Below are 96,007 nucleotides of genomic sequence, written 5' to 3'. Positions count from 1 at the left end.
CATGTGAGAGTAGGTCATCGTCAAGATTCATTTCGCAAAACCCCTATCTGCGCGAGCAGGTAGGGGTTTTGTCTTTTCTCAACCACGCGCCAGCTCTTCAAGGTGCGCAATCGCCTCTTCGCTTTTCAGCACCAGCACATCGCCTTTCAGCGAGTCCAGTACGACTTCGGCGGTATTGCCTATCAAGGCTCCTGAAATGCCCGTGCGCGCTACGGTACCGATCACGGTGACCACCGCGTCATACCTCTGCTCGATTTCGGGTATGAGCACATCGGCTGGACCTTCCTTCACATGCATGCACTCACTGGGGATGTCGTATTCCGCCTGAAAGCGCAGACAAGCATCCCGGTAGCGTTGTTCGATGGTTTCGCTCAGCTGGTAGGCTGGGTCAGCCGACGCCAGCATGGGCGAAGGATGGGCGCTGATCACGTGCAAGGTGCCCTTGGCCAGCCCGGCAATGGCGTAGCCATGGTCGATGATGCTGGCATGCAGTAACCGATGATCCTCGTCCTCGTTACCCACGTCCACGGCGGCCAGTATCACGCCGCCGGTCCAGGGGCGCTCACTCCTGACCATCAACACGGCGCATGGGCAGTAACGCAGCAGCTTCCAATCGGTAGGCGTCAACAGCGCTTTCTTTAGTGGGTTATCCGGCCAGTGCTCCTTGATCACCAGTTCGCAGCCTTCTGCCTGCTGCACTTGGATGATCGACTGGTGCAGGCTGTCGTGCCAGGCCTGCTCATGAGTCACATTGTCATAGCCGTCATCGTGCAGTTGGCTACTGAGCAAGCTGAGCAGGGCGCTATGGTCGTGGTGCTGGTGACACATCAACAGATGCATACGTGCCCCTGTCACCCCAGCGATCAGCTTGGCTCGCGTCAGCGCACGGCTATGGGCATGTTCTGGATCGAGCACGACGAGGATGCTACGGACAGCTTGCATGAGCGGTAACTCCTTCCTAACGTGGCCAACGCTGACTATAGTCGGCGCCCCGGGGGCAGTCGCTTGATGTACATCAAGCATAGTCACTGGCATTGGCTGTCACCGCCGGTATAATCCCCGGTCCTGCCTGATCAACGTGATTTGTAGCCCTATGTCCCTGATCCCCGAAATCGATGCTTTCCTTGGCTGCGCGACCCCTGATGCCTGGATCGAAGCAGCGTTGGCCGATCAGGAAACCTTGCTGATCGACCACAAGAACTGCGAGTTCAAGGCCGCCAGCACGGCGTTGAGCCTGATCGCCAAATACAACACTCACCTTGACCTGATCAACATGATGTCGCGCCTGGCACGTGAGGAGCTGGTGCATCACGAGCAGGTACTGCGCTTGATGAAGCGTCGCGGCGTGCCGCTTCGGCCGGTCTCGGCTGGGCGTTATGCCTCAGGACTGCGCCGACTGGTTCGCGCTCATGAGCCTGTGAAACTGGTCGATACCCTGGTGGTCGGGGCGTTCATCGAGGCGCGTAGTTGCGAGCGCTTCAATGCACTGGTGCCGCATCTGGATGAAGAACTGAGCCGCTTCTACCACGGCCTGCTGAAGAGTGAAGCGCGACACTATCAAGGCTATCTGAAACTGGCCCACCAGTACGGCGAGCCCGCGGATATCGCCCGCCGCATCGAGCTGGTCAGAGACGCCGAAGCTGAATTGATCCAGTCTGCCGATCAGGAGCTGCGCTTTCACAGCGGTATCCCCATGGCGCAGGCCGCCTGACCGGGCCGGCCGGACTGCCGGCTAGTCGCGTCGACCCAGCAGCAAACCGACTACCAAGCCAAGGCCTGCAGAGAGCGCCACGGTCTGCCAAGGGTGACCGCCGATGTAGTCTTCGGTCGCTTCCACCACCGGCTGTGCCCGGCTGCGGACCTGGCCTACGGCCTGGCTGGCCTGGCGCAGCTTGAGCCCGAGCTGAGCGCGCAGGGTATCGGCTTCCTCGCCCACCAGAGAGGAACTGCGGTCGAGCAACTTTTCCGACTCTTCGATCAATGCCTGCAGTTCGCTGAATACTTGGTCCTTGATCTGTTCGCCTTGGGCAGCAGTGTGGTTTTTTCGAGCCATGAGCACGTCCTCGTCAATGGTGTGTTAGAACAATGGATGTCGGCACGAGGGGAAAGTTGCCCCAGGTTACCGATGTCGCACCGCTACGGTGTAAGATAGCGGCCATTTTTCATTGGCAGGTATTCCATGAGTTTCAATCTCGCCAACAAGAGTTTTCAGGAACGGGCGCAGATCGAGGCGGAAAAAGCCCGTCTGTTCGAAATGTGGCAGAACAACCTTGGCAAGGCCAAGGCCGAAGCTGCCCGGCTGATTTCGGAAAAGTCCCGGCGCAAGGGCAAATGGGCCGAGTGGGTGCGCGCCGAGCTCGAGACGATGTCGCCGCCGGACTATGCCAATCTGGTGCGCAGCGAGGTCAACAAGATGATGGCCGCTGCCAGCGCCAACCGCTGAGGTTCACCAGATAAGACTGCCGTTCTTTGGCAGGTCGAGTTTGCCTTCGTCGGTGAAGCGCACTGTGCCCAACGGTCCTCCCGCCAGCTTGCCGCGCAATCGGTAAGGCATTCCCTGCAGCGAATCGAGCTTGCCGAGCCCATAGGCCTGACGCAGGAAGGAAAATGCGGTGATGCTCACCGGCACCGTGATCACCGCTTCGTCGTAGCGACCGATATGACCCTGTTGGTCGCTTACCCCGGCTGCCAACGGCTGTCCGTTGACCTCCAGGTTCAGCGCAATGCCGTTGTAGTCGATGGCGTTTTCGTTCGGATTCTGTACCCGCATCTTCACCGCCATGCGCATTTCCAGCTCCTGGCCGGGCAACGGTTCGATACCGATGACGCTGATGTTGAGAGGGTCTCGCGCCTGGAACAACGCACAGGCCTGCAGGGCGCCCAGCATCAGCAGGAGCAGGAGAGGGCGAGCGCAGCGGTGCAGTCGGACAACCATGGGAGCAACCTTGCCTGCAGAGTCGAGCCTGCAGTGTGGCAAACGTATGCCGCAGTTGAAAGTCCTGCGTGTTATGAAAGATACTGTTTCTCATTCACGCCCGACAATTTTTCCTACTGGCAGTGTCTTTTCCAATGCTGACGTCCCCCGTGTCTGGTCTGCTGGCAAGTTTCCAGGAGCACTATGACGACCTGTTGCAGTTCCTGACCCGCCGCATGAGCGATCGGCAGCGTGCCGCCGACATCGCCCAGGAGACCTATCTCAAGTTGGCGAGGATCGACGAGCAGGCGGTGCGCGTATTGCACGCACGTAGTTTCATATTCCGGGTGGCCGGCAACCTGGCCATCGATGCATTGCGCCGCGAGCAGCGTCTTGCTGCTCACCATGAGCACGGTGACGGGGCGGGAGAGATGGTGTGTCCGGCACCGGCACCTGAGGCAACCCTGCTGGCTCGGGAACGGCTGCAGATGCTCGATCGAGCGCTGCTGCAACTGCCAGAGAATGCCCGTCAGGCATTGTTGTTCAACCGTGTCGAAGGTCTGACCCAGGCGCAGATCGCCCAGCGTCTGGGCGTTTCCGAGAGTATGGTGGCAAAATACATCGGCCAGGCCCTGCGTCATTGTCGCGACTGGCTCAAACACAACCATGACTGACGTCTCGACCATGCCCGCTTCCCCGCCTATCCGCGACCTATCCGACGATGCCCTGCAGTGGCAGGTGCTGCTGCATTCCGGTACTGCCAGCGCTGCCGATCAAGCACGCTACCAGCGCTGGAAACAGCTCAGCCTGGATCACACCGAAGCGGCGGTTGAGGCCGAGATGCTGTGGCTGGATCTCGGCTCGACCGCCACCGCCCAGGCATTCGAGGCGCTGCCGCCGCGCCCACGGCGAAAACGCTGGAGCGCAGGCATCGCGGCCGCCCTGGTGCTGGTGGTGGCGGGTTACTGCGGTTGGCAGGAAGCACCATTGTGGTTGGCCGATTATCACACCCGTGTCGGCGAGCGGCAGAGCATTACCCTGGACGACGGCTCAAAGGTACTGTTGAACAGCGCCAGCGCAGTGAGCGTGGCTTTCAGCGCTACGGAACGACGGGTCACGCTGCGCGCCGGTGAGGCGCTGTTCGACACCGTCGCCGACCCACGCCCCTTCGTGGTCGAGACCGCGGGCGATACCGTTCAGGGCGCCAATGCGACGTTCAGTGTTCGCCGTGATGGCCAGGTCGTCCTGGCGAAGGGCCAGGCACGACTCGGCGACCAGGTATTGGCCGTTGCCGCCGACGCGAGCGCGCTGACCGCCTGGCAACGGGGCAAACTCATCTTCAATGGCAAGCCATTGGGTCAGGTACTGGCCGAGCTGGAACGTTATCAGCATGGTCGCATTGTGGTGCCCGACAGCAAACTTGCAGCCCTTGAGGTGAGCGGTGTGTTCGATCTGGACGACCCTCACGCCTTGCTGCGCACCCTCGAGCAACGTTACGGCCTCAAGGTCACCTATCTGCCCTGGCTGGCAGTGGTTTACTGAGCTTTTCCGAAGTAATCAAAATTATTTTCATTTGGTACTGCAAGTTTCTGCAAGCCAGATCGTCGTAGTGGGACTGATCAGCAACCCATTCTCATTTCTGACTTGTCTGGAAGCTCATTCGTGCCTCTCATGCCTACGCCGTCCACCCATGGACAGTCTCACCGTCGCGGCGGTCAATTCCACCATGCCTTGCTGTCCTGCAGCGTCCTGGCCTTGTTTGCCGGCCCCTTGCAAGCATGGGCCAGCAACGATGCGCCGGCACAGATTCAGGCTCGGCAGCTACAGCTCGATTTGTCGGCGCAGCCGCTTGACCAGGCTTTGACCGCCTTCGCCGACCAGGCCGGTCTGCATTTGCTGTACACCACCGCAGACGTCCAGGGGCTGACCAGTCCCCCCGTGCATGGCAGCTACAGCGTCGAGCAAGCCCTGCAGCAGTTGCTCGACGGCAGCGGCGTGACCTGGCAGTTCAGCGACAGCGGCACCATCATCCTGCGCAAGGCCGAGAGTGCACCGCTGGCGGTCAGCCTCAAGCCCATCGAAGTCAGCGTCGCCTCGCGCACCAGCACCTCGATCAGCGAAATCCCAGGCACCGTGTGGGTGGTCGACCAGCAACAGCTGCGTGAGCAGATCGACAGCGGCGTCAGCCTCAAGGAGGCGATCGGCAAATTGGTACCCGGCCTCGATCTGGCTCCTGAAGGGCGGACCAACTATGGCCAGAACATGCGCGGGCGCAACGTGCTGGTGATGATCGACGGGGTCAGCCAGAACAGTTCGCGTGGTCTCTCTCGTCAGTTCGACAGCATTTCTCCGTTCAACGTCGAACGCGTCGAAGTGCTGTCCGGTGCCAGCGCCATTTACGGCGGGGGCGCCACCGGCGGCATCATCAACATCGTGACCAAGAAGGGCGAGGCGGGGGATGCGCGCTTCGAGACCCAGCTTGGTGCCAGTAGCGGCTTCAACAACAGCGATGACCTGGCAACTCGTTTCGCGCAGTCGATCAGCGGCGGCAATGATCGAATCAATGCCCGCCTGGGCGTTTCCGGAGAGCAGAACGAAGCCTTCTACGACGGAGCGGGCGACCAGATCTTCATCGACAACACGCAGACCGATCTGCAGTACAACCGCACCATCGATGTGCTCGGCAGTTTGGGCCTGAAGCTGTCCGATGAGCAAAGCCTCGACCTGCTGGCGCAGTATTATGATTCCGGCAACCACGGTAGCACGGGTATCTACTTCCCCAACCTGAACCACAACGCACCCTCCGACCTGGAGGATGCCGAGCTGCGCAGCGGCTATTCCTCTGACCTGGAGCCGCGGACCCGACGCTTCTTGTTCAACGCCAACTACCACCACACGGATGTGCTGGGTCAGGATTTCTACCTGCAGGCCTCGTACCGAAAGGAAGACGACAACTTCTACCCGTTCCCTTACTACAATCGCGCTACGCCTACCGGCTCGCGCGGGGTCTACTTCGCCGCATCGCAGCAGAACTTCGAAGTCACCAGCCTCAAGGGGCTGTTCGCCAAACAGTGGGACACGCTCAAGCTGACCTATGGCGTCGACCTCGATCGCGAGCGTTTCAATGCCCAGCAAACCACGTTCGATGCCCTGACCTCGTCGGAAAGCGGTGGACTCGATCTTGAGAAACAGAGCAAGGCCGATCGCTATCCCGGCTATCGGGTCGACGGGGTCTCGGTGTATGCCCAGCTCGACTGGCACGCCACCGACAACCTGACGCTGTCCGGGGGCGCCCGACGTCAGCAGATGGACGTAGATGTCAGCGACTTCAAGGGCGTACCCGGTGGCAGCAACGACTATCAGGTCAACCTGTATAACGTCGGCGCGATCTACGACTTCAAGAACGGCCATCAGATCTGGACCAACTATGGCGAAGGCTTCGACCTGCCGGACCCGGCCAAGTACTACGGCAAGGCTGGCATGAGCGTGGCGGACAATCCGTTGGCCGGTATCAAGAGCCGCCAGGTCGAGCTCGGGTGGCGTTACGGCGATCTGGATTGGGATGCCCAGGCAGCGCTGTATTACATCTGGTCGGACAAGATCATCAACGTCGACTCACAAACCCTGACCATCGACGTCGAAGATCAGAAGAGTCGTGACTTCGGTTTCGAAGGTGCGCTTACCCGGCATTTCCAAAGTGGCTGGGAAAGCGGTGGCACCTTGCACCTGACCCGGTCGGAAGAAGAGGATGCCGACGGTGGCTGGATCAAACGCGATGCCCGCTATGCCTCGCTGTCCAAGGCCACTGCATTCGTCGGTTGGAAGGGTGATGGGCGCAATGTCCGGTTGCAGGCCAATCACGCGTTCAGCTTGAAGGACGATGCCGACCACGAAATCGACGGTTACACCACCTTCGACCTGCTCGCCAGCCAGGACACCGGGTTCGGCACCCTCAGCGCGGGTATCCAGAACCTGCTGGACAAGCAGTACAGTACCGTCTGGGGCCAGCGCGCAACCTTGTTCTATTCGCCGACCTATGGGCCGGCTTACCTCTATGACTACCAAGGACGCGGACGTACGTACACCCTGACGTGGAGCATGGCGTACTGAGGTCCTGGCAAAGGTCCATACTGAAACATCAGGAATCAACTAAACCCACGCTCACACTTTTGCCTCGAACCCTTCGCGCCTTAGGCTATCGAACCCTTAGGCGCGACTTTTCGTACAGGAGGTGAAGCATGAATCGAGTATTGCCGACCCTGGTCGTTGGCCTGCTGCTGAGCGTGGCCGTGCAAGCCGAACCACACCAGCCATTGCAGCTCGCCGCCAACGACAACAATCCGTACAACAGTCCGATAAAGCGGGCCAACCCCAACAGTCGCCAGGGCACCTTGCCAGCGACCCCGCCCGTGCGCGGCCCCTCGACTGAGCCCAACATCCGCCCCCCAACCCTGGATAACCGCGGCATCGGCAATGGCGACAACCTGCGCCGTGAGCAGCAGACGCCCAGGTTGGAACCCACCCGGCCCCCGCGTGACTCGCAACGTGCACCGTGAGCCCCTGAGAAAGGATGCCCCCATGCTTCGACGCCACTGGTTGACCACCCTTGCCGCCGCTGCCGTGTTGCCATTGTTGGCGCATGCGGCGCCTGTCCAGCAGTTTCCCAGCGAGGAAGGACAGCTCACCGTCAGTACCATCGCCGATGGCCTGCGAAACCCCTGGGCCCTGGCGTTCCTGCCTGGCGGCAAGGATATGCTGGTGACCGAGCGTGCGGGTAATCTGCGGGTGATCAGCGCGGAGGGGAAGGTTGGCGCGCCGATCAGTGGGGTGCCCAAGGTCTGGGCCGAAGGCCAGGGCGGCCTGCTGGACGTGGTCCTGTCGCCAGAGTTCGACAAGGACCGTACCGTCTACCTGTCCTACGCCGAAGCCGGCGACGACGGCAAGGCCGGGACGACGGTGGGGCGCGGCCAGTTGTCGGCAGACCGCGCCCGGCTGGAGAACTTCAGGGTGATCTTCCGCCAGCAGCCGAAACTGTCGGTGGGTAATCACTTCGGCTCGCGACTGGTATTCGATCGTGACGGCTACCTGTTCATCGCCCTGGGCGAAAACAACCAGCGTGCTACCGCGCAGGACCTGGACAAGCTGCAAGGCAAGGTAGTGCGCATCCTGCCCGATGGGACGGTGCCCAAGGACAACCCGTTCGTCGGCCAGCACAATGTGCGCCCGGAGATTTGGTCTTACGGCCACCGCAACCAGCAGGGCGCGGCGCTCAATCCGTGGTCCGGCAAGCTCTGGACTCATGAGCACGGACCACGCGGCGGCGATGAGATCAACATCCCGCAAGCGGGCAAGAACTACGGCTGGCCGATCGCCACCCACGGGATCAATTATTCGATGCTGCCGATTCCCGAGGCCAAGGGTGAGCAAGTCGAAGGCATGGTCGGTCCGCATCATGTCTGGGAGAAGTCGCCGGGTATCAGTGGCATGGCCTTCTACGACAACCCGACCTTCAAGGCCTGGGACCACGACCTGTTCATCGGCGCCCTGGCCAGCGAGGAGCTGATCCGCCTGCAGCTCGATGGCGACAAGATCGTGCACGAGGAGCGCCTGCTGGGCGAGCTGAAGGCGCGGATCCGCGATGTGCGGGGGGGTCCGGACGGCTATCTGTACCTCCTGACCGATGCCAAGGATGGAGCATTGTTGAAGGTCGGCCTGGAGCAGAATTGAGGGTGCCGGTCGGCTGTACCGACGCAGCGTCGGCAAGCTGGATCCTACGGTTGCCGCGACGAGCCCTGGGCGACCGTGATGAATGTGCCGGCGGCGGCTTGCCGTCGATAGGGCCAGTGCAGACAATGGAGCCCTCACAGGCCCAGACTGGATGCCATGCCCACTCCGCAATCGCTCTACCATGAGGCTCTGACCGAGCATGGCTATGTCCGTGACCCTGCCCAGGTCGAGGCGGTCGCCGCGCTGCACGCCTGCTTCGAGGCACTCGAACAAGGTCATCGTCCCCAGGGGCTGTACCTCTGGGGCCCGGTCGGCCGGGGCAAGACCTGGCTCATGGATCTGTTTTACCGCTGCCTCGAGATCCCGGCGCGGCGCCAGCACTTCCATCACTTCATGGCCTGGGTTCATCAGCGCCTGTTCCAGCTAAACGGCACGCCTGACCCTCTCAAGGCCTTGGCGCGCGAGCTGGCTGGGCAGATCCGGGTGCTCTGTTTCGACGAAATGTTCGTCAGCGACATCGGTGACGCGATCATCCTCGGCCGGCTGTTCCAAGTCCTGTTCGATCAAGGCGTGGTGATCGTCGCCACCTCCAACCAGCCGCCTGGACAACTCTACAGTGACGGTTTCAACCGGGAGCGTTTTCTGCCAGCGATCGCCGCCATCGAGCGCCACATGCAGGTGCTCTCGGTGGCCGGCCCGCAGGACCATCGAACGCACCCGGGACAAGCGCGGCAGCGTTACTGGGTGGCCACTGCCGGAGACAGAGGTGCACTTGGGCAGGCGTTCGAGATATTGAGCCATGGCCAAGCCGGAACGGTCGAGCCGCTGGCGATAGGCTCGCGCCAGATCCAGGTCATCAGGCGCAGCGCTCAGGTGATCTGGTGCCGCTTCGCTCAGCTATGCGAGCAACCTCTGGCAGCGACCGATTTCATGGTGCTGTGCGACCGCTACCAGGCGATCCTGGTGCAGGATGTACCCGTGTTGGGTGGTCAGCAGCGTGCTGGGCGCATCGCCAGGGGCACCGAGGATGCGGCGGCGCGGGTGGAAGCGGGCGAGCGCGAACTGCCGATGCTGTCGCCCAAGGACGATGCCGTCCGCCGCTTCATCGCACTCGTGGACGAATGCTATGACCGCCGGGTGGCCCTGTACCTGGAGGCCGAGGTACCGCTGGATGCGCTTTACACCCAGGGCTACCTCGCATTCGCTTATCAGCGCACCCTCAGCCGTCTGCGCGAAATGCAGCTGCAACGCTTCGGTTGACGTGTCTCAGCGGCCGAGCCAGTCGAGCAGAGCCTTGTGGAACTGCTCCGGCTCCTCGATCTGCGGTGCATGGCCCATGCCGGGGAAGATCACCAATTGGCCTTGGGGAATCAACTTGGCCACCCGTGGACCCAATTCCTTGTAGTGACCCAGCTGGGCCTTGAGCGCAGGCGAGGCGATATCGCTGCCGATCGCCGTGGTGTCCTGGTCACCGATCAACAACAGGGTCGGCATTTTCAGGTTGTGGAACTCGTGGTAGACCGGCTGGGTGAAGATCATGTCGTAGATCAGCGCCGAGTTCCATGCCACCGCTTCATGCCCAGGGCCTTGGTTCAACCCCACCAGCATGTGCACCCAGCGCTCGTACTCGGGCTTCCAGCGCCCGGCGTAGTAGGTCTTGCGTTCATAGTTACGCACGCCTTCGGCATTGAGCTTGAGCTCGCGCTCGTACCACTGATCCACCGTGCGGTAGGGCACGCCCATGGCTTTCCAGTCCTCCAGGCCGATCGGGTTGACCATCGCCAGGCGCTCGACCTGCTGCGGGTACATCAAAGCGTAGCGAGTGGCCAGCATGCCACCGGTGGAGTGGCCGAGGATCACCGCCTGGCCCACGCCCAGCTTCTCGAGCAGGGCGTGGGTGTTGGTCGCCAATTGCTGGAAGCTGTACTGGTAGTGCGCCGGTTTGCTCGAGGTGCAGAAGCCGATCTGGTCAGGGGCGATCACCCGGTAGCCGGCCTGGCTCAAGGCGTCGATGGTGGTTTCCCAAGTGGCTGCGCAGAAGTTCTTGCCGTGCATCAGCACCACGCTGCGACCGTTGGCCTTGCCCTTGGCTGGCACGTCCATGTAGCCCATCTGCAGGTCCTGGCCTTGGGACTTGAAGTCGAAGTGCTTCAATGGATGGGGGTAGGGGAAGCCTTCTAGCTGTTTGCCATAGGTGGCGGACTCGGCGGCGATGGCGGTGCCTGCCACAAGGCAGGTAAGGGCCAGGGCGGTTGCGCGCAGCATGGGGGCACTCCGTGTAGGACCATGTAGGAATTTGCGACTGTAACAGCCGGAGGCATTACCTTAACCGGTAAAGGTGTTACCAGGGATGAAACCACCCCAGGGTGATCATCGCCACGACGCTGTAACGACCCGCCTTGGCCAAGGTCACCAGCAACAGGAAGCGCCAGAAGGGCTCGCGCATGACCCCGGCGATCAGCGTGAGCGGGTCGCCGATGACCGGCATCCAACTCAGCAGCAGGGACCACTGCCCCCAGCGCCGATATCGCGCCTGGGCGCGGGTGAGTTGCGCCTCACTGAACGGGAACCAGCGCCGGTGACGCAAGTGCTCGATCGCTCGGCCCAGCAGCCAGTTGACCACCGAGCCGAGCACGTTGCCCGCGGTGGCCACCAGCAGCAAGGTCAGCCAGGCATCGGGCTGGCGCAACAGCAAACCGACCAGTACGGCTTCCGATTGCAGCGGCAGCAGCGTGGCGGCGCCGAAGGCGCTGAGAAACAGCGCCCACAGGCTGAGCATCAATAGTCGGCGACCACGGTGTCCTTGCCATCCTGGGTCACACCGATAACCTGGTAGGCGTCCTTTTGGTCACCCATCTCCATGCCTGGCGAGCCCATCGGCATGCCAGGCACGGCGAGGCCCTTGAGGTCGTCGCGGGCCGCCAGTAAGCGGACCTGTTCGGCCGGCACATGGCCCTCGACGAATTTGCCGTCGATCACCCCGGTGTGGCACGAGGCCAGACGTGGCGCCACGCCCAGGCGCTGCTTGACGGCGCTCATGTTCGGCTCGACATGGTCGTTGACGGTGAAGCCGTTGTCGCGCAGGTGGCTGATCCAGGCCTTGCAGCAACCGCAGTTGGGGTCGCGGTAGACATCGATGGTTTGCGCAGCTTGGGCCAGGGTGGCGACGGCGAGCAGGCCGAGGGTGAACAGCGGTTTGCGCAGCATGGCGGCTCCTTGGATGGCATGACCGATCGGGTGACGGCCGGCAGCATAGCGCAGGTGCCGGCCCATTGCCCGTTTATGCTGGGGCAGGCAGTTCGCGCATGAGCAGTGCGAACTTCAGTGGCACCTGCTCGGGAATCGGCAGGTAGACCACGTGACCATCGCCCGGCGCCACCATTGCCGGCTGGTGCTTCATGTCGCGCAGATGGTCCAGTTCGAAATGATAGTTGCCGTAGGGGGTCATCAACTCCAGCTGATCGCCGACCGCGAAGCGGTTTTTGACCCGTACCTCAGCCAGCCCGTCGACCCGTTCTCCGGTCAGTTCGCCGACGAACTGCTGGTACTCGGAGACCGAGTTGCCGCGCTGGTAGTTCTGGTATTCGTCATGCACATGGCGGCGCAGGAAGCCTTCGGTGTAGCCGCGCTGGGCGAGCGACTCGAGGTTGAGCATCAGGCCCCGATCGAACGGTCGACCCGCGGCGGCATCGTCGATGGCCTGGCGATAGGACTGCACGGCCCGGGCGCAGTAGAAGTGCGATTTGGTGCGTCCTTCGATCTTCAGTGAATGCACGCCCATGTGCAGCAAACGCTCGACGTGCTGGACGGCCCGCAGGTCCTTGGCGTTCATGATGTAGGTGCCGTGCTCATCCTCGAAGGCCGGCATGCTGTCGCCTGGACGGCTGCTTTCCTGCAGCAGGAACACCTGATCGGTGGGCGTGCCCAGGCCCAGGGTCGGCTCCACCTGTCGGACGATATCGCCGGTGACGGTCTCGGTGGCGGGGGTCGCATCGTACTTCCAGCGGCAGGCGTTGGTGCAACTGCCCTGATTGGCGTCACGCCTGTTCAGGTAGCCCGAAAGCAGGCAGCGACCGGAATAGGCCATGCACAGCGCGCCATGGACGAAGACCTCCAGCTCCATGTCCGGTACGTGCTGGCGGATCTCCGCGATTTCCTCCAGCGACAGCTCGCGTGAAAGGATCACCCTGCTCAGCCCGAGTTGCTGCCAGAACTGCACACTGGCCCAGTTCACCGTGTTGGCTTGCACCGACAGGTGCACCGGCATCTGCGGGAAGTGCTGGCGCACCAACATGATCAGCCCTGGATCGGACATGATCAGCGCATCCGGTCCCATGCCGATCACTGGCGCCAGGTCCTTGAGAAAGGTTTTCAGCTTGGCGTTGTGCGGGGCGATGTTGACCACCACGTAGAAACGCTTGCCCAGGGCGTGCGCCTCGTCGATACCCTGAGCCAGGTTGGCATGGTCGAATTCGTTGTTGCGCACCCGCAGGCTGTAGCGCGGCTGGCCGGCGTAGACCGCATCGGCACCGTAGGCGAAGGCGTAGCGCAGAGTCTTGAGGCTGCCCGCGGGAGCCAGCAGTTCGGGTTTGGCGAGGGAGGTCATGACGCACCGGGAGGTAAAGGCGCGGATGCTAGAACGTCGGGAGCTCAGGTGCATTGACCTGAATCAAGTGGGCGATGGCACTTTTTCGATGACGCCGAGCACTAATGTTCCAGGACATTCAAGGAACGCCCATGAACGAAACCTCGCTGCAGAACAAAGCACTGGCTGTGCTTCTGGCCCTGGTGACCATCGCCTTCGTGTGGATCATGCTGCCGTACTACGGGGCGATTTTCTGGGCGGTGATCCTGGGCATCCTGTTTGCGCCGTTGCAACGCAAGTTGCTGGTGCGACTGGGCCGGCGGCGCAACCTCGCGGCGTTGGTGACCCTGTGCATCTGCCTGCTGATTGCGGTATTGCCAGTCGCGGTCATCAGCGCCTTGCTGGTGCAGGAAGGCGCCTCGCTGTACCAGCGCATCGAAAGTGGTCAGCTGGACATCGCCGGCTACATCGAACACGGCAAGGAAATGCTGCCGGCATTCGTGCAGAACGCCCTGGACCGCATGGGCATGGGCAATCTCGATGGCCTGCGCGAGAACGTCACCCAATGGGCTACGCAGGGTAGCCAGGTTTTGGCCGGCAAGGCATTCAGCTTCGGCCAGGGCACGTTCGAGCTGATGGTGAGCCTGGGCGTGATGCTGTATCTGCTGTTCTTCTTCCTGCGCGAAGGTGCCGAGGTAGCGCGTCGGGTCCGTCTGGCCGTCCCGCTGCCCGAACAGCAGAAGCGTCGTCTGCAGCTCAAGTTCAGCCGGGTGGTGCGGGCGACGGTCAAGGGTAACGTGCTGGTGGCGGTGACCCAGGGCGCCTTGGGTGGATTCATCTTCTGGGTGTTGGACATTCCCAGCGCGTTGGTCTGGGCGGTGCTGATGGCTTTCCTGTCGTTGCTGCCAGCGGTGGGGGCAGGAATCATCTGGGCACCGGTGGCCGCGTATTTCCTGCTGACCGGGGCGATTCTGCAAGGGGTGATCCTGACCGCCTTCGGTGTGCTGGTGATTGGCCTGGTGGACAATCTGCTACGACCGATTCTGGTGGGCAAGGATACGCGCATGCCTGATTACCTGATCCTGGTATCGACCCTGGGCGGCCTGGCGGTATTCGGGCTCAACGGTTTCGTGATCGGACCGCTGATCGCTGCGCTGTTCCTGTCCAGCTGGGCGATCTTCGCTTCCACCAAGCCGCAAGTGCAGTTGCCGCAATAGGGCTGCGTTGCAGCCCAGTGCGGCTTGGTTCAGCGGAAACTGTAGGAAACCCCGGCGTACACGCCGAAACCTTCTCCTGGCGTGGAGCGGGCGACATCCTGGCCGGCGTCGTCGTAGCCGGGCGTTACTGTCGCCGCATAACGTTTGTTGGTCAGGTTGCGCAGGTCGAGCCAGGTCTGCCAGTCCTGCTTCGGCGAGTCCCAGCCCAGGCGCGCACCGAGCAAGGTGTAGGCATCGGCGTGATAGCTGTTGGCGTAGTCGACCTGGACCTTCGATGCCATTTGCGTGTTGATCCCCGCGTAGAAGCCGCTGGGCCAGTCGTAACGCAGCTCTGCCTGGTAGTAATGCATGGGTATGCCTGGCAGGCGGTTGTCACCGAACTGATCGTCGTCGCGATAATGGAAGTCGCTGAAAGTATAGGCCTGGCGCAGGCTCAACCGGCCTGTGCCCGGCTGCTCCCACAATGTGCTGTCCAGACCGGCTTCGACGCCCTGGTGCACGGTTGGGCTGGCATTGAATTCCTTCGCCGGCATGCCTTGGACGATTTCCGCGAGCAGCAGCTCATGGCGCACCTGCGAGTAATACCAGGCCAGGTCCCACCGGCCCAGCAGCGAATCACCGCGGGCTCCCAGTTCAAGGGTGGTGGCGGTCTGGTTCTGCATCTCGATCGGTTGTGTGGCGACCGGGGAACTCCAGATCAGTGCCCAGGGGTGTGGCGGCTCCACCGAGCGACTGAGGTTGCCGTATATCTGCAACTGGGGGCTGATGTCGTAGCGTAGGCCCAGACGAGGGGCGTAGTCCCAGTCATGCTGGCTGACCTTGCCGCCATTATCAGGCCAGGTGACGGCGCTTTCGCGGCGGGTATAGACCATCGCCAGGCCGCTGGTCAGCCACAGGTCGGGTATCAGCTCCAGGTCATTGCCGATGTGCACCACGGTATCCGAACCCTGGTAGGTGAAGTCGCGGCTACGTGGGCCGAACACGTCGCCGCTGCGGGCGAACTGCGAGGCGCCGCTGTTGGGCAGGTGCTTGGTGGTGCGCCATCCGACCGTGGTTTTGCTGTCATGACCGAACAGGGTGTCGCGGCGAACATAATTCAACGTACCGCTGACATCGCTATAGGCGACCTTCAGGCGCATCGGTCCCTCGCGAAGGTCCATCGGGTAGTCGTGATAGACCAGCCCGGCTTCGAGCCGCGAGTCGTCCTCCAGGTAGAACGTGGTCTTGTTCGCCACCCAGGTGCTGCCCGGTTGCGGACGGCTGTCGTCACGGGACAGATAGGCAGCGTTGGCGGCGCGCGGATCGTGCTTGATCTGCTGTTTGGTCAGACGTCCGGCCAGGTCGTTCTCGGTTTCCCGGTAACGCAGGTAGAAGCGGGTTTCCAGGTTGGGGTTGAAACGGTAGCCAACGTTGGCGGCGATGCCCTTGGCGCTGCCGCTGCTGTGTTCCTGATAGCCGTCATACTCCGAGTCGGTCAGCGCCACGTAATAATCGAGGGTGCCCAGCACTTGGCCGGAGCTGATATGGCGGTGCTGGTAGCCGCGACTGCCGACTTCGTAACGCAGTTGCAAGGGAGCGGCATCGTAGCCGGTGTGGGTCACGTAGTTGATCGCCCCGCCCAGCGCCAGGGCGCCCTGGTCGAAGCCGTTGGCGCCACGCAACACTTCGGCGCGGCTCAGCCAAAGGGGCTCGAACAGTTCGTAAGGGGTACCACCGGGGCCGGTCAGGGGCAGGCCGTCGAACATTGTGTACACACCGGAGCCGTGGGCGCCGGGCGCCCGGTTGATGCCCGAGCCACGGATCGACAGCTTGATCCCGTCGTTGCCCGCCGATTGGGCGACCACCCCCGGCTGATAGGCCAGTACGTCCTGGTTGCTGGCAACCCGACCTTGCCCCACGCGGTGCATGTCGATCAGGTTGCTGCCACCCGGCACTTGCTGAAGACGTGCGCGGACATCATCCAGTTCGCTCTGCTGCTCATCGTTGATCAACACCTGGCCCAGCTCAATCGCGGGTGCCGCCCACGCGGGCTGGCCAGCCGTGAACAGGGCCAGCAGGCCAAGACGGGACGAGAGTGGCAAAACGGGACGCATCGAACAGCTCCAGGCAAAGGTGTGTTAGGGCAGTGGCGTTGTGACGAGCGAAGTGCCCGGTAAAGCACGCGCTGTCCTGGTTAATTGGCAGACGTGAATGGAAACGGATTTGTAGGAGGTCGCTTTACAAGCTGCACGAGTGGAGCCCAGACCTTGGGCTACGTAAGTTGGTGCTTATCGCGGCGGCTCCTTAGCCCGCCGCTACCGGCAATGACTTGTGGAGGCTGATGATGAGTACCAACCTACAACCGACGGCCGAGCATCCAGCAGAGTTGCCCATTCGCCTGACACCCCGTGAGGAGAAGGTGCTGCTGTGGTGTGCCTATGGCAAAAGCTCTTGGGAGATCGGACAGATCCTGGAATGCAAGGAATCCACGGTGAACTTCCATGTCGGCAACATTCTGCGCAAATTCGACGTTTCCACGCGGGTTGCTGCAGTAATCAAGGCCATCCGCTATGGCATGCTCGCCGAGGATTGACGCAATGGACACGACCTCCACGTCCCTGCCTGGGCCGCGCTTTCCCGATTGCCACGATCCTTTTTGGCCACGTATCGACTTGTCGGAGCTACGCGAGCGACTCGCGCTGGATGCATGCGTCAGCGATGCACGCTTAGGACTGGCCGTACGCTGCGCAGCCATCGACGCCGCGAGGGAGTTCGCTACCTGGCGAGCCGTCCTGCGTGAACGGGGCTATCGGCGTCTGGAGGATGTCGGGAGGCATCGACACGGACGCGCACTGTCTCTTTGTTACTCACGTTATCTGGAGGCGGCCGCCATGAAAGTGCTGGCTGGCACCGGCGAGCGCTGTACGGGCCAAAAGGGAGAGCAGCATGGATGATTTGTCGTGGCTAGGCGCCGTATTGAGCGAGCGTATCGAGGACGAAGGCCGGGTGCTGTTTGGCGCGTTTCTGGGAGCAGTGCTGATCACGCTAGCGCGTGGGCAAATGATCCTGGTGCCTCGCGAGCGTCTGTCGACGCTCAGCCAAGGACTGTTGGTGCTCCTCGCACTGGGCGTTGGCTACTTGTTCGAACCCCTATTGACCTCTCTGGTGCCATCGCTCACGCCTGGCATGGCTGCGTTCGTCGCGGCGGTGGCGGTGATTCCCGTCTGTATCAAGCTGATGGTGTGGCTGGACGCGGTGGACATGCGCGACATCCTGCAGCGCTGGCGTCGCTGAAGTCAGTCGGGCTGGATGTCGGCCACGGAGCTGGCGAGCCTGTCGAGCCTGCGCTCGAGTTCCTGCAGGCGTTGTTTGTCCTTGATGAACAACAGCGCGGCCTGACGATCAGCCAGGGACAGACTGCGCAAGTCGTCGAGCGCTGCGCTCTCCCAATCGGACTGGCCGTTGGTGTGGTTTGCGAGGGTACCTTCACCCAACAGCAGCCAGTCAAGGGAGCAAGCGTTCTGTCGGGCGAGCTCTACGCATAAAGAGTACGGAATGCTAGCGCGCATTTTCCAGCTGCTGAGTGTCTGGGGGCTCACATTCAAGGCTCTGGCAAGCTGCACATCGGTGTTCGTGCCGGTCAGTTGTTTGAGGCGTAGGAGCACCGAAGCGAAAAAACACTACTCATTATGGATATCCATTACTGTTTTTGCGTCATTCCCTAGGCTTAAACTAATGATTAAGAGTAGAAAAACTGCATTTTGAGGATATTTCGGAATGAAGCATGAAGCAACGAAAAGACCTTTCTGCATCGTAATCAATACTGACACAGGTCGACGATTAATCTTACAAACCAAACAAATCCCCAATCATTACAGGTACTTGCCGTGAGTACGTATAAGTTGGTCTGTCCGCATTGCAACAGCAAGATGCGTATTCGTACTAGCGAAGGGCGTCATATCTTCTTGAGAGTGGCGTATTTACAGTGCACCCAGGAAGCCTGCGGTTGGTCAGTCAGGGCTGAGTTCGAAATGACCCATGAGTTGTCACCCAGCGGCATGCCCAACCCTGCGGTCCATCTTCCGTCTGCCAACAGTGAACTGCGGCGTGCTGCCGGGCAACGGGAAACCTCGGTTTCAGGCAACTAGCCAGGCGCTCGTTGACACAGATAAAAAAACACCCCGCATGAGCGGGGTGTTTTTTATTGCGTTGCGATCAACCGATCAACTGCAGACCGGCTTGTTGCACCAGATCCAGCAGCGGCTGCGGGTACACGCCGAGGATGAAGGCGAGGATGGCGATAGCTAGCAGCATCACGCCACCAGTACGTTGCTCCCACTTCAACGGGGCGTCGTGGCGACGCAGGTTCGGCTCGACCAGGTACAGGGTGACCATGACACGCAGGTAATAGTAAACGCCGATGGCGCTACCGATCACCAGGGCTCCGACCAGCCACCACAGGTGCGACTCGACGCCGGTAGCGATGATGTAGAACTTGCCGATGAAGCCGGCGGTCAGCGGGATACCCGCCAGCGACAGCATCATCACGGTCAGTACCGCGGTCAGGTACGGACGGCGCCAGAACAGGCCGCGGTATTCGTACAACGCATCGGCGTCACGACCGCCGTAAGGCGAGGACATCAAGGTGATGACACCGAAGGCGCCCAGGCTGGTGATCACGTAGGTGACCAGGTACACGCCCATGGCTTCCAGCGCGAGTCCCTTGCTGGCGACCAGCGCGATCACCAGGTAGCCGAAGTGGGCGATGGACGAGTAACCGAGCAGACGCTTGAGGTTGCTCTGGGTCAGCGCCAGCAGGTTGCCGATCAGGATCGAGGCGACCGCGATCACTGCCAGGACGGTGCTCAGCACGCCGCTGCTGGCCGCAGGAGAGAGCATGAACAGGCGCACGACCACGGCGAACACCGCGACCTTGCTGGCAGTGGCAAGGAATGCGGCGACCGGCGCCGGAGCACCTTCGTACACGTCCGGGGTCCACAGGTGGAACGGTACCAGCGACAACTTGAAGGCCAGGCCGACCAACATCATGCCCAGGCCCAGTTGGGCCAGCAGGCTCGGCATGTTGGTCGCGGCCAGGGCCTTGCCGATCTGGTCGAAGGTCAGGCTACCGGCGTCGGCGTACAGCAGGGCCATGCCGAACAGCAGGAAGGCCGAGCCGGCAGCGGACAGGACCATGTACTTGATGCCGGCTTCCAGCGATCGCTTGTTGAAGAAGGCGTACGCCACCAGGCCGTAGACCGGCACCGAAAGCAGCTCCAGACCGATGAACAGGCCCGCCAGGTGGTTGGCGCTGACCAGCACCAGGCCACCGAGGGCCGACATCAGCAGCAGTAGGTACAGTTCTTCACGGTTGCCCGGGAAGCCCTTGGCGCCTTCGCCGAGGTAGGCGTGGGCGAGGGTGACGCAGGCCAGGGTGGCGACCAGAATGATCGCCATGTAAAGGCAGGCGAACTTGTCGATGGTGACCAGCGAGGTCACCGCCAGCGGCGCGACCTTCAGCGCCGGCAGAATCGACAACAGGGCCAGGTTCAGCCCCACGGTGGACAGCAGGAAGGTCTGCGAGTGATTGCGCTTCCAGGCGATCGCCAGCATCACCACCACCGTGGTGATGGTGGTGATCAGCATCGGCGCCAATGCGATGAAGTGTTGAGTGGTGAATTCCATAGCGCTCTTACCGGGCCGAAGCGAGTTGAGTGAAAGCGGAACCGAGCCACTGCTGCACACCGCTCATGGTGGCGGCAGAGGTGTCGAGGAACGGCTGCGGATACACGCCCAGCAGCACCAGCAGCACCGCCAGGCCCAGAACCATGATCAGCTCGCGAGCGTCCATGCCGGCCAGCACGGTTTCGGCCTTGGCCGGACCGAAGTAGGCGCGGTGGATCATGATCAGCGAGTAGACCGAACCGAAGACCAGGCCGGTGGTGGCGATCACGGTGATCCAAGGCACATGCACGAAGCTGCCGATCAGGATCAGGAATTCGCCGACGAAGTTGCCGGTGCCTGGCAGGCCCAGGGAAGCGGCGGCGAAGAACAGGCTGATGGCAGGCAGGTAGGCGATGCGGTGCCACAGGCCACCCATCTGGCGCATGTCACGGGTGTGCAGGCGCTCGTACAACTGACCGGACAGGATGAACAGCGCAGCGGCCGACAGGCCGTGTGCCAGCATCTGGATCACCGCCCCTTGCAGAGCCTGTTGGCTGCCGGAGTAGATGCCGATCAGCACGAAGCCCATGTGCGACACGCTGGAGAAGGCGATCAGGCGTTTGATGTCGGTCTGCGCGAAGGCCAGGAACGCGCCGTAGAAGATGCCGATCAGACCCAGGGTCATGGCGATAGGCGCGAACTCCGCCGAGGCATTCGGGAACAGCGGCAGGGCGAAGCGCAGCAGGCCGTAGGCCGCGGTCTTCAGCAGGATACCCGCCAGGTCCACGGAGCCTGCGGTCGGTGCCTGGGCGTGGGCATCCGGCAGCCAGGAGTGGAACGGTACCACCGGCAGCTTCACCGCGAAGGCGATGAAGAAGCCCAGCATCAGCAGGTACTCGGTACCGGCCGGCAGCTCAGCCTTGAGCAGGTCGCTGTAGTTGAAAGTGATGACGCCGGTGTTGGTGTAGTTGACCAGTACCAGACCAAGGATCGCCACCAGCATGATCAGGCCGCTGGCCTGGGTGAAGATGAAGAACTTGGTCGCCGCGTAGATCCGGGTCTTCTTGCCGTCTGCCGAGCTGTGACCCCAGAGCGCGATGAGGAAGTACATCGGCACCAGCATCATTTCCCAGAAGAAGAAGAACAGGAACAGGTCCAGGGCCAGGAATACACCGACCACGCCGCCGAGGATCCACATCAGGTTGAGGTGGAAGAAGCCGACGTGACGCTGGATCTCTTTCCAGGAGCACAGCACCGACAGCACACCGAGCAGGCCGGTGAGCAGGATCATCAGCAGCGACAGGCCGTCGAGGGCCAGGTGGATGCTGATGCCGAAGCGCTGGATCCACTGGACTTTGTATTCCAGGGCCCAGGCCGGCTCGGCGCCCGGAGCGGGGGCGAGGGTGTAGTCGCCGGTGCCCCACAGCCACAGGCCGATGCCGAGCAGCAGGGACATGGTCAGCAGCGCGATCCAGCGCGGTAGGGTGGCGCCGAAGCGCTCACCCAGCCAGCACAGGAAGCCGCCGATGAAGGGAATCAGGATCAGCCAAGGCAAAATCATGACGGGTTCGTTTCCTTTTGCAGAGTCGCAAGGTTCGCAAGGTTCGCAAGTTTCATGGTCATACCGCGGCCACTACCACAGCGCCGAGTACCAGCACTGCGCCAACGGCGATCGAAGCGGTGTACCAACGCAGCTGGCCGGTTTCGGTCTTGCTCATGGCGACGTTGCCGCCGCGAGCCATCCGAGGGATCAGGCCGATGCTGCGGTCAACCGGGTCCTTGCGCAGGATGTGGCTGATCAGCAGGTAAGGTTTGACGAACAGCTTGTCGTAGATCCAGTCGAAGCCCCAGGCGGCGAACCACCAGGCCGACAGCACACGACCGATGCCGCTGTTGGCGACCGCGCTGACGAGGCGACGCTTGCCCAGGAACAGCAGGGCCGCGAGCAGGATACCGGCGATGGCGATGGCCCCCGAGGTGATCTCCAGCGCATGTTTGGCTTCGCCACCGGCGTGACCGGCGCTTTCAGGCAGCACGCCTGCCAGCGGCGGGGTGATCCAGGCACCGATGAAGGTCGACAGCACGATCAGCACGCCCAGTGGCAGCCAGTGGCTGATGCCGTGGCCGGCATGGGCTTCGGTCTTGGCTTCGCCGTGGAAGGCGATGAAGATCAGGCGGAAGGTGTACAGCGAGGTCATGAACGCACCGACCAGGCCGGCATACAGCAGGCCGGTGTTGCCGCTGGCGAAGGCTTCCCAGAGGATCTCGTCCTTGGAATAGAAGCCCACGGTCACGATCGGCAGGGCAGCCAGGGCGGCGCCACCGACCACGAAGCTGGCGTAGGCCAGAGGCAGTTTCTTCCACAGGCCGCCCATCTTGAAGATGTTCTGCTCGTGGTGGCAGGCAACGATCACCGCACCGGAAGCGAGGAACAACAGGGCCTTGAAGAAGGCGTGGGTCATCAGGTGGAAGATCGCCGCGTCCCAGGCGCCAACGCCCAGGGCCAGGAACATGTAGCCGATCTGGCTCATGGTCGAGTAGGCGAGGATCCGCTTGATGTCGGTCTGTACCAGCGCGGCGAAGCCAGCCAGGACCAGGGTAACGCCACCTACCACGCCTACCAGGTGCAGGATGTCTGGCGCCAGCAGGAACAGGCCGTTGGTACGGGCGATCAGGTAGACGCCTGCGGTCACCATGGTCGCCGCGTGGATCAGCGCCGAGACCGGCGTCGGGCCGGCCATCGCATCGGCGAGCCAGGTCTGCAACGGCAACTGGGCCGACTTACCGACCGCACCGCCGAGCAGCATCAAGGTCGCCAGGACCATCCAGGTGTCACCCGCCTGGAACTTCTGCGGTGCCAGAACCAGCAGTTCCTGCACGTTCAGAGTACCCAGCTGGGCGAACAGGATGAACAGGCCGATGGCCATGAACACGTCGCCGATACGGGTGACGATGAATGCCTTGAGCGCTGCGTTACCGTTGTTGCGGTTGCTGTAGTAGAAACCGATCAACAGGTACGAGCACAGGCCCACGCCTTCCCAGCCGAAGTAGATGAACAGCAGGTTATCGCCGAGGATCAGGAACAGCATGCTGGCGATGAACAGGTTGGTGTACGAGAAGAAGCGCGAGTAGCCCGCTTCGCCACGCATGTACCAGGATGCGAACAGGTGGATCAGGAAGCCGACGCCGGTGACCACGCCGAGCATGGTGACCGACAGACCGTCCAGATACAGGGTGAAGTTCGGCGCGAAGCCGTCCACCGACATCCACTGCCACAGCAGCTGGCTGTAAGCACCGCCTTCAGGCGGCGCGACGTTGAACTGCCAGATGACATAGGCGGCCGTGGCGGCCGAAAGGCCCACCGAGCCGACACCGATCAGCGCCGAGAGGTTTTCCGAGAACCGCCCGCGCGAGAACGACAGCAGCAGGAAGCCGATCAGGGGGAAGACGAAAGTCAGGAAGAGAAGGTTCATCCGCGCATCTCACTGGCAGCATCGATGTCGAGAGTGTGGAAGCGGCGATACAGCTGCAGCAGGATGGCCAGGCCAATACTGGCCTCGGCGGCTGCCAGGCTGATCACCAGAATGAACATCACCTGGCCGTCGGGTTGGACCCAACGGGCACCGGCGACGATGAACGCCAGGGCAGAGGCGTTCATCATGACTTCCAGGCTCATGAGGACGAAGAGGATGTTGCGGCGGACCATCAGGCCAACCAGACCTAAGCAGAACAGGATGCCGGCGACCGCCAGACCATGCTCGAGAGGGATAGCACCCATGATTTACTCCTTCGCCTCGTTGCGGCCCAGGTGGAAGGCGGTGACGGCCGCGGCGAGCAGCAGCATCGAGGCCAGTTCGACCACCAGCAGGTACGGGCCGAACAGGCTGATGCCCACGGCCTTGGCGTCTACGGTGGTACCGCTGATGGCTGCGCCACTCGGGGTGACGAACAGCACGTACAACAGCTCCAGCAGCAGCAGCGCGGCGAGGATCACCGGCCCTGCCCAGATACCGGGCTTGAGCCACCCGCGTTCCTGGGCGACAGAAGCCGGCCCTAGGTTGAGCATCATCACCACGAAGACGAACAGCACCATGATGGCGCCGGCGTAGGCGATCACTTCCAGGGCGCCGGCGAACGGCGCACCCAGGGCGAAGAAGATCATTGCCACGGAAATCAGCGAAATGATCAGGTAGAGCAGGGCGTGCACGGGGTTGGTGCCGGTCACCACTCGAAGGGTGGAGACCACGGCGATCCCGGATGCGAAGTAGAAAGCGAATTCCATCTTTCTGTCCTTATGGGAGCAAGCTCTTCACGTTGATCGGCTCGGCTTCGTTCTGCGCAGCGCCTTTCGGCTTGCCAGCGATCGCCATGCCCGCAACACGGTAGAAGTTGTAGTCAGGGTTCTTGCCGGGTCCGGAGATCAGCAGATCTTCTTTCTCGTACACCAGGTCCTGACGCTTGAACTCGGCCATTTCGAAATCCGGAGTCAGCTGGATCGCGGTGGTCGGGCATGCCTCTTCGCACAGGCCGCAGAAGATGCAGCGCGAGAAGTTGATGCGGAAGAACTCCGGGTACCAACGACCGTCTTCGGTCTCGGCCTTCTGCAGCGAGATGCAGCCTACGGGGCAGGCAACCGCACAGAGGTTGCACGCCACGCAGCGCTCCTCGCCGTCGGGGTCGCGGGTGAGGACGATGCGGCCGCGATAACGCGGCGGCAGGTACACGGGCTCTTCGGGGTACTGCAGGGTGTCGCGCTTGCGGAACCCGTGGGAGAACACCATCACCAGGCTGCGCAGCTGGGTGCCGGTGCCCTTAACGATGTCGCCGATATATTTGAACATGGGTCAAATCCTCACTGGGCCGCGACGGCTGGCGTGTTGTAAAGCACGATCGCAGCGGTCACCAGCAAATTGATCAGGGTCAGCGGCAGGCAGAACTTCCAGCTGAAGTCCATCACCTGGTCATAGCGTGGGCGCGGGATCGAGGCGCGCAGCAGGATGAACAGCATGATGAAGAACGCGGTTTTCAGCGCGAACCACAGGAACGACAGTTGCGGCAGGATGCCGAACGGACCGTGCCAGCCACCGAAGAACAGGGTCACCAGCAATGCCGAGATGAGGATGATGCCGATGTACTCACCAACGAAGAACATGCCCCATTTCATGCCGGCATACTCGATGTGGTAGCCGTCGGCCAGTTCCTGTTCCGCTTCCGGCTGGTCGAACGGGTGACGGTGGGTCACAGCGACGCCAGCGATGAAGAAGGTGCAGAAGCCGAAGAACTGCGGAATGATGAACCACAGGTTCTGCGCCTGATACTCGACGATGTCGCGCATGTTGAACGAGCCCACCTGTACCACCACGCCCATCAGCGCCAGACCCAGGAACACTTCGTACGACACGGTCTGTGCCGAGGCGCGCAAGCTGCCCAGCAGGGCGTACTTGTTGTTCGACGACCAGCCGGCGAACAGCACCGCGTAGACCGACAGGCCGGCCATGGCGAAGAAGAACAGCAACCCGATGTTCAGGTCGGCGACGCCCCACAGCGGGGTGATCGGAATCACGCAGAAGGCGATCAGCAGGGCGCTCATGGCCACGACTGGTGCCAGGGTGAAGATCATGCGGTCGACGAAGGGTGGGTTCCAGTCTTCCTTGAAGAACATTTTCAGCATGTCGGCAGCGATCTGGAACATGCCGAACGGGCCGACGCGGTTCGGACCATAGCGGTCCTGCCACCAGCCCAGCAGGCGGCGCTCGACGAAGCTGAGCAGCGCGCCGCAGACCACCACAGCAAGCAGGACCACGATGGCCCGGACCACGGTGAGGATCACATCGATCACTTCGGGGGTGAACCAGCTCATTGTGCTGCCTCCTGCAGACCTTCGACGGATGCACCGAAGATGGCCGGCGGAATGCCGGCCAGGCCTTTGGGCAACGCAACCAGACCAGCGCCCAGTTCTTCATTGATACGCAGCGGCAGGCGCAGGGCCACGCCTGCGACGTTCAGGCTGAGCAGGGCACCCTCGTTGACGCCCAGTCGGTCGGCCTCGGACTTGGCCAGCGCGACGTAGGCGGTCGGGATACGTTCCTGCACCGGGGCGGCGCGCGAGGAGTTCTCTTCGCTGCCGAACAGGTGGAAGAATGGCACTGCGGTCCAGGTACCACGAGCTGGATTGAAGGCGCCTGGAATGGCGTCGAACCAATTCAGGCGATCGCCTTGCGACTCGATCAGGCGCACTCCGGGATCACCGGCACGCAGGTGGCCACCGACCTCGTCCTGGAACTTGTTCCAGGCCTGTGGCGAGTTCCAGCCCGGCGACCAGGCGAACGGCACCTGCTGGCGCGGTTCGGCAGAGCCCGAGTAGCCTTCCATGGAGAAGGCGAACGCGGTGTCCTTGTCCTGTGGGGTACGCGGCTCGTGCACGCTGATGTTGGCGCGCATGGCGGTACGGCCAGAGTAGCGCAGCGGCTCACGTGCCAGCTTCATGCCCTTGATCCGGAACGCGGCGCTTGGCGCGGCGTCGACGATGCCGGCCAACTGCGGTGCAGCTTCGGCGCAGGCGCTGGTGACGTGGTCGAGCTGGGTCCAGTCCACCGGCTTGTTCAGCAGGGTGGCACGCAAGGCGTGCATCCAGCGCCAGCCTTCGTGGATCTGGATGCTGCTGTCCAGGTACTGTGGGTCGAATACCTGGAAGAAGCGCTGGGCACGGCCTTCCTGGCTGACCAGGGTACCGTCGCCCTCGGCGAACGAGGCACCCGGCAGCACCAGGTGGGCGCGCTCGACGGTCGGGGTCTTGGAGTGATCGGCGACGATCACGACCTTGGCAGCAGCCAGTGCAGCGTCGACCTTGGCCGTTGGGACGCGGGCGTACAGGTCGTTTTCCAGCACGACGATGGCGTCGGCCTTGCCACTGATGACAGCATCCAGCGCGGCGTCCACCGACTCACCGCCCATCATGGCCATGCCGAGGCTGTTGGCCTCAGGCACGACCAGGCTCAGCGAGCCGTTCTTCTCGCGCAGCTTCAGAGCCTTGGCGATGTTGGCGGCGGCTTCGATCAGCGCCGGGTCGGCCAGGGAGGTGCCGGCGACCACCAGCGGGCGCTTGGCGGCGACCAGGGCCTCGGCGATACGCTGGGCCAGGGCTTGTGCTTCCTGGTCCAGGCCGACGACGGCCGGTGCGCTCGGGTCGATCGCGTGGGCGACGGCGAAACCGATGCGGGCGAGGTCGGCAGGTGCCGCATGCACGCACTCTTCGGCGACGTCGTCGAGCTTGGTTTCAGCCAGAGAAGCGATGAACAGCGGGTACAGCGCGTGCTGGCCGATGTTCTTCACCGCGGCGTCGAGCCAAGGTTGGACCTTCATGCCCTCGGCCATGGCCTCGGCCTTGCCCTTGGTGGCCTGGCGCACGGCCAGGGCGACGCGGGCAGCGGTCTGGGTCAGGTCTTCACCGAGCACGAACACGGCATCGTGGTCTTCGATGTCGCGCAGGGTCGGCACCGGCAACGGGCTGTTGTTCAGCACGTCGAGCACCAGGCGTACGCGCGCCAACTCACCGGCTTCCATGCCCGAGTAGAAGTACTCGGCACCGACCAACTCACGCAGGCCGTAGTTGCTCTCGAGGCTGGCGCGTGGCGAGCCGATACCGACGATGGTGCGACCACGCAGCAGGTCGGCAGCTTTGTCCAGAGCGGCGTCCAGGCCCAGCTTGGTGCCGTCGGCCAGTTGCGGTTGGCGCGGACGGTCCGTGCGGTTGACGTAGCCATAACCGAAACGACCACGGTCACACAGGAAGTACTGGTTGACCGAGCCGTTGAAACGGTTCTCGATGCGACGCAGTTCGCCGTAGCGCTCGCCGGGGCTGATGTTGCAGCCGCTGGAGCAGCCATGGCAGATGCTCGGCGCGAACTGCATGTCCCACTTGCGGTTGTAACGCTCGGAATGGGTCTTGTCGGTAAACACACCGGTCGGGCAGACCTCGGTCAGGTTGCCGGAGAACTCGCTCTCCAGCACGCCGTCCTCGACGCGACCGAAGTACACGTTGTCGTGGGCGCCGTAGACACCCAGGTCGGTACCGCCGGCATAGTCCTTGTAGTAACGCACGCAGCGGTAGCAGGCGATGCAGCGGTTCATCTCGTGGGCGATGAACGGGCCGAGGTCCTGGTTCTGGTGGGTACGCTTGGTGAAACGGTAGCGGCGCTCGTTGTGGCCGGTCATTACCGTCATGTCCTGCAGGTGGCAGTGACCGCCTTCCTCGCACACCGGGCAATCGTGCGGGTGGTTGGTCATCAGCCACTCGACGACGCTGGCGCGAAACGCCTTGGACTCTTCATCGTCGATGGAGATCCAGGTGCCGTCGGAGGCAGGGGTCATGCAGGACATGACGATACGACCGCGGGTGTCGTTCTCGTCGGTGTACTGCTTGACCGCACACTGCCGGCAGGCACCGACGCTACCGAGCGCCGGGTGCCAGCAGAAATAGGGGATATCGAGGCCTAGCGACAGACATGCCTGTAACAGGTTGTCCGCACCGTTGACTTCGAGCGCTTTGCCGTCTACGTGGATAGTGGCCATTGTTCAAAGTTCTTCGTTGGCCCGCGTGAGCGGGCGTGGCTAATGGAAATCGGTGAGCCTGCGACCGGCCGCGAATCGTTCGGGCCGGCCTGCGGGCTGGCGGGTGGCACGGACCACCCGCGTTCTATCTTTTTATGCGCCGACCACAATCGGCTTCGCCAAATTTGGGCGCAGGGTGTCACCCGCAGTTGCGGGCGCGACACCGGCCTCGAATTCGGACCTGAAATACTTGATGGCACTGCCCAGCGGCTCGACGGCACCCGGTGCGTGAGCACAGAAGGTGCGGCCTGGGCCGAGGAAGTTGACCAGACCCAGCAGCGTCTCGATGTCTTCGGCGCGGCCTTGGCCTTTTTCCAGGGCGCGCAGCATCTTCACGCTCCACGGCAGGCCGTCGCGGCATGGGGTGCACCAGCCGCACGACTCGCGGGCGAAGAACTCTTCCATGTTGCGCAGCAGCGAGACCATGTTGATGCTGTCGTCAACGGCCATGGCCAGGCCAGTACCCATACGGGTGCCGACCTTGGCGATGCCACCGGCGTACATCTGCGCATCGAGGTGCTCGGGCAGCAGGAAGCCGGTACCGGCGCCGCCTGGCTGCCAGCACTTGAGCTTGAAGCCATCGCGCATGCCGCCGGCGTAGTCTTCGAACAACTCGCGCGCGGTCACGCCGAATGGCAGTTCCCAGAGGCCGGGATTTTTCACTTTGCCGGAGAAGCCCATCAGCTTGGTGCCGTGGTCCTCGCTGCCTTCGCGGGCCAGCGACTTGTACCAGTCATTGCCGTTGGCGACGATCGCCGGCACGTTGCACAGCGTCTCGACGTTGTTCACGCAGGTCGGCTTGCCCCACACGCCGACGGCGGCAGGGAAGGGCGGCTTGGAACGCGGGTTGGCGCGGCGGCCCTCGAGCGAGTTGATCAGCGCGGTTTCTTCACCGCAGATGTAGCGGCCGGCACCGGTGTGCACGAACAGCTCGAAGTCGAAGCCCGAACCGAGGATGTTCTTGCCCAGCAGTCCGGCGGCCTTGGCTTCGTCGATGGCGCGGTTGAGGTTCTTCGCCGCAGTGGTGTACTCACCGCGCAGGAAGATGTAGCCACGGTAGGCCTTCAGGGCGCGGGCGCTGATCAGCATGCCCTCGACCAGCAGATGGGGCTGTTGCTCCATCAGCATGCGGTCCTTCCAGGTGTTGGGCTCCATTTCATCCGCGTTGCACAGCAGGTAGCGGATGTTCATGGATTCGTCTTTGGGCATCAGGCCCCACTTCACGCCAGTGGGGAAGCCCGCGCCACCACGGCCCTTTAGGCCGGAGTCCTTGACGCTCTGCACGATATCGTCGGCAGACATCTCGGCCAATGCCTTGCGGGCAGCGGCGTAGCCGTTCTTGGACTGATACTCGGCAAGCCAGACCGGCTCGCCATCGTCCCGCAGGCGCCAGGTCAGCGGGTGGGTTTCGGCCGAACGCGCGATGCGGTTGGCCGGGCCGAAGGAAGTAATGGTCATACGTAACCCTCCAGCAGTTTGGAAACGCCAGCAGGCTGTACGTCGCCAAAGGTGTCATCGTCGATCATCAGTGCCGGCGCCTTGTCGCAGTTGCCCAGGCAGCACACCGGCAGCAAGGTGAAGCGGCCGTCGGCGGTGGTCTGGCCGAGGCCGATGCCCAGCTCGTTCTGGATCTGGCTGACCACCGACTCGTGGCCGCCGATGTAGCAAACCATGCTGTCGCACACGCGGATGATGTGGCGGCCGACCGGCTGGCGGAAGATCTGGCTGTAGAAGGTGGCGACACCCTCGACGTCACTGGCCGGAATGCCCAGCACTTCGCCGATGGCGTAGATGGCGCCGTCCGGCACCCAGCCACGTTCCTTCTGAACGATCTTCAAGGCTTCGATGGACGCCGCACGCGGGTCCTCGTAGTGATGCATTTCGTGCTCGATGGCCGAGCGCTCGGTTTCGCTCAGGGCGAAACGGTCTGTCTGGATAAGCGTGCTGTTCATGCTTAGCGGTCCACGTCAGCCATAACGAAGTCGATACTGCCCAGGTACGCGATGAGGTCGGCGACCATGCTGCCTTTGATCACCGAAGGGATCTGCTGCAGGTGCGGATAGCTCGGGGTACGGATCCGGGTGCGGTAGCTCATGGTGCCGCCATCGCTCGTCAGGTAGTAACTGTTGATGCCCTTGGTCGCCTCGATCATCTGGAACGACTCGTTGGCCGGCATCACCGGGCCCCACGAGACTTGCAGGAAGTGCGTGATCAGGGTCTCGATGTGCTGCAGGGTGCGCTCTTTCGGTGGCGGCGTGGTCAGCGGGTGATCCGCTTTGTACGGGCCTTCCGGCATGTTGCGCAGGCACTGGTCGATGATGCGGATACTCTGGCGCATCTCCTCGACACGGACCATGCAGCGATCGTAGGCATCGCCGTTGTGGGCCAGCGGTACTTCGAACTCGAAGTTCTCGTAGCCGGAGTAGGGGCGGGCTTTACGCAGGTCGAAGTCGCAACCGGTGGCGCGCAGGCCGGCACCGGTGGTGCCCCAGGCCAGCGCTTCTTTGGTGTTGTACGCAGCGACGCCGATGGTACGTCCTTTGAGGATGCTGTTCTGCAGGGCAGCCTTGGTGTATTCGTCCAGGCGCTTGGGCAGCCACTCGACGAAGTCCTTGACCAGCTTGTCCCAGCCGCGCGGCAGGTCGTGGGCGACGCCGCCGATGCGGTACCAGGCCGGGTGCAGGCGGAAACCAGTGATCGCCTCGATCACGGTATAGGCGCGCTGACGGTCGGTGAAGGTGAAGAACACCGGGGTCATGGCGCCGACGTCCTGGATGTAGGTGCCCAGGAACAGCAGGTGGCTGGTGATGCGGAAGAACTCGGCGAGCATGATGCGAATCACGTCGACCTTCTGCGGCACCTGGATGCCCGCCAACTTCTCGACCGCGAGCACGTATGGCAGGTTGTTCATCACCCCGCCGAGGTAGTCGATACGGTCGGTGTAGGGGATGAAGCTGTGCCAGGACTGGCGTTCGGCCATTTTCTCGGCGCCACGATGGTGGTAGCCGATGTCCGGTACGCAGTCGACGATTTCTTCGCCGTCCAGCTGCAGCACGATACGGAACGCACCGTGGGCCGAAGGGTGGTTGGGGCCGAGGTTGAGGAACATGTAGTCCTCGTTGGCGCCCTGGCGCTTCATGCCCCAGGCTTCCGGGTTGAAGCGTGCGGACTCCTCTTCAAGCTGCTGCTTGGCCAGGGTCAGGCTGTAGGGATCGAACTCGGTAGCGCGGGCCGGGTAGTCCTTGCGCAGCGGGTGACCTTCCCAGGTCGGCGGCATCATGATGCGGCTCAGGTGCGGGTGGCCGGCGAAATCGATGCCGAACATGTCCCACACTTCTCGCTCGTACCAGTTGGCGTTCGGCCAGATGCTGGTCACAGACGGCAGGTTCAGGTCGCCTTCGCTGAGCGAGACCTTGATCATCACGTCGCTGTTACGTTCGATCGACAGCAGGTGGTAGAACACGCTGAAGTCGGCGGCAGGCAGGCCGCGGCGCTGGGTGCGCAGGCGTTCGTCGACGCCGTGCAGGTCGTACAGCATGCTGTAGGGCTTGGCTACGCCGCGCAGGAAACTGAGCACTTCCTTGAGTTGGGCGCGTTGAACCCACAGCACGGGCATGCCGGTGCGGGTTTCCTGGGCGACGAATGCTTCGGCGCCGAATCGGTTGTGCAGTTCGACGACCACATCCTGGTCGTCTGCCTTGTAGGGCGGAATGTAAATAGCGTTGTCCGCTGTCATGGTCTCGGTCGCTTCGGGTCAGCGTTAAGAATGAAGCCAGGCCGCCGGCTCCTTGGAGCGGGCGGCAGGTCGCTGGATCAGACTTCGTCGGGGCTGCGCAGGTTGGTTACCGCAATGCGCTGTTCGCGACGCAGGTCTTTCTGAGCAGGCATCTCGGCACGGTAAATGCCTTGATCACCAACAACCCAGGAAAGCGGGCGTCGTTCTTGGCCGATCGACTCCTGCAGCAGCATCAAGCCTTGCAGGAAAGCCTCAGGGCGTGGCGGGCAGCCAGGCACGTAGACGTCCACGGGGAGGAACTTGTCGACCCCCTGAACGACCGAGTAGATGTCGTACATGCCGCCGGAGTTGGCGCACGAGCCCATGGAGATCACCCATTTCGGCTCGAGCATCTGCTCATAAAGACGCTGGATGACCGGCGCCATTTTCACGAAGCAGGTACCGGCGATGACCATGAAGTCGGCCTGACGCGGCGAGGCCCGGATGACTTCCGCGCCGAAGCGGGCGATATCGTGGGGTGCCGTGAAAGCCGTGGTCATTTCCACGTAGCAGCAGGACAGGCCGAAGTTGTACGGCCAGAGGGAGTTCTTGCGACCCCAGTTGACCGCGCCACGCAGCACATCTTCGAGCTTGCCCATGAAGATGTTCTTGTGGACCTGGTCCTCTAGCAGTTGATCGGTGACGGTTTCCCGTTCACCGACCGGGTACTGCTCGTTGGGCGCATCCGGATCGATTCTGGTGAGATTGTATTGCATGACAAAGCCTCATTGTTTCAGCTTCGCTTGCCGCTTGCGACGACCTTCGGGAGCCCAATCGAGCGCCCCGACGCGCCATAGGTAGACAAGACCAGCCAACAGAATTGCTATGAAAACGAGAGCTTCGACGAATCCGGTCCAGCCGCTTTCGCGGACGGACACAGACCATGCATACAGGAATAGGGCTTCGATATCGAAGATCACGAACAGCATCGCGACCAGATAGAATTTGGCGGACAGGCGCAGGCGGGCGCTGCCGACGGGCAGCATGCCGGATTCGAAGGGTTCGTTCTTGGCGCGGCCCCAGGCCTTGCTACCTAGCAGGCTGGACAGGCCGAGCATGAAGGCGCACAGGCCGACGACACCCAGGAGGAAAATGGCAAAGCCCCAGTTGTGGGCGATGAGTCCTGCCGAATCGGACATGCTAGAAATCCTTATACAGAGACCCAGCTCTGCAGTGTGAAATAGGTAGAGCGGCGACTTGGTGTCGCAGGCGCAGTGACCAAATGTCGCAGCTGAATCAATCGCGCTGATTTTATGGGTAAACCCGGTGCAAGTAAAATTTCTGTGGCACTTTTATTCGTAGGATTAAGAACATAAACCTCGCCTAACTGGCTGAAACCCTTGAGTTTCGGGGATTGTGCGCGGTTTTGTTAATTATGTTTCTTGTGCGCTGTAACGAAATGTTGGTTTCGTAATGATAATTAATATCATCTGAAGGGGCCGTATTAATTCGACTGTTTGCTGGTGCCGCCAAGTTCATGTGCGCACCTCCCTCCTTGCAAATGCGAAAAACTCTCGTTCTACCAGTATCGGACCGCTCGCGTACCGTCCTGGGTCAATGTTTTGTCGATGAGGGAGTGTTGGTGCCTATATAAGGAAGGCACGCTGGCGTGAAGGGGCAGATGTCTTGGATGAGGCATGGGCGGTCCTTGCTGCTGTGCTGCCTCAAGCATAGACCTGATCCGCAGGATTGCTGTGACCCTTGCGGGCAAAAAACAAGGCCCGGGGCTCTGGCGAACCCCGGGCCTTGTTCAGGGCATTGCTATCAGTGGAACTGCTCTTCCTCGGTCGAGCCGGTCAGGGCGGTCACCGACGAAGCGCCACCCTGGATCACGGTGGTCATGTCGTCGAAGTAACCCGTGCCGACCTCCTGCTGGTGCGCCACGAAGGTGTAGCCCTTGCTGGCGTCGGCGAATTCCTGCTCCTGCAGCTTCACGTAGGCAGTCATGTCGTTGCGGGCGTAGTCGTGCGCCAGATTGAACATGCCGTGCCACATGTTGTGAATGCCCGCCAGGGTGATGAACTGGTGCTTGTAACCCATGGCCGACAACTCGCGCTGGAACTTGGCGATGGTCGCGTCGTCCAGGTTTTTCTTCCAGTTGAACGACGGCGAGCAGTTGTAGGACAGGATCTGGTCCGGGTACTCCTTCTTGATTGCCTCGGCGAAGCGACGGGCTTCGTCCAGGTCCGGCTTGGCGGTCTCGCACCAGATCAGGTCGGCATACGGTGCGTAGGCCAGGCCGCGGGCGATGGCCTGGTCGAGGCCGGCGCGGACCTTGTAGAAGCCTTCACGGGTACGCTCGCCGACCACGAATGGCTGATCGTATGGGTCGCAGTCGCTGGTCAGCAGGTCGGCGGCGTTGGCGTCGGTCCGTGCCAGGATGATGGTCGGTACGCCCGACACGTCAGCGGCAAGGCGTGCTGCAACCAGCTTCTGCACGGCTTCCTGGGTCGGTACCAGTACCTTGCCACCCATGTGGCCGCATTTTTTCACCGAGGCCAGCTGATCTTCGAAGTGCACCCCGGCGGCGCCGGCTTCGATCATGTTCTTCATCAGCTCGTAGGCATTCAGGACGCCGCCGAAACCGGCTTCGGCATCGGCCACGATCGGCGCGAAGTAATCGACGTAACCGTCGTCACCCGGGTTCTTGCCGGCTTTCCACTGGATCTGGTCGGCACGGCGGAACGCATTGTTGATGCGCTTGACCACGGTCGGTACCGAGTCGACCGGGTACAGCGACTGATCGGGGTACATGGACTCGGCCGAGTTGTTGTCGGCGGCCACCTGCCAGCCCGACAGGTAGATGGCCTGGATGCCAGCCTTGACCTGCTGCACAGCCTGGCCGCCGGTCAGGGCGCCCATGCAATTGACGAAATCTTTTTCTGGGCGGAAGGAGGGGTGGGCACCTTCGGTGACCAGCTTCCACAGTTTTTCTGCACCCAGGCGCGCCAGGGTGTGCTCCGGTTGCAGCGAGCCACGCAGGCGAACGACATCGGCGGCGGTGTAGGTACGGGTCACGCCTTTCCAGCGCGGGTTCTCGGCCCAGTCTTTCTCGAGGGCTGCAATTTGCTGTTCGCGTGTCAGTGCCATGGAAATAAACCTCGTCGCATCGATCTTGGGGTAATTGTGCTGATGCTCGGAATGCCGGGTCAGGGGGCTGACGGCTGTCTTGTTCGCAGGTTTGCGGCGGCGACGAGAAGGCGCGAAGGAGGAAGGAAGGTGCAGGCCAGGCGAAGGTGTGCCCATGCAGGTTGGCTCGTGGATGCCGTGCTGCGGTGCGACGCGATTGCCGGTGCTGCGGTGATGCGCTTCCGTCCCTCGGGACAACTTCTTCGTTGCAGTCGCAATCCCGTCGAACCGCCTTGTGGGCCGTATAGACACGAGGCGCCTCCAGGGGTGGGAGGAGGGTGCCTCGGAGGCCCTTGCCAGGGCCCCTGATTAGCGGGAGCGAGGCCATCATGCCCTTGGGAAAAAGACCCTGTCAAATGTTTTGTAGTGCTTTTTTATCTCTACTACATCTTTGGTCTTATACGACTCGTCGGTCAGTTTCGAGGCCTTGGGTCGAGGCCTCGAATTACCTGGGTTCACTGCAAAAGGTCGACTTTTACCCGCAAAGTCATGTTTTCACCCCGTTGTGTGCTGTAGGTGAGCGAGGATGGCGCGTGGTCAGCTTGGCTCTGCTGGTTGTAGCCTGCCAGTGTGATCCATTCGCCGAGCTTTCCGGTGACTGTCGTGTCGGTGCTTTGCACTTTCACTACATCTGCACGTTCCTGGCTGATGCGGTCATTATTGCTGCTTATTTGCAGACGAACCGTTTCTCCGACCAGGCTGGGCGTAACGTAGAAACCTTGGGTCACATTGCGGTATTCGGTATTGCTCTGAATGCGCCCGTAGCCGTCGGTGCTGGTACTGGTGATGGGGATGCTTTGACCGATCTGAATCAACGCCGGCTGGCCTTCGCTGGCCTGGATCTGCTGCAGGCCGCCCTCGCGATTGGACGTGCCATAACGGATGATCCGCGCATTGCCGTGATTGTCCTGAAAGTTGCTGTCGCTGTTGTCGACGCTGATCAACAGCCGCTTGGGCGCCGTATCGAGCTGTTGCAACAGCGTGCGCAGGTCGTCGATGCGTTCTGGACTGGCGTTGACGATGAGCGTGTTCTCGAACGCGCTGACCGTACCGTCCTTGCCCAGGAACCCCTGGGCCGTGGGCAGCAGTTCGGCGCTGGTACGATGCTGCAATGGCAGCACTTCGGTAGCGGCATGGGCGGTCAGGCTGCCGGTCAGCAGCAAGGCAGCGATGAGGGGGCGTAGCGGCATGTGCGTAATCTCCGCGGGTAGAATCAGCATGATGGCAAATTTGCTGGCGTCGTGCCGGTTGCGTGTCACAGGCTGTGTTTTATCTACAATTATCCGGTAGGCTATAAATTATAGTTGATTTGATAAATGAGGATATTGGCATGAGCCCATCCCGCCCGATGTTCCGCCGCGAGCAACTGGCCCAGGCCCTTGCCCGCGACCTGGCCGGCGAGTCGCTGGTCGACTTCAGCTCCGGCATGTTTCTCGCCGCCCCTCGACGTACCGGCAAAAGCACGTTCCTCAACAATGATTTCATCCCCGAATGCGTGCGGCGCGGTTGGCTGCCGGTTTACGTCGACCTGTGGTCGGACCGCGATGTCGACCCGGCCACGTTGATCAGTGGCGCCATCGGCACGGCCCTGGCCGGTTTCGAAGGCGCCTTGGCGCGTACCGCGAAAAAAGCCGGCATCGACAAGATCAACCTGTTGCGCACCCTGAGCTGGGATTTCACCCGCCCACAATTGCCGGCCGGGACCACCTTGGCCCAGGCCCTGGCGGTGCTGCACCAAGTGAGCGGGCAGATGCTGGTGCTGATCGTCGACGAGGCTCAACACGCCCTCAACAGCGAGGACGGGCTCAATGCCATGTTCGCTCTCAAGGCCGCACGCGACCACCTCAACCGCGGTGACCGCCCCGATGGCTTGCGTCTGGTGTTTACCGGTTCCAGTCGCGACAAGCTGGCCAATCTGGTGCTCAAGAGCAAGCAACCGTTCTACGGTGCCAGCATTACCCCGTTCCCGTTGCTGGGCAGTGACTTCGTCGAGTTCATCACCGTCCTGTGGAACGGCCGCCTGGCTGCCAGCAACCAATTCAAGGTCGAAGATCTGGAGTACGCCTTCGAACGCGTCGGGCGGCGCCCGGAAATGCTCGGCAAGTTGCTCACCGAGGTCAGCCTTGGCCTGGGCGAGGCAGGCCATCTGGGTGAGCTGTTGCGCACCGGCGCGCTCAACCACCAGGCCGGGGTGTGGAGCGATTACGAGAGCGCCTGGAACGACCTGTCGCCGTTGCAGCAGGCTGTGCTGCAGGTGATGGCCGAGCGCACCTTGAGGCGACAGCCCTTCTCGCCGTTCACCGAGCAGACGCTGCTGGAGGTCAACCGCAAGCTCGAACATGCCCAGGCGCAAGCCAATGCCAGTACCGCCAACGTGCAAAAGGCCCTCGATGCCCTGCGTGACAAAGAACTCATCTGGAAGGCCAACCGCGGCGAGTACGCCCTGGAAGACGGTGCCATGGCCGAATGGTTGGGCCGGGATGGGCGTTCCGGGCCATAGCGATGGCCACTATCAGACAAATTCCGTAACATCGCGGGCCACGATTTTTTTTCTGGCCCCCATCACGGCCCTGTGCTCTGCACCTGGTCCCAGGGGGCCGTCACAGGAAACCAATGAAAACTGCTCGACTCCGCGCCGACGTGCTCGCCGGCCTGACCACCTCCTTCGCCTTGGTGCCCGAGTGCATCGCCTTCGCCCTGGTGGCACACCTGAACCCGTTGATGGGCCTGTATGGCGCCTTCATCATCTGCACTCTGACCGCGCTGTTCGGCGGACGCCCGGGCATGATCTCCGGCGCTGCCGGGTCGATGGCCGTGGTGATCGTGGCGCTGGTGGTGCAACAGGGTGTGCAGTATCTGCTGGCTACGGTAGTGCTTGGCGGATTGATCATGATCCTGTTCGGCGTCTTGCGTCTGGGCAAGCTGGTGCGCCTGGTGCCGTATCCGGTGATGCTCGGCTTCGTCAATGGCCTGGCGATCGTCATTGCGATGGCTCAGTTGGAGCACTTCAAGCACGGTGAGGCCTGGCTTGAGGGGACCGCGCTGTACCTCATGATCGGCCTGGTGGCGTTGACCATGCTGGTGGTCTATGTGCTTCCCAAACTCACTCGCGCGGTGCCGCCGGCCCTGGTGGCGATTCTTGGCGTGGGCCTTCTGGTATATCTGCTGGGGCTGCCGACGCGCACCCTTGGCGACATGGCGCATATCGCGGGTGGACTGCCTCAGTTTGCGCTGCCGCAAGTGCCTTGGAATCTCGAGACCCTGAAAATCATTGCCCCGTACGCGGTATTGATGGCCATGGTCGGCCTGCTGGAAACGCTGCTGACCCTCAATCTCACCGACGAGATCACCGAGAGCCGCGGCTTCCCGGACCGTGAATGCGTCGCGCTGGGGGCTGCCAACATGGCGTCTGGCCTGTGTGGCGGCATGGGTGGCTGCGCGATGATCGGGCAGACCGTGATCAACCTCAGCTCCAATGGTCGTGGGCGTCTGTCCGGCGTGGTTGCTGGCGTGATGATCCTGTTGTTCGTGCTGTTCCTGTCGCCGTTGATCGAGCGCATTCCGCTGGCGGCGTTGGTCGGGGTGATGTTCGTGGTGGCCCAGCAGACCTTTGCCTGGGCCTCGCTGCGGGTGCTGCACAAGGTGCCGGTCAACGACGTGCTGGCGATCGTCGCAGTGACCGTGGTCACGGTGCTCACCGACCTGGCCATGGCGGTGCTGTTCGGTATCGTCATCGCTGCCGTGAACTTCGCCTGGCAGCATGCGCGCGAGCTGTATGCCGACAGCCATGAAGACGCCGAGGGTGGCAAGCATTACCAGGTCCATGGCACCTTGTTCTTCGCCTCGACTGCGCCGTTTCTCAATCAATTCGACCCGGCCAATGACCCGGACAAGGTGACCCTGGACTGCCAGCACCTACGTTTCGTCGATTATTCGGCGATCGCTGCGCTGACCACGCTGCGCGAGCGATACACCAAGGCGGGTAAGCACTTGCGGGTGGTGCATTTGTCTGAGCGTTGCAAGAAGCTGTTGAGGAGGGCAGGGGAGCAGCATTAGAAGAGGTGGTTGGCCGGGCGGGCCCTTTCGCGGGCAAGCCCGCTCCCACAGGATCCCCACCGCTTTCAGATGTTGTGCTACCCCTGTGGGAGCGGGCTTGCCCGCGAAGAGGCCCGCCCGGACACCGCGAGTCACTCCCCGCGGCTTTTCTTCACGATCGCATCGGCAATGCTCGCCGGCGCCTCTGCATAGCGGGTGAACTCCATCGAGTAGCTCGCTCGGCCCTGGGTCATCGAACGCATCGAGGTGGCGTAGCCGAACATCTCGCCCAGCGGCACCTCGGCCCGGATCACCTTGCCAGCCGGGGTCTCGTCGCCATCCTGGATCATCCCACGGCGCCGGCTCAGGTCGCCCATGATGTCGCCCTGGTACTCCTCCGGGGTGACCACCTCGACCTTCATCACCGGCTCGAGCAACACCGCGCCGCCTTTTTGCGACAACTGCTTGGTGGCCATCGAGGCGGCGATCTTGTAGGCCATCTCGTTCGAGTCGACGTCGTGGTAGGAGCCATCGTAGACCGCCGCCTTCAGACTGATCAGCGGGTAGCCGGCGAGGACGCCGTTCTTCATCTGCTCCTCGATACCTTTCTGGATGGCCGGAATGTATTCGCGCGGCACCACGCCGCCAACGATCTCATTGATGAACTCCAGGCCTTCCTGGCCTTCGTCTCCCGGCGCGAAGCGGATCCAGCAATGCCCATACTGGCCGCGCCCGCCGGATTGGCGCACGAAGCGGCCTTCGATCTCGCAGGTGTTGCGGATCTTCTCGCGGTAGGCCACCTGCGGTTTGCCGATGTTGGCCTCGACATTGAACTCGCGGCGCATGCGGTCGACGATGATGTCCAAGTGCAGTTCACCCATACCGGAAATGATCGTCTGGCCAGTTTCTTCATCGGTCCTGACCCGGAACGAGGGGTCTTCCTGGGCCAGTTTGCCCAGGGCGATGCCCATTTTCTCCTGGTCGGCCTTGGTCTTGGGTTCCACTGCCACGGAGATGACCGGATCAGGGAAATCCATGCGTTCGAGGATGATCGGCTTGTCGATGTCGCACAGGGTATCGCCGGTGGTGACGTCCTTCATGCCGATCAGGGCGGCGATGTCGCCGGCGCACACGTCCTTGATCTCGGCGCGCTGGTTGGCGTGCATCTGCACCATGCGGCCGATGCGCTCTTTCTTGCCCTTGACCGAGTTGAGCACGGCATTGCCCGAGCTCAGCACGCCGGAATAGACCCGGGCAAAGGTCAGGGTACCGACGAAGGGGTCGGTGGCGATCTTGAACGCCAGTGCGGAGAACGGCTCGTTATCGTCGGCGTGGCGCTCCAGGTGTTTCTCTTCGTCATCCGGGTCGGTACCGCGAATCGCCGGAATCTCCGAGGGCGCCGGCAGGTAGTCGATGACCGCATCGAGCATCAGCGGAACGCCCTTGTTCTTGAAAGAGGATCCGAGGATGGTCGGCACGATCTCGTTGTTGAGCGTCCGTTTACGCAGCCCAGCCTTGATTTCCTCGATGCTCAGTTCCTCGCCATCCAGAAACTTCAGGGTCAGTTCATCGTCGGCCTCGGCAGCGGCCTCGACCATGTGCGCCCTCCATTCGTCGGCCAGCGCCTTGAGCTCGTTGGGGATCTCTTCTTCCCGGTAGCTGGTGCCCTGGTCGGCATCGTTCCAGTAGATAGCCTTCATCTTCACCAGGTCGATCTGGCCGATGAAGTTTTCTTCGCTGCCGATCGCCAGCTGGATGGGCACCGGATGATGGCCCAGGCGTTGGTCGATCTGCTTGACCACGCGCAGGAAGTCAGCGCCCTGGCGGTCCATCTTGTTGATGTAGGCCAGGCGCGGTACATGGTACTTATTGGCCTGGCGCCAGACCGTCTCCGATTGCGGCTCGACCCCGTCGGCACCACTGAACACCACGACCGCGCCGTCGAGCACGCGCAGCGAACGCTCCACTTCGATGGTGAAGTCGACGTGGCCGGGGGTATCGATGATGTTGAAGCGGTAGCGGTCGGCGAACTGCTTGGTCGAGCCCTGCCAGAACGCCGTGGTGGCGGCGGAGGTGATGGTGATGCCGCGCTCCTGTTCCTGGGCCATCCAGTCCATGGTCGCGGCGCCATCATGCACCTCGCCCATCTTGTGGTTGACTCCGGTGTAGAACAGGATGCGTTCGGTGGTGGTGGTCTTGCCGGCGTCCACGTGGGCGACGATACCGATATTGCGGTACAGCTCGATAGGCGTTGTGCGGGCCATGGTCGACTACCTGCGGCGGTGCGGGGATCCTCCCAAGGTAGCAGACCGGGAGAATCCTGCCGCCCCGCCGGACGTCAGTCGGCCTGGGCTTGCAGCATCCACTGACCTTCCACTTCGCGGGCCAGTCCGCTGGCCGGCAGCAGCGCCAGCAGGCGCGGGTGCAGGGCCGCCTCGGTGAAGATCTTGAGCGTGGCCAGGTCGAGCGCGCCGGTCGGGTTGAGTTCGGCCTTGGTGTACGACAGCCAGGCTTTTTTCAGGACCTGCAGCACATCGCTGCCTGCCGTGCTGGCGAAGCGGCGGTGCAGTTGACGGCCATCGAGGGTGAAGCTGTGCTGATGGTTGTAGCTGGCCGGGTCACTGCCTTCGCCACAGCGATGGCAGGTGCAGGGACCCTCGCCGAAGGCATTGCGCAGGTAGTTGTTGAAGTCCACGACGGGCTTGAGGGTCAGGCGTTTGTCGACCTCGAACAGGTCGGCGATCAGGGGTTCTTCGGCGCTCACTCGGTGTCCTCGTGTGGTGTGGCGTGCATCGCCGGCACCCTAACAGATTGGCGGCGGGGAGGCCATTTGCATCTCCTTTCGCCTTGTGCGGGCAGTCCCCGCAGCGGCCGCTAGAGACAAGCGCCTACACGTGCCGTACTCTACGCGCCCATCCACCTACGTATCGTTCCGAGGTAAACCCGTTTGAGCAACAAGTACCCGTACATCGCCACCGTCACCGTCAGCGCCGAAGACCGCGGTGGTGACACCGAGGCTTCGGAAAACCCCAGCATGCGTGTCGGCCTGGAGGCGGTGACCGAAACCCTGAAGAAGGTGCATTTCGTCGGTACGCTCGCAGCCCCGGAAAAATCCCCGACGCATATCTGCGTGACCTTGGAGAACGGCCTGACCTACTACGGTCCGATCGTCAACGGTCACGCCGAACTCGAAGGCGGCTGGATCGCCTTCGAATCCGACATGCTCACCCCCGAAGAGCTGGGCCTGTAACGCTCAAGCCAGTTCCGCCAGGCACTGCTCGAGGATATCCAGGCCTTCCTCGAGCACCTCGGCCTCGATGGTCAAGGGCGCCAGCAGGCGGATGATGTGTCGCGCCTTGCCGCTGGGCATCAGCAGCAAACCTTTGTCTCGGGCCGCTTCCAGTACTTTGGTCAGTTGCGCCGGTGCGGGGCTGCCATCGGCATGGACGAATTCGATGCCGCGCATGGCGCCGACACCGGTCAGGCGACCGATGAAGGGGCTCAGTCCGGTGGCCTGCCAGCGCGCATGGCGGCTGACGATGGCCTGCTCCTGCCGCTCGCCCCAGGTCGCAATGTGCTCATCGGTCATCTGTGCAAGGCTGGCCAGGGCTGCCGCGCAGGCAATCGGGTTGCCTGAGTAGGTCCCGCCCAGGCCACCCTTGGGCAATGCTGCCATCAGTTCCTTGCGGCCAACCACCGCGCCCAGTGGCATGCCCCCGGCGATGCTCTTGGCCAGCAATAGCAGGTCTGGCTCGATACCCAGGCGCGGGAAGGCGAAACGTTGGCCGGTGCGGCCGAAGCCAGACTGGATTTCGTCGATGATCAACAGGATGCCGTGTTCATCGCAGAGTCGGCGCAGGGCCTGGGCGAACGCGGGGTCCAGAGCCAGGAAGCCGCCTTCGCCTTGCACTGGTTCGATGATGAAGGCCGCCACGTCCTCTACCGCCAGCTCCACGCTGAACAAGCGATCCATGGCCTTGAGCGCCTGTTCGCAGGTGATGCCGGTGTCACCGCTGGGGTAGGGCAGGTGGTACACCGGCCCTGGCAGGTCGCCCACTCGCTGCTTGTATGGCGCGACCTTGCCGTTGAGGTTCAGGGTGGCCAGGGTGCGGCCGTGGAAGCCGCCATCGAAGGCGATGATCGCGCGTTTTCCTGTGGCACCACGGGCCACTTTCAAGGCGTTTTCCGCCGCTTCCGCGCCGCTGTTGGTGAGCATCCCGGCCAAGGGGTAGCTGACCGGAACGAACTGGCGCAGACGCTCCATCAGCTCCAGATAGGGGCCATGGGGCGCGGCGTTGAAGGCATAGTGGGTGAGCCGACCGGCTTGAGCCTGGATGGCTGCGACCACGGCAGGGTTGCAATGCCCCAGGTTGAGCACGCCGATACCGCCGACGAAGTCGATATAACGTTTACCCGTGATATCCCAAACTTCGGCATTGCGGCCATGGGAAAGTGTGATCGGATGAACGATGGCAATGGATTGACTGATACTTTCCTGGTTCATGGGCACGCAGACCTTGTTCGAGTTTCTTAATATCCAAGCGTGTCGGGGTATTATTCCGCAAACGAATTATTCGATTGCGATCATTCCACCGATTCATGAAATTTTCGCTTTATGGTGTGTTTGTTTGCCTTTTCGCGGGCACCCACCTCAAACCCCCTCAGCCACCCGCTCCCGTATCCACTGCACGAAGGCCCTGACCTTGGGCACCTCGGCCGCATGTTCGGCATGGGCGATGAAGTGCCGGCCATTGCTCGCTAGCGGATGATCCCAGGGCACCACCAGCTTGCCTTCGCTCAGCTCTTCGGCCACCAGGTAACGGGGAATCAGGGCGATGCCGCAGCCCGCAATGGCCGCGCGAATGCACAGGTAGAACGTGTCGAAGCGGGGGCCGTGGTAGCTGTTCTGGCTATGCAGGCCCAACCCGAGAAACCATTCATGCCAGGCCTCGGGGCGCGATGCGCATTGCAGCAGGCGGTGTTCGGTGAGCGCCTCGGCGCTGTCGAAGCGGAATCTGGCCTGCAACTGCGGGGCGCACACCGGCACCACCTCTTCGCTGAACAGTTCGATGCAGGTCGCCCCGGGCCAAGTGCCCTGGCCGAAGAAAAAGGCGATGTCGGCCTTGGCTTGTACCAGGTCGAAGGGCTCCAGTTCATTGCGGATGTCCAAGTGGATGCGCGGGTGGCGTTCGCCAAAGCCCTTGAGCCGGGGTACCAGCCAGCGGGCACCGAAGGTCGGTTGGGTGGCGATGCGCAGCACTTCGGTTTCGTCGCCGTAGCTGAGGATGTAGCGGCTGGAGATGTCGATCTGGGTGAGGATCTTGTTCACCTCGGTCAGGTACAGGGCGCCCGCCGGGGTCAGGTGCAGGCGTCGACGAATCCTTTGGAACAGAGAGTGCGAAAGCATGTCCTCGAGCTGAGCCACTTGCTTGCTGACCGCGCTCTGGGTCAGGTGCAGCTCCTGCGCGGCGCGGGTGAAGCTCAGGTGCCGGGCAGCGGCTTCGAAGCACTGCAGGGCCGTGGTGGAAGGCATCAATCGTTTGGACATGGTAGGCGTGTACCGAGCGAAAAAAGGAAAGAGTTCATTCCGTATCGGAATTATGTGCTTCGAAAAGGTCGTTTGTTGACCCGGCCCTATAGATTAATACTGACCTCGATCAATAATGACAACCGGTGTTGCGAAGTAGGAGGAAAGTGCGCGACACCGTGATCAGAAAAACAAAAAGAGCAACACGACCTACAAGAATTCTGCTCCAACTCTTCAGCCGCCCAACGTCGCGGCCGACCCATTAGAGGGTTCTCCATGGCTTCGCTAGATAACAAGAAACAGCGTTCCCTGCAGCACGGTTTGACCTCCCGTCAGGTCTCCATGATCTCCATCGCCGGCATCATCGGGGCCGGCCTGTTCATTGGCTCGTCGAACGCCATCGCGACCGCCGGGCCGGCCATTCTCATTTCCTACGCCATGACCGGACTGCTGGTCCTTCTGGTGATGCGCATGCTCGGTGAAATGGCAATTGCCAACCCCAGCAGCGGCTCATTCTCCACCTACGCCAGCGAGGCCATCGGCCCTTGGGCAGGCTTTACCATCGGGTGGTTGTACTGGTGGTTCTGGGTATTGATCATCCCGGTCGAAGCCATCGCCGGCGCCGATATCCTGCATGCCTACTTCCCGGCGGTGCCGTCCTGGCTGTTCGCCTTCCTGATCATGGTCGTGCTGTCGGGCACCAACCTGGTCAGCGTCAAGAACTTCGGTGCGTTCGAGTACTGGTTCGCCCTGGTCAAGGTCATCGCCATCCTGGCCTTCATCGTCGTCTGCAGCCTGGCCGTGTTCGGCTTCTGGCCGCTGGCCGAAGTGTCCGGGGTCAGCCGCCTGTGGGACAGCGGCGGCTTCATGCCCAATGGCTTCGGCACGGTGCTCGGTGGCGTATTGATCACTATCTTCTCGTTCTTCGGCGCCGAGATCGTCACCATTGCCGCGGACGAGACCGCCAACCCCAAGGACAAGATCCGCCGCGCCACCAACCTGGTGGTGTACCGCATCGCCATTTTCTACCTGGCGTCGATCTTCCTGGTGGTATCGCTGGTGGCTTGGAATGACCCTGGCCTGAAGGCGGTAGGCTCGTTCCAGCGCGTGCTGGAAGTGCTCAACGTGCCGGGCGCCAAGCTGCTGGTCGACCTGGTGGTGCTGGTGGCGGTGACCAGTTGCATGAACTCGGGGCTGTATACCGCATCGCGCATGCTTTACTCACTCGGTGCCCGGGGCCAGGCGCTGAGCATGACCAAGCGCATTTCCGGGGCGGGCGTGCCGACCGTGGCCGTGGTGCTCTCCACCCTGGCCGGCTTCGTCGGTTGCTTCGTCAACTATGTGCTGCCGGGTAAGGTGTTCGGCTTCCTGCTATCGACCACCGGCGCCATCGCCTTGCTGGTGTACCTGGTGATCGCTGTTTCGCAACTGCGCATGCGTGCTAGGGCCGAGCGCGAAGGGCAGGCACTGGAGCTGAAAATGTGGTTGTTCCCGTGGCTGACCTGGGCGGTGATCGGCACCATCGTGATGGTGCTCGGTTACATGTTGTTCAGCGATGCCTACCGCTACGAAACTCTGATGACGGCGGGTGTGACCCTGTTCATCCTACTGGTCTCGATGACCCAGCGTGTTGGCAAAGGGGTTGTCCAGCCAGCCTGATGGATCGCCATTGTATGGAGGGCGTTTCCCGCCCTCCTGTCGGGTCAGGGCTCGGCTTGCAGTGATGGTCAGGATGCGCGGTTGTCCTTAAAGTTACGTTTCACTCACTGACAAGGCGAGCCCATGAACGATCTTCGCGCGTTCCCGATTACCCACAAATGGCCGGCGCAGCACCCTGAGCGCCTGCAGTTGTATTCGCTGGCCACTCCCAATGGCGTCAAGGTTTCGATCATGCTGGAGGAGATTGGCCTGGCCTACGAGGTGCACAAGGTCAGCTTCGACAGCAACGACCAGCTAAGCCCGGAATTCATCTCGCTCAGTGTCAACAACAAGATCCCGGCGATCCTCGATCCAGCCGGGCCGGGCGGCAAGCCGCTGCCGTTGTTCGAGTCAGGTGCCATCCTTCAGTACCTGGCCGAGAAAACCGGGCAACTGCTTAGCCAGGACCCAGCTACCCGCTATCAGACCCTGCAATGGCTGATGTTCCAGATGGGCGGCATCGGGCCGATGTTCGGCCAGGTGGGCTTTTTCCATTTCTTCGCTGGCAAGGACTATGAAGACAAGCGTCCGCGTGACCGCTACGTCAATGAGTCCAAGCGGCTGCTCGGCGTGCTGGATCGCCACCTGCGCGGACGGCAATGGATGGTCGACGAGTACAGCATCGCCGATATCGCCATCTTCCCTTGGGTGCGCAACCTGGTGGATCGCTACGACGCTCGCGACCTGGTGGGTTTCGATGAGTTCCAGGAAGTCCAGCGGGTGCTGACCAACTTCCTGGAGCGGCCCGCGGTGCAACGGGGTCTGAAGATCCCTGGCTGATAGCGCGGGGGCGCGGACCTGCAGGCAGGTCCGGCCCACGACGCTGATGGGCTCAAGCGGTTTCGTCGGTCTCGAAACCGAGGCAGTTCACGGTCACTGATTGCGCGTTGCGGGTGCAGCGGAAACTGAACTCGCCGGCCAGCCAATGAAAGCGGTAGTTGATGTTGGTCAGGAGGAAGTCGCCTTCCTCTATGGGCACTGATTGTTGGTCGTGAAGGCCGAACTCCACCTGTACGCGGCCGTCCCAGGCGTCATCGCTTTCGAGAATGTAGAAGCCAGGCTCGGGGCCTTGTTGGCCGGTCAGACGCATCCAGTAGCCCATGCCTTCCGCTTCTATATGAAAGCCGTCGTGCCACCAGACCTGTCGGCGGACTTCGAGTCGCCCGGGTTGCATGCCTTTGCGACTGTCGATGGTGAGGTGAATTTGGTTGAGCATCCGTTCCCCCTTTCTGCCGCTCGCTTGCCTGCGAACTTCGGCGTCACGCTAGTGATGAAAAGAGGGGGTGTCTACTGGTAAAAATACGAGTTGCAAATTGGTTCAAAATGCGTGGCTCAGCAGCCAGTACAGGCTACCTGCCAGCAACATGGCCGCAGGCAAGGTCAGTACCCAGGCCAGCAGCAGGTTGATCAACGTCCGTCGCTGAACGCCCGAGCCATTGGCCACCATGGTGCCCGCTACGCCGGAACTCAGCACGTGGGTCGTCGAGACCGGTAGTCCGAACATGTCCGCCGCACCGATGGTGCACATCGCCACGACTTCCGCCGAGGCGCCTTGGGCATAGCTCAGGTGGGTCTTGCCGATCTTTTCGCCCACCGTCACCACGATGCGGCGCCAGCCGACCATCGTACCCAAGCCCAGGGCGATGGCCACCGCTACCTTGACCCACAGTGGGATGTATCGAGTGGCATCGTCGAGTTGGGTCTTGAGCGATTGCACATGGTTGCGAGTGTCGGCATCGAACACCATCAATCTGTTCTTCTCGATCAGGCGAATGGTTTCACTGGCCAGGTACATGTCATTGCGCACGTTGGCCATGGCTTCGGCGGGCACTGCCTTGAGCGAGCCATAACCCTCGACCTGGGTGCCGATCTCGCCGGTCAGTTCGGCCAGCGCGGGCAGCAGGTGAGAGGTGGCCTTGGGGGAGGAGATGAACGCGGTCAGCGTCTGGCGCACGTCCGCCGGCGGCATTCGCGGATCGGTACGCAGCAACGCCTGGCGAGTCTGCTCGGCGACCGCGGAAAACTGCAATGCCTGCTCGTTGGGCATGGTCTTGTTCAGTGCGTAGGCCATCGGCAAGGTGCCGACCAGGATCAGCATGATCAATCCCGTGCCTTTCTGGCCATCGTTGGAGCCATGGGCGAACGATACCCCTGTGCAGGTCAGGATCAGCACGGCGCGGATCCACCAGGGAGGGGGGGTACGACCTTCGGGGGCCTGGTACAGTGCCTTGCGCTTGACCAGTGCGCGCAAGGCCAATAGCAGCAGCGCCGCGCAGACGAAACCGACCAGCGGCGAGAGCAGCAGCGCGTAGCCGACCTTGCTGGCCTGGCTCCAGTCCACCCCGCTGGTGCCCTCGCGTCCGTGCATCAAGGCATTGGCCACCCCCACGCCGATGATCGAGCCGATCAGCGTATGCGAGGATGAGGCCGGCAGGCCCAGCCACCAGGTGCCGAGATTCCAGATGATGGCCGCCAGCAGCAGAGCGAAGACCATGGCAAAACCGGCCGAAGACCCTACCTTCAGAAGCAGCTCGACCGGTAGCAGCGCGATGATGCCGAAGGCCACCGCGCCGCTGGAAAGCAGTACACCAAGGAAATTGCACAGTCCCGACCACATCACGGCGACGGGCGCTGGCAGCGAGTGGGTATAGATTACCGTGGCGACGGCGTTGGCGGTGTCGTGGAAACCGTTGACGAACTCGAAGCCCAAGGCGATCAACAAGGCCAGGCCGAGCAACAGGAAGGGGGTAACGGTGGTGACCACCGTGCCGCTGGCGCTGACATCCTGCTTGAGGCTCCAGGCGGTGTAGGCGATGCCGGCCAGGAGCAGGCCGAAGAACATGACCAGCGTGGCGCGCCCGGGTTTGTGCGAAAGTTGCGGGCCGCGAGCGCGTTGGGCCAGTGGGTGCTGGCTGGCCAGTGACGGGGTTGCCATGATGGCTCCGAATGGCAGGTGGCGAAGGTGCCGAGGGTCTTGAGCTTAGAAACAAAACCCTGTAGCGACCTGACCTCGATCAATGAATTGCCTAATCTCAAGACAGACGGTCAGGAGCACGAATACCGATGATCCGTTGTAAACCTGTCTACCAGGCAGCAGAGCAGGGCGGGGCAGCGCCGGCGATGTCTCTGGCCCTGATTCCCGCCGACCTGAGCCACCGGACCTTTGCCCGAGACCTCACGCGACGGGCCATGCTGCCTTATTACCGCGAGTTCGACCTGCTGTGGATCGAGGAGGCCTTCGACGAGGCCTGGGGCTGGCGTGAGCAGTGGCTGGTAACCGATGGCGACACCGTGTTGGGCTATTGCAGCCTCAGCCAGGACCGTCAGGCATTGTTCATCCGCGAACTGCACTTGCTTCCCGAGTACCGTGGGCGTGGCGTCGGTGGTTGGGTGCTGGAGCAGTTGGCCGGTTGGGCGGTTCAGCGGCGCCTGCCCCTGGTTCGCCTGATGGTGTTCGCCAGCAACCCGGCCCGGCGTTTGTATCACCGTCATGGCTTCGTCGAAATGGGCGCCGATGCCTGTTTCGTGCGCATGCAACGGGCGCTTGTCTAGAATGGTGGCGTAATAGTGGCTTGCGCGGCAAAGCCTTGGTGGGCATAGTGGCCATCATCGGTCCGTCGGAGAACGGGCCATTTGGACGACAAGCAGGCAAGGGAGAGGTTGGCTATGAAGGGACTCGGTTCACGCCTGAGAGAAGAGCGTGAGCGCCTGGGGATGACCCAGCGGGTATTTGGCGATATCGGCGGCGTCGAACCCAACGCCCAGGGCAAGTACGAAAGCGGCGAGCGGACCCCGCGGCTCGACTACCTGGCGGCACTGGCCAACCGCGGCGTGGATGCCCTCTACGTCCTCAGTGGCGCCCGTACCCCGGTACCGCTTGACAACCTGACCACAGCGGAGGTCGGGTTGCTGGGCGCGTTTCGCCAGTTGCCGGTGGCTGACCAGGCGGCATTGCTGCACTTGTCCGGACGCCTCGCTGGCGAGGACGAGAGCCCTCAAGCATAGGGCTTTCAGCAACTTTGATGTGAGACGCTTCTGAACGGGCTAATACGCTAGGCCGATCCTGAAATTTTTTGTTAAGGTGACGGGATCCAATCGCCCTGTTGACGAGGTGTTTGCTTGATTAGGGTCCTAGTGGTCGACGATCACGATCTGGTACGAACCGGTATTACGCGCATGCTGGCCGACATCGATGGCCTGCACGTGGTCGGCGAGGGGGACTCGGGCGAGTCTGCGCTCAAGCTGGCCCGCGAACTCAAGCCGGATGTCGTGCTGATGGACGTCAAGATGCCTGGGATCGGCGGCCTCGAGGCGACTCGCAAACTGCTGCGCAGCCACCCCGACATCAAGGTGGTGGCAGTGACCGTCTGCGAGGAAGACCCATTTCCCACGCGCCTGTTGCAGGCCGGCGCGGCCGGTTACCTGACCAAAGGCGCGGGGCTCGACGAAATGGTGCAGGCCATCCGCCTGGCCTTCGCCGGTCAGCGTTACATCAGCCCGCAGATCGCCCAGCAGTTGGCGCTCAAGTCGTTCCAGCCACAGGGTTCGCCATTCGACGCACTCTCTGAGAGGGAAATCCAGATTGCCCTGATGATCGTCGGCTGTCAGAAAGTGCAGATCATCTCAGACAAGTTGTGTCTGTCGCCCAAGACCGTCAATACTTACCGTTATCGGATCTTCGAAAAACTCTCGGTTACCAGCGATGTCGAGCTGACGTTGCTGGCCGTTCGCCACGGTATGGTCGACGCAAGCCTCTAATTCATGTCCCAAGCTTTCGATGCCAGTGCCTTCCTGGCGACCTGCAGCGGCCGTCCGGGCGTCTACCGGATGTTCGATGCCCAGGCGCGCCTGCTCTACGTGGGCAAAGCCAAAAACCTCAAAAAGCGCCTGGCCAGCTACTTCCGCAAAGCGGGGCTGGCGCCCAAGACCGCCGCCCTGGTCGCTCGCATCGCCCAGGTCGAGACCACTATCACTGGTAACGAGACCGAAGCGCTGCTGCTCGAGCAGACGCTGATCAAGGAATGGCGTCCGCCCTACAACATCCTGTTGCGTGACGACAAATCCTATCCGTATGTATTTCTGTCCGATGGCCAATTTCCTCGGCTTGGCATCCACCGTGGCGCGAAGAAAGCCAAGGGTCGTTATTTCGGTCCCTATCCGAGCGCGGGTGCCATTCGTGAAAGCCTGAGCCTGCTGCAGAAGGCCTTCTCGGTGCGCCAGTGCGAAGACAGCTACTACGCCAACCGCACCCGCCCGTGCCTGCAGTACCAAATAAAGCGCTGCAAGGGGCCTTGCACCGGCCTGGTCTCGGCTGAGGAATATGCCGAAGACGTGCGCCACTCGGTGATGTTCCTCGAAGGCCGTAGCCAGCAACTGGGCAACGAGCTCAATGCCGAGATGGAAAAGGCCGCCATGGCCTTGAACTTCGAGAAGGCCGCCGAGCTACGTGACCAGATCGCCCTGCTGCGTCGGGTGCAGGACCAGCAGTACATGGAAGGCGGCTCTGGCGACGTCGATGTCGTCGCTGCCTTCGTCAACCCGGGCGGTGCCTGCGTGCACCTGATCAGCGTGCGTGGCGGCCGGGTGTTGGGCAGCAAGAACTTCTTCCCGCAGGTGGGCATCGAGGAAGAAGTGAGCGAGGTCATGGCCGCGTTTCTCTCCCAGTACTATCTGGGCAATGTCGAACGTGAGCTGCCAAGCGAGTTGATCGTCAACGTCGTGCACGAGGATTTTGCGGCACTCTGCGAAGCGCTGCAGACCCTCAGCGGCCGCGAGCTGCAGATCAGCCATCGGGTGCGCGGTACCCGTGCTCGCTGGCAACAGTTGGCGGTGACCAACGCCGAGCAGGCGCTCAACGCGCGTCTGGCCAACCGCCAGCACATGGCCGCGCGCTTCGAGGCCCTGGCCGAGGTGCTGGGCCTGGACGAAGTGCCGCAACGCCTGGAGTGCTATGACATCAGCCACTCCAGCGGTGAAGCCACCGTCGCCAGCTGCGTGGTGTTCGGGCCCGAGGGACCGATCAAGTCGGATTACCGGCGCTTCAATATCGAAGGCGTCACCGCGGGTGATGACTACGCTGCCATGCACCAGGCGCTGACCCGTCGCTACGGACGGATCAAGGAGGGCGAAGGCAAGCTACCCGACGTGCTGCTGGTGGATGGCGGCAAGGGCCAGTTGAACATGGCGCGCGAGGTGATGCAGGAGCTGGCCTTCAACGACTTGACCCTGCTCGGGGTGGCCAAAGGGGTGACGCGCAAGGCCGGCTTCGAGACCCTGTACCTGAACGATGTGACCCACGAGTTCACCCTCAAGGGCGACAACCCGGCACTGCACCTGATTCAGCAGATCCGCGACGAGGCCCACCGCTTCGCCATCACCGGCCACCGTGCCCGCCGCGGCAAGGCCCGGCGTGTGTCGAGCCTGGAGGACGTGGCGGGGGTCGGCCCCAAGCGCCGCCGCGACCTGCTCAAGCATTTCGGCGGTCTGCAGGAGCTCAGCCGCGCCAGTATCGATGAGATCGCCAAGGCGCCGGGCATCAGTAAAAAGCTTGCCGAGTCGATTTATGCCAGCCTGCATAGCGAGTAGAATGCCGGGTTCAACCTGCAGCCAGTCGTGCCGATGAATATTCCAAACCTGCTCACCGTACTACGCGTCCTGCTCATTCCGATCTTCATCCTGCTGTTTTACATGCCGTACCACTGGAGCTACCTGGCCGCCAGTACCGTGTTCGCCATCGCCGCCGCCACCGACTGGCTGGACGGCTACCTGGCGCGCCGGCTGCAGCAGAGCACGCCGTTCGGCGCGTTTCTCGACCCGGTAGCCGACAAGCTGATGGTGGCTGTCGCCCTGGTGCTGCTGGTGCAGGTACACGCCAATTTCTGGCTCACTTTGCCGGCGGCGGTGATCATCGGTCGTGAGATTGTGGTCTCGGCCTTGCGCGAATGGATGGCCGAACTGGGGGCGAGGGCGCATGTGGCCGTGTCGAGCCTGGGCAAATGGAAGACCGCGGCGCAGATGCTGGCACTGGTGATTCTGCTGGGCAACCCGCCGCTGCTGACCTTCTGGGTGGTGCTTGGCTATGGCCTGCTTTTGGTGGCAGCCGCGCTGACCCTGTGGTCGATGTTCCACTACCTGCTAGCCGCCTGGCCGCATCTGCGCGAAGGTTCGGGGCAGAAATAAAGTTTTTTTGAATCAAGGGGTTGACGCGGTTTTCCAGATCGCTAGAATGGCACCCATCACGACGCGGGAATAGCTCAGTTGGTAGAGCACGACCTTGCCAAGGTCGGGGTCGCGAGTTCGAGTCTCGTTTCCCGCTCCAAATATAGATGTAAAGATTTCCTTGGGAGTCTGTGCATCATTGAAAAAAGGGCCGAAAGGCCCTTTTTTCGTTCTCAGCTCAGCCGCTTCTCGAAGTAAACACGTTTGAATCCCTCTTCCAGCCGGTTAGCGGCTCTGACGTAACCGAGACTCGGATAGATCGCGAGGTTGGCGGTCATCTTCTCATTGGTAGGCAGGACTGCCACGCTCTCCAGCAGTACATGCCCCTCCTGGGCGTAGAGCACGATCAAACCCTGGACGTAGGCCTGTTCGGCGCAGTCTCTGATATCTGGCTGATCACGGACTTCGGCTAACCGGATCATACTGCTATCGGTCTCCTGGTTCTCGAGCAGCTCACACAAAACTGTACAGCCAATGTGCATGTCTGGAAGTACCGCCACCGTCTGATACTTATCACACTGTGCCCAAGGTTGTTCCGAACTTCATTGCATCATGGGCCGAGGAGTCAGATATGTCCGCTAAATTCATCGATCAGGTTGCCGTCGTGACGGGTGGGTCCACCGGCATCGGATTTGCGATCGCTCAGGGACTTATAGCCGAGGGGGCCAAGCGTGTGTACATCACCGGACGGTCTGCTGACACCTTGCAGGCGGCGGTCGACAGGCTGGGGAGCAAGTCCGTTGCAGTCCAATCGGATGTCTCGCGTCAAGCCGATCTGGATCGGCTCAAGGCAACGATCGAAGGCCAGGACGATCAGTTGGACGTGGTGTTCGCCAACGCGGGAATCTGCGAGAAGAATCCACTAGGCGAGACCAGCGAGGCCGCGTACTACAGCATGTTTGACATCAACGTCAAAGGCGTTTTCTTCAGCGTACAGACGCTGTTGCCGTTGTTGAAGGACGGCGCTTCGATTGTCTTGACGGCTTCGATCTGCTCCAGCAACGGCATGGAAGGACTGAGCCTCTACAACGCGTCCAAGGCCGCGGTCCGCTCCTTTGCTCGCACCTGGGCGAATGAACTCAGACACCGCAGGATTCGAGCGAATGTATTGAGCCCAGGGTTCACCCGCACTCCACTGATGGACAACAGCCTGAAGCTCAGTGACAAGGAAATTGCTGCATTGCGCCAGCACGTCGAACAGATCACGCCGCTGGGGTACATGGCCCAGCCTGAAGAAGTCGCAAGTTCCGCGCTTTTCCTGGCTTGCGCCGATGCCAGGTATGTCAATGGCGTGGAATTGATGGTGGACGGCGGTCTGTCGCAGATCTGAATAATTCTTCGGCACCGGAGCAGCCCCATACAGGGCTGTTTCGTTCTGCACTGCAAATTCTACCTTTCTGGAGTACTGCATGGACATCGAAGCCCTCACCGCCCGATTGGATGCATTGGAAAGTCGCATCGCGATCGAGACGCTCATCGCCACCTACGCACACGCATTCGACCGCATCGACAGGAAGCTTCTTCAGGGCATCTGGCACGCCGAGTCGACGCTGGACCTGCCGGGATTCGGCAGCGCGACGAGTCGCGACGAAATTCTGCAGATGGCCGAGAACAGCTGGCGGCAGATGCCGCACATGCACCACTGGATGGCCAACCCTTTGATCGAGATTGAGGGGGATAGTGCATCGGCTACCGTCGCTGCAGATTGCCTGTTCTACGACATCGACAAAGGCCCTATCCAAGTCAGCGGGCTGTATCACGACAGGTTTGAACGCCGTGAGGGCAAGTGGGCTTTCCGCTCCAGAGGCTTCGAACTGCACTTGCTGGCACCGCTGAACGACTGGTTAGCCATTGCCGGGGAAGAGCTGGCCTGGTCCGAGCCGCGCTAGGCTTCAGATACCACTGAACCAGTTGTAGCCCTGGTCCTCCCAATACCCGCCGGGATTATCGTTGCTGACGAAGATCTCGACGATATGCTTGGGATTCTTGAACCCCAGTTTGGTCGGTACTCTGACCCGCAACGGATAGCCGTATTCCGGCGGCAAGGCGACTTCACCGTAGTCCAGGGCCAACAATGTCTGTGGGTGCAGGGCGCTGGCCATGTCGAGGCTTGAATAGTAGCGGTCGGCACATTTGAAACCAACGAACCCGGCATGCGCCGACCGTCAGGCTGCCACGCAAGAACTGTCGGCGCTGGAGGCTTTCAAGTTGCCAGCGCTGGGCCGGCTCAAGCTCAATGCGCGCCGTTGGGCGTCGCTTCGGCAGGTTCATGTTCGGTTTTCTCCTCTCGTGTCCTCACGCTTGCCACCAGTGATCATCGGCAGAAAGGTTTTCGGGACCAACAACACCATCGCAACGTGCACAACGACAAACGCACCGATGGCCGCCATCGCGGTGAAGTGCACGTAGCGTGCAGTGTCGTAGCCGCCCAGCAGTGCAACCAGCATCTGAAGCTGGACCGGCTTCCAGATCGCCAAGCCCGATGCCGCGATCAGCACACCCGCCGCCAGCACCAGCCAATACATCAGGCGCTGCAACGCGTTGTACACGCCGTGCTCGTGCTTGAGTTCAAAGCGCAATGCCGCCCGCAAATCCCGCCCCACGGAGCAGGCCGTCACGGGCAGCAGGTCGCGCTGGAAATGCCGGCTGGCCAGGCCGTGGATCAGGTAGAGCAAGCCATTGATGACCAGCACCCACATGAATGCGAAGTGCCAGGCGAGGGAGCCAGCCAGCCACCCACCGTCAGCTCGACAGGAAACCTGAACTCGAGCAACGGCGAGGCGTTATAGATGGCCCAGCCGCTCATGAACATGCACACCATGCACTGAGCGTTGAGCCAATGCATCAAGCGGACGGGCCAGGGGTGGATACGGATTTGTTTCATGCTGCCACCTTGCGCGATGGTCTGAATCGACAGACCCACGCGTGGTCAGGGTGACCACGCATCAGGCCGTCTGCAGGCTTACATCGGTGGCTGGAAGCCGTTCTTACCGACGGCGACACCGCGGGCGGTCTTGCCGTCTTCGGCAGGAAACACCACGACCTTGGCGCCTTTGACCAGCTCCTGGGTCGAGCCTGGTTCGATGAACGCGATCGGTACGTCGTCAGGTACCACAAGCTCTTTGGTGCCGCCCTTGTACTTGACGCTCAAGGTGCGGCCATTAGCGCTGGAGAGCTTACCCACCGTACCGTTGGTCATGGTGCCGGTACTTCCGTCGGCATTCTGCCAGCCATAGTGACCCTCGCCGCTTCCCTTGAGTCGGGCATCGAAGACCGTGACTTCCAGTGCTTTAAGGGTGCCGTTGGCCTGGGGGATAGCAGCCGACCCTACGAAGCTGTCGGTCTTGATCGAGGCAAGGTCGGCGTGTGAAGCGCTGACCACACCGGTCTTGTCGCTCATTGCGATGCTTTGGTGCATGCCGGAGCGGGTGGTGAAGCTCAAGGTGTTGTTGCTGAAATCTTCAACCACCCCCCCGCAGTGGTTTGATCACCGGCATATCTGCCGCACTGGCGAGGAGCGTGGCAGCCGCCATGCAGATTCCGAACGAGCTGGACAGGACGTTCTTCATTTTCATCGGGACATTTCCTCTGTTTGAAGTCCCTTGATGCTAAGTTCCGTCCTGGCACTCGAAGATGACCGGCCGATTACATTTGCGTCAAGATTGGTCAGATCAAGGGCCCAGCATGTCGACGGCGAGATCGGCCAGGGCGCGAAGCCGATCCATCTGGCGCATGTCGTGGTGGTAGCCCATCCAGATATCGCGCCCAGGTGGCTGGCCACCGATGTCCTGCAGCCGCAAATAGGGCAGCTTGTCGCCCAGTGGGCGGGGTAACACCGCCACCCCCAGCCCCATGCCGCACATTTGTGCTTGGACCGTCCGGCTGCTGCTGGTGAATACGGTCTTGGCGCGGGGGAACAGCTCCTGCAACCAGCGTACGTCGGGATAATGGGCCTGGGCGGTGTTCATCGTGATCAGTCCCAGGCCATCACCCTCGTTCGACGCAGTAAGTGGCAGATCGGCGGCGCTGTAGAGGCCATAGTTCATCGTCATCAAGCGGCGTTGCACGATGTCCGGTTCAGTGAACGGAACGATGCGAAAGGCGATGTCGGCATCGCGACGTGAGAGGTCGAACAATCGATGGCCCGGGATCACTTCCGGGACGATCAAGGGATAACGCCGGTTTAGTTCCCCGAGCACGGGGGATAGCACGTAGCCGGCGAACCAGTCTGCCGAGGAGATGCGCAGCAGCCCTTCAGGTTGGTCGCTGTCACCGGCAATGTGTCGCTCGATGGCCAGCGCGTTTTGTTCCATTTCTTGCGCCAGGCGCAGGATCTTGTCACCGCTGTCGGTCAAGACCAGCGCTTGTCCGACACGACGAAAGAACACCTGTCCGCTGGCCTGCTCCAGCGCATTGAGCCGCCGCCCCACGGTGGGATGGCTCACCCCCAGTTGTTTCGCGGCAGCGCCGAGGGAGCCGGTGCGGACAATTGCCAGGAAGACGCGCAAGTCGTTCCAGTCCATGACGTACCTCGCACAAAGATGAACGGCGAAGATGCAGCAATGGCAGTCCCGTCGCAACCCTTGCAACGGCACAGTGACGACTACAGGCCTGTATTGCGGGCGAGGAGAGCTGGCATGGACATTGGTTTCGTGGGAGTTGGTAGCATGGCGCAGGCGATGATCCCGTTGCTGTTACGGGCGGGTTATCGAGTGGGCGTCTGGAACCGCAGCGCCGGGTCGCTATCTGGATTGGGAGACGTTGGTGTATTGCCGTCGGCGTCTGCAGCGTTGCAGGCACCTGTGGTCATCAGCATGCTGGCCGACGATCAAGCAGTGAAAGAGGTCTTGCTGGCTCCGGGAGTCTTGCAGGGCGCGGCCAAGGGCTGCATTCATATCGTGATGTCGACGCTTTCGCCTGCGCTCATCGAGCAGTTGGCGAGCCAACATGAGGCGTTCGGGCTCGGTCTGGTCGCAGCCCCGGTTTTCGGTATCCCTGCAGTGGCCGCCAGGGGCGAACTGAATATCTTGGCTGCTGGCGATCCAGCAGCCATCGAGCGGGTGCAGCCGGTGCTCGATGTGCTCGGCAAACATACCTGGCGGCTGGGTGACCGGCCGGTGCAGGCCTGCATTGCCAAGGTCGCGGGCAACATGATGATCAGTCAGGCCATCGAGGCCCTGGCCGAAGCCAGTCATCTTACCGAGCGTCACGGCCTGAGCGCGCAGGCATTCATCGAGGTGGTCACCCAGACCCTGTTTGCCTGCCCGAGCTATCAGCGTTACGGACTCAATATAGTCAACGGTCGCTACGAGCCCGGCTTCAAGCTTTCCCTCGGCCTCAAGGACGTCGACCTCGCGTTGGCTGCCGGTCAGGCCCAGGGGCTTTCTCTTCCGGCTGCTAGCGCGGTGCGTCGCCGAATGGCGGCTGCGCTGGAGAGAGGGCTTGGCAGCCAGGATTGGTCAGTGCTGGCGACGGTGGCCGACGATCTGAGTGAAAGGGGCGCTTAGCGCAATTCTTTCACCGGATACCCTTGCTCCGGATCATCCGGAGCAAGGCGCTCCCAGGACCTTGCACAGGGTCCGCATCCGAGGCGTCAAGTTGCTTTCCAGCAGAGGCTCGAGTGCTGGGTCATGCTTGTAGTAGGCAGATCGCCGGACATGCGTTTAGCGACCGATGGACTGGCGGGCCAGCGAGAAACTCAGCCCGGCGCCGGCGGCAAGGCAGCCGGCGATGCACAGAAGGGCGACGATGAAGGCATGTCCGATGGCCGCTTCGTCGCCATTGGGGCCGACGAGCGTGTAAAACACTCCACCGATCACCGCGACGCTCAATGCGGTGCTGACTTGTAGCGTCGAGCTGGCGATGCCGGCAATCATGCCCGACAGTGCGGGGGCTACCCGGCTGGTGATCATGCTCATCAAGGTCGGCAGCGCCAGTCCTTGTCCAAAGCCGATCAGGAACAGGGGTAGGGCAAGCAGCATGGGAGGTGCAGAGGCAGAAATCGGTGTCATCACCACTAGCCAGATCAAGGCCAACAGGCCCACGACCTCAAGTCCCATTCCGAAAGCGTTGAGATAGATGCCGAGCACCCGTCTGAATCGAGCTGTCGAGAGCGGCCCCAGAAGGAAACCCATGCCGAATGGCAGGAACGTCAGGCCAGCGCTGAGGGCACTGACATGTAATGCGCCCTGCAGATAGATCGACAACAGCAGGAAGAACACGCCGATCGCGTAGAATGACAAAGCGACCAACAGCGCACGGCCCAAGCCTGGAGCCTGCAATGCCAGCGGGTTGAGCAGCGGGTTACCGCCGGCAAGGAACAGGCGCGTTTGATGGCGCCAGAGCAACCAGCCTAGCACCGGAGCCGCCAGCAAAGTCAGCCAGGACCACAAGGGCCAGCCCGCTTCACGGCCTTCGATCAAGGGTACGATGAGAGCGCTCAACGTCAAAACCGACAACAGCATGCCTATCAGGTCCAGCTTGCTTGCCTGACGTGCACGGGTTTCGCTGAGCAAGGGCACGCCGAATAAAATGACCAGCAGCGCAATGGGCAGGTTGACCAGGAAAATCGCCCGCCAACCCAAGCCCAAGACATCGAGTGATATCAACACGCCTCCCAGGGCCTGGCCGACCACCGAGGCCAGCCCGAAGACCGCGCCATAGATACTCAGTGCCAGCGGCTTTTCCGCCTCCGGGAAGATCGCCTGCACCGATGCCAGGGCCTGTGGGGCCATGATTGCCGCCGTTATGCCCTGAAGGGCGCGTCCGGCGACCAGTACCCAGGGTGACTCGGCGAGTCCGCAGATCAGCGACGCCGTAGCGAAGCCGATCAGGCCGAGGAAGAACATCCGCCCGCGTCCATAGAGATCACCCAGGCGTCCTCCGGTGATCAGGGTCACGGCATACAGTCCGGCATATGAGGAAATGACCAGTTGCTCAGCCGAAGAGGCGGTGTTCAGGTCTTGCTGGATCGAGGGCAATGCGACATTGACGATGAAGAAGTCCAAGGGCGGCAGGAACGCCCCGACCAGCAGAATGACGAACATCGACCAACGACGTCCTTCGATAGGGAGAGCATGGATGCTTGACATGAAAAGGGCCTTCTCTGGAGTCTGCAAACCCAGCGTCCTGGTTGAGTGCCTCGCAGCGATTCAGCCAGCAGTGGGGAACACGCCCAGTGTGTGATGCACACGGTGGTACCGGGACTGCCATTTATGTACGTTTGGCGTTCATTCCTGTACGCCGGGGAGCATCGCGCCGCGCAGCGCTCAAGCACCCATCGAACAGCAGGTGGCGAAACGCCACGCCTCGAACCGTGTTGACGGCCACCCTACCAGAAGGTAGGGTGGCGTCATGATTACGCATTCCAAGACCTATTTCGAAATCCTCGACTGTACCCGTGCCTTGGTCATCGCCGGCGGTTATAGCGGGTTCAGTTACGCGGATATCTCCGCGTTTGTCGGCATCCGTAAAGCCAGCATCCATCACCACTTTCCGACCAAGGTGGACCTGGTTCGTACCCTCGTCAGCCAGTACCGGCAAGAGGCGCAGGCGGGTCTCGAACACCTCGACCGTGCGATCCCTGATCCTGCCGAGCAACTCCGGGCGTACATTGGTTACTGGCTGGAGTGCATTGGAGATGCAACCAAGGGCTATTGTGTGTGTGCATTGCTAGCCACCCAGATTCCGGTATTGCCTGAAGAAATCGTGGTGGAGGTCAGGGCGCATTTCCAGATGTTGTCTGCCTGGTTGGTTTCCGTATTCGAACGAGGGGCTGAGCAAGGTCGCCTGGTCCTGCCGAGCGATGCTCGCAGCGAGGCAGAAACCTTCATGGCTACCGTTCATGGGACGATGCTTTCAGCCCGGGCCTATGGCGATCCCAGTATATTCGGGGTGATCACCCAACCGATGATCGAAAGGCTCATTACTGGGAAGTGATGGAAACGATCGCAGTGCAACCCTTCTAGCCACAGCATCGCTGCGGCTGGCGACCCCCGGTATCAGTCGACGACAGAGGGCCTGTGCCCATGCACATTCTGGTTATAGAAGTTGACATCCTCCCCGCACTAAAGTACGGGGTATCTCGCGGAGAAAACCGATGAGGGAAGTCACATCGAACTACGGGCAATTTTCGCGGCAGATGAATGTCGTATCGAGGTCGAAAATCAGGGGCCTGGGCTCAGCGAAGCGGTCTTGAACAAGGTATTCGACCGCTTCTACCGCGGCGACGCCTCTCGGCACCAGTTGTCCGATTCCAATGGGTTGGGATTGGCGATCGTGACCGCCATCATGCACTTGCATGGAGGGCGTGCAGCGGTCAGCCAGCCTGAGCCTGGGCAAATATGCTTTGCGTTGCGCTTCCCCGTGAAGATTCGCCCTTAATGCTCTTGCCTGCCCGCAGTGAACTGATCCATGGCCAAAGGCTAGATATTTTTGAGCAGTAACCACATTGGCTGTTCTGGCGTTCGTTGGTCCAAACACACAGACATGTACTTGATGATGTCGCGCTGACTCTAGAGAGTCGTCTTGCGCTGCGCCTGTCGAGACTTGCCCGTGGGGGTTTTGCTCCCGCCGCGGGCTACCTTGCCTTTGCCGCCGCGCTTCTTCTTCCACGCAGGCGCCTTGCCCACCGCTGGCCCACTGATGCTCAGGCGTAACCCACTGCAGCGCTGCACCAGCTTGCCCATCCAAGCCGATTGACGGGTAACGAACTCTTCCAGGGTCATCTCACCGCTCTGCACCATGTCCAGCGCCTGTTCCCAGATGGCGGTGGTGCCAGGGTCGGCAATCGCCCGCGGCACCGCGTCGATCAGGCTGAATGCGGCCGGGGTGGCGGACAACGCCTTGCCGTTCTTCACCAGGTAGCCACGGTCGAGCAGGCCTTGAATGATGCTGGCGCGGGTCGCCTCGGTGCCGATGCCAGTAGTGTCCTTGAGCTTCTGCCTCAAGCGCGGATCGTCCACCAGCTTGGCGACGTTCTTCATCGCCTTGATCAGGTCGCCTTCGGTGAATGGCTTGGGTGGTTGCGTCCACATGTCCTTGAGTTGCAGGCCGCGCAGCAGGCAATCATCTCCTTTGCGCAGCGCTGGCAGCACCTGGGCAGGCGCTGCTTCGCGGCCCTTGGCCGGCGTCAGCGCCTCAGGCAGGGCGCGGCGCCAGCCGGGCTCGACGATCTGCTTGCCGACGGCACGCAAGGCATAGCCAGCGCAGCCGAATTCGGCCTGGGTGCGGTCGTATTCGTGATTGGGCAGGAACTGCGCCAGGTAGCGGGCGCGGATCAGGGTGTACACGGCCTTGTACTTGGGCGGCAGGCGCGATGGGTCGCTGGCGGCTGCGGTTGGGATGATGCCATGGTGGGCGCTGACCTTGGCGTCGTTCCAGGCCCGCGACCGACGTTGCGGTTCCAGGTGGGCTTGCAGCGGGGCGAGGCTGGCATCGGCGCGCAGCAGGGCGGCAAGGATGCCCGGGGCCTCGACGTGCTGGCTGAGAGGCAGGTAACCACAGTCACTGCGTGGATAGGTGATCAATTTGTGCGTCTCGTACAGCGCCTGGGCGATGTCGAGGGTTTCCTGGGCGCCAAGGCCGAACTTCTTCGAGCACAGTTCCTGCAAGGTGCCGAGGTCGAAGGGCAGGGGAGCGGCTTCGCGCACGCGCTCGGTGGCCACGTCGAGTACCTTGGCGGTGCCGGCTGTGCCCATGGCGGCGGCTGCCTGTTGCGCCAACTCCTGGTTCAGACACCGCCCTTGGTCATCGCAGGCGTCTTCCGGCGCACGCCACTGGGCATTGAACGTTTGGCCATGGTGCTCCAGTTGCACCTCGATGGCCCAGAACGGCACCGGCACGAAGTCGGCGATGCTGCGGTCACGGTCCACCACCAGACGCAGGGTCGGGGTCTGGACCCGTCCTACCGGCAGTACGCCCTGGTATCCGGACTGGCGGCCGAGCAGGGTGAACAGGCGGCTCATGTTCATGCCGATCAACCAGTCGGCGCGCGAGCGGCCGAGCGCCGAATGGTAGAGACTGAAGGTTTGCTGTCCGGGTAGCAGGCGGCCCAGGGCCTTGCGGATGGAGGCGTCGTCCAGTGCCGAGAGCCACAGGCGCTGGATCGGCCCGCGGTAGCGGCAGTGCTCGACCAGCTCACGGGCGATCATCTCGCCTTCACGATCGGCGTCGGTGGCGATGACCAGTTCGCGGGCTTCACCGAGCAGGCGCTTGACCGCCTTGAACTGGCTGGCAGTCTTGGGCTTGACCTGCATCTTCCACTTCTCCGGGATGATCGGCAGGTCGGCAAGAGTCCAGCGTTTGTAGCGTTCGTCGTAGCTGTCGGGCGGGGCGGTTTCGAGTAGGTGGCCGATGCACCAGGTCACGCATACATCGGTGCCTTGCCAGCAACCGTCAGCCTTGCGGGTGGCGCCGAGGACCTTGGCGATGTCTTTTGCCTGGGAGGGTTTTTCGCAGAGGAACAGCCGCATGGCCAGGAACGCTTCATCGGGGTGATGGGCGATAGGATGCGCAAGTGGGGGCGCGTAGGCAAGTTTTATCTGGATGGATGTACAGTTTATTTCGGTCGGGATGTGTGTGGCAGTCTGGCTTCATTGCCAGCGAATCGGATCCTACAACCCCAGTAGGAGCCCGTTCGCCGGCAATGAGACCCGTGCGGATCAGGCGAATTCTCTGGAATCGCGCACCATGTCTACGTGGGGGATGCCGGCTTCGAGAAACTCCTCGCTCACCACGCGAAAGCCCAGCCGCTCATAGAACGGCGTGGCATGCACTTGGGCACTGAGCATCTGCTGGCGCAGGTCGCGGTTCTGCGCCTCGCGGATCACCGCGTTCATCAGTGCATCACCCACCTTCAGTCCACGCCAGTCGCGCAAGACCGAAACCCGACCGATGGTGCCGTCGGGCAACAAGCGGGCGGTGCCGATCGGGTAGTCGCCTTCCAGTGCCAGAAAGTGCAGGGCGGTCGGGTCCTCGGCATCGAACTCCAGCTCTGGCGGTACATGCTGCTCGGCAACGAATACCGCGCTGCGGATGCGATGGATATCGGCGTGATCCTTGTGCCAGTCGGCGAGGCGAACGCTGATCTTATTCATTGGCAAATCCCAGGCTTCCTTGTTTGACCAGCTGGCAGACCAGCGTCAGGCCGTCTTCGTCTTCCAGCCACTCTACAAGGTTTTCGATGTGCAGTGCGTCGGCTGCGCAAATCAGTTTCAGCAGATCGCGCAGGTGACCTGGCAGCAAACGGCTTTGGCCGCTGGCGAACAGCAGCAGGTTGTCGTCGACTTCCGACCAGGCCATGCGGGCACTCGGATTGCGGATCAGGATGGCACCCTGTTGCAGGCTGTCGATCAGCTCTTCCTCGCTCAGCTCCTCGCCGGCGACCTGTTCGGGGTAGCGCGGTTCGGTCATGAACTGGCCGAACCAGGTCAGCAGCAGGCGCTCGTCGCCCATGTGCTCGGCCAGCAGGGCCTTGAGCCGGTCCAGCGCGTCGTGCTGGATCTGGTGCGGGTCGCTGACCGGCTGGGCATCGGCGTCGCTGTAACGCTCTTCGTCAGGCAGGAACTGGCTGAGGAAGTCGGTGAAGTGGGTCAGCACTTCGGCGGCGCTCGGCGCACGGAAGCCGACCGAATACGTCAGGCAGTCGTCTTCGGCCACACCGTAGTGGGCCAGGCGCGGGGGCAGGTAGAGCATGTCACCTGGTTCCAGGGTCCACTCGCCGCTCTGTTCGAATTCGGCGAGGATGCGCAGGTCGGCGTGCTCCAGCAGAGGGCTGTCGCTGTTGCACATCTGGCCGATCTTCCAGTTGCGCTTGCCGTGGCCCTGCAGCAGGAACACATCGTAGTTGTCGAAGTGCGGACCGACGCTGCCACCTGGTGCGGCGAAGCTGATCATCACGTCGTCGATGCGCCAGCTCGGCAGGAAGCGGAAATGCTCCAGCAGCTCGGCAACTTCCGGTACGAACTGGTCGACAGCCTGCACCAGCAAGGTCCAGTCCTGTTCCGGCAGCTCGGCGAAGGTGTCTTCGGTGAACGGGCCGCGGCGCAGTTCCCATGGGTGCTCGCCATGCTCGAGCACCAGGCGCGACTCGACTTCCTCTTCCAGTGCCAGACCGGCCAGCTCGTCGGGGTCGATCGGGCTGATGAAGTCCGGGAAGGCCTGGCGCACCAGCAGGGGCTTCTTCTGCCAGTAGTCGCGCATGAATTCGCGGGCCGAGATGCCGCCGAGCAACTGCAGTGGAGTATCAGGATTCATGTTCAACCTATTGAAAAGACGTAATTTTCATGCGGGAATAAAAACGCCCGGCTAAGCCGGGCGTTGAGCGCAACGCTCAGCTTAGATGCGTTTGGCCTGGGCCACCGCGTTACCGATGTAGGTGGCGGGGGTCAGTTGCTTGAGCTCGGCCTTGGCTTCGGCAGGCATGTCGAGGCCATCGATGAAGGTCAGCAGCGCCTCGGGCGTGATGCCCTTGCCACGGGTCAGCTCCTTGAGCTTCTCGTAGGGGTTCTCGATGTTGAAGCGGCGCATGACGGTCTGGATCGGCTCGGCAAGGACTTCCCAGCAGGCGTCCAGATCGGCGGCGATGCGGGCTTCGTTGACTTCCAGCTTGCCGATACCCTTGAGGCTGGCTTCGTAGGCGATGACGCTGTGAGCAAAGCCCACGCCCAGGTTGCGCAGCACGGTGGAGTCGGTCAGGTCACGCTGCCAGCGCGAGATCGGCAGCTTGCTGGCCAGGTGCTGGAACAGCGCGTTGGCGATCCCCAGGTTGCCTTCGGAGTTCTCGAAGTCGATCGGGTTGACCTTGTGTGGCATGGTCGAGGAGCCGATTTCGCCGGCGACGGTCTTCTGTTTGAAGTAGCCCAGCGAGATGTAGCCCCAGACGTCGCGGTCGAAGTCGATGAGGATGGTGTTGAAGCGGGCGATGGCGTCGAACAGCTCGGCGATGTAGTCGTGCGGCTCGATCTGGGTGGTGTAGGGGTTGAACACCAGGCCCAGCTCGTCTTCGATGAAGGCGCGGGCATTCTGCTCCCAGTCGATCTGCGAGTAGGCCGAGAGGTGGGCATTGTAGTTGCCCACGGCGCCATTGATCTTGCCCAGCAGCGGCACGGCGGCCACTTGGGCGATCTGCCGCTCCAGGCGGTAGACGACGTTGGCCAGCTCCTTGCCCAGGGTGGTCGGCGAAGCCGGCTGGCCGTGGGTGCGCGAGAGCATCGGCACCTCGGCATGGGCGTGGGCCAGGGCGCGGATGGCGTCGGCGATCTGGCGCATCAGCGGCAGCAGCACTTCGTCACGGCCGGCACGCAGCATCAAGGCGTGGGACAGGTTGTTGATGTCCTCGCTGGTGCAGGCGAAATGGATGAACTCGCTGACCTTGGCCAGCTCAGGCAGCTTGGCGGCCTGCTCCTTGAGGAGGTATTCGATCGCCTTGACGTCGTGGTTGGTGGTGCGCTCGATTTCCTTGACGCGCTCGGCGTGCTCGAGCTTGAAGTCGGTGGCCAGGGTGTCCAGCAGGGCATTGGCTTCGGCGGAGAACGCCGGCACTTCGCCGATCTGCGGGTGGGCGGCCAGACGCTGGAGCCAGCGCACTTCGACCAGGGCGCGGAAACGGATCAGGCCGTATTCGCTGAAAATGGGGCGCAAGGCCTGGGTTTTGCCGGCGTAACGGCCGTCTACAGGGGAAACCGCAGTGAGCGAAGAGAGCTGCATGGGGTGTTCTCGGACAGTCAGGCTTTTGGAAGGGCGCATATCATACATGAAAAATGCGCCCGAGTCGGGTGGCTGACCAAAGGTCGGGCCTATAAAAGCAGGTCGGGCCCTGTCGGAGCGGGTTTACCCGCGAAGGCGGCGGTGCGTCTGGCATCGCATTCGCGGGTAAACCCGCTCTTACAGGGGCTGCGTTGCCTTTCAGGAAGGCGAACGCATCATGTCGTACAGTTCGTTGAGCAGCTTGCGCCGGCTGAACACCAGTTGCCAGCGATGCCCGCCCAGCTGGCGCCACAGGCGTGCAGCACGGATACCGGCGAGCAGCAGGGCGCGGATCTTCGAGGCGTTGCTGGACTGTTGCAGGAAGCGCATGTCGCCGTGTACCTGGATGCGCTGGCGCAAGGTGCTCAGGGTGTCCTGGTACAAGGCGCCGCTGGAAGCGATGACGTTTTCGTGAACCAGGCCGAAATGCTCGGCCTGGGACTGGATCTGCGGCAAGCGGTTGCCAATGGTGTCGAGCAGGTCGCCGCGCTTGTTCAGCTGGCGCTCGAGGCCGAGCATCGACAGCGCATAACGCAGCGGCTCGCGCTGCAGGCTGCTGGGGTCGCGCTCGAGGGCGCCGACCAGGGCGCGATAACCGTCGCGCAGGTTGAGGTCGTCGCCGCCGAACACCTGCAGGGTGTTTTCCGGGTCGCGCACCAGCAGGCTGCCGAGCATGCAGCCGATGTTGGCCTCGCTGGCCTGGCCGGTGCGGGCGATGCGGTCGACCAGCACGGCAGCCTGGAACACGCCGCCCAGGGCAATCAACTGCTCCTGCAGGTTGCTCATGCGCGCGGGCTCCACGGCTCGGCGGTTTCGATCACGCCGCCGCCCAGGCACACCTCGCCGTCATAGAACACCACCGATTGGCCGGGTGTCACGGCGCGCTGCGGCTCATCGAACACGGCGCGATAGCCATTGGCAGTACGCTCCAGGGTGCATTGCTGGTCGCTCTGGCGGTAGCGCACCTTGGCGGTGAGCTGGCGCGGGCTGCTCAGGTCGATCGGGTTGACCCAGAAGATCTCCGAGGCGAGCAGGGCGCGGGAGAACAGCCATGGATGCTCGTTGCCCTGGCCGACCACCAGCACGTTGCGAGTCAGGTCTTTGTGCAGCACGTACCACGGCTCGTCGCCGGCGTCCTTGAGGCCGCCGATGCCAAGGCCTTGGCGCTGGCCGATGGTGTGGTACATCAGGCCGTGGTGGCGGCCGATCACTTCACCTTCGGTCGTCTCGATGTCGCCCGGTTGGGCCGGCAGATACTGCTTGAGGAAGTCGCTGAAGCGGCGCTCGCCGATGAAGCAGATGCCGGTCGAGTCCTTTTTCTTGGCGGTGGCCAGGCCGTGTTTCTCGGCGATGGCGCGCACCTCGGGCTTTTCCAGCTCGCCTACCGGGAACAGCGTGCGGGCGATTTCCTTACCGCCGACAGCGTGCAGGAAATAGCTCTGGTCCTTGTTCGGGTCCAGGCCCTTGAGCAGTTCGGTGAGCTCGCCCGTGTCGCGGCGGCGCACGTAGTGGCCGGTGGCGATCAGGTCGGCGCCCAGGGACAGGGCGTAGTCGAGAAACGCCTTGAACTTGATTTCGCGGTTGCAGAGGATATCGGGGTTGGGCGTACGGCCGGCCTTGTACTCCTCGAGGAAGTGCTCGAACACGTTGTCCCAGTATTCGGCGGCGAAGTTGGCGGTGTGCAGCTTGATGCCGATGCGGTCGCATACGGCCTGGGCGTCGGCCAGGTCTTCACGGGCGGTGCAGTATTCGGTGCCGTCGTCCTCTTCCCAGTTCTTCATGAACAGCCCTTCCACCTGGTAGCCCTGCTCCATGAGCAGGAGGGCGGAGACGGAAGAGTCCACGCCGCCGGACATGCCGACGATGACGCGGGTCTTGGCGGGGTCTTTGAGTGCTGGGCTGGTCATGGTTACCGATGTGTATCAAGGGGGAAAAACGCCGATTCTATCAAACCCACGCCTTCGCGTCAGTCGCGTAGCAGTGCGAGGCTGTGCAGAGGGCCTGCGAGGTAGTCGTCGAGGCAGCGTGGCACCAGTTCGCTGCGCCAGCGGTTGGGGTCGGTCAGCAGTTCCTCGCGGGTCAGCCAGACGGCCCGGACGATATCGGCGTCCAACGCCAGGTCGGCATGGTGGCGAAGGGGCCGCGCAGCGAAGCAGATACGCTGATAGGTCACGCCGTTGCTTGGAGCGGTGTACAGGTAGATGCCGACGACGCCGGTCAGCTCGACCTCCCAGGCGGTTTCCTCGAGGGTTTCGCGCAGGGCGGCTTGAGTCAGGGATTCGTTGGCTTCGAGGTGGCCGGCGGGTTGGTTGAAGACGTGTTGGCCGGTCTTGAACTCCTCGACGAAGAGGAACTTGCCTTCGTCTTCGACGATGGTGGCGACGGTGATGTGGGGTTGCCAGGTCATGTGCTGCTCCTCCAAGGCTGGCATGGTGTCGATTAATTGCCAAAAAGCACAAACCCCGGTGCGTGGCCGGGGTTTGTGCTGTTACATCAAGCGAACCTTACAGTGCGGCGATGGCGCTGTTCAGGGTCTGGCTTGGACGCATCACCTTGACGGTCAGCTCGGCATCCGGGGCGTAGTAGCCACCGATATCGGCCGGCTTGCCCTGGACGGCGTTGAGCTCGGCGACGATGGTCTCCTCGTTCTCGGTCAGGGTCTTGGCCAGTGGGGCGAAGCGTGCCTGCAGGGCAGCGTCGTCGCTCTGGGCAGCCAGGGCCTGGGCCCAGTACAGGGTCAGGTAGAAGTGGCTACCACGGTTGTCGATACCGCCGACCTTGCGCGAAGGCGACTTGTTGGTATCGAGGAACTTGCCGGTCGCCTCGTCCAGGGTGTTGGCCAGGACCTTGGCACGTGGGTTGTCGTAGGTGTTGCCCAGGTGCTCCAGGGAAGCGGCCAGGGCCAGGAATTCACCCAGCGAGTCCCAACGCAGGAAGTTCTCTTCGACCAACTGCTGGACGTGCTTGGGCGCCGAGCCGCCAGCGCCGGTTTCGAACAGGCCACCGCCGTTCATCAGCGGGACGATCGACAGCATCTTGGCGCTGGTGCCCAGTTCCATGATCGGGAACAGGTCGGTCAGGTAGTCACGCAGCACGTTGCCGGTCACCGAGATGGTGTCCTTGCCTTCGCGGATACGGGCCAGGGAGAACTTGATGGCCTCGACCGGTGCCAGGATGCGGATGTCCAGGCCGGAGGTGTCGTGGTCCTTCAGGTACTTCTGCACCTTCTCGATCATCACGCCGTCGTGGGCGCGAGCCGGGTCCAGCCAGAACACCGCAGGGGTGTTGCTCAGGCGGGCACGGTTGACGGCCAGCTTGACCCAATCCTGGATCGGCGCGTCCTTGGTCTGGCACATGCGGAAGATGTCACCGGCTTCGACGTTCTGCTCCAGCAGGACCTTGCCCTTGCTGTCGACCACGCGCACGACGCCGTCGGCCTTGATCTGGAAGGTCTTGTCGTGGGAGCCGTACTCTTCGGCCTTCTGGGCCATCAGGCCAACGTTCGGCACGCTGCCCATGGTGGTCGGGTCGAAGGCGCCATTGGCCTTGCAGTCTTCGATGGTCGCCTGGTAGATGCCGGCGTAGCAGCGGTCCGGGATGATCGCCTTGGCATCTTGCAGCTCGCCAGCGGCGTTCCACATCTTGCCCGAGTCACGGATCATGGCTGGCATCGAGGCGTCGACGATGACGTCGCTCGGTACGTGCAGGTTGGTGATGCCCTTGTCGGAGTTGACCATGGCCAGGGCTGGACGCTGGGCGTACAGGGCTTGGACATCGGCTTCGATCTGGGCCTGCTTGTCGGCTGGCAGGTCCTTGATGCGGGCATACAGGTCGCCGATGCCGTTGTTGGCGTTGAAGCCGACCTGGCTCAGTTCGGCGGCATGCTTGGTCAGCACGTCGTTGTAGAACTCTTCGACGATGACGCCGAACATGATCGGGTCGGAGACCTTCATCATGGTGGCTTTCAGGTGAACCGACAGCAGTACGCCAGCGGCCTTGGCATCGGCGATCTGCTCGGCGATGAAGGCTTTCAGGGCCTTGCGGCTCATGGTGGCGCAGTCGATGACTTCGGCGGCTTTGACGGCGGTCTTTTCTTTCAGTACCGAGGTGCTGCCGTCCTTGCCGACCAGTTCGATGCGCAGGCTGTCGTCAGCCTCGATCAGGGCAGCTTTCTCGCTGCCGTAGAAGTCGCCCTGGGTCATATGGGCAACGTGCGACTTGGAGTCGGCGGCCCAGGCGCCCATCTTGTGCGGGTGCTTGCGAGCGTAGTTCTTGACCGACAGCGGAGCGCGGCGGTCGGAGTTGCCTTCGCGCAGAACCGGGTTCACGGCGCTGCCCTTGATGCGGTCGTAGCGCGCGCGGGATTCTTTTTCCTCGGCGGTGCTCGGCTCGTCGGCGTAGTCAGGGATGTTGAAGCCCTTGCCTTGCAGCTCCTTGATCGCGGCCTTGAGCTGCGGTACCGAGGCGCTGATGTTCGGCAGCTTGATGATGTTGGCTTCAGGGGTGGTAGCCAGCTGGCCCAGTTCCGCCAGGTGATCGCCTACTTGCTTCTCTGCGCCCAGTTGCTCCGGGAAAGCCGCGAGGATACGGCCAGCCAGGGAGATGTCGCGAGTTTCGACGGCGATGTCAGCCGAAGCGGTGAACGCTTCGATGATCGGCAGCAGCGAGTAGGTGGCGAGGGCGGGGGCTTCGTCGGTGAAGGTATAGATGATCTTGGAACGGGTGGGCATGCGGGTTAACTCTCTGTGTGCTGAGCGTGCTCGAGTCTCGAGGTGCGCAGGGTAGGCGCATCGCTCAGGCAGCGCCATAAGCGAAAAGTCGAGAGGCTGCGAGCGGTGATGGTGGATGCATCAGTCGAGCGTCAAGTGCTGGGCTGCGGTAACAGTCCAGGCTGGATGGCCAGGTTTTGCGGCCTTTACCTGGCCGAGGGCGAGCCGCGTTTTTCCAAGGGTTCGCCCCGATGACCCTACGGTCGCGGCGCAGTATATCAAACCAATCGGACTATTCAGCAAGGCTAAGTGATATCGGCCCATTTATAAGACCAAAGACGCATGGGCAATGTGTCCGGTTGTCGCAGGGCTTGCAGGGTGGTGGATGTGGTTTAGGCTGATTGCATCGCATGAAGTCCAACCACGACCCGCAAGCGGAGTAGTGCCACCATGGGATACCAGAAAATCAAGGTTCCGACCGACGGTAGCAAGATCACCGTCAATGCCGACCATTCGCTCAATGTGCCCGACAACCCGATCATCCCCTTCATCGAGGGCGATGGCATCGGCGTGGATGTTTCGCCGGTGATGATCAAGGTCGTCGATGCCGCGGTGCACAAGGCCTATGGCGGCAAGCGCAAGATCGCCTGGATGGAGGTGTACGCCGGGGAAAAGGCCACCCAGGTGTACGACCAGGATACCTGGCTGCCGCAGGAGACCCTCGATGCGGTGCGCGACTATGTGGTCTCGATCAAAGGCCCGCTGACCACGCCGGTCGGCGGCGGCATTCGCTCGCTGAACGTAGCCCTGCGCCAACAACTCGACCTGTACGTATGCCTGCGGCCGGTGCTGTGGTTCCAGGGTGTGCCGAGCCCGGTCAAGAAACCCGGGGATGTCGACATGGTGATCTTCCGGGAGAACTCCGAGGACATCTATGCCGGCATCGAGTGGAAGGCAGGCTCGCCCGAGGCCGACAAGGTGATCAAATTCCTCAAGGAGGAAATGGGCGTCACCAAGATCCGCTTCGACAAGGATTGTGGCATCGGGGTCAAGCCGGTCTCCCGTGAGGGCACCCAGCGCCTGGTGCGCAAAGCCCTGCAATACGTCGTGGACAACGATCGCGAGTCGCTGACCCTGGTGCACAAGGGCAACATCATGAAGTTCACCGAAGGGGCCTTCAAGGACTGGGGTTATGAGGTGGCCCGTGACGAATTCGGCGCCGAGCTGCTCGATGGCGGGCCCTGGATGAAGTTCAAGAACCCGAAAAGCGGCCGCGAGGTGGTGGTCAAGGATGCCATTGCCGATGCCATGCTCCAGCAGATCCTGTTGCGCCCGGCCGAATACGACGTGATCGCCACGCTTAACCTCAATGGTGACTATCTGTCCGACGCCCTGGCAGCGGAAGTCGGGGGGATCGGCATCGCTCCTGGTGCCAACCTGTCCGATACCGTGGCCATGTTTGAGGCTACGCACGGCACAGCGCCGAAGTATGCCGGCCAGGACAAGGTCAACCCAGGGTCGGTGATCCTCTCGGCGGAGATGATGTTGCGGCACATGGGCTGGACCGAGGCGGCGGATCTGATCATCAAGGGCACCAACGGTGCCATTGGCGCCAAGACGGTCACTTATGATTTCGAGCGTTTGATGGACGGCGCGACCCTGGTCGGCAGTTCGGGCTTCGGTGACGCCATGATCAAGCACATGTAGCGAACGACGAACGGCCACCTTGCTAAAGAGGTGGCCGTTTCGATCGTCTACCGGGAAGCTGGCGCGTCAGGCTTCGAGTGGTACGCTCGAATTCTGCGGGGCGCTTGGCTCGCTGACCGGGGCGGTCGCGTTGGTGATTTGCGTGGCGTGCAGCCCTTTGGGGCCCTGGACGATCTCGAAGGTCACGGCCTGGCCGGCCTTGAGCGTCTTGTAACCGTCCATCTGGATAGCCGAATAGTGGGCGAACAGATCATCGGTCTTGCCGTCTTCATTGATGAAACCATAGCCCTTGGCATTGTTGAACCACTTGACTTTGCCGCTTGCCATCCCTATGTCCCTCTGCAAAGGACTCCATCACTGGAGTATCATCCACTTCATCCGCATACGAACCATGCGAAAAATCTGGTTGACTGCGCGGATCTTTATCGACCACGGTGGGTTCTTATTGGTTGTAACACCGTTTTGCCGATAGTCAAGGTCATGCGGCGCCCGCGCCGGCGAGGGCCTTAGCGGTCAACCCACAACCTTAACCTGTCGATCGTGATGAAATTCTTTCCATGCATGCACCTAGCGAGATTCGACTAACATTCAATCAGGATCGCCCGCAATCGAACGAGGACGATGGCTCTGGTCTCGCGGTTCAGGAAGCCAAGCCGATCCTGCAGGCGCCACCGATGTACAAGGTGGTTTTGTTCAACGACGACTACACACCAATGGATTTCGTCGTCGAAGTGCTCGAGACGTTCTTCAATCTGAACCGCGAGCTGGCGACCAAGATCATGCTGACCGTCCATACCGAAGGGCGGGCAGTGTGCGGATTGTTTACCCGTGACATCGCCGAAACCAAGGCCATGCAGGTCAACCAATACGCCAGGGAAAGCCAGCATCCGCTACTCTGTGAAATCGAGAAGGACGGTTAATCGCCGACCACTTGGGTATGAGGTGAAGCTATGTTAAACCGCGAGCTCGAAGTCACCCTCAATCTTGCCTTCAAGGAGGCCCGTTCGAAGCGTCATGAATTCATGACCGTCGAACATCTGCTGTTGGCACTCCTTGACAATGAGGCTGCCGCGACCGTTCTGCGCGCCTGTGGCGCCAATCTCGACAAACTCAAGCACGACCTGCAAGAGTTCATCGATTCCACCACCCCGTTGATTCCGGTCAACGACGAAGACCGCGAGACCCAGCCGACCCTGGGCTTCCAGCGTGTGCTGCAGCGCGCCGTATTCCACGTGCAGAGCTCCGGCAAGCGCGAAGTGACCGGCGCAAACGTACTCGTGGCGATCTTCAGCGAACAGGAAAGCCAGGCCGTGTTCCTGCTCAAGCAGCAGAGCGTGGCCCGCATCGATGTGGTCAACTACATCGCCCATGGCATCTCCAAGGTGCCTGGCCATGGCCCCAATACCGAAGGCGAGCAGGACATGCAGGACGATGAGGGCGGCGAAGCGTCCTCCTCGAGCAACCCGCTGGATGCCTACGCCAGCAATCTCAACGAGCTGGCCCGCGCCGGACGCATCGATCCCCTGGTGGGGCGCGAGCAGGAAGTCGAGCGCGTGGCGCAGATCCTGGCCCGCCGGCGCAAGAACAACCCGCTGCTGGTCGGCGAGGCCGGCGTCGGCAAGACCGCCATCGCCGAAGGCCTGGCCAAGCGTATCGTCGATGGCCAGGTGCCTGACTTGTTGGCGCAGAGCGTGGTGTACTCCCTTGACCTAGGCGCGCTGCTGGCCGGTACCAAATACCGGGGTGATTTCGAGAAGCGCTTCAAGGCGCTGCTCGGCGAGCTGCGCAAGCGTCCGCAGGCCATCCTGTTCATCGATGAGATCCACACCATCATCGGTGCGGGCGCAGCCTCGGGTGGGGTGATGGATGCCTCCAACCTGCTCAAGCCGCTGTTGTCTTCTGGCGACATCCGCTGCATCGGGTCTACCACCTTCCAGGAGTTCCGCGGCATCTTCGAAAAAGATCGCGCTTTGGCGCGGCGCTTCCAGAAGGTCGATGTCACCGAGCCGTCGGTGGAGGACACCGTGGGCATTCTGCGGGGCCTGAAGGGCCGCTTCGAAAGCCATCACAACATCGAGTACAGCGACGAGGCCCTGCGTGCAGCGGCGGAGCTGGCCTCGCGCTACATCAATGACCGCCACATGCCGGACAAGGCCATCGACGTCATCGACGAAGCCGGTGCCTATCAGCGGTTGCAGCCCGAAGCCAATCGGGTCAAGCGCATCGATGTGCCGCAGGTCGAGGATATCGTCGCCAAGATCGCGCGGATTCCGCCCAAGCATGTCACCAGCTCCGACAAGGAATTGCTGCGTAACCTCGAGCGCGACCTGAAACTGACCGTATTCGGCCAGGACGCCGCGATCGACTCGCTGGCCACCGCCATCAAGCTGTCGCGTGCCGGTCTCAAGGCACCGGACAAGCCGGTCGGCTCGTTCCTCTTCGCCGGCCCCACCGGTGTCGGCAAGACCGAAGTCGCCCGGCAGTTGGCCAAGGCGCTGGGGGTCGAGTTGGTGCGCTTCGACATGTCCGAGTACATGGAGCGGCACACTGTATCGCGTCTGATCGGCGCGCCTCCTGGCTATGTCGGCTTCGACCAGGGCGGCTTGCTGACCGAAGCGATCACCAAGCAACCGCACTGCGTATTGCTGCTCGATGAAATCGAGAAGGCCCACCCTGAAGTCTTCAACCTGCTGCTGCAGGTGATGGATCACGGGACCCTGACCGACAACAACGGGCGCAAGGCCGACTTCCGCAACGTGATCCTGATCATGACCACCAACGCCGGCGCCGAAACCGCCGCGCGGGCCTCGATCGGCTTCACTCATCAGGACCATGCGTCCGATGCGATGGAGGTCATTCGCAAGAGCTTCACGCCGGAGTTCCGCAACCGCCTGGACACCATCATCCAGTTTGGCCGCCTGAGCCACGAGACGATCAAGAGCATCGTCGACAAGTTCCTCATCGAGCTTCAGGCGCAGCTGGAAGACAAGCGTGTACTGCTGGAGGTCAGCGACGATGCCCGTGGCTGGTTGGCTGCCAGCGGCTACGACGTGCAGATGGGCGCGCGTCCCATGGCGCGGCTTATCCAGGACAAGATCAAGCGGCCGTTGGCCGAGGAGATCCTGTTCGGCGAGCTGGCCGAGCACGGTGGTGTGGTGCATGTGGATCTGCGCGACGGCGAGCTGGTGTTCGATTTCGAGACCACGGCTGAAGTCGCTTGATGGCTTGGGGCCGCTTTGCGGCCCATTCGCGGGGCAAGCCCGCTCCCACACGCTGAGGACTGCACTGCATCTGTGGGAGCGGGCTTGCCCCGCGAATGGGCTGCAAAGCAGCCCTTGGCAATATGTACGGCACAAAAAAGCCCGGCACATGGCCGGGCTTTTTCATGGCTTGAGTTAGCGCGCGCGGTAGGTGATGCGGCCCTTGCTCAGGTCGTAGGGCGTCAGTTCGACGCGGACCTTGTCGCCAGTGAGAATACGAATGTAGTTCTTGCGCATCTTTCCGGAGATGTGCGCGGTTACGACGTGCCCGTTTTCCAACTCCACGCGGAACATGGTGTTGGGCAGGGTGTCGACGACAGTACCTTCCATTTCGAAGCTGTCTTCTTTCGACATGCAGTAGAGCCCTCGGTATCCAGTGTTGGCCCGACGCATAACCGCACCGGGCAAAAAAGTGGCGTGGATTATGCCCGAAAATTGTGTGTCAAGCCAATGTCTTTCAGTTGAGGCTGACCCAGCGCTGGTTGATCAGTAGCTCTATGGGGCGGTACTGGGTCTTGTAGCTCATTTTCTTGCAGTTCTTGATCCAGTAGCCGAGATACACCGCCTCGAGGTCTTGACGCAGAGCTTCGGTAATCTGCCAGAGGATGGCATAGCGACCTAGGCTGCGGCGCTCTTCGGCGGGCTCGTAGAAGGTGTACACCGCCGACAGGCCGTTGGGCAGCAGGTCGCAGACCGCCACCGCCAGCAGCCGGCCTTCGAGGCGGAATTCGTAGAACCAGCAGAAGGGCAGGTCGCGGACCAGGAAGGTGGAAAACTGGTCGCGGCTGGGCGGATACATGTCGCCGTCGGCGTGGCGGGTCTCGATGTAGCGCCGGTACAGATCGAAGTACTCCTCCTTGAACGCCGGGCGCGCGGCGCTCACGTTAATATCGGCATTGCGCTTGAGGATCCGCCGTTGCTGGCGATTGGGGATGAAGCGCGCGGCGGGGATGCGCGCAGGCACACAGGCATTGCAGTTCTGGCAATGGGGGCGATAGAGATGGTCGCCACTGCGGCGAAAGCCCATTTCCGACAGGTCGGCATATACGTGCACGTCCATCGGCTGGCTGGGATCGAGGAACAGGGTGGTCGCCTGCTCGTCCGGCAGATAGCTGCAGGAGTGGGGCTGAGTGGCATAGAACTTCAGTCGCGCCAGCTCTGTCATGATCTACCCCCCTCGGTGAGACTTTGCTTTAAGTGTAAGCCAGCTGGCAGAACTCGCCTAGCAAACCCATGTGGCGCCGTTGGGTTGGTCGAGGTGCTGACGTAGGTAGTCGGCGAACTGGGCGCGGCTGATGGCGCGGGCGCCGAGGCTGTGCAGGTGGTTGGTGGGCATCTGGCAGTCGATGAGCACGAAGCCGGCATCGCGCAAATGCCCGACCAGCGTCACGAAACCGACTTTCGAGGCGTTGTCGGCGCGGCTGAACATCGACTCACCGAAGAACAGCCGGCCCATTGCCAGGCCATAGAGACCACCCACCAGCTCGCCGTCCTGGCGCACCTCGACGCTGTGGGCGATGCCGCGCTGGTGCAGTTGGCAATAGGCGTCGCGCATGTTGTCGGTGATCCAGGTCCCCTCGGCGTAGTCCCGGGGAGCGGCGCATGCATCGATGACTGCGCGGAAGTCGGTGTCGAAACTGACCTGGTAGCGGCCCTGGCGCATCAGCTTGGCCAGCGAACGAGAGACGTGCAGTTCGTCCGGGAACAGCACGGTGCGTGGATCAGGTGACCACCAGAGGATAGGCTGGCCGTCCTGGTACCAGGGGAAGCAACCATGCCGATAGGCCTGCACCAGTCGCTCGGCACTGAGGTCGCCTCCGGCCGCGAGCAGGCCGTTAGGGTCGTGCAGGGCCTTTTCCAGAGGGGGGAAGGTCAGCGAGTCGCGGGTAAGCCAGGTGAGCATGGTCTATCGTGCGGTGGGGGAGGGGAGTGGGCAGGATGGCGCGTGCGGCTTTTCGGGTCAATGCTGGTCTCGTTGGCGGCTGACGCAGTACAGCGCCAGATGTAATTTCCTACACATTGCGAGGGTCGCCGGCACCATCTGGCACATTTGCTGTCACACCTGTGCAAAAACACAGCATAAGCCTTTGTCACGAAAGAAAATGCATGCTCAAATTGCAGTCATACGAAAGTCGCCCCCACTCAAGTGCCTCATGGCGTGCCGCCATGGCGGCTGGCGGGCAGTAATGTTAAAAGTAGTGGTTCGTTGGCCGTTCACCTGGCCGATCACTATTGGACGCGCAGTACGCGCAGGAATAGACGCGTTTTGAAGAAATCCACCGCAACCCCAGCTCCCTTGCCCGTGCCTCTGTGGCGCCAGCAGCTGCATTACCGCCTCAAGGAAGGTGCGCTGATCGCTGTCGGCGCGCTGTGCCTGTATCTGTGGATGGCGCTGCTGACCTACGACACCTCGGACCCTGGCTTCAGCCACACCAGCAACGTCGAGCAGGTGCAGAATGCCGCTGGGCGTGCCGGGGCCTACTTCGCCGACATCCTGTTCATGGTGCTGGGCTATTTCGCCTACATCTTCCCGTTGCTGTTGGCGATCAAGACCTGGCAGATTTTCCGTGAGCGCCACCAGCCATGGCAGTGGAGCGGCTGGCTGTTCTCCTGGCGCCTGATCGGTCTGGTGTTCCTGGTGCTGTCGGGCGCGGCCTTGGCCCATATCCACTTTCACCCGGCAGCCAACATCCCGTTCTCCGCGGGCGGTGCGCTGGGCGAAAGCCTCGGCGACTTGGCGCGCAATCTGCTGAACGTGCAGGGCAGCACGCTGATGTTCATCGCCCTGTTCCTGTTCGGCCTGACCGTGTTCACCGATCTGTCGTGGTTCAAGGTCATGGACCTGACCGGCAAGATCACCCTCGACCTGTTCGAGCTGGTCCAGGGCGCCGCAAGCCGCTGGTGGGAGGCCCGCGCCGAGCGCAAGCGCCTGGAAGCGCAGTTGCGTGAAGTGGATGATCCGGTGTTCGACCTCGGGCCGAAAACCGCCGACAAGCGCGAGCCGGCCAAGCCGGCGCTGCGCGAGCGCATCTTCAAGCGTGAGGCGGCGCCGGCCGCGGACGTCGAGCCTCGCGAACCGACCCTGGCGCGCGAGCCGGTCGTGCCCCGCGAGCCTCTGGCATCGCGTGATTCCGTGGGGTCCCGCGAGCAGTCTGGCGCAGCCCCGACCATCGTGCCTCCGGCAGCGGCCAAAGCGCCGGAGCAAAGCAAGCGGGTGATGAAGGAGAAACAGGCACCGCTGTTCGTCGACAGCGCCGTGGAAGGCACCTTGCCATCGATTTCCATCCTCGATCCGGCGGAGCAGAAGAAGATCGAATACTCGCCGGAATCCCTGGCGGGTGTGGGTCAACTGCTGGAAATCAAGCTCAAGGAATTCGGCGTCGAGGTTTCGGTGGACTCCATCCACCCAGGCCCGGTCATTACCCGTTACGAAATCCAGCCTGCCGCCGGCGTCAAGGTCAGCCGCATCGCCAACCTGGCCAAGGACTTGGCGCGCTCGCTGGCAGTGACCAGTGTGCGGGTGGTCGAGGTGATCCCTGGCAAGACCACCGTGGGTATCGAGATCCCCAACGAAAATCGGCAGATGGTGCGTTTCTCCGAGGTGCTCGCCACGCCCCAGTACGACGAGCAGAAGTCGCCTGTCACCTTGGCCCTGGGGCACGACATCGGCGGTAAACCGGTGATCACCGACCTGGCCAAGATGCCCCACCTGCTGGTCGCCGGTACCACCGGTTCCGGTAAGTCGGTGGGGGTGAACGCGATGATCCTGTCGATCCTGTTCAAGTCCAGCCCGGAAGACGCGCGGTTGATCATGATCGACCCGAAAATGCTCGAGCTGTCGATCTACGAAGGCATTCCGCACCTGCTGTGCCCGGTGGTCACCGACATGAAGGACGCTGCCAATGCCCTGCGCTGGAGCGTTGCCGAGATGGAACGCCGTTACAAGCTGATGGCGGCCATGGGGGTGCGCAACCTGGCCGGCTTCAACCGCAAGATCAAGGACGCCCAGGAAGCCGGCGAAATCATCCACGACCCGCTGTACCGCCGCGAAAGCATGGACGACGAGCCGCCGGCGCTGAAGACCCTGCCGACCATCGTGGTCGTGGTCGACGAATTCGCCGACATGATGATGATCGTCGGCAAGAAGGTCGAAGAGTTGATCGCCCGTATCGCCCAGAAAGCGCGGGCTGCCGGTATCCATCTGATCCTCGCCACGCAGCGCCCGTCGGTGGACGTCATCACCGGCCTGATCAAGGCCAACATCCCGACCCGCATGGCGTTCCAGGTGTCGAGCAAGATCGACTCGCGGACCATCATCGACCAGGGCGGCGCCGAGCAGCTGCTCGGTCACGGTGACATGCTCTATATGCCGCCGGGTACCAGTCTGCCGATCCGCGTGCATGGCGCGTTCGTTTCCGACGACGAAGTGCACCGCGTGGTCGAGGCCTGGAAGCTGCGTGGCGCGCCGGACTACAACGACGACATCCTCAATGGCGTGGAAGAGGCCGGCAGCGGCTTCGAAGGCGGCGGCGGTGGTGGCGATGGTGAAGATTCGGAGAGCGACGCCCTGTATGATGAAGCCGTGCAGTTCGTGCTTGAAAGCCGCCGCGCTTCGATCTCGGCGGTGCAGCGCAAGCTCAAGATTGGCTACAACCGCGCTGCGCGCATGATCGAAGCGATGGAAATGGCGGGTGTGGTTACCCCCATGAACAGCAACGGCTCGCGGGAAGTCATCGCCCCAGGCGGCCCGCGCGATTGATCGTTACCCTGTCGGGCGCCATTCACGGTGCCCGGCCCAATCACTGCTCAACGAGGATTTCCATGCGCGCGATTCGCATGCTGTTGGTTTCTGCCCTGGCACTGGGCTCCGTGTCGGCCACCCTCTTGGCGCAAGCCGCTGAGCAAGACGTGAAGCGCCTGACCCAGTTGCTGGAAAAGTCGCAGACCATCCAGGCCAACTTCTCCCAACTGACCCTCGACGCCAGCGGCACCAGCCTGCAGGAAACGTCCGGCAAGATGACCGTCAAGCGCCCGGGCCTGTTCTACTGGCACACCGATGCTCCCCAGGAGCAGGTGGTGGTGTCCGATGGCAAGAACGTCACCCTGTGGGACCCTGATCTGGAGCAGGCGACCATCAAGAAGCTCGACGTGCGTCTGAACCAGACCCCGGCGCTGCTGCTGTCCGGTGACGTGTCGAAGATCAGCCAGAGCTTCGACATCACCTCCAAGGAGCAGGGCGATGTCATGGACTTCACCCTCAAGCCGAAAACCAAGGACACGTTGTTCGACTCGCTGCGTGTGTCGTTCCGCAAAGGCCTGATCAATGACATGCAACTGGTCGACAGCGTCGGCCAGCGCACCAATATCCTATTCAATGGGGTCAAGGCCAACGATCCGGTATCCGACAGCATGTTCAAGTTCGATGTCCCCAAAGGCGCGGACATCATCCAGGAGTAAGCCGAGGCCGTGATGGACCTGTTTCGAAGCGAACCCGTTGCCCAGCCTCTGGCCGCCCGCCTGCGTCCGTCCAACCTGGACGAGTATGTCGGCCAGGAGCATTTGTTGGCACGCGGCAAGCCGCTGCGCGAGGCGCTGGAGCAGGGGGCGCTGCACTCGATGATCTTCTGGGGCCCGCCAGGGGTAGGCAAGACCACCCTGGCGCGCTTGCTGGCGCAGTTCTGCGATGCCCATTTCGAAACGGTGTCGGCGGTGCTGGCAGGGGTCAAGGAGATCCGTCAGGCCGTCGAGGTGGCCAAGCAGCAGGCGGGCCAGTACGGTCGGCGCACCATCCTGTTCGTCGACGAGGTGCATCGCTTCAACAAATCGCAGCAGGATGCCTTCCTGCCCTATGTGGAAGACGGCACCCTGCTGTTCATCGGCGCCACCACCGAAAACCCATCGTTCGAGCTGAACAACGCCCTGCTGTCGCGCGCCCGGGTGTACGTGCTCAAGAGCCTGGACGAGTCGGCCTTGCGCAAGCTGGTCGACCGGGCGTTGAGCGAAGAGCGTGGCCTGGGCAAGCGTAACCTGCGCGTGGGCGATGACGCTTTCAAGATGCTCATGGCCGCCGCCGACGGCGATGGCCGGCGCATGCTCAACTTCCTGGAAAATGCCTCGGACCTGGCTGAAGACGGCAGCGAGATCGACGTCGAGATGCTGCAGAGCCTGCTGGGCGACAGTCGCCGCCGGTTCGACAAGGGCGGCGAAGCGTTCTACGACCAGATTTCCGCCTTGCACAAATCGGTTCGCGGCTCCAACCCGGATGCCGCGTTGTACTGGTTCGCGCGCATGCTCGATGGCGGCTGCGATCCGTTGTACATCGCCCGGCGCGTGGTGCGCATGGCCAGCGAGGACATTGGTAACGCCGATCCGCGGGCGTTGAGCCTGTGTCTGGCAGCCTGGGATGTGCAGGAGCGTCTGGGCAGCCCCGAGGGCGAGCTGGCAGTGGCTCAGGCCATCACCTACATTGCCTGTGCGCCGAAGAGCAACGCCGTGTACACCGGGTTCAAGACCGCCCTGCGCGAGGCGGCCGAGCACGGCTCGCTGGAAGTGCCCTTGCACCTGCGTAACGCCCCGACCAAGCTTATGAAGCAGCTTGGCTACGGCGATGAGTACCGCTACGCCCACGACGAGCCCGACGCCTATGCAGCGGGCGAAGACTACTTCCCCGAACAACTCGAGCCACGTCAGTACTACCAACCGGTGCCACGTGGCCTGGAACTCAAGATCGGCGAGAAACTGCGCCACCTGGCCGACCTCGACCGCAACAGCCCACGGCAACGGAGAAAACCGTGATCGCACTCATCGCCGCCGTCAGTGCCGGAGGGGCCGCCGGTACCCTGTTGCGCTTCGCCACCTCCAACTGGGTCGTGGCACGCTGGCCGCAGCATTATTATACCGGTACGCTTGCGGTCAACCTGGTGGGCTGCTTGCTGATCGGCCTGCTCTACGGGCTGTTCCTGCACAAGCCGTTCGCGCCGGTCGAACTGCGCGCAGGCCTGGTCGTCGGCTTTCTCGGCGGCTTGACCACCTTTTCGTCCTTTTCGCTCGATACCGTGCGCCTGATGGAAGGCGGGCAAGTGCCCCTGGCCTTGGGCTATACCGCTATCAGCGTGGTGGGCGGGCTTCTGGCCACCTGGGCCGGCCTGTCCCTGACCCGTTTCTGACCAACACCTACCTATAACGAGAGAACGATATGCTCGATTCCAAACTGTTACGCGGCCAACTTCAGGAAGTGGCGGATCGCCTGGCCTCCCGTGGCTTCAGCCTGGATGTCGCGCGCATCGAATCACTGGAAGAGCGTCGCAAGTCGGTGCAGACCCGTACCGAGCAACTGCAGGCCGAGCGTAACGCCCGCTCCAAGTCCATCGGTCAGGCCAAAGCCAAGGGCGAGGACATCGCGCCGCTGATGGCCGATGTCGAGCGCATGGCCAACGAGCTGGCTGCCGGCAAGACCGAGCTCGACAGCATCCAGGCCGAACTCGACAGCATCGTGCTGACCATTCCCAACCTGCCGGATGCCAGTGTGCCGGTCGGGGCCAGCGAAGACGACAACGTCGAAGTACGCCGCTGGGGTACTCCGACCCAGTTCGATTTCGACATCAAGGACCACGTCGCCCTGGGTGAAATCAGCGGCGGCCTGGACTTCGAGGCTGCGGCCAAGTTGTCCGGCGCTCGCTTCGCTGTGCTGCGCGGCCCAATCGCCCGCCTGCACCGTGCCCTGGCGCAGTTCATGATCAACCTGCACACCGCCGAGCATGGCTACGAAGAGGCCTACACCCCGTACCTGGTGCAGGCGCCGGCATTGCAAGGCACTGGCCAGTTGCCCAAGTTCGAGGAAGACCTGTTCAAGATCAGCCGCGAAGGCGAGGCCGACTTCTACCTGATCCCGACCGCTGAAGTGTCGCTGACCAATCTGGTGGCTGGCGAGATCCTCGACGCCAAGCAATTGCCGATCAAGTACGTCGCCCATACTCCATGCTTCCGCAGCGAAGCCGGCGCTTCGGGCCGTGACACCCGTGGCATGATCCGCCAGCACCAGTTCGACAAGGTCGAGATGGTCCAGGTGGTCGAACCGTCCAAATCGATGGAAGCCCTGGAAGGTCTGACCGCCAACGCCGAGCGCGTGCTGCAAGCCCTGGAGCTGCCGTACCGCGTATTGGCCCTGTGCACTGGCGACATGGGCTTCAGCGCGGTGAAAACCTACGATCTGGAAGTGTGGGTGCCGAGCCAGGACAAGTACCGCGAGATCAGCTCCTGCTCCAACTGCGGCGACTTCCAGGCCCGCCGCATGCAGGCCCGCTGGCGCAATCCGGAAACCGGCAAACCCGAGCTGGTGCACACCCTGAACGGTTCCGGCCTGGCCGTTGGCCGTACGCTGGTGGCGGTGTTGGAGAACTACCAGCAGGCCGATGGCTCGATCCGTGTACCTGAAGTGCTCAAGCCGTACATGGGCGGCGTCGAGGTCATCCGCTAAATGAACTACCTGCCACTGTTTCACAAGCTGCAGGGCGGCCGCGTGCTGGTCGTCGGCGGCGGTGAGATCGCCCTGCGCAAGGCGCGTTTGCTGGCCGATGCCGGCGCTGCGCTGCGCGTGGTGGCGCCGGAGGTGGACGAGCAACTGGCCAGCCTGGCGCAGGAGGGCGGCGGAGAGGTGCTGGTGCGTGGCTATCAGGCGAACGACCTTGACGGTTGCCGCCTGGTCATCGCCGCTACCGACGACTCGGCACTGAATGCCCAGGTCTCGGCGGATGCCCAGGCTCGTAGCCTACCGGTCAACGTGGTGGATGCCCCGGCCTTGTGCACGGTGATCTTCCCGGCGATCGTCGACCGCTCGCCGTTGGTCATCGCGGTGTCCAGTGGCGGTGACGCTCCGGTGTTGGCGCGTTTGATCCGCGCCAAGCTGGAGGCCTGGATTCCCTCGGCCTATGGCGAACTCGCAGGGCTTGCCGCGCGTTTCCGGCATCAGGTCAAGCGCTTGTACCCGGATGTCAATCAGCGCCGGGGCTTCTGGGAGACGGTATTCCAGGGGCCTGTTGCCGAGCGCCAGCTGGCCGGGCAGGGCGCCGAAGCCGAACGCCTGTTGCAGGCCATGGTCGATGGTGCGCCTGTGCAGCAGGGCGGTGAGGTCTATCTGGTGGGCGCTGGGCCGGGCGATCCGGACTTGCTGACCTTCCGTGCCTTGCGCCTGATGCAGCAAGCCGATGTGGTGCTCTACGACCGCCTGGTGGCGCCTGCGATCATCGAGATGTGCCGGCGCGATGCCGAGCGTATCTACGTTGGCAAGCGCCGTGCTGAGCATGCCGTGCCGCAGGAGCAGATCAATCGCCTTTTGGTCGATCTGGCTCAGCAGGGCAAACGCGTGTTACGCCTGAAAGGCGGCGATCCGTTCATTTTCGGTCGTGGTGGCGAGGAGATCGAGGAGCTGGCCGAGCAGGGTATCCCGTTCCAGGTGGTGCCAGGCATCACCGCTGCCAGCGGTTGCTCTGCCTATGGCGGAATCCCGCTGACCCACCGCGACTACGCCCAGTCGGTGCGCTTCGTCACCGGCCATCTCAAGGACGGCACCAGCAACTTGCCTTGGAATGACCTGGTGGCGCCGGCCCAGACCCTGGTGTTCTACATGGGCCTGGTTGGCTTGCCGACCATCTGTGCCGAACTGATCCGTCACGGCCGTGCCGCGAGCACCCCGGCTGCGCTGGTGCAGCAAGGCACCACGCGCAACCAGCGGGTATTCACCGGTACCCTGGCAGACTTGCCGGCGCTGGTGGCCCAGCATGAAGTGCATGCGCCGACCCTGGTGATCGTTGGGGAAGTCGTGCAGTTGCGTGACAAGCTGGCCTGGTTCGAAGGGGCGCAGAACAGCTGAAATCACCGGGGCCGCTTTGCGGCCCCAATGATCAGCGCCGTTTTCAAAGCCCGCGCCAAACCTGTGGGAGCAGGCTTGCCCCGCGAATGGGCTGCGAAGCAGCCCCAGCGATATCAACCTTGCCAGATCCCCTTGCCCACCAACCGCTCCCGGTCATGGGGCAACGTGAAGTCCTGCAACGGCCCCTTGGGCACGATCCCGTTCGGGTTAATGGTCTTGTGGCTCATGTAATAGTGCTTCTGGATGTGCTCCATATTCACCGTCTGCGCCACGCCCGGCCACTGGTAAAGCTCACGCAACCAGTTGGACAGGTTCGGATAGTCGCCAAGGCGCCGCAGGTTGCACTTGAAGTGCCCGTGGTACACCGCGTCGAACCGCACCAGCGTGGTGAACAGGCGCACGTCGGCCTCGGTCAGGTACTCACCGGCCAGGTAGCGATTGCGCTCGAGCAGGTCTTCCAGGTAGTCCAGTTCATTGAAGACATCGTCGAACGCCGCCTCGTAGGCGTCTTGCGTGGTAGCGAAGCCTGCGCGGTACACGCCGTTGTTCACCGCCGGATAAATCCGCTCGTTGAGCGCGTCGATGGTTGGGCGCAGCGACGCGGGGTAGAGGTCCAGACGGTTGCCGGTCAACTCGTCGAACGCGCTGTTGAAGATGCGGATGATCTCCGACGACTCATTGTTGACGATACGCTTCTCTTTCTTGTCCCACAGCACCGGAACCGTCACGCGGCCGGTGTAGTGCGGGTCATCCTGGGTGTAGCGTTGGTGCAAATACTGCAGGCCGTCGAGGTGATCGCCGGTGGAGCCCTGCTGGGTGTCGAAGGTCCAGCCGTGGTCCTGCATCAGCCAACTGACAACAGACACGTCGATCAAGGGGTCGAGGCCTTTGAGCGCGCGCACGATCAGGGTTCGGTGTGCCCAGGGGCAGGCCAGCGATACATAGAGGTGGTAGCGGCCGGCCTCAGGGGCTGGCAGTGGATTGCGGCGCTGGGCATTCTCTCGCTTGAACGTGCCGTCCTTGCCGTTTTCATACCACTGGTCGTGCCAGCGGCCATCGATCAACAGGCCCATGTGAGCTCCTCGGAAACAAAAGTCGTTTGTCGTTGGAGCTCAGTCTAGAGAAAAACGTTCGAATAAATAGCGCAAATACCGCGGGACTATTATCGGCTAATTCGATTGATTACGGCTCTTCCAGTACCCACGCGCTTGCTCGAACGCCTGCGCCTGGGTGCTGCCCAAGCCGCGCAAGGCAAGGGCCATGGTCGCGATGACGGCCATTTCACCGTAGCTGTCCTCGGCTTCCGCGCGCCAAACCGCCAGCAGATGATCGGGCTCGAGGCTGGACGGTTTCACATGGCGACGCTCGCTCATGGCTGGCCATTCCTCGTCCCAGGCTTCGCCGCCTGTGGTGCCGTAAAGGTGGCTGATGGTGTCGGGGTTGATTTCGATTTCCCCGCCATCGCCCTTGATCACGATGGCGTGATCGCCGAGCAGCTGGCTGGCCTCGCGATGCACGGCCTGGTAACCCGGATGGAAGATGCTCTGCAGGCCGCAGCGGGCACCGAGCGGGTTGAGCACCCGGGTCAGGGAATGGATCGGCGAGCGCAGGCCAAGGGTATTGCGCAGGTCGATCATGCGCTGCAGGGAGGGTGCCCAGTCCTGCAGCGGGAAAAATGCCAGCTGATGCTGGTCGAGCGCTTCGCGTACCTGTTGCCAGTTGCGGCACAGGGGAATGTGCAACAGCTCCAGCACTTGTTCGGTGTACAGGCGCCCGGCCGTGTGCGCGCCGGCACCGTGGAGCAGGATGCGTACGCCGTTGTCGGCCAGGCACTTGGCTGCCAGCAGGTACCAGGGCAGGTGCCGCCGCTTGCCCGCGTAGGTCGGCCAGTCGATGTCCACGGCGATGCTCGGCGCCTTGAGGTGCGTGCGCACGGCCTCGGTGAAGCCAGCAAGCTCCTCGGCGCTTTCTTCCTTGTGTCGCAGCAGCATCAGGAACGCGCCCAGCTGGGTGTCCTCGACCTTGTCTTCGAGCAGCAAGGTCATCGCCGCTCGGGCTTCCTCGCGGGTCAGGCCGCGGGCGCCGCGCTTGCCTTTGCCAAGGATGCGTACGAATTCGGCGAATGGGTGCTCGGCCGGGGTTTGCAGGGTCAGCGGAAGTGGTTCGGTCATATGCAGTTGGTCGGCTTGGGCAGGCCCGCCAGCTTGGCGGCGAGTTTGGCGGGAGTGCCGTTGAACAGGCGGTTCAGGTGCGGACTGTTGCCCTTTTCCACGCCCAGTTTGAGCGCGGTGTACTTGATCAGCGGACGGGTAGCCGGCGACAGCTGGTACTCGGCGTAGAACGCGCGCAGCAGTTCGAGGATTTCCCAGTGGTCCGGCGTCAGGGCAATGGCTTCGCGGGCAGCCAGCGCTTCGGCCACGGCAGGTGACCAGTCTTGCAGGTCGACCAGAAAGCCGTCCTTGTCCAGGGCGATGGCGCTAGCGCCGACAGTCAGGGTACTCATAGCCAGCTGTTGACCTTGTCATAGCGCAGCGACAGTTCGACGAACGCCGGGTAGTCCACAGTCTTGGCCAGGTCGCCGTCGATGGCGCGAGCCTGCAGGTCTTCGTCGAGGGCGAACAGGCGTTGCGCAAGATCGGCTACCTGCAGTTGGTGATGGGGGGCGCTACCGCTGCGCAAGGCATACACGGCATCGCCGCACAGCAATACGCCATCCTCGGCGCCGAGCAGGCGCAGGCAGCTTTCCAGGCGCTCATCGCCGAACGGGGAGTGGGATAACACATGCAGGGTTGTCATCAGAGCGTCACCACTTGGTCGAAACGGGCCATCAGGGCCTTGAGCGCAGCATCGTCCAGCACCTCTACGGGCAGTTCCAGGCTGTCGGCGGACAGGCCGCGGCGTGTCAGGCTGTGCTGGCAGGCGAACAGTTCTTCGACGCCGAACATCGGCAAGGCCTGCAGATTGGCCGCCAGGTTCTTCTGTTGCACCGCAGCGGGCTGCTGGCCGGATGCAAGCTGGAACACACCATCATCCAGAAACAGCATGCCCAACGGCAGGTCGAAGGCGCCGCCGGCCAGCGCGATATCCAGCGCCTCCCGGGCCGATGGGCCATTCCAGGGCGCCTGGCGGCTGATGATCAACATGGATTTGGCCATTTCAATCGCCTCCGAAGCAGACCAGGCGGTCGGCGGTTTGCGCGGCTTCGTGCAGTTGACCGAGACCTGACAGCTCCCAGGGTTTGGGCAGGTTCACCGCTGGGCGCTGATAACGACTGGCTTCGGCTTCATCGAGCACGCCACGACGTAGCGCAGCGGCGATGCACACCACGGCATCCAGTGCGTTGATCTCGATGAAGGCACGCCACTGGCTGGCGATGTCCTGTTCATCCTGGGGCGCGACCACGTTGGCCGAGGCGCTGTGTACCCCGTCCTGGTAAAAGAACAGCCGGGCAATTTCATGCCCGCCGGCCAGCGCCGCCTCGGCGAAGCGCAAGGCGCGGCGAGAGGAGGGCGCATGGGCTGGTGAAAAAACCGCGATAGCGAATTTCATGGACAACTCGTGCAAAGGAATGCGGCCATAATAAAGCAAAAAGCCCGCGCAGGCAGGCGCGGGCTTTTGTCGACAGGGCAGCGCGGATCAGGCGTTTTCCTTGCTCTCCGGCAGGAACCAGTTCAGCACCAGCGCACAGATACCGCCTGTAGCCACACCCGACTCCAGCACGTTGCGAATCGCCGCCGGCATGTGCGCCAGAAATTCAGGCACCTGAGCCACGCCCAGGCCCAGGGCCAGCGACACGGCGATGATCAGCAGGGCGCGGCGGTCCAGGCGAGTGCTGGCCAAGATATTGATCCCCGAAGCAGCTACTGCACCGAACATCACCATCGCCGCACCGCCCAGCACCGGCTCAGGCACCGCCTGGATCACCCCGGCAACGCTCGGGAACAGGCCGAGCACCACGAGCATCAGGGCGATCCACACACCAATATGGCGGCTGGCGATACCGGTCAGCTGAATCACCCCGTTGTTCTGGGCGAAGATCGAGCTGGGGAAGGTATTGAACAACCCTGCCAGCAGCGAGTTGGCGCCATTGACCAGCACACCACCCTTGATGCGCTGCATCCACAGCGGCCCTTCGACTGGCTGGCGCGACACCTTGCTGGTTGCCGTCACATCGCCGATGGCTTCCAGCGAAGTCACCAGGTAGATCACCAGCATCGGAATGAACAGTGCCCAGGAGAAGCCCAAACCAAAGTGCAGCGGCGTCGGCACCTGGAACAGCGCGGCCTCATGCATGCCGGTGAAGTCCAGGCGACCGAGGTAGCCGGCCAGTGCATAACCCGCGGCCAGGGCGATGACGATGGCGCAGCTGCGCATCCACACCACCGGAATACGGTTGAGAATGACGATGATCGCCAGCACCACGCCCGACAGCAGCAGGTTCTCGCCATTGGCGAAGGTGCCATTGGCCATGGCGCCGAAGCCGCCGCCCATGCTGATCAGGCCCACCTTGATCAGGGTCAGGCCGATCATCAGCACCACGATGCCGGTCACCAGCGGGGTGATCAGGCGTTTGACGAAAGGCAGGATGCGCGACACGCCCATTTCGACGAACGAGCCGGCAATCACCACACCAAAGATCGCTGCCATCACGCTTTCCACCGGGGTGCCTTGTTTGACCATCAGCGCGCCGCCGGCAATCAGCGGGCCGACGAAGTTGAAGCTGGTGCCTTGCACGATCAGCAAGCCTGCGCCGAACGGTCCGAAGCGCTTGCATTGGATGAAGGTGGCGATACCCGAGATCACCAGCGACATGGAGACGATCAGGTTGGTGTCACGCGCCGACACTCCCAGCGCCTGGCAGATCAACAGACCCGGTGTGACGATCGGCACGATGATCGCCAGCAGGTGTTGCAGGGCAGCCAACAGGCCGATCAGCAGCCGTGGCTTGTCCTCGAGGCCAAGCACCAGTTCGTTGGCAGGCGCCGGCGCGCCTGGGCTGTGTTCGTGTGAGCTCATCGAGAAAGCGGTCCGGCATGAAAAAAGGGAGCGCATTCTACGGGCTGCGGCGCAATTGCGGTAGAGGCAGGCACGTTAGCAGCAAGATCGCCGGCTATATCCGCAATAAACTGACTTAAAGGTCAATTTGCAGATGTGAAAAAGCCCGCCGAAGCGGGCTTTTCATCACGCGGGACGGATTCGATCAGTCGTCGCTACCCATGATGCCGAACAGCTGCAGCAGGCTGACGAACAAGTTATAGATCGAGACATACAGGCTGATGGTCGCCATGATGTAGTTCCGCTCACCGCCATGAATGATGGCGCTGGTCTGGAACAGGATGCACACCGACGAGAACAGCACGAAACCAGCGCTGATCGCCAGCTGCAGGCCGCTGATCTGGAAGAAGAAGCTAGCCACCACGGCACCCAGCAGCACGAAGAAGCCGGCGGTGATGAAGCCACTGAGGAAGCTCATGTCCTTGCGGGTGATGAGCACATAGGCCGACAGACCACCGAACACCAGTGCAGTCATGGCGAAGGCCGAGCTGACCACCTCAGCGCCACCGGTCATGCCCAGGTAGCGGTTGAGGATCGGACCCAGGATGAAGCCCATGAAGCCGGTGAGGGCAAAGGTAGACACGAGGCCCCAGGCCGAGTTACGCAGCTTGGCGGTGAGGAAGAACAAGCCGTAGAAGCCGATGAGCACCACGAAAATGTTCGGGTAGCCGACGCGCATCTGCTGGGCAACGTAGGCCATGACCCCGCTGAACACCAGCGTCAGCGCCAGAAGGCTGTAGGTGTTGCGCAGGACCTTGCTGATCTCCTGCTGCTCGACCTGCTGGCCGTGATGAACGGCATAATCCTGTTCGCGCATTGCGACACTCCTTGGGTGAACCTGTGGTTTTGAAACGTGTGATGCAACGAGTCTAACAGAGCCCCTGCAACCGGCGACACAGAGAGTTTGACAGCGTGTTTCATTAAGGTATGATTGCCGCCGCAAAACAAGCTGGAAGCGTGGCCGAGTGGTTTAAGGCAACGGTCTTGAAAACCGTCGATGGGCAACTATCCTAGAGTTCGAATCTCTACGCTTCCGCCATATTCAAGGCCCTGATTATTCAGGGCTTTTTGCGTTTTTGGGGCATGACAAAACAACCTCTGTGAACCGTCTGCGCCTCACTCGGCGGGAATGATCGAAATCTTTCCATTGCGCTCGACGATGGCGAATTTGACCTGCTGAATGTGTTCGAGCCCATGGCTGTCCCGCGCTGACTCAAGAATATCGTCCTCTGTGAGACGCGCCCGATGCATGCGGTGGTGCAGGAAGCGCCCGTTTTCAACGACCAGGGTAGCGTGTCCATCCAGAAGCCTCGCCAATGGCTTGGAGTTGACCTTGGCGAGCGACAGCCCAACGTCCAGAACGATCAGCGTAGCGATCACCAGCATGGCATTGGTGAACGAAAAATCATCACCTAGCAGCGCTTGCTGGGTGGCTTCCCCGATGATCAGCAGCAGAACGAAATCGAAGGTGGTCAGGTCGGCCAGCGAGCGCCGTCCGGCTACCCGAAACAGCAGCATGAGGGCAAGGTACATGCCGGCGGCACGGAGAATGGAATCCATGACGCACTCCTAGGGATAAAGGAACGTGGAAAAGCCAACGGCACTTCTTGGCCCGGCCCTGACCGTTCCCTCCAGGGTTCCTACATGGTCACTGCGAAGGGTCAGGTACAACGTGGCCAATCCGTCTTCGCTGGTACCCAGCTGTAGCAATAACGCTGAGCCGTGAGACAGTGAGACTTGCGGCTGCGGCTGTATCGTTTCGATGCTGGCTTTGCGCAGCACTGAACCCTCCAGTTGCACCGCGACCGGATCGCCAGGGGTTCCCTGAACCGTGATCACAAGGCTGTCAGTGGTTCCGCTGCGACTGAGGCGTTGATACTCGACTTTCACTCGGCCATCGGGGCTGACCACTTCGGCATCGCTCAATGGGCCATTACCGAATAGTCCAGCCAGAGCCAGCAGGACGATGGCCAACAGCACATACCATCCCACTCGCTCGAAGCGCCAGACCCGCCGCTGCATGGCCATGTCTTCGCGCACGGGATGACGCCTGGATGTCAGTTCATCTTCCGACATGATCAACTGCCCTCAGGCACGTTCACCGCGCAGCCAGCGCTGGTGATAGTGGGAGAGCCGCGTCAATCCGTATAGCGCCCCTTGGCGCATGACCTCGGTTCGCTCGCCGAAGAAGCGTTGGGTACGCGTGAAAACGGCGACCGGTTCGCCGGCAAAAGCCCAGGCGAAGCACATCGTCCCAGGCGGTACGCCCGATTCGGATGCTGGCCCGGCCACCCCGGTGGTCGCGATGACCACATTGGCATCGCTGTCTCTTAATGCACCCAGGGCCATCTCCCAGGCCACCGCTTCGCTGGTCAGGCCATAGCGCTCGATGGTTTCGACGCTGACACCCAACAGTCGCTTCTTGGCGGCGGGCGAGTAGACGACATAGCCGCTTTCCAGCACCTCACCAGTCCCAGGCACTGCCGCCAACAAGGCGACCATGCATCCCGCGGTGCACGATTCGGCTGTGGTCAGAATCAAGTGGTTTTCTTTCAGATAGCCAAGCGCGGCCAGCACGGGGTCGGTTTCCATTGCAGAGTCGACTCGCTTGATGTTTTGCGGTGGACGCAAGCGGGTGGGGATTGGTTCCTCCTATCTGCTGTCCGGCGATTTCCGGTGTCCTTCCTCGCCTGGACTCTGGAAAGCGAGCAGGTGCTCTGTGCTAGACCAATGCGAAATCAGTGATGTAGCCGTTACCGTCGATGGCCACGGTGAGGACCTGAGGGTCGCTTAGCGCAAAGCCCATTTCGGTGTACACGAACTGCCACCGGAAAAGTCTCACGTCTCCCCAAATCCCACATACCTCGGAAGGGCCGAGCAGATGCTCTAGCTCGGTGAGAGTGGATTGTCCGCGAACGACATTTTTCAGTTGATCTTCAGCTTGGGTTGAACGGCTGCTGAAGTCTTCGAGCAGCATCTGGTGCTCCAGAACGCTCACTAGGCGATTCGAATCCGCTTGCATCGACTCAATACACTCCAGGTATCAGATTGTCCGCTTGTAGAACAACATCGAAGAGGCCGCGGATTCTAATCATGGAATGTACTAAATGGTACAAGAATGTGACGAGGGGTAGGGTTGGCCTCTTCCTTTAGCGGTCCGTTGTTGGAACAGGAATTGCTCCACCCCTGGAAAACAACCAGCTTGGGGAAAAGCAAAATGACTCAAGACGACCGCTACTACATGATTTTCGTCGTGGTTGCCGTGCTCGCCCTGGATCTGCTGGCGACCGTAATGTTCCTGAAGGTCATCGCCTGACCCACTCACGGGGCGCGTCCACCCCGGAACCGGGCCCTCTGGGTCGACTTGCAAAGCGACATCGCCTGGCTTCAGCGCTCGTCCCCTGGTACTGCACAGACCCAGGGGCGGTCCCCACAGCTGCAAGCTTCAAGCTACGAGCCGCAAGCAAAAGCAGATCTGCTTTTACTTGCCGCTTGAGGCTTACAGCTTGAAGCTCATTTCTCGTCGCGGATCGAGAAGTTGGCCATGTGCTCCAGGCCTTTGATCAGCGCCGAATGGTCCCAGT

The 96,007-nt window shown here is 62.1% G+C and carries 93 protein-coding genes, 2 tRNA genes and 5 pseudogenes; 39 read left to right on the top strand and 61 right to left on the bottom strand.

Annotated features, from left to right (window positions below; genetic code table 11):
• Positions 1 to 78: 78 nt before the first annotated feature.
• Entirely contained in the window at positions 79 to 942 is an 864-nt protein-coding gene (locus KY379_RS18715) for a universal stress protein (RefSeq protein WP_133331863.1), read from the bottom strand.
• Positions 943 to 1,093: 151 nt separating this feature from the next.
• On the opposite strand from KY379_RS18715, the gene KY379_RS18710 reads away from it, so the two are divergent.
• Positions 1,094 to 1,711 (top strand): tRNA-(ms[2]io[6]A)-hydroxylase, encoded by a 618-nt coding sequence (locus tag KY379_RS18710; protein ID WP_133331864.1) that lies wholly within the window; start codon positions 1,094 to 1,096, stop codon positions 1,709 to 1,711.
• Between the two features lie 21 nt (positions 1,712 to 1,732).
• Here KY379_RS18710 and KY379_RS18705 read toward each other — a convergent pair whose 3' ends face one another.
• On the bottom strand, positions 1,733 to 2,053 hold the full coding sequence (locus KY379_RS18705; protein ID WP_133331865.1) for a YqjD family protein: 321 nt from the start codon (positions 2,051 to 2,053) through the stop codon (positions 1,733 to 1,735).
• Positions 2,054 to 2,179: 126 nt separating this feature from the next.
• Between KY379_RS18705 and KY379_RS18700 the strand changes: the two genes are divergently transcribed.
• Positions 2,180 to 2,443, top strand: coding sequence for a hypothetical protein (locus KY379_RS18700; protein WP_133331866.1), 264 nt, complete (start codon positions 2,180 to 2,182; stop codon positions 2,441 to 2,443).
• 3 nt (positions 2,444 to 2,446) lie between these two features.
• Here the strand turns inward: KY379_RS18700 and KY379_RS18695 are convergent, their stop codons facing one another.
• Complete coding sequence (locus tag KY379_RS18695; protein WP_133331867.1) at positions 2,447 to 2,935, bottom strand: LEA type 2 family protein; 489 nt, start codon at positions 2,933 to 2,935, stop codon at positions 2,447 to 2,449.
• 134 nt (positions 2,936 to 3,069) lie between these two features.
• Between KY379_RS18695 and KY379_RS18690 the strand changes: the two are divergent.
• The 6 genes and pseudogenes from KY379_RS18690 to zapE all read left to right on the top strand — a co-directional run.
• Positions 3,070 to 3,573, top strand: a pseudogene (locus KY379_RS18690) (RNA polymerase sigma factor); the annotation flags it as partial.
• Between the two features lie 7 nt (positions 3,574 to 3,580).
• Positions 3,581 to 4,456 (top strand): FecR family protein, encoded by an 876-nt coding sequence (locus KY379_RS18685; protein WP_261241102.1) that lies wholly within the window; start codon positions 3,581 to 3,583, stop codon positions 4,454 to 4,456.
• Between the two features lie 129 nt (positions 4,457 to 4,585).
• Complete coding sequence (locus KY379_RS18680) at positions 4,586 to 7,024, top strand: TonB-dependent receptor (protein WP_261241130.1); 2,439 nt, start codon at positions 4,586 to 4,588, stop codon at positions 7,022 to 7,024.
• Positions 7,025 to 7,152: 128 nt separating this feature from the next.
• Positions 7,153 to 7,470 (top strand): hypothetical protein, encoded by a 318-nt coding sequence (locus KY379_RS18675; RefSeq protein WP_133331870.1) that lies wholly within the window; start codon positions 7,153 to 7,155, stop codon positions 7,468 to 7,470.
• A gap of 22 nt (positions 7,471 to 7,492) precedes the next feature.
• Positions 7,493 to 8,641, top strand: coding sequence for a PQQ-dependent sugar dehydrogenase (locus tag KY379_RS18670; RefSeq protein WP_261241103.1), 1,149 nt, complete (start codon positions 7,493 to 7,495; stop codon positions 8,639 to 8,641).
• Positions 8,642 to 8,797: 156 nt separating this feature from the next.
• The gene (zapE, locus tag KY379_RS18665; RefSeq protein WP_261241104.1) at positions 8,798 to 9,901 is read left to right on the top strand and encodes a cell division protein ZapE; all 1,104 of its coding nucleotides are present in this window, start codon (positions 8,798 to 8,800) and stop codon (positions 9,899 to 9,901) included.
• 6 nt (positions 9,902 to 9,907) lie between these two features.
• Here zapE and KY379_RS18660 read toward each other — a convergent pair whose 3' ends face one another.
• The 4 genes from KY379_RS18660 to yegQ all read right to left on the bottom strand — a co-directional run bounded on the left by KY379_RS18660 (position 9,908) and on the right by yegQ (position 13,247).
• Positions 9,908 to 10,906, bottom strand: a complete 999-nt coding sequence (locus KY379_RS18660; RefSeq protein ID WP_261241105.1) for an alpha/beta fold hydrolase — start codon at positions 10,904 to 10,906, stop codon at positions 9,908 to 9,910.
• A gap of 76 nt (positions 10,907 to 10,982) precedes the next feature.
• Positions 10,983 to 11,420: a YqaA family protein gene (locus KY379_RS18655; RefSeq protein WP_133331874.1), complete on the bottom strand. Its 438-nt coding sequence runs from the start codon at positions 11,418 to 11,420 to the stop codon at positions 10,983 to 10,985.
• Complete coding sequence (locus KY379_RS18650) at positions 11,420 to 11,848, bottom strand: DUF411 domain-containing protein (RefSeq protein WP_133331875.1); 429 nt, start codon at positions 11,846 to 11,848, stop codon at positions 11,420 to 11,422. Before KY379_RS18650 ends, KY379_RS18655 begins: the two co-directional genes overlap by 1 nt.
• 73 nt (positions 11,849 to 11,921) lie before the next feature.
• On the bottom strand, positions 11,922 to 13,247 hold the full coding sequence (yegQ, locus tag KY379_RS18645) for a tRNA 5-hydroxyuridine modification protein YegQ (protein WP_133331876.1): 1,326 nt from the start codon (positions 13,245 to 13,247) through the stop codon (positions 11,922 to 11,924).
• A 131-nt stretch (positions 13,248 to 13,378) separates the two neighbouring features.
• On the opposite strand from yegQ, the gene KY379_RS18640 reads away from it, so the two are divergent.
• On the top strand, positions 13,379 to 14,443 hold the full coding sequence (locus KY379_RS18640; RefSeq protein WP_261241106.1) for an AI-2E family transporter: 1,065 nt from the start codon (positions 13,379 to 13,381) through the stop codon (positions 14,441 to 14,443).
• Between the two features lie 29 nt (positions 14,444 to 14,472).
• Here KY379_RS18640 and KY379_RS18635 read toward each other — a convergent pair whose 3' ends face one another.
• Entirely contained in the window at positions 14,473 to 16,536 is a 2,064-nt protein-coding gene (locus tag KY379_RS18635; RefSeq protein ID WP_261241107.1) for a TonB-dependent receptor family protein, read from the bottom strand.
• A 230-nt stretch (positions 16,537 to 16,766) separates the two neighbouring features.
• Between KY379_RS18635 and KY379_RS18630 the strand changes: the two genes are divergently transcribed.
• The 3 genes from KY379_RS18630 to KY379_RS18620 are packed head-to-tail and all read left to right on the top strand — an operon-like array spanning position 16,767 to position 17,716.
• Positions 16,767 to 17,015 (top strand): helix-turn-helix domain-containing protein, encoded by a 249-nt coding sequence (locus KY379_RS18630; RefSeq protein ID WP_133331879.1) that lies wholly within the window; start codon positions 16,767 to 16,769, stop codon positions 17,013 to 17,015.
• A gap of 4 nt (positions 17,016 to 17,019) precedes the next feature.
• A complete protein-coding gene (locus tag KY379_RS18625) occupies positions 17,020 to 17,376 on the top strand; it encodes a head completion/stabilization protein (RefSeq protein ID WP_261241108.1) in 357 nt (118 codons plus the stop codon).
• Positions 17,369 to 17,716 carry a hypothetical protein gene (locus KY379_RS18620; protein ID WP_196171592.1) on the top strand — a complete coding sequence of 116 codons (348 nt, stop codon included), beginning with the start codon at positions 17,369 to 17,371 and terminating at the stop codon, positions 17,714 to 17,716. Before KY379_RS18625 ends, KY379_RS18620 begins: the two co-directional genes overlap by 8 nt.
• Positions 17,717 to 17,718: 2 nt before the next feature.
• On the opposite strand, the gene KY379_RS18615 is transcribed toward KY379_RS18620, so the two are convergent.
• Complete coding sequence (locus tag KY379_RS18615; RefSeq protein WP_261241109.1) at positions 17,719 to 18,087, bottom strand: helix-turn-helix domain containing protein; 369 nt, start codon at positions 18,085 to 18,087, stop codon at positions 17,719 to 17,721.
• Positions 18,088 to 18,309: 222 nt separating this feature from the next.
• Between KY379_RS18615 and KY379_RS18610 the strand changes: the two genes are divergently transcribed.
• Positions 18,310 to 18,570: an ogr/Delta-like zinc finger family protein gene (locus tag KY379_RS18610; protein ID WP_133331883.1), complete on the top strand. Its 261-nt coding sequence runs from the start codon at positions 18,310 to 18,312 to the stop codon at positions 18,568 to 18,570.
• A 67-nt stretch (positions 18,571 to 18,637) separates the two neighbouring features.
• On the opposite strand, the gene nuoN is transcribed toward KY379_RS18610, so the two are convergent.
• From nuoN to KY379_RS18535, 15 genes are all read right to left on the bottom strand, one after another.
• Positions 18,638 to 20,107, bottom strand: a complete 1,470-nt coding sequence (gene nuoN / locus KY379_RS18605; RefSeq protein WP_133331884.1) for an NADH-quinone oxidoreductase subunit NuoN — start codon at positions 20,105 to 20,107, stop codon at positions 18,638 to 18,640.
• Positions 20,108 to 20,114: 7 nt separating this feature from the next.
• Entirely contained in the window at positions 20,115 to 21,647 is a 1,533-nt protein-coding gene (gene nuoM, locus KY379_RS18600; RefSeq protein ID WP_133331885.1) for an NADH-quinone oxidoreductase subunit M, read from the bottom strand.
• A 58-nt stretch (positions 21,648 to 21,705) separates the two neighbouring features.
• On the bottom strand, positions 21,706 to 23,559 hold the full coding sequence (gene nuoL, locus KY379_RS18595; protein WP_133331886.1) for an NADH-quinone oxidoreductase subunit L: 1,854 nt from the start codon (positions 23,557 to 23,559) through the stop codon (positions 21,706 to 21,708).
• Entirely contained in the window at positions 23,556 to 23,864 is a 309-nt protein-coding gene (gene nuoK, locus KY379_RS18590) for an NADH-quinone oxidoreductase subunit NuoK (protein WP_008096201.1), read from the bottom strand. The genes nuoL and nuoK overlap by 4 nt, the downstream gene beginning before the upstream one ends.
• A gap of 3 nt (positions 23,865 to 23,867) precedes the next feature.
• Entirely contained in the window at positions 23,868 to 24,368 is a 501-nt protein-coding gene (gene nuoJ, locus KY379_RS18585) for an NADH-quinone oxidoreductase subunit J (RefSeq protein WP_027592815.1), read from the bottom strand.
• Positions 24,369 to 24,378: 10 nt separating this feature from the next.
• The gene (gene nuoI, locus KY379_RS18580; protein ID WP_043209143.1) at positions 24,379 to 24,927 is read right to left on the bottom strand and encodes an NADH-quinone oxidoreductase subunit NuoI; all 549 of its coding nucleotides are present in this window, start codon (positions 24,925 to 24,927) and stop codon (positions 24,379 to 24,381) included.
• An 11-nt stretch (positions 24,928 to 24,938) separates the two neighbouring features.
• Positions 24,939 to 25,946: an NADH-quinone oxidoreductase subunit NuoH gene (gene nuoH / locus KY379_RS18575; RefSeq protein ID WP_054884882.1), complete on the bottom strand. Its 1,008-nt coding sequence runs from the start codon at positions 25,944 to 25,946 to the stop codon at positions 24,939 to 24,941.
• Positions 25,943 to 28,657, bottom strand: coding sequence for an NADH-quinone oxidoreductase subunit NuoG (gene nuoG, locus KY379_RS18570; RefSeq protein ID WP_261241110.1), 2,715 nt, complete (start codon positions 28,655 to 28,657; stop codon positions 25,943 to 25,945). The genes nuoH and nuoG overlap by 4 nt, the downstream gene beginning before the upstream one ends.
• 132 nt (positions 28,658 to 28,789) lie before the next feature.
• Positions 28,790 to 30,154, bottom strand: a complete 1,365-nt coding sequence (gene nuoF, locus KY379_RS18565; protein ID WP_133331888.1) for an NADH-quinone oxidoreductase subunit NuoF — start codon at positions 30,152 to 30,154, stop codon at positions 28,790 to 28,792.
• Positions 30,151 to 30,648: an NADH-quinone oxidoreductase subunit NuoE gene (gene nuoE, locus KY379_RS18560; RefSeq protein ID WP_261241111.1), complete on the bottom strand. Its 498-nt coding sequence runs from the start codon at positions 30,646 to 30,648 to the stop codon at positions 30,151 to 30,153. Before nuoE ends, nuoF begins: the two co-directional genes overlap by 4 nt.
• A 2-nt stretch (positions 30,649 to 30,650) precedes the next feature.
• Positions 30,651 to 32,432: an NADH-quinone oxidoreductase subunit C/D gene (nuoC, locus tag KY379_RS18555; protein ID WP_133331889.1), complete on the bottom strand. Its 1,782-nt coding sequence runs from the start codon at positions 32,430 to 32,432 to the stop codon at positions 30,651 to 30,653.
• A gap of 77 nt (positions 32,433 to 32,509) precedes the next feature.
• Complete coding sequence (locus KY379_RS18550) at positions 32,510 to 33,187, bottom strand: NuoB/complex I 20 kDa subunit family protein (RefSeq protein ID WP_133331890.1); 678 nt, start codon at positions 33,185 to 33,187, stop codon at positions 32,510 to 32,512.
• A 9-nt stretch (positions 33,188 to 33,196) separates the two neighbouring features.
• A complete protein-coding gene (locus KY379_RS18545) occupies positions 33,197 to 33,610 on the bottom strand; it encodes an NADH-quinone oxidoreductase subunit A (protein WP_011534614.1) in 414 nt (137 codons plus the stop codon).
• 625 nt (positions 33,611 to 34,235) lie between these two features.
• Complete coding sequence (aceA, locus tag KY379_RS18540; RefSeq protein WP_133331891.1) at positions 34,236 to 35,561, bottom strand: isocitrate lyase; 1,326 nt, start codon at positions 35,559 to 35,561, stop codon at positions 34,236 to 34,238.
• A gap of 494 nt (positions 35,562 to 36,055) precedes the next feature.
• Entirely contained in the window at positions 36,056 to 36,790 is a 735-nt protein-coding gene (locus KY379_RS18535) for a secretin N-terminal domain-containing protein (protein WP_133331892.1), read from the bottom strand.
• Positions 36,791 to 36,930: 140 nt separating this feature from the next.
• On the opposite strand from KY379_RS18535, the gene KY379_RS18530 reads away from it, so the two are divergent.
• Positions 36,931 to 38,100 carry a hypothetical protein gene (locus KY379_RS18530; RefSeq protein ID WP_261241112.1) on the top strand — a complete coding sequence of 390 codons (1,170 nt, stop codon included), beginning with the start codon at positions 36,931 to 36,933 and terminating at the stop codon, positions 38,098 to 38,100.
• Between the two features lie 113 nt (positions 38,101 to 38,213).
• On the top strand, positions 38,214 to 39,656 hold the full coding sequence (locus KY379_RS18525) for a SulP family inorganic anion transporter (protein WP_261241113.1): 1,443 nt from the start codon (positions 38,214 to 38,216) through the stop codon (positions 39,654 to 39,656).
• 131 nt (positions 39,657 to 39,787) lie between these two features.
• Here the strand turns inward: KY379_RS18525 and fusA are convergent, their stop codons facing one another.
• Positions 39,788 to 41,899 (bottom strand): elongation factor G, encoded by a 2,112-nt coding sequence (fusA, locus tag KY379_RS18520; RefSeq protein WP_133331895.1) that lies wholly within the window; start codon positions 41,897 to 41,899, stop codon positions 39,788 to 39,790.
• 74 nt (positions 41,900 to 41,973) lie between these two features.
• Positions 41,974 to 42,399, bottom strand: coding sequence for a hypothetical protein (locus KY379_RS18515; RefSeq protein ID WP_133331896.1), 426 nt, complete (start codon positions 42,397 to 42,399; stop codon positions 41,974 to 41,976).
• A gap of 183 nt (positions 42,400 to 42,582) precedes the next feature.
• Here KY379_RS18515 and KY379_RS18510 point away from each other — a divergent pair, with 183 nt between their 5' ends.
• Positions 42,583 to 42,885, top strand: a complete 303-nt coding sequence (locus KY379_RS18510; protein WP_133331897.1) for a hypothetical protein — start codon at positions 42,583 to 42,585, stop codon at positions 42,883 to 42,885.
• 3 nt (positions 42,886 to 42,888) lie between these two features.
• Here KY379_RS18510 and KY379_RS18505 read toward each other — a convergent pair whose 3' ends face one another.
• Positions 42,889 to 44,139: an aspartate aminotransferase family protein gene (locus KY379_RS18505; RefSeq protein ID WP_196171598.1), complete on the bottom strand. Its 1,251-nt coding sequence runs from the start codon at positions 44,137 to 44,139 to the stop codon at positions 42,889 to 42,891.
• A gap of 147 nt (positions 44,140 to 44,286) precedes the next feature.
• A complete protein-coding gene (gcvA, locus tag KY379_RS18500; RefSeq protein WP_133331899.1) occupies positions 44,287 to 45,183 on the bottom strand; it encodes a transcriptional regulator GcvA in 897 nt (298 codons plus the stop codon).
• A gap of 255 nt (positions 45,184 to 45,438) precedes the next feature.
• Here gcvA and KY379_RS18495 point away from each other — a divergent pair, with 255 nt between their 5' ends.
• Both KY379_RS18495 and KY379_RS18490 read left to right on the top strand, forming a co-directional pair.
• Positions 45,439 to 46,821, top strand: coding sequence for an amino acid permease (locus KY379_RS18495; protein WP_133331900.1), 1,383 nt, complete (start codon positions 45,439 to 45,441; stop codon positions 46,819 to 46,821).
• Positions 46,822 to 46,944: 123 nt separating this feature from the next.
• Positions 46,945 to 47,640, top strand: a complete 696-nt coding sequence (locus tag KY379_RS18490; RefSeq protein ID WP_133331901.1) for a glutathione S-transferase N-terminal domain-containing protein — start codon at positions 46,945 to 46,947, stop codon at positions 47,638 to 47,640.
• A 52-nt stretch (positions 47,641 to 47,692) separates the two neighbouring features.
• Here the strand turns inward: KY379_RS18490 and KY379_RS18485 are convergent, their stop codons facing one another.
• Together KY379_RS18485 and KY379_RS18480 are read right to left on the bottom strand one after the other, a co-directional pair.
• Complete coding sequence (locus KY379_RS18485; protein ID WP_133331902.1) at positions 47,693 to 48,076, bottom strand: hypothetical protein; 384 nt, start codon at positions 48,074 to 48,076, stop codon at positions 47,693 to 47,695.
• 102 nt (positions 48,077 to 48,178) lie between these two features.
• Positions 48,179 to 49,795 (bottom strand): inorganic phosphate transporter, encoded by a 1,617-nt coding sequence (locus KY379_RS18480; protein ID WP_261241114.1) that lies wholly within the window; start codon positions 49,793 to 49,795, stop codon positions 48,179 to 48,181.
• Positions 49,796 to 49,980: 185 nt separating this feature from the next.
• On the opposite strand from KY379_RS18480, the gene KY379_RS18475 reads away from it, so the two are divergent.
• From KY379_RS18475 to KY379_RS18450, 6 genes are all read left to right on the top strand, one after another.
• Complete coding sequence (locus KY379_RS18475; RefSeq protein ID WP_133331945.1) at positions 49,981 to 50,412, top strand: GNAT family N-acetyltransferase; 432 nt, start codon at positions 49,981 to 49,983, stop codon at positions 50,410 to 50,412.
• Between the two features lie 114 nt (positions 50,413 to 50,526).
• A complete protein-coding gene (locus KY379_RS18470) occupies positions 50,527 to 50,865 on the top strand; it encodes a helix-turn-helix domain-containing protein (protein ID WP_133331904.1) in 339 nt (112 codons plus the stop codon).
• Between the two features lie 114 nt (positions 50,866 to 50,979).
• On the top strand, positions 50,980 to 51,618 hold the full coding sequence (gene uvrY / locus KY379_RS18465; RefSeq protein ID WP_133331905.1) for a UvrY/SirA/GacA family response regulator transcription factor: 639 nt from the start codon (positions 50,980 to 50,982) through the stop codon (positions 51,616 to 51,618).
• Between the two features lie 3 nt (positions 51,619 to 51,621).
• Positions 51,622 to 53,445, top strand: a complete 1,824-nt coding sequence (uvrC, locus tag KY379_RS18460) for an excinuclease ABC subunit UvrC (RefSeq protein ID WP_133331906.1) — start codon at positions 51,622 to 51,624, stop codon at positions 53,443 to 53,445.
• 33 nt (positions 53,446 to 53,478) lie between these two features.
• Positions 53,479 to 54,039: a CDP-diacylglycerol--glycerol-3-phosphate 3-phosphatidyltransferase gene (gene pgsA / locus KY379_RS18455; protein ID WP_133331907.1), complete on the top strand. Its 561-nt coding sequence runs from the start codon at positions 53,479 to 53,481 to the stop codon at positions 54,037 to 54,039.
• Between the two features lie 63 nt (positions 54,040 to 54,102).
• Positions 54,103 to 54,178: transfer RNA gene (locus KY379_RS18450), tRNA-Gly, on the top strand.
• 73 nt (positions 54,179 to 54,251) lie between these two features.
• Here KY379_RS18450 and KY379_RS18445 read toward each other — a convergent pair.
• Entirely contained in the window at positions 54,252 to 54,500 is a 249-nt protein-coding gene (locus tag KY379_RS18445) for a hypothetical protein (RefSeq protein WP_133331908.1), read from the bottom strand.
• A 149-nt stretch (positions 54,501 to 54,649) separates the two neighbouring features.
• On the opposite strand from KY379_RS18445, the gene KY379_RS18440 reads away from it, so the two are divergent.
• Both KY379_RS18440 and KY379_RS18435 read left to right on the top strand, forming a co-directional pair.
• Positions 54,650 to 55,408 carry an SDR family NAD(P)-dependent oxidoreductase gene (locus KY379_RS18440; RefSeq protein WP_133331909.1) on the top strand — a complete coding sequence of 253 codons (759 nt, stop codon included), beginning with the start codon at positions 54,650 to 54,652 and terminating at the stop codon, positions 55,406 to 55,408.
• A gap of 79 nt (positions 55,409 to 55,487) precedes the next feature.
• Entirely contained in the window at positions 55,488 to 55,967 is a 480-nt protein-coding gene (locus tag KY379_RS18435; RefSeq protein ID WP_133331910.1) for a nuclear transport factor 2 family protein, read from the top strand.
• Positions 55,968 to 55,970: 3 nt separating this feature from the next.
• On the opposite strand, the pseudogene KY379_RS18430 reads toward KY379_RS18435, so the two are convergent.
• The 4 genes and pseudogenes from KY379_RS18430 to KY379_RS18415 form a co-directional block, all read right to left on the bottom strand.
• Positions 55,971 to 56,231 (bottom strand): annotated as a pseudogene (locus tag KY379_RS18430) (molybdopterin-dependent oxidoreductase); the annotation flags it as partial.
• 114 nt (positions 56,232 to 56,345) lie between these two features.
• Positions 56,346 to 56,962: pseudogene (locus KY379_RS18425) on the bottom strand (cytochrome b/b6 domain-containing protein).
• Positions 56,963 to 57,040: 78 nt separating this feature from the next.
• Positions 57,041 to 57,647 (bottom strand): annotated as a pseudogene (locus KY379_RS18420) (hypothetical protein).
• 102 nt (positions 57,648 to 57,749) lie between these two features.
• Entirely contained in the window at positions 57,750 to 58,601 is an 852-nt protein-coding gene (locus KY379_RS18415) for a LysR family transcriptional regulator (protein ID WP_133331911.1), read from the bottom strand.
• Between the two features lie 114 nt (positions 58,602 to 58,715).
• Between KY379_RS18415 and KY379_RS18410 the strand changes: the two genes are divergently transcribed.
• A complete protein-coding gene (locus tag KY379_RS18410; RefSeq protein ID WP_133331912.1) occupies positions 58,716 to 59,585 on the top strand; it encodes an NAD(P)-dependent oxidoreductase in 870 nt (289 codons plus the stop codon).
• 156 nt (positions 59,586 to 59,741) lie between these two features.
• Here KY379_RS18410 and KY379_RS18405 read toward each other — a convergent pair whose 3' ends face one another.
• Positions 59,742 to 61,124 (bottom strand): MFS transporter, encoded by a 1,383-nt coding sequence (locus KY379_RS18405; protein WP_133331947.1) that lies wholly within the window; start codon positions 61,122 to 61,124, stop codon positions 59,742 to 59,744.
• Positions 61,125 to 61,431: 307 nt separating this feature from the next.
• Between KY379_RS18405 and KY379_RS18400 the strand changes: the two genes are divergently transcribed.
• Positions 61,432 to 62,016 carry a TetR/AcrR family transcriptional regulator gene (locus KY379_RS18400; RefSeq protein ID WP_133331913.1) on the top strand — a complete coding sequence of 195 codons (585 nt, stop codon included), beginning with the start codon at positions 61,432 to 61,434 and terminating at the stop codon, positions 62,014 to 62,016.
• A gap of 159 nt (positions 62,017 to 62,175) precedes the next feature.
• A pseudogene (locus tag KY379_RS18395) lies at positions 62,176 to 62,460 on the top strand (ATP-binding protein); the annotation flags it as partial.
• A 131-nt stretch (positions 62,461 to 62,591) separates the two neighbouring features.
• On the opposite strand, the gene KY379_RS18390 reads toward KY379_RS18395, so the two are convergent.
• The 8 genes from KY379_RS18390 to KY379_RS18355 form a co-directional block, all read right to left on the bottom strand.
• On the bottom strand, positions 62,592 to 64,550 hold the full coding sequence (locus KY379_RS18390; protein WP_261241115.1) for a DNA topoisomerase III: 1,959 nt from the start codon (positions 64,548 to 64,550) through the stop codon (positions 62,592 to 62,594).
• Positions 64,551 to 64,739: 189 nt separating this feature from the next.
• Positions 64,740 to 65,174, bottom strand: a complete 435-nt coding sequence (locus KY379_RS18385) for a GNAT family N-acetyltransferase (protein WP_133331916.1) — start codon at positions 65,172 to 65,174, stop codon at positions 64,740 to 64,742.
• Positions 65,167 to 66,333: a cupin domain-containing protein gene (locus tag KY379_RS18380; protein ID WP_261241116.1), complete on the bottom strand. Its 1,167-nt coding sequence runs from the start codon at positions 66,331 to 66,333 to the stop codon at positions 65,167 to 65,169. Before KY379_RS18380 ends, KY379_RS18385 begins: the two co-directional genes overlap by 8 nt.
• 81 nt (positions 66,334 to 66,414) lie before the next feature.
• Positions 66,415 to 67,785 carry an adenylosuccinate lyase gene (purB, locus tag KY379_RS18375; protein ID WP_133331918.1) on the bottom strand — a complete coding sequence of 457 codons (1,371 nt, stop codon included), beginning with the start codon at positions 67,783 to 67,785 and terminating at the stop codon, positions 66,415 to 66,417.
• 198 nt (positions 67,786 to 67,983) lie between these two features.
• Entirely contained in the window at positions 67,984 to 68,610 is a 627-nt protein-coding gene (gene hflD, locus KY379_RS18370; RefSeq protein ID WP_261241117.1) for a high frequency lysogenization protein HflD, read from the bottom strand.
• Positions 68,607 to 69,731 carry a tRNA 2-thiouridine(34) synthase MnmA gene (mnmA, locus tag KY379_RS18365; protein ID WP_133331920.1) on the bottom strand — a complete coding sequence of 375 codons (1,125 nt, stop codon included), beginning with the start codon at positions 69,729 to 69,731 and terminating at the stop codon, positions 68,607 to 68,609. The genes hflD and mnmA overlap by 4 nt, the downstream gene beginning before the upstream one ends.
• Positions 69,732 to 69,790: 59 nt before the next feature.
• Positions 69,791 to 70,231, bottom strand: a complete 441-nt coding sequence (locus KY379_RS18360; RefSeq protein ID WP_261241118.1) for an NUDIX hydrolase — start codon at positions 70,229 to 70,231, stop codon at positions 69,791 to 69,793.
• Between the two features lie 97 nt (positions 70,232 to 70,328).
• A complete protein-coding gene (locus KY379_RS18355) occupies positions 70,329 to 72,554 on the bottom strand; it encodes an NADP-dependent isocitrate dehydrogenase (protein ID WP_261241119.1) in 2,226 nt (741 codons plus the stop codon).
• 429 nt (positions 72,555 to 72,983) lie between these two features.
• Between KY379_RS18355 and icd the strand changes: the two genes are divergently transcribed.
• Positions 72,984 to 74,240 carry an NADP-dependent isocitrate dehydrogenase gene (icd, locus tag KY379_RS18350; RefSeq protein WP_133331923.1) on the top strand — a complete coding sequence of 419 codons (1,257 nt, stop codon included), beginning with the start codon at positions 72,984 to 72,986 and terminating at the stop codon, positions 74,238 to 74,240.
• 66 nt (positions 74,241 to 74,306) lie between these two features.
• Here the strand turns inward: icd and cspD are convergent, their stop codons facing one another.
• Positions 74,307 to 74,567, bottom strand: coding sequence for a cold shock domain-containing protein CspD (gene cspD / locus KY379_RS18345; RefSeq protein WP_133331924.1), 261 nt, complete (start codon positions 74,565 to 74,567; stop codon positions 74,307 to 74,309).
• 230 nt (positions 74,568 to 74,797) lie between these two features.
• Here cspD and clpS point away from each other — a divergent pair, with 230 nt between their 5' ends.
• Both clpS and clpA read left to right on the top strand, forming a co-directional pair.
• A complete protein-coding gene (clpS, locus tag KY379_RS18340) occupies positions 74,798 to 75,160 on the top strand; it encodes an ATP-dependent Clp protease adapter ClpS (RefSeq protein WP_013973290.1) in 363 nt (120 codons plus the stop codon).
• 30 nt (positions 75,161 to 75,190) lie between these two features.
• Positions 75,191 to 77,461 carry an ATP-dependent Clp protease ATP-binding subunit ClpA gene (gene clpA / locus KY379_RS18335; protein ID WP_133331925.1) on the top strand — a complete coding sequence of 757 codons (2,271 nt, stop codon included), beginning with the start codon at positions 75,191 to 75,193 and terminating at the stop codon, positions 77,459 to 77,461.
• Between the two features lie 174 nt (positions 77,462 to 77,635).
• On the opposite strand, the gene infA is transcribed toward clpA, so the two are convergent.
• From infA to aat, 3 genes are all read right to left on the bottom strand, one after another.
• The gene (gene infA, locus KY379_RS18330) at positions 77,636 to 77,854 is read right to left on the bottom strand and encodes a translation initiation factor IF-1 (protein ID WP_002553999.1); all 219 of its coding nucleotides are present in this window, start codon (positions 77,852 to 77,854) and stop codon (positions 77,636 to 77,638) included.
• 103 nt (positions 77,855 to 77,957) lie between these two features.
• Positions 77,958 to 78,665 carry an arginyltransferase gene (locus KY379_RS18325; protein ID WP_261241120.1) on the bottom strand — a complete coding sequence of 236 codons (708 nt, stop codon included), beginning with the start codon at positions 78,663 to 78,665 and terminating at the stop codon, positions 77,958 to 77,960.
• A gap of 57 nt (positions 78,666 to 78,722) precedes the next feature.
• Positions 78,723 to 79,403, bottom strand: a complete 681-nt coding sequence (aat, locus tag KY379_RS18320) for a leucyl/phenylalanyl-tRNA--protein transferase (protein WP_261241121.1) — start codon at positions 79,401 to 79,403, stop codon at positions 78,723 to 78,725.
• Positions 79,404 to 79,718: 315 nt separating this feature from the next.
• Here aat and KY379_RS18315 point away from each other — a divergent pair, with 315 nt between their 5' ends.
• The 6 genes from KY379_RS18315 to cysG all read left to right on the top strand — a co-directional run bounded on the left by KY379_RS18315 (position 79,719) and on the right by cysG (position 87,368).
• On the top strand, positions 79,719 to 82,259 hold the full coding sequence (locus KY379_RS18315; RefSeq protein ID WP_409977285.1) for a DNA translocase FtsK: 2,541 nt from the start codon (positions 79,719 to 79,721) through the stop codon (positions 82,257 to 82,259).
• A 62-nt stretch (positions 82,260 to 82,321) separates the two neighbouring features.
• Entirely contained in the window at positions 82,322 to 82,957 is a 636-nt protein-coding gene (gene lolA, locus KY379_RS18310) for an outer membrane lipoprotein chaperone LolA (RefSeq protein WP_261241123.1), read from the top strand.
• 12 nt (positions 82,958 to 82,969) lie between these two features.
• Positions 82,970 to 84,295 (top strand): replication-associated recombination protein A, encoded by a 1,326-nt coding sequence (locus tag KY379_RS18305; RefSeq protein ID WP_133331929.1) that lies wholly within the window; start codon positions 82,970 to 82,972, stop codon positions 84,293 to 84,295.
• The gene (gene crcB / locus KY379_RS18300; protein WP_133331930.1) at positions 84,292 to 84,666 is read left to right on the top strand and encodes a fluoride efflux transporter CrcB; all 375 of its coding nucleotides are present in this window, start codon (positions 84,292 to 84,294) and stop codon (positions 84,664 to 84,666) included. The genes KY379_RS18305 and crcB overlap by 4 nt, the downstream gene beginning before the upstream one ends.
• 29 nt (positions 84,667 to 84,695) lie before the next feature.
• Positions 84,696 to 85,976 (top strand): serine--tRNA ligase, encoded by a 1,281-nt coding sequence (gene serS / locus KY379_RS18295; RefSeq protein WP_133331931.1) that lies wholly within the window; start codon positions 84,696 to 84,698, stop codon positions 85,974 to 85,976.
• On the top strand, positions 85,977 to 87,368 hold the full coding sequence (gene cysG / locus KY379_RS18290; RefSeq protein WP_261241124.1) for a siroheme synthase CysG: 1,392 nt from the start codon (positions 85,977 to 85,979) through the stop codon (positions 87,366 to 87,368).
• A gap of 113 nt (positions 87,369 to 87,481) precedes the next feature.
• Here cysG and KY379_RS18285 read toward each other — a convergent pair whose 3' ends face one another.
• From KY379_RS18285 to KY379_RS18250, 8 genes are all read right to left on the bottom strand, one after another.
• Positions 87,482 to 88,441, bottom strand: a complete 960-nt coding sequence (locus KY379_RS18285; RefSeq protein ID WP_261241125.1) for a glutathione S-transferase family protein — start codon at positions 88,439 to 88,441, stop codon at positions 87,482 to 87,484.
• Between the two features lie 96 nt (positions 88,442 to 88,537).
• Complete coding sequence (locus KY379_RS18280) at positions 88,538 to 89,539, bottom strand: glycosyl transferase family protein (RefSeq protein WP_261241126.1); 1,002 nt, start codon at positions 89,537 to 89,539, stop codon at positions 88,538 to 88,540.
• Positions 89,536 to 89,871: a TusE/DsrC/DsvC family sulfur relay protein gene (locus KY379_RS18275; protein WP_133331935.1), complete on the bottom strand. Its 336-nt coding sequence runs from the start codon at positions 89,869 to 89,871 to the stop codon at positions 89,536 to 89,538. The genes KY379_RS18280 and KY379_RS18275 overlap by 4 nt, the downstream gene beginning before the upstream one ends.
• Positions 89,868 to 90,164 carry a sulfurtransferase complex subunit TusB gene (gene tusB / locus KY379_RS18270; RefSeq protein WP_261241127.1) on the bottom strand — a complete coding sequence of 99 codons (297 nt, stop codon included), beginning with the start codon at positions 90,162 to 90,164 and terminating at the stop codon, positions 89,868 to 89,870. The genes KY379_RS18275 and tusB overlap by 4 nt, the downstream gene beginning before the upstream one ends.
• The gene (tusC, locus tag KY379_RS18265; protein WP_133331937.1) at positions 90,164 to 90,523 is read right to left on the bottom strand and encodes a sulfurtransferase complex subunit TusC; all 360 of its coding nucleotides are present in this window, start codon (positions 90,521 to 90,523) and stop codon (positions 90,164 to 90,166) included. The genes tusB and tusC overlap by 1 nt, the downstream gene beginning before the upstream one ends.
• A gap of 1 nt (position 90,524) precedes the next feature.
• Complete coding sequence (tusD, locus tag KY379_RS18260; protein ID WP_133331938.1) at positions 90,525 to 90,917, bottom strand: sulfurtransferase complex subunit TusD; 393 nt, start codon at positions 90,915 to 90,917, stop codon at positions 90,525 to 90,527.
• 87 nt (positions 90,918 to 91,004) lie between these two features.
• Positions 91,005 to 92,384: a nucleobase:cation symporter-2 family protein gene (locus tag KY379_RS18255; RefSeq protein WP_133331939.1), complete on the bottom strand. Its 1,380-nt coding sequence runs from the start codon at positions 92,382 to 92,384 to the stop codon at positions 91,005 to 91,007.
• A gap of 184 nt (positions 92,385 to 92,568) precedes the next feature.
• Positions 92,569 to 93,240 carry a Bax inhibitor-1/YccA family protein gene (locus tag KY379_RS18250; protein ID WP_133331940.1) on the bottom strand — a complete coding sequence of 224 codons (672 nt, stop codon included), beginning with the start codon at positions 93,238 to 93,240 and terminating at the stop codon, positions 92,569 to 92,571.
• Positions 93,241 to 93,374: 134 nt separating this feature from the next.
• On the opposite strand from KY379_RS18250, the gene KY379_RS18245 reads away from it, so the two are divergent.
• Positions 93,375 to 93,462: transfer RNA gene (locus tag KY379_RS18245), tRNA-Ser, on the top strand.
• A gap of 77 nt (positions 93,463 to 93,539) precedes the next feature.
• Here the strand turns inward: KY379_RS18245 and KY379_RS18240 are convergent.
• The 5 genes from KY379_RS18240 to KY379_RS18220 all read right to left on the bottom strand — a co-directional run.
• Positions 93,540 to 93,983 (bottom strand): DUF421 domain-containing protein, encoded by a 444-nt coding sequence (locus tag KY379_RS18240; RefSeq protein ID WP_261241128.1) that lies wholly within the window; start codon positions 93,981 to 93,983, stop codon positions 93,540 to 93,542.
• Positions 93,984 to 93,992: 9 nt separating this feature from the next.
• A complete protein-coding gene (locus tag KY379_RS18235; RefSeq protein WP_261241129.1) occupies positions 93,993 to 94,499 on the bottom strand; it encodes a hypothetical protein in 507 nt (168 codons plus the stop codon).
• 12 nt (positions 94,500 to 94,511) lie between these two features.
• Positions 94,512 to 95,015 carry a CinA family protein gene (locus tag KY379_RS18230; RefSeq protein WP_133331942.1) on the bottom strand — a complete coding sequence of 168 codons (504 nt, stop codon included), beginning with the start codon at positions 95,013 to 95,015 and terminating at the stop codon, positions 94,512 to 94,514.
• Positions 95,016 to 95,145: 130 nt separating this feature from the next.
• Entirely contained in the window at positions 95,146 to 95,400 is a 255-nt protein-coding gene (locus tag KY379_RS18225; RefSeq protein WP_133331943.1) for a hypothetical protein, read from the bottom strand.
• A gap of 536 nt (positions 95,401 to 95,936) precedes the next feature.
• The coding region (locus tag KY379_RS18220; RefSeq protein ID WP_261241131.1) for a hypothetical protein at positions 95,937 to 96,007 on the bottom strand (71 nt) is incomplete at its 5' end.

The sequence above is a fragment of the Pseudomonas sp. HD6422 genome (assembly GCF_025377065.1).
Lineage (GTDB): Bacteria > Pseudomonadota > Gammaproteobacteria > Pseudomonadales > Pseudomonadaceae > Aquipseudomonas > Aquipseudomonas putida_U.
Note: the sequence above shows the minus strand (reverse complement) of the source record. Positions and strands in the feature narration are given on the sequence as shown.

Coding starts and splice junctions, on each gene's coding strand:
- KY379_RS18715 (WP_133331863.1), bottom strand. CDS start 942: ATGCAAGCTGTCCGTAGCATCCTCGTCGTGCTCGATCCAGAACATGCC.
- KY379_RS18710 (WP_133331864.1), top strand. CDS start 1,094: ATGTCCCTGATCCCCGAAATCGATGCTTTCCTTGGCTGCGCGACCCCT.
- KY379_RS18705 (WP_133331865.1), bottom strand. CDS start 2,053: ATGGCTCGAAAAAACCACACTGCTGCCCAAGGCGAACAGATCAAGGAC.
- KY379_RS18700 (WP_133331866.1), top strand. CDS start 2,180: ATGAGTTTCAATCTCGCCAACAAGAGTTTTCAGGAACGGGCGCAGATC.
- KY379_RS18695 (WP_133331867.1), bottom strand. CDS start 2,935: ATGGTTGTCCGACTGCACCGCTGCGCTCGCCCTCTCCTGCTCCTGCTG.
- KY379_RS18685 (WP_261241102.1), top strand. CDS start 3,581: ATGACTGACGTCTCGACCATGCCCGCTTCCCCGCCTATCCGCGACCTA.
- KY379_RS18680 (WP_261241130.1), top strand. CDS start 4,586: ATGCCTACGCCGTCCACCCATGGACAGTCTCACCGTCGCGGCGGTCAA.
- KY379_RS18675 (WP_133331870.1), top strand. CDS start 7,153: ATGAATCGAGTATTGCCGACCCTGGTCGTTGGCCTGCTGCTGAGCGTG.
- KY379_RS18670 (WP_261241103.1), top strand. CDS start 7,493: ATGCTTCGACGCCACTGGTTGACCACCCTTGCCGCCGCTGCCGTGTTG.
- zapE (WP_261241104.1), top strand. CDS start 8,798: ATGCCCACTCCGCAATCGCTCTACCATGAGGCTCTGACCGAGCATGGC.
- KY379_RS18660 (WP_261241105.1), bottom strand. CDS start 10,906: ATGCTGCGCGCAACCGCCCTGGCCCTTACCTGCCTTGTGGCAGGCACC.
- KY379_RS18655 (WP_133331874.1), bottom strand. CDS start 11,420: ATGCTCAGCCTGTGGGCGCTGTTTCTCAGCGCCTTCGGCGCCGCCACG.
- KY379_RS18650 (WP_133331875.1), bottom strand. CDS start 11,848: ATGCTGCGCAAACCGCTGTTCACCCTCGGCCTGCTCGCCGTCGCCACC.
- yegQ (WP_133331876.1), bottom strand. CDS start 13,247: ATGACCTCCCTCGCCAAACCCGAACTGCTGGCTCCCGCGGGCAGCCTC.
- KY379_RS18640 (WP_261241106.1), top strand. CDS start 13,379: ATGAACGAAACCTCGCTGCAGAACAAAGCACTGGCTGTGCTTCTGGCC.
- KY379_RS18635 (WP_261241107.1), bottom strand. CDS start 16,536: ATGCGTCCCGTTTTGCCACTCTCGTCCCGTCTTGGCCTGCTGGCCCTG.
- KY379_RS18630 (WP_133331879.1), top strand. CDS start 16,767: ATGAGTACCAACCTACAACCGACGGCCGAGCATCCAGCAGAGTTGCCC.
- KY379_RS18625 (WP_261241108.1), top strand. CDS start 17,020: ATGGACACGACCTCCACGTCCCTGCCTGGGCCGCGCTTTCCCGATTGC.
- KY379_RS18620 (WP_196171592.1), top strand. CDS start 17,369: ATGGATGATTTGTCGTGGCTAGGCGCCGTATTGAGCGAGCGTATCGAG.
- nuoN (WP_133331884.1), bottom strand. CDS start 20,107: ATGGAATTCACCACTCAACACTTCATCGCATTGGCGCCGATGCTGATC.
- nuoM (WP_133331885.1), bottom strand. CDS start 21,647: ATGATTTTGCCTTGGCTGATCCTGATTCCCTTCATCGGCGGCTTCCTG.
- nuoL (WP_133331886.1), bottom strand. CDS start 23,559: ATGAACCTTCTCTTCCTGACTTTCGTCTTCCCCCTGATCGGCTTCCTG.
- nuoK (WP_008096201.1), bottom strand. CDS start 23,864: ATGGGTGCTATCCCTCTCGAGCATGGTCTGGCGGTCGCCGGCATCCTG.
- nuoJ (WP_027592815.1), bottom strand. CDS start 24,368: ATGGAATTCGCTTTCTACTTCGCATCCGGGATCGCCGTGGTCTCCACC.
- nuoI (WP_043209143.1), bottom strand. CDS start 24,927: ATGTTCAAATATATCGGCGACATCGTTAAGGGCACCGGCACCCAGCTG.
- nuoH (WP_054884882.1), bottom strand. CDS start 25,946: ATGAGCTGGTTCACCCCCGAAGTGATCGATGTGATCCTCACCGTGGTC.
- nuoG (WP_261241110.1), bottom strand. CDS start 28,657: ATGGCCACTATCCACGTAGACGGCAAAGCGCTCGAAGTCAACGGTGCG.
- nuoF (WP_133331888.1), bottom strand. CDS start 30,154: ATGACCATTACTTCCTTCGGCCCGGCCAACCGCATCGCGCGTTCGGCC.
- nuoE (WP_261241111.1), bottom strand. CDS start 30,648: ATGAACAGCACGCTTATCCAGACAGACCGTTTCGCCCTGAGCGAAACC.
- nuoC (WP_133331889.1), bottom strand. CDS start 32,432: ATGACAGCGGACAACGCTATTTACATTCCGCCCTACAAGGCAGACGAC.
- KY379_RS18550 (WP_133331890.1), bottom strand. CDS start 33,187: ATGCAATACAATCTCACCAGAATCGATCCGGATGCGCCCAACGAGCAG.
- KY379_RS18545 (WP_011534614.1), bottom strand. CDS start 33,610: ATGTCCGATTCGGCAGGACTCATCGCCCACAACTGGGGCTTTGCCATT.
- aceA (WP_133331891.1), bottom strand. CDS start 35,561: ATGGCACTGACACGCGAACAGCAAATTGCAGCCCTCGAGAAAGACTGG.
- KY379_RS18535 (WP_133331892.1), bottom strand. CDS start 36,790: ATGCCGCTACGCCCCCTCATCGCTGCCTTGCTGCTGACCGGCAGCCTG.
- KY379_RS18530 (WP_261241112.1), top strand. CDS start 36,931: ATGAGCCCATCCCGCCCGATGTTCCGCCGCGAGCAACTGGCCCAGGCC.
- KY379_RS18525 (WP_261241113.1), top strand. CDS start 38,214: ATGAAAACTGCTCGACTCCGCGCCGACGTGCTCGCCGGCCTGACCACC.
- fusA (WP_133331895.1), bottom strand. CDS start 41,899: ATGGCCCGCACAACGCCTATCGAGCTGTACCGCAATATCGGTATCGTC.
- KY379_RS18505 (WP_196171598.1), bottom strand. CDS start 44,139: ATGAACCAGGAAAGTATCAGTCAATCCATTGCCATCGTTCATCCGATC.
- gcvA (WP_133331899.1), bottom strand. CDS start 45,183: ATGTCCAAACGATTGATGCCTTCCACCACGGCCCTGCAGTGCTTCGAA.
- KY379_RS18495 (WP_133331900.1), top strand. CDS start 45,439: ATGGCTTCGCTAGATAACAAGAAACAGCGTTCCCTGCAGCACGGTTTG.
- KY379_RS18490 (WP_133331901.1), top strand. CDS start 46,945: ATGAACGATCTTCGCGCGTTCCCGATTACCCACAAATGGCCGGCGCAG.
- KY379_RS18485 (WP_133331902.1), bottom strand. CDS start 48,076: ATGCTCAACCAAATTCACCTCACCATCGACAGTCGCAAAGGCATGCAA.
- KY379_RS18480 (WP_261241114.1), bottom strand. CDS start 49,795: ATGGCAACCCCGTCACTGGCCAGCCAGCACCCACTGGCCCAACGCGCT.
- KY379_RS18475 (WP_133331945.1), top strand. CDS start 49,981: ATGTCTCTGGCCCTGATTCCCGCCGACCTGAGCCACCGGACCTTTGCC.
- KY379_RS18470 (WP_133331904.1), top strand. CDS start 50,527: ATGAAGGGACTCGGTTCACGCCTGAGAGAAGAGCGTGAGCGCCTGGGG.
- uvrC (WP_133331906.1), top strand. CDS start 51,622: ATGTCCCAAGCTTTCGATGCCAGTGCCTTCCTGGCGACCTGCAGCGGC.
- pgsA (WP_133331907.1), top strand. CDS start 53,479: ATGAATATTCCAAACCTGCTCACCGTACTACGCGTCCTGCTCATTCCG.
- KY379_RS18445 (WP_133331908.1), bottom strand. CDS start 54,500: ATGATCCGGTTAGCCGAAGTCCGTGATCAGCCAGATATCAGAGACTGC.
- KY379_RS18440 (WP_133331909.1), top strand. CDS start 54,650: ATGTCCGCTAAATTCATCGATCAGGTTGCCGTCGTGACGGGTGGGTCC.
- KY379_RS18435 (WP_133331910.1), top strand. CDS start 55,488: ATGGACATCGAAGCCCTCACCGCCCGATTGGATGCATTGGAAAGTCGC.
- KY379_RS18415 (WP_133331911.1), bottom strand. CDS start 58,601: ATGGACTGGAACGACTTGCGCGTCTTCCTGGCAATTGTCCGCACCGGC.
- KY379_RS18410 (WP_133331912.1), top strand. CDS start 58,716: ATGGACATTGGTTTCGTGGGAGTTGGTAGCATGGCGCAGGCGATGATC.
- KY379_RS18405 (WP_133331947.1), bottom strand. CDS start 61,124: ATGTTCGTCATTCTGCTGGTCGGGGCGTTCCTGCCGCCCTTGGACTTC.
- KY379_RS18400 (WP_133331913.1), top strand. CDS start 61,432: ATGATTACGCATTCCAAGACCTATTTCGAAATCCTCGACTGTACCCGT.
- KY379_RS18390 (WP_261241115.1), bottom strand. CDS start 64,550: ATGCGGCTGTTCCTCTGCGAAAAACCCTCCCAGGCAAAAGACATCGCC.
- KY379_RS18385 (WP_133331916.1), bottom strand. CDS start 65,174: ATGAATAAGATCAGCGTTCGCCTCGCCGACTGGCACAAGGATCACGCC.
- KY379_RS18380 (WP_261241116.1), bottom strand. CDS start 66,333: ATGAATCCTGATACTCCACTGCAGTTGCTCGGCGGCATCTCGGCCCGC.
- purB (WP_133331918.1), bottom strand. CDS start 67,785: ATGCAGCTCTCTTCGCTCACTGCGGTTTCCCCTGTAGACGGCCGTTAC.
- hflD (WP_261241117.1), bottom strand. CDS start 68,610: ATGAGCAACCTGCAGGAGCAGTTGATTGCCCTGGGCGGCGTGTTCCAG.
- mnmA (WP_133331920.1), bottom strand. CDS start 69,731: ATGACCAGCCCAGCACTCAAAGACCCCGCCAAGACCCGCGTCATCGTC.
- KY379_RS18360 (WP_261241118.1), bottom strand. CDS start 70,231: ATGACCTGGCAACCCCACATCACCGTCGCCACCATCGTCGAAGACGAA.
- KY379_RS18355 (WP_261241119.1), bottom strand. CDS start 72,554: ATGCCCACCCGTTCCAAGATCATCTATACCTTCACCGACGAAGCCCCC.
- icd (WP_133331923.1), top strand. CDS start 72,984: ATGGGATACCAGAAAATCAAGGTTCCGACCGACGGTAGCAAGATCACC.
- cspD (WP_133331924.1), bottom strand. CDS start 74,567: ATGGCAAGCGGCAAAGTCAAGTGGTTCAACAATGCCAAGGGCTATGGT.
- clpS (WP_013973290.1), top strand. CDS start 74,798: ATGCATGCACCTAGCGAGATTCGACTAACATTCAATCAGGATCGCCCG.
- clpA (WP_133331925.1), top strand. CDS start 75,191: ATGTTAAACCGCGAGCTCGAAGTCACCCTCAATCTTGCCTTCAAGGAG.
- infA (WP_002553999.1), bottom strand. CDS start 77,854: ATGTCGAAAGAAGACAGCTTCGAAATGGAAGGTACTGTCGTCGACACC.
- KY379_RS18325 (WP_261241120.1), bottom strand. CDS start 78,665: ATGACAGAGCTGGCGCGACTGAAGTTCTATGCCACTCAGCCCCACTCC.
- aat (WP_261241121.1), bottom strand. CDS start 79,403: ATGCTCACCTGGCTTACCCGCGACTCGCTGACCTTCCCCCCTCTGGAA.
- lolA (WP_261241123.1), top strand. CDS start 82,322: ATGCGCGCGATTCGCATGCTGTTGGTTTCTGCCCTGGCACTGGGCTCC.
- KY379_RS18305 (WP_133331929.1), top strand. CDS start 82,970: ATGGACCTGTTTCGAAGCGAACCCGTTGCCCAGCCTCTGGCCGCCCGC.
- serS (WP_133331931.1), top strand. CDS start 84,696: ATGCTCGATTCCAAACTGTTACGCGGCCAACTTCAGGAAGTGGCGGAT.
- cysG (WP_261241124.1), top strand. CDS start 85,977: ATGAACTACCTGCCACTGTTTCACAAGCTGCAGGGCGGCCGCGTGCTG.
- KY379_RS18285 (WP_261241125.1), bottom strand. CDS start 88,441: ATGGGCCTGTTGATCGATGGCCGCTGGCACGACCAGTGGTATGAAAAC.
- KY379_RS18280 (WP_261241126.1), bottom strand. CDS start 89,539: ATGACCGAACCACTTCCGCTGACCCTGCAAACCCCGGCCGAGCACCCA.
- KY379_RS18275 (WP_133331935.1), bottom strand. CDS start 89,871: ATGAGTACCCTGACTGTCGGCGCTAGCGCCATCGCCCTGGACAAGGAC.
- tusB (WP_261241127.1), bottom strand. CDS start 90,164: ATGACAACCCTGCATGTGTTATCCCACTCCCCGTTCGGCGATGAGCGC.
- tusC (WP_133331937.1), bottom strand. CDS start 90,523: ATGGCCAAATCCATGTTGATCATCAGCCGCCAGGCGCCCTGGAATGGC.
- tusD (WP_133331938.1), bottom strand. CDS start 90,917: ATGAAATTCGCTATCGCGGTTTTTTCACCAGCCCATGCGCCCTCCTCT.
- KY379_RS18255 (WP_133331939.1), bottom strand. CDS start 92,384: ATGAGCTCACACGAACACAGCCCAGGCGCGCCGGCGCCTGCCAACGAA.
- KY379_RS18250 (WP_133331940.1), bottom strand. CDS start 93,240: ATGCGCGAACAGGATTATGCCGTTCATCACGGCCAGCAGGTCGAGCAG.
- KY379_RS18240 (WP_261241128.1), bottom strand. CDS start 93,983: ATGGATTCCATTCTCCGTGCCGCCGGCATGTACCTTGCCCTCATGCTG.
- KY379_RS18235 (WP_261241129.1), bottom strand. CDS start 94,499: ATGTCGGAAGATGAACTGACATCCAGGCGTCATCCCGTGCGCGAAGAC.
- KY379_RS18230 (WP_133331942.1), bottom strand. CDS start 95,015: ATGGAAACCGACCCCGTGCTGGCCGCGCTTGGCTATCTGAAAGAAAAC.
- KY379_RS18225 (WP_133331943.1), bottom strand. CDS start 95,400: ATGCTGCTCGAAGACTTCAGCAGCCGTTCAACCCAAGCTGAAGATCAA.